Here is a 114,670-nt window from a genome sequence, read left to right as displayed (position 1 = left end):
TATTTCGCGCTGGTGCGCATGGAGCATCACCTGACGACATCGCGTTTCCTTGTGGGAGATCGCGTCTCGCTGGCCGACGCCTCGTTGCTGGCCTATACGCGCGTGGCCCATGAGGGCGGCTTTCATCTCGACGGTTACGCATCGATCAGGCGCTGGATCGCCGACAGCGAGAAGGCATTGGGCCTCGTATGAGCACGAAGGTCGTATTGCGGCCGGCGCAGCGCGAGGACGTCGCTGCAATTGTGGCGATGCTGGCCGATGATGCGCTGGGCCGCGGCCGTGAGTGCATCGAGGATCCGCTGCCGAAATCTTATTACGATGCCTTCGATAAACTCGCGCATGATCCAAATATCCGGTTGATGGTTGCAGAAGGCGACGACGGCAGCGTCGTCGGATGCCTGCAGCTCTGCATCCTGCCGGGCCTGAGCTCGCAGGGCGCCTCGCGTGCCCTCATCGAGGACGTGCGTGTGTCGACGACGCTGCGCAGCCAGGGCATCGGCGAGCAGCTCGTGCAATGGGCGATCGATGAAGCGCGGGCGAGGGGATGCAAACTCGTCGAGCTGCTGACGCATCAGACCCGGCTCGATGCCCAGCGATTCTACAAACGGCTCGGTTTCGCTGACAGTCATGTGGGCATGACGTTCCGCTTCTAGGCCACGCGCGATCACCATGCCGTGCGGTCGGGAACGTCGAACAGGACCGGTGGTTGCCCATCGTCATCAACGATGGAGCTGCCCATGCAATCCCGATTTGGTCTTTCCGCTATCGTCGTCGCCTCGCTGCTGGCCTCGACCGCATTCGCCTCGGCCCAAGGCGCCGGCACGGACGGTGTCACGGGCGCTCCGGTGACACAGATGCCGAGCCCCAGCGCTTCGTCGCCTCCCTCAACGCATTCGACGACAGGCATGGGCGGCGGCACGAGTCAGCCGGGCGCGCCGAACACAACGACGCCGGGACGGATCGGCACCGGCGCGTCGCCGAGCGGTTTGCCTGGGGATAATCCGAATGCGCCGGGCTTTCCCGGAAAGGTCGGACGATAGGCGTCACTCGTGAGAGCGAGTAAGCCGCAACCTCAAACGCAAGGGCAGCGATGGTCATCGCTGCCCTACCGCGCATGTTCGTTCCGTCAGCGGGAAATGACGAAGAGGGCCGGTATCATGCGGCTGTGGGCGCCGGTGTTCCGGTTAATGACCCGTAAACCAGCGAAGCGCTGATGGGATTTGTTTCGGAACGTGCGGGGACGAGCGACGTATCCATATATGCGGGGACGTTGGAAGGACTCATGAGCAATTATTCGATTGAGAAGGTCGGCAGCGACTATGTCGTGAAAGTCGACGATCAAAGCGTCATGAAAGTCGGCAGCCGCCGCCGTGCCGCGCAGCTCGTGGTCTATGCGTCGGAATTGCTGAACGACGTGCCCCTGGTACCCGATGACGCTGCATCGTCCGGTGACCTCGCGATGCCTGCGGGTGCATCGTCTGTGAAGGATCTCGACCCGGCGGGCGATGTCACCCAAGATCAATGACGCGTGATAGCCCGGAAGTCGCTTGACGCTCCGGGTCGGTTCCCATATCCACGCCAGCGGGACACCTCCCCCCAACGGGAGGCTAGCTATCTGGAAGGATAGAATATGACTGCAGCGAAGCCCGCTTCGCGGCCTAACGTGCCGCATTTCTCCTCCGGCCCCTGCGCCAAGCGCCCCGGCTGGACCCCCGAAAAACTCACCGACGCAGCCCTTGGCCGTTCGCACCGTGCGAAGATCGGCAAGAACAAGCTCAAACTCGCGATCGATCTGACGCGTGAAGTGCTTGAAGTGCCCGCCGATTACCGCATCGGTATCGTGCCGGCATCGGATACGGGCGCCGTCGAGATGGCGCTGTGGTCGCTGCTTGGGCCGCGTCCCGTCACCACCATCGCCTGGGAATCCTTCGGTGAGGGCTGGGTCTCCGACATCGTCAAGGAGCTGAAGCTCAAGGACGTCACCAAGCTGCATGCCGGCTATGGCGAACTTCCCGACCTGTCGAAGGCCGATCCGAACTCGGACATCGTCTTCACCTGGAACGGTACCACTTCCGGCGTGCGCGTACCGAATGCCGACTGGATCAAGGCTGACCGCGAAGGCCTGACCATTTGCGACGCGACCTCGGCCGCTTTCGCGCAGCCGCTCGACTGGGCGAAGCTCGATGTCGTCACCTTCTCCTGGCAGAAGGCGCTCGGCGGCGAAGCCGCACATGGCATGCTCGTGCTGTCGCCGCGCGCCGTCGCGCGTCTGGAGAGCTACACGCCGCCATGGCCGCTGCCGAAGATCTTCCGCATGACCAAGGGCGGCAAGCTCAACGAAGGCATCTTCGTCGGTGAGACCATCAACACGCCGTCGATGCTGTGCGTCGAGGACTATCTCGATGCGCTCGGCTGGGCCAAGTCGGTCGGAGGTCTCAAGGCGCTGATCGCGCGTGCGGACGCCAACACCAAGGCGCTCGCCGACTGGAAAGCGAAGACGCCGTGGATCGACTTCCTCGCGGCCGATCCGGCGATCCGCTCCAACACGTCGGTGTGCATGAAGGTGATCGATCCCGCGATCACCGCGCTCTCGCCGGACGCGCAGGCTGACTTCGCCAAGAAGCTGGTCGCAGCCGTCGAGAAGGAAAATGCCGGTTTCGATTTCGCGCATTATCGCGATGCGCCGGCTGGTCTGCGCATCTGGTGCGGTGCCACAGTTGAAGCCAAGGACGTCGAAATCCTCACGCAGTGGATCGACTGGGCCTTTGCCGAGACCAAGGCTTCGCTCGCTAAAGCGGCGTAAGGCGGCTTCTTACCCTCCCCTGGAGGGGGAGGGTCGACGAGGACTGGCGACGCGCAGCGTCGTCAGGATTCGGCGGGGTGGGGTGACATCCTCTCCCCGTCCTCTCATTCAATGATCAGCCCGTTGCTTCACCCCACCCCGGCGCTTCGCGCCGACCCTCCCCCTCAAGGGGAGGGTGAAGGAGCCTCATCATGACCGCCCCCAAAGTTCTCATTTCCGACGCTCTCTCTCCCGCCGCCGTGCAGATCTTTCGGGATCGCGGCATCGACGTCGACTTCCAGCCGAACCTTGGCAAGGACAAGGACAAGCTCGCCGAGATCATCGGCAACTATGACGGCCTCGCCATCCGCTCGGCCACCAAGGCGACCGCGAAGATCCTCGAAAAGGCGACGCGCCTGAAGGTGATCGGCCGCGCCGGCATCGGCGTCGACAATGTCGAAATTCCCGCGGCGACCGCCAAGGGCATCATCGTGATGAACACGCCGTTCGGCAATTCGATCACGACAGCCGAACATGCGATCACACTGATGCTCTCGCTCGCCCGCGAGATCCCGCAGGCCGATGCGTCGACGCAGGCCGGCAAGTGGGAGAAGAACCGCTTCATGGGCGTCGAGATCACCGGCAAGACGCTGGGCGTGATCGGTTGCGGCAATATCGGCGCCATCGCGGCCGACCGCGCGCTCGGTCTGCGCATGAAGGTCATTGCCTTCGATCCGTTCCTGTCGCCGGAGCGCGCCAAGGATATCGGCGTCGAGAAGGTCGAACTCGACGACCTCCTCAAGCGTGCCGACTTCATCACGCTGCATACGCCGCTTACCGAGAAGACGAAGAACATCATCGATGCCGCTGCCATCGCCAAGATGAAGCCCGGCGTGCGCATCATCAACTGCGCCCGCGGCGGTCTGGTCGATGAGCAGGCGCTGGTCGATGCGCTGAATAGCAAGCATGTCGCCGGCGCTGCCTTCGACGTGTTCGTCGAGGAGCCGGCCACCAAGAACGTGCTGTTCGGCCATCCCAATGTGATCTGCACGCCGCATTTGGGCGCATCGACAACCGAAGCGCAGGAGAATGTCGCGCTGCAGGTCGCCGAGCAGATGTCGGATTATCTGCTGTCAGGCGCGATCTCCAACGCGGTCAACTTCCCGTCGATCACCGCGGAAGAAGCACCGAAGCTGAAGCCGTTCATCGAACTCGCCGAGAAGCTTGGCTCGTTCGCGGGCCAGCTCACCGAGACCGGCATTGCCAAGGTGCAGATCACCTATGAAGGCGCGGTGGCCGAAATGAAGATCAAGGCCCTGACGTCTGCTGCATTGAGCGGGTTGCTGCGGCCGATGCTCGGCGACGTCAACGTCGTCTCCGCGCCGGCCGTTGCCAAGGAGCGCGGCATGGTGGTCGATGAAGTGGTACGCGCGGCGCAGAGCGATTACGAAAGCCTGATCACCGTCACTGTTATCACCGAACGGCAGGAACGCTCGGTGTCCGGCACCGTCTATCATGACGGCAAGCCGCGGCTGGTTGATATCAAGGGTATCCGCGTCGATGCCGAATTCGGGAAGTCGATGATCTATGTCACCAACGAGGACAAGCCGGGCTTCATCGGAAAGTTCGCCTCGCTGCTCGGCGACGCCAAGGTCAACATCGCAACCTTCCATCTCGGCCGCAACGAACAGGGCGGTGACGCCATCGCGCTGGTGGAGATCGACGGCGTTGTGCCGGCCGATGTGCTGAGCAAGGTGCAGGCGCTGCCGCAGGTGAAACAGGCCAAGGCGCTGACATTCTGAGTGTCTCTTACCCGAACTGACATTGCCGAAATCCCCGTCCGAAAGGCGGGGATTTCTTCGTTTTGCGGAAAATGTTCACATTCAGGTCGGCGCGGCAGGTTTGCCCCGCCCCGCACGTGTAAGGATTTGGGAACACTACCCCGATACATTTTACTCCGAGGAATCAGCGATCGAAAATCGCACGCCCGGGGGAATACAGCCGTGAAGCTCGCCAATATCCGTATTACGTACAAGCTCGTCGTTCTGGTGGCCGTCACCATGATCGGCCTCTGCGCCGCGGGCATTCTGGCCGCCTATATGGTCAAGAGCGAGATGCTCTCCGCGCGAACCGAGCAGCTGAAGTCGATCGTCGAAATCGGGACCAACGTAGCGGCCAGCATCCAGAAGGATGTCGCAGCAGGCAAGCTCACCAAGGAAGCCGCGACCGCCGAGCTGGTACGCCGCATCGAGCCGATGACCTATGACAACGGCAACTATCTGTTCATCTACACGATGGACGGCGAAGTGGTTCATCTGCCGGGCTTCAAGGCGGGATCCAACCGGCTCGACGTCAAGGTTAGCGGCGTAGCCATTACGCGTGAATTCCGCGACGGCGTCGCAGCCAACGGCACGAAGATTCTGACTTACGAATTCCAGAAGCCCAATGAGCAGGTCCCGTCGCGCAAGATGGGTTATGCCGCGGCGCTTCCCGGCTGGAACATGTTCATTGCCACCGGCGCCTATCTCGATGACCTCGACGCTCATCTGAAACCGATCATCTGGGCGCTCGGCCTGGCCATGCTGGCCATTGCCGCAGTGGCGGGTGCGATTGCGTGGCTGATCGGCCGTAGCATCACCAAGCCGCTCGGCATGCTGGGATCGCGCATGGAGTCGCTCGCCAATGGTGCGCTGGATGAAGAAATTCCCGGCGTTGGCCGTAGCGATGAAGTCGGTGCGATGGCCAAGACGGTTCAGGTGTTCAAGGACAACGCGCTGCGTATCCGCTCGCTGGAACAGGTCGAGGCGGATGCGCAGGGCCGTATCGCCGCGGAGCGCCGAGCCGCCATGGAGGCGATGGCCACGGATTTCGAGCGCAGCGTGACGGGTATCGTCCGCTCGGTCTCCACCGCCGCAGTCGGCATGCAGAGCACCGCGCAGTCGATGACGGCGACGGCAAGCGATGCAAGCTCGCGCGCCGCGACGGTCAGTGCAGCTTCGACGCGCTCGTCCGACAATGTCAGCACGGTTGCGGCGGCTGCGGAGGAATTGTCGGCGTCAGTCAGTGAAGTGCTGCGTCAGGTATCGGCTTCCAGCGAGATCGCCAGCAAGGCGGTAGGCGATGCCGAGCGCACCAATGCGACTGTTCAGATCCTGTCGAGCGGCGCTGAGAAAATCGGCGAAGTGGTACAGCTGATCCACAGCATTGCCTCCCAGACCAATCTGCTGGCGCTGAACGCGACCATCGAAGCCGCACGTGCCGGCGAGTCCGGTCGCGGCTTTGCCGTGGTTGCGTCGGAGGTGAAGGCGCTGGCCAGCCAGACCGCCAAGGCCACCGAGGAAATTTCGGCGCAGGTCGCCGCCATGCAGGCATCGACCAGCGAGGCCGTTGCATCGATCGGCGCCATCACCGGCACCATCGCCCAGATGAGCCAGATTACCAACACGATCTCTGTGGCGGTGGAGCAGCAGGGCACGGCGACGCAGGAAATCGCGTGCAACATTCAGTCGGTGTCGGCCGGCGCGAATGAGATCAGCAATCATATCGGCGGCGTCAGCAGCGCAGCCGAGGCCACCGGCTCCGCGGCGTCACAGGTGCTGTCGAATGCAAAGGAGCTGGAGAGCCAGTCCGGCATGCTGCGCACCGCCGTGGATGAATTCCTCGCCAAGGTGAGAGCAGCCTGAGTCAAATCCTTCCCCGAGCGCGGCTTAGCTGCGCTCGGGGAGCTACCAGGCTGGACTTGCCTGAACTATTGAGCTTCGGCCGCTGCGTCGTATCGCTGCACCACCAAATTAAAATCGGCACAACGATAGTTCATAGTGGTGCGCAGCTACCTGTCGCGCGACTTTTGGTGCATTCGAGGTAACCTATAACCGCGGTTGCAAAAACGGAACTACACACCACTTCACGAACTCGAAACTACACCCTGCGATGGTGACTCGCTTATTTCAGCGCGCCTTACAGGGATACTTCCCATGAATCGTTTGAAAATTTCGATCGGCCTTCGCCTCTACAGCATCATTGGCTTGAGCTTTCTTGGCCTCGCCGGGCTGGCCTGGATGCAGCTGAACACCCTCGGCGACTCCCTCAAGCAGCAGCGTCAGAGCGAATTGACCCATCTTACGGAGCTGGCGCTCGGCATTGCGCAGGAAGAATACGCGACGATTCAGCGTAGCGGCGTGTCGGACGAGGCCGCGCGCAAGACCGCAGCGGCGCGTATCGGCAAACTGCGCTACGGCAATGGCGATTACTTCTGGATCAACGACCTGCAGCCGCGCATGGTAATGCATCCGATCAAGCCCGAGATGAACGGCAGCGATCTCTCCGGCAACAAGGACCCGAACGGCAAGCGGCTGTTTGTCGAGTTCGCCGATGTCGTGAAGAAGCAGAAGGCCGGCTTCGTCGATTATCTTTGGCCGAAACCCGGCAAGGACGCACCGCAGCCGAAGCTCTCTTATGTCGTCGGCTTCGAGCCGTGGGGTTGGGTGATCGGCACCGGCGTCTATATCGACGACCTACAGGTACAGCTCTGGGAGAGTGCGCGCACCGTGATGATCGCGGCACTCGCGGTCATTGTCATTCTCGGCGCGCTTGCCTGGATGATTGGCCGCAGCATCACCATCCCGCTTCGCCGGCTCGGCGCGCGCATGCGCGGTCTCGCCGATGGCGCGCTGGATGAAGCGATCCCCGACGTCGATCGGGGCGACGAGATCGGCGCCATGGCCGCAACGGTTCAGGTGTTCAAGGACAACGCGGTGCGTATCCGCGGGCTCGACAAGATCGAGGTGGAATCGCAGGCCCGTGTTGCTGCCGAACGCCGTGCGGCTATGGAAAGCCTCGCAGATGATTTCGAGCGCAGTGTCAACGGCATCGTCCGTTCCGTCTCCACCGCCGCGGCCGGTATGCAGAGTACCGCGCAGTCGATGACGGCGACAGCAAGCGACGCGAGCTCGCGCGCATCGACGGTCGGTGCGGCATCGGCGCGCTCATCTGACAATGTCAGCACGGTTGCCGCCGCGGCTGAAGAACTATCGGCATCGGTCAGCGAAGTGCTGCGTCAGGTCGCAGCCTCGAGCGATATCGCCAGCAAGGCCGTGGGCGATGCGGAGCGCACCAATGCGACGGTGCAGCAGCTCTCCAGCGGCGCCGAGAAGATTGGCGAGGTCGTGCAGCTGATCCACAACATCGCATCGCAGACCAATCTGCTTGCGCTGAACGCAACCATCGAAGCGGCACGCGCCGGTGAATCCGGCCGTGGCTTCGCGGTCGTCGCGTCGGAGGTGAAGGCGCTGGCGAGCCAGACAGCGAAGGCGACCGAGGAAATCTCCGCGCAGGTTGCGGCGATGCAGGCGTCGACGCAGGAGGCTGTCAACTCGATCAACGCCATCACCGGCACGATCGCGCAGATGAGCCAGATCACCACGACGATCTCGGCGGCAGTGGAAGAGCAGGGTTCGGCCACGCAGGAGATCGCGCGCAACATCCAGTCGGTTGCCGCTGGCTCGAGCGAGGTCAGCGCTCATATCGGCGGCGTCAGCGCAGCGGCGGAAGCAACGGGGCAGGCGGCAGGCATGGTGCTGTCGAATGCAAAGGAGCTGGACGGCCAGTCGAGCATCTTGCGCAAGGCGGTGGATGAATTCCTCGCGAAGGTTCGCGCAGCGTAGAGCCTTTCCTCTTCTCTCGCGGAGAGCGAGCTCTTGTAGCGCTGCAATCGTTGCTCATCATCAAGTATCACAGGCTCGATGATTTGCGGGTTTGGTTTGTAAAGAACAAAAAAAGGTCTGTTCGGTATTCTTCTCCTCAATTGGTATTTGCACCCGCGACCTTTTTTGGAGAACTCATTGTGAAGATAAGTAATCTGACGATCACGCCCAAGCTAGGTATTCTGGTGGGTGTCATGTTGCTTGGTCTGTGCGCGTCTGGCGTTCTCGCGGGATATTTCGTTCAGCGCGAGATGATGACCTCAAGGATCGAGGAGCTGCGCCACTTCGTCGATGCCGCGCGCAGCGTGGCAATCGGATTGCAAAAACAAGTCGACGCCGGCCAGCTCACCAAGGAAGCCGCGATGGCTGAATTCGGTCGTCGTGCAAATACGATGACCTACGACAACGGCTCGGGCTACCTGTTTGGCTCCATGATGGACGGCGTGACGGTGTTGTCGCCGGACGCAAAGCAGATCGGTCAGAACCGCCTCGATGTGGTGACCAATGGCAAGGCGATCGGTCGCGAGTGGCGCGACAGTGTTGCTGCCAAGGGCGAGCACACGATGTTCTATGACTACGTCAAACCCGGCCAGACGGCGCCGCTGCGCAAGGTTGCTTATGCCGCCGCGATCCCCGGATGGAACATGTATGTGGGCGCCGGAGCCTATCTGGAAGACCTCGACGCCAGGTTGAAGCCGATCGTCTGGGCGCTCGGTTTGGCGATCCTTGCTATTGGTACGGTCGCGGGCGGCATCGCCTGGATGATCGGCCGCAGCATCAGCCGCCCGCTCGGTCAGCTCGGTGCGCGGATGCGCACGCTGGCCGATGGCGCGCTTGAGGACGACATTCCCGGGACCGGGCGCGGCGATGAGATCGGTGCGATGGCATCGACCGTTCAGGTCTTCAAGGACAATGCGGTCCGGATTCGCGGGCTCGACAAGATCGAAGCTGAGACGCAGGCGCGCGCGTCGGCCGAGCGTCGTTCGGCCATGGAGAGCATCGCCGATGATTTCGAACGCAGCGTCAACGGTATTGTCCGCTCGGTATCGACGGCAGCAGCAGGGATGCAGACTACCGCGCAATCCATGACGGCGACCGCCAGCGATGCCAGTTCGCGTGCATCGACGGTCGGCGCCGCGTCGGAGCGGTCGTCGGACAATGTCAGCACGGTTGCAGCCGCCGCCGAGGAATTGTCGGCTTCGGTCAGCGAAGTCTTGCGGCAGGTCTCGCAGTCGAGCCAAATTGCCAGCAAGGCAGTCGGCGATGCGGAACGCACCAATGCGACCGTTCAGCTGCTGTCCAGCGGCGCGGAGAAGATCGGCGAAGTGGTTCAGTTGATCCACAGCATCGCCTCCCAGACCAATCTGCTCGCGCTGAATGCGACCATCGAAGCGGCGCGCGCCGGCGAGTCCGGCCGCGGCTTTGCGGTCGTCGCCTCGGAAGTGAAGGCGCTGGCAAGCCAGACCGCCAAGGCCACCGAAGAGATCTCCGCCCAGGTCGCAGCTATGCAGGCATCGACCAGCGAAGCCGTACTCTCGATCAGCGCCATTACGGGGACCATCGCGCAGATGAGCGAGATCACCACTAGCATCTCCACGGCCGTCCAGGAGCAGGGCGAGGCCACGCGGGAAATCGCGCGCAACATTCAGTCGGTCGCGGCAGGCTCCAGTGAGATCAGCGAACATATCGGGGGCGTCAGCAGCGCAGCGGAAGCGACCGGGACGGCGGCCTCGCAGGTGTTGTCGAATGCCAGGGAGCTCGACACCCAGTCCGGCATGTTGCGAACGGCTGTGGACGAGTTCCTGACCAAGGTGCGTGCTGCGTAGAGGCTCTTCTTCCCCTCTCCCTTGTGGGAGAGGAAAGTAGATCACGCTCTAACGCAAAAAGCCCTCCCTTGCGGGAGGGCTTTCGTCGTTCAGGCTGATGCCTGCTCGCGTTGATTACTTCGCCTTCAGGAAGTCGGCGACTTCGAGCAGCACGAACTCGTTGTCGTCGGCCTTGTTCGGCTCGCGGCTCGACGAGAACGGCAGGTTGTTGTCGTTGCCGACGATGATGTGGGTGGCATCAACCTGGTCGACGTTCTCGATGGTGAAGAACGGGAAGGTCAGCACGCCGTCATTCAGCGGCTTGCGGGCCAGCTTGTTCGGGTCCTGGATCTTCATCAGGTCGATGAAACCAATCTTGCGAACGGGCTTGCCGACGTTGGCGTCGTTCAGTTCGATCTTGTAGACCTTCTTGAACTTGGCGAGATCCGGGAAGCAGTCTTCACCGCGCTTGCCGTCGGCGCAGGCCTTGTCCTTGGTGCCTTCGCCATTGTCACGCTCGATGATCAGGCCGTTGTCGGCGGTGATCATGTTGAAGTCGCCGATGGCATTGCCGTTCTGTTCGAACACGTACTGCCAGTAGCGACCGGTGAACTTCTCGTTGGCGACGTCGAATTCCAGGATGCGCGAAGCTTCCTTGCCGTCGACCTTTTCCCAGTCCTTCTTCTCGGCATCCCAGATCGGGCCTTCGAGCAGGCCGTATAGGAACTTGCCATCCTTGGAGGAGGCGAAGCCTTCATAGCCCTTGGAGCGGCGCAGGTTGACGGTGGTGTAGGTGGCGCCCGGTGCGCCCGGCGACTGCACCGACCAATGGTCGGGCGAACGCACCGGCTTGCCGTCGGCGACGGTGTCGAACACAGCCAGAACCTTGCCGGTCTTGTCGGCCTTGATGATGTAGGGGCCGAATTCTTCGCCGATCCAGAAATTGTCGCCGACGATCTGGAAGCCTTCGGTGTCGACATCGGCGCCGGTCAGGTAGCGCTTGGCGGTGTCTTCGTGAACGATGCGGAACGGCACCTTCTTGTCGGGATCGTGCAGGAACACGGTGGCCTGACGCTCGACCTTGCCGTTCTTCCAGTCGATCTTGTGATGATTGAGATAGATCATGTAGTCGGCCGAATTGTAGCGCGAGCCGGCGCCATTGTCGGTCAGCACCCAGAACGAACCGTCTGGCATCACCTTGATGCCGGAATGGCCCTGCAGCGGCTGCCCCTTCATCGGCAGCGAGATGCCGGTGGCGCGCTCATAGGACTTGCCCATCACGGTGCCGAGCGCGTCGACGCGCTTGCCGGTTGTGTATTTGCCCGAGGTCTTCAGGTCGTTCGGCGCATCCGCTGGCGCATCGATGGTCGACGTCGCCGGCAGCACGGCATGGCCGGCGAGCTTGGCTGGAAATTCGCCTTCCGACTGCGCAAAGGCTGCGGAAGAAAGCATGACGAGGGAAGCGACGGAGCAGAGGAATGTGCTGCGCATGGTTGTCTCCTTTGTGGTGACCATGCGCGGTGTTCTGGGGGGCGGGCGTTACGCTGCGCTGACAGTTCCGTGACGAATGGGTGACAGCGGGGGAAAGAGCTGCGGCATGGGGTCGCCGCGGCTGCGGGTTAGGCGCGGTTCCTCTTCGTTCAACCCACGCAAAACCATCGTCATGGCCGGGCAAAGCGCGAAGCGCGGCTTCGCTGGATGTCCCGGCCATCCACGTCTTCTTTGTGGCCGAGACGTAGATACCCGGCATTCGCCGGGCATGACGAACATACCTGCCGTGCGGTTCTATCTGAAATGCGCCTACTGCTTCTCGATCCCCGCATCCGTGATCAGCTTCTCCCACACCTTGAGCTGATTCTTCAGGAAGGCGTCGAACTCTTCCGGCGTACCGGAGAAGGCTTCCATGCCGCGGTTGGCGAGGTCTTTCTGGATCTCGGGGCGTTCGACGATCTTGCGGATTTCGGCGTTGAGCTTGACGACGATGTCCTTCGGCATGTTGGCCGGGCCGAGATAGCCCTGCCACGAGGTGATGTCGAAGCCCTTCACGCCGGCCTCGTCCATGGTCGGAAGGTCGGGCAGAAGCTTGGAGCGATACTTGGTGGTCACCGCAAGCGACTTCAACGCCTTGGCGTTGACATGCGGCAGGCCGGTCGGAACGTCGACGAACATCATGCTGACACGGCCGGCGATGACATCGGTGAGCGCCGGTGGTGAGCTCTTGTAAGGCACGTGCAGGAGATCGAGCTTGGCGAGGCGGGCAAAGGTCGCGCCCGAGACGATCGCCGACGAACTGCCCGATGCGTAGGAGTACTTGCCCGGCTCTTTCTTGGCGAGCGCGATCAGCTCTTCCACGGAGTTGGCGGGAATCTCGGGATTGATCACCAGCATGAAGGGCAGGTCGCCGGTGCGCGCGATCGGCGTGAAATCCTTGATCGGATCATAGCTCATGGTCTTGAGCAGAAAAGGATTGGCCGAATGCGTCGTGTTGGTCGTGACGAACAGCGTGTAACCGTCGGCGGGGGCGCGAGCGACGAAACTGGCGGCGATCGAGCCATTGGCGCCGGCCTTGTTGTCGATCACGGTGTTGGCGTTCAGTGCGGTGCCGAGTTCCTTGGCGATCAGGCGCGTCGTGGTGTCGGTGCCGCTGCCTGCGGCGAAAGGGAGCACCAGCGTGATCGCCCGGTTTGGATAATTCGCGGTTTGTGCGATGGCATCCGGGGTCGCCAACAGTAGCGCTCCGATAAACCATGCGCTCGCCACACCGCGAAGAACTGAAAGTCCGTGCATTCCGCTTTTCTCCCTGAATCGGCTTTGGTAGCCCACATTTGTTGCGGGCAAACTAGCGGAGGTCGGTGACGCACGGAAGCGGAAAGGTATGCAGTTCAGGTGAGCGCGCTGTCGATGGTGTAGGCCATGCAGCGACTTCTGCTGCACCGGGTCGACCTTATCGCGTTCGTGAGCGACGGCACCTGCAGACGGCCGCTGATCCGCAGCATCTCCGCGTCGAGGTCGGTGCGAATGCCGGTGCAAGCTCCGGAGCAAGCACGATCGTTTCGCCGCGGTCCTTCTCGTCCCCGCTATTGCTTCCCGACCAGCGGACAGGTTCAGCGCCGCGCAGGCGCGAAGCTCTTTGACAAATGCAAAGCAGCTCCTATATAAATTAGAATAATTCTAAATTAAGTAAGGCTCTGATATGAAGGCGTTTTCGGAGCTCACCGAACGCGAGGTGCTGGCGGTTGCGATCTCCAGCGAGGAAGAGGACAGCCGGATCTATCTCAGCTTCGCCGAGGATCTGGCAGAGCGCTATCCCGATTCCGCGAAAGTCTTCAGCGAGATGGCCGAAGAGGAAAAGGGCCATCGACATCTGCTGTTGCAGATGTATGAGAAGCGCTTCGGACCGAACCTTCCGCCGATCCGGCGCGAAGACGTCAAGGGCTTCATCCGCCGCCGACCAATCTGGCTCACGCGTAACCTGTCGCTCGACACTATCCGCAAGGAAGCCGAGAGGATGGAGTTTGAGGCCGAGCGTTTTTACGCCAGGGCTGCCGAGCAGGCGACGGATGTCGGCGTTCGCAAGTTGCTGGGCGATCTGGCCGAGCTGGAAAAAGGACACGAGCATCTCGCGGCCAAATTATCGGATGCCATCCTGACGTCCGACGTTCGTACGATGGAGGACAACACCCGCCACCGGATGTTCGTCCTGCAGTATGTTCAGCCTGGTCTTGCGGGCTTGATGGACGGCTCCGTATCCACGCTGGCGCCGCTGTTTGCGGCCGCGTTTGCAACACATCACAACTGGCAGACATTCCTTGTTGGCCTCGCCGCGTCGATCGGCGCCGGCATCAGCATGGGTTTCGCCGAAGCGCTGTCGGACGATGGCTCTATGACCGGACGCGGCTCGCCGTGGTTGCGTGGCGGCATCTGCGGGCTGATGACGACGCTGGGCGGTCTCGGCCATACTCTGCCTTATCTCGTGCCGGACAGCTGGCCGAATGCATTCTGGATCGCGACGGCCATCGCGGGTGTCGTCGTTTTTTTCGAACTCTGGGCCATCGCCTATATCAGGGCGCGCTATATGGATACGCCGTTCCTGCAGGCCGTCTTTCAGGTGGTGCTTGGCGGCGTCATCGTTCTGGCGGTGGGAATATTGATCGGAGGCGCGTAGTGGGTGGGGAGGCGTCAGATGGCGTCGTTGCGCGGGATGGCGTAGGTTCTACGCGCGGGAAACCCTGCTGCTCGTCCCGCCGATGATGAGTGTGTGCGATGCATGATCGCGGCAGGTGCGATCGCGGGCAGCTTACGGGTGAAGGAGCGTCCCATGTATGCTGCCATTCGTCAGAGCAAGGCAAAGACCGGCATGGCTGAGGAACTGACGCGCAGGATCAAGGAAGGTGCCATTCCGATCATCAGTGATGTCGAAGGTTTCATGGCCTATTATGTGGTCTATGCGTCCGACGATACGGTGACGGCGATCAGCATCTTCAACAATTTCGCGGGCGCCGAGGAGTCGAACCGACGCGGGCTCGCGTGGAGCGAACAGAATCTGGCGCCCTTGCTGATTGGACCAGCCACAGCGATAGCCGGGCCGGTTATCGTTCATACGTTGGCATAACGCGCGCGGGACAGGCGCTATGCCGGGCGGTGGCATGTGCGCGTAGATTACTCGCTAGATTCTCAATCTCCCAGCAGGCGCTTCGCGCCGGCGATTGCGCGGCGCGCGACTTCTTCGGGGCCGCGCTCCCGGGTCAGCGCATCCATCGGCACTTCGAGCGCGACCGGAATATGCTTCGGCAGGTGCGCGGCGATGGCGCAGAGATCGATGCCGCCGTCGCCGGGTGGCAGCCGTTCAGAGCGCGCGGTGTGCAGCAGTCCTTCCACCGTGCCAGGCTTCTCCGCCGGAGCATCGCAAAAATGGAAAAACGGCAGCAAGCGCGATGGCATGTCGTCGAGTTCGGCGAGGCTGCTGTCGGAGCGGTCGAAATGCAGCGTATCGACAAGGATACCCGCATTGGCGCGGCCTGCGGTCTCGACGATGGCGCGCGCCTTGCGCAGGTTCGACACATTGGTCCAGGGAAAGAACTCCATCACCGGCATGATGCCATATCGCGCCGTAAGATCGGCGATGGCCGCCAGTCGGTCGGCGAGGCGGGACAAGTCGGGATCATAGGGCGCGACGATGACATGGCGGGCTCCGAGCTCCGCGCCGGCGGTGAGTATCGGCTCAAGCGCTGCGACGTCGATCCCGGGCGTGATCTTGACGAGTTCAATATCGAGCACGTGCAGTCCGGTATCGGCGAGACGCGCCTTGGTTTGCCGCATCATCGCCTTGTCGTTCATCAGCGGATAGCCAGGGCTTTCCGCGGTCACGGCGATCAGTCTCAGTCCGACACTCCGGTAGCCGCAGCGCGCGGCAACGTCCATCATCTCTGGCGGCGCCAGCGATAGCACGGTGAGGTGGGCGAGCGAGAAAACGGTCATGAGATGTTTCTACTCCCGATGTCTGGCTGGCCGGGCCGGATGTTCGGTCTATCGCCGTGATGCGATGAATACGCCCGACAGTACCAGCACGTAGCCGATGAGGTGAAACAGTTGCGGCTGTTCGCCGAGAAACGCGATGGCCAATACCGAGCCGAACACCGGCATCAGATGCAGAAATGGTGCAGCCCGATTCGGGCCGATCAGCGCGATGCCGCGATTGAAGAACAGATAGGCCAGCGCCGACGGAAAGATCATGGCATAGGCGAGCGTCAGCAGCGTCACGGTGTCGAAGATCAGCGGCGATCCCGAGTTGAGTTCCCAGATGCTGACCGGCAGGGTCAGGATCGCGCCGCCGGCGGTGGTGAAAGCAATCAGCGACATCGGATGCGTCACCGGTCGCCGCAGCATGAGCGCCGAATAGACGCCGAACACCAGCAGCGCTGCGAACAGCATCGCATCGCCCTTGTTGATCTGGATACTGGCCAGTGCGGTGAGATCGCCGCGCAGGATGATGATCAGCACACCGGCCATGGAGACCACAATGCCGAGCAGTTGCGCCAGCGTCAGCCTCACGCCGAACAGGATCAGCGTCCACAGCGCGACGCAGAGCGGGCCCGACGACTGGATCAGCAGCGCATTCAGGGCCTGCGTGTATTTCAGGCCCCAATAGGCCAGCACCGTATTGGCGGCGAAGCCGGTCAGCGCCAGCATCGTCATGAGAGAAAGCTGCGCGCGGAGAACCGGCCAGTCCGTGCGCAGATGCGTCCAGGCGAAGGGCAGCAACAGGAAAAAGGCTCCGATCCAGCGCACGCAGGCCAGTGTCACCGGCGGGACGTGGCCGGCGACATAGCGGCCGAGCACGATGTTCCCGGCCCAGAACAGCGAGGTGAGGCTGAGCAGGAGATAAGGCTGGTTGGCGAACCAGCCGACGATCGTTTGTCGCGGCGGAGCGGAAGGGGTCATCGGCTCGATGGTCAATGCAGCTTTCCATAGGCGGCAGTTCGCCGGGTGGCACAAGTCACGCCGGCGCGCGGGCACCATGCGCGGCAGCGGAGCGCGCATCGGTAGATGCGTCGAATGGACGTCGAGAATGAGCTTCGATTCAGGTATTCAGATGCCGAAAATCATGCAAAATCAGACGATTATACCTTTTCCGCTAGGCGAACATTAACCGCTTTCGAACGGCTAGCCGATAGAACTGAATCATAATGATGGAACTTGTTTCTTGAATTGCGGGTCCGGATACCTCGTCGACGTTGTGCAGTGAGTGTGTCTGGAGCCGTTCGGCTTTGAGCGCACGACCGAGGGGTCGGCGCGACAGGAGATCGCAATGCCGTTGTCCGCCTCCCAACCCAAACCCGGCCGTCGCCGGGGTCTCGGTCTTGGCCCGCGCATCATGTTGATGACGGTCTCCGGCATTCTCATCCTCGGCATCTGCATCACGCTGGTCGCCAAATATGTGCTCGAACAGGGCGCCGCCAAATCCGCGACGGAGCGGGTCGAGACCAACATGCGCGTCGCCTGGAACGTGCTGCGCGAGAGCGGCGACAAATACAGCATCGCGGATGGCAAGCTGCTTGCCGATGGCAAGCCGCTGAACGGCAATTTTGCAGCGGTCGACAAGATCAAGACGCTGGTCGGCGGCACCGCGACGATCTTCATGAATGACACCCGCATCTCGACCAATGTGATGAAGCCGGATGGCACCCGCGCTATCGGCACGCAGCTGGCGAAAGGACCGGCCTACGAGGCGGTCTTCACCGGCAAGACCGCATTCCGTGGTGAAGTGGCCATCCTCGGCGAGCCGTATATGACCGTCTATGATCCGATCTTCGACGCCAGCCGCAACGTGATCGGCATTCTCTATGTGGGCATCAAGAAGGTCGAGTTTCTCGAAACCGCCAACGACACGCTCTGGACCATTATCTATGCGACGCTCGGCGTGATGCTGCTCGCCATCATTGTCAGCTATGTTGTGGCGCGCAGCAGCGTGGTGCGTCCGTTGAAGGCAAGCATCGCCACGATGAACAAGCTCGCCAAAGGAGACCTCACCGTCGACGTTCCGGCAAGCAAGCGCGCCGACGAGATCGGGGAGATCATGACGGCGCTGAGTGTATTCAAGGAGAACGGCCTCGAAGTCGAGCGCATGAAGGTCGCGCAGATCGCTACGGAAAGCCGCACGGCCGAACAGCGCAAGGCGGATATGATGAAGCTCGCCGCCGATTTCGAAGGCGCCGTCGGGCAGATCGTCGAGACCGTGTCATCCGCCTCGAAGGAACTGGAAGGTTCGGCCACCACATTGACGGCAACATCGGATCGCTCGCAGGCTTTGGCGATCGCTGTGTCGGCGGCATCGGAAGAAGCCGCGACAAACGTGCAGTCGGTCGCATCCGCCACAGAGGAAATGTCGTCGTCCGTGCACGAGATCAGCCGCCAGGTGCAGGGCGCCGCGCGCATCGCCAGCGAGGCTGTTGCGCAGGCCGACAATACCAACAACCGCGTCAGCGAACTGGCGACGGCCGCGGCACGCATCGGCGATGTGGTCGAGCTGATCAACAATATCGCGGGCCAGACCAATCTGCTGGCGCTCAACGCCACCATCGAAGCGGCGCGTGCCGGCGAAGCCGGTCGCGGCTTTGCGGTGGTTGCCGCCGAAGTGAAAGCGCTGGCCGAGCAGACCGCGAAGGCGACTGGCGAGATCAGCCAGCAGGTCAGCGGCATCCAGAAGGCGACCGAGGATTCGGTCTCGGCCATCAAGGAGATCTCCATGACTATCGGTCAGATGTCGGAGATCGCGTCCGCCATCGCATCGGCCGTTGAAGAGCAGGGCGCCACCACACAGGAGATTTCGCGCAACGTGCAGCAGGCCGCAGCAGGCACGATGCAGGTGAGCGCGAACATCACCGACGTGCAGCGCGGCGTCGAAGAAGCAGGCTCGGCGTCATCGCAGGTTCTGTCCGCGGCACAGTCGCTGTCCAGCGAAAGCACGCGACTGAAGCAGGAGGTCGGCAACTTCCTGCGCTCGGTGCGCGCCGCGTAACTATCCACCGGGAAAGACAAGAATCGCGCGCGACGGCGCTACAACTATTTGCGGGCAGACATAACCGTCGCGCCTGGACCGCATCTTGCTGAGAAAAATACCCGCTGAATTTAGAACCATTAAAATCTGCGGCAGTGATGTCACACTGCCGCAGAATGCTTGTTGTTTGGAACGCTTCTATTGGCGATGACGCGGCGGTCCCTCTAACCCCGATCCATCACATGAGGGCATCCATCATCGAATATGTCGATGCGGATGAGATTTGGGGATCGCCTTGAACAACACCATTCGTCTGTCGCGTCTCGCGCTTCTGTCGTCGGTCTGCGCGCTCAGCGTCGTCACGCTCGACACGTCGCTGGCGCAGTCCAGTTCCACGCAGACCCGGGCGCAGCCGCTGCCACCCGTGGTCGTTAATCAACCGCAGCAGCGTCGCCGTGCGACGGCGGCTCCAAGCCGCACGCCCCGCGCCCGCACCGCCGTCGCGCCGCGCCCGGTGGCGCAGCCCCCGCGCAGCAACGTGTTCGTGGAAAGCCCGCGCGGTCCGATCCAGGGCTATGTCGCCAATCGCAGCTCGACCGGCACGAAGACCAACACCCCGATCAACGAGACGCCGCAGGCGATCTCGGTGGTTGGCGCGGAGCAGATCCGCGATCAGAGGCCTCGCAGCTTCGACGACGTCCTGCGCTATGTGCCGGGTGTTGCAGCCGGCACCTTCGGCTCCGACTTCCGCAACGACTGGTTCCTCATCCGCGGCTTCAAGTCCGACGACAACAGCGTGTTCCTCGACGGTCTCCAGCTGTTCTACACCTCCTATGCAAGCTGGAAGCTGCAGCCGTTCAACATGGAGCGCGTCGAAATCCTGCGCGGTCCGTCGGCGATCCTCTATGGCGGCTCGAGCCCCAGCGGTCTCGTCAACGTCGTCAGTAAGATGCCGCAGGCTGAGCCGATCCGTTATATCGAAACCGGCGTCGATAACTTCGGCAATGCCTATTTCGGCTTCGACATCAATACGCCGATCAAGCTGGCTCCAGGCAATGGCGAGCTCTACACCCGCATCGTTGGCCAGGTGCAGAACGGCGGCACGCAGACAGACTTTACGCCGAACAACAACTACTTCATCGCGCCGTCGGTGACATGGAAGCCGGACGTCGACACCACCCTGACGATCCTCGCATCGGCATCGTATAACGAGACCCGTGCCGCGCAGTTCCTGCCTTACGTCGGAACCGTCACCAATGCTCCGTTCGGCCGTATCCCCACCAGTTTCTTCGGCGGCGAACCGAACTTCGACAAGTTCAAGCGCGAGCAGGAAATGCTCGGCTACCAGTTCGAGCGCAAGCTGTCCGACAGTGTCACATTCCGCCAGAATGCGCGCTTCTCGCATGTCGACGTGAACTACACTGGCGTTACCGGCAACGGCTACGCCAATCAGACCACGGGTGACTTCGCGCGCTATTCGTTTGGTACCCGTGGCATCGCGGATCAGGCACAGATGGACAGCCAGGTCGAGTACCGCTTCAACACCGGCATTCTCAGCCACACGACGCTGTTTGGCCTCGACTTGAAGTATTACTCCATCAGCGACACCCAGGCCTTTGCATTCGGAAATCCGTCGATCAACGTGCTGAACCCGGTCTATACTGGTGCCCCGCCGCTGACCGCCGCTCCTTATCGCGATACGCAGCTGACGCAGCAGCAGCTCGGCGTCTACGTCCAGGACCAGATCAAGCTCGATCGCTTCACGCTGGTGTTGTCGGGCCGTAACGACTGGGTCGATGTGAACGACGTCAGCCGCATCACCGGCACCGCACCACTCGGCCGCAGCGACAGCAAGTTCAGCGGTCGCGCCGGCCTGATTTACAACTTCGACAGTGGCGTCGCGCCTTACGTGTCATATGCCACCAGCTACAATCCGATCATCGGCACCAACTCGTCCGGTCAGTTGCTGCTGCCCGAAACCGGTGAACAGGCCGAGGTCGGCGTCAAGTATCAGCCCGCAGGCTTCGACGGTCACTTCGGCTTCGCCTATTTCGACCTGAAGCGGAAGAACGTGCTGACCACCGATCCGAACAGCATTCCGCCAAACCTGCAGATGCAGAACGCCGAGGTGACGTCGCGCGGCCTCGAACTCGAAGCCGTCGCTAATCTGGCTCCGGGCCTCAAGGTCGTTGGCTCGTTCACCACCTACAACCTGTTCAACAGTTCGAACGCCGATCCGACTTTGATCGGCAAGGTTCCGACGAATACGCCGCGTCAGCTGGCGTCAGCCTGGGCGGACTACACCTTCCAGGACGGCATCCTGCGTGGCTTCGGTTTCGGCGGTGGTGTGCGTTATGTCGGCGGCTCCTTCGCCGATACCGCAAATACGCTCGCCGTTCCCTCGCGGACCCTCGGCGATCTCGCTGTGCACTACGATTGGCAGAACTGGCGATTTGCTGTGAATGCCAACAACGTCACCGACGAGATCTATGTCGCCAACTGCTCGACCGCGAATGCCTGTTTCTACGGCGATCGCCGCCGCGTGACCGGCAGCATCGGCTACAAGTGGTAACGGTACGGGCGAGCGAAACGGCACGGCAATAGGTCGCCGTACGTCCCGCTCGCCGCACGGTCGCCACGTCAAAATGATCTGCCCATGTCGTCTCCGGCTTGCCGGGGACGACATTTTCAGTAGCTGAAGAAGGATCGATCCCCTGAAAGCGCGTACGGCCCGCATCTGGTCACTGATCCACAAATGGACCAGCCTTGTCTCGACCGTCTTTCTGCTGCTGCTGTGCCTCACGGGCCTGCCGTTGATCTTTCATCATGAGATCGACGAGGCGCTCGGCTATGCGCCGAAGATGGATGTGCATGTGCCCGGCGCGCCGAAGCTCAGCCTGGATGCCATCGGCCGCGCCGCGATCGCGGACCATCGCGGCAGTGTGTTGCTCTATATGGCCTGGGACAAGGACGAGCCCGGCATGGTCTCGACCTTCACCAACACGTCGGTGACCTCCGATCCGCAGACCACGGTGGTGAAGGCATTCGATGCCTATACGGCGAAGCCGGTGGGTCTCCTCGGCACCGGCCCGATGCTGGTGATGCTGCGGCTGCATACCGACATGTATCTCGGTCTCCCCGGCAAGTGGTTCATGGGCGTCATGGGCTTCCTCTTCATGATCGCCATCATCTCCGGCGTGGTGCTGTACTGGCCGTTCACGCGCCGGCTGAATTTCGCGGTGATCCGCAAACAGAAATCGCACCGGGTCTTGTGGCTCGACTGGCACAATCTACTTGGCGTGGTCACCATCGTGTGGGCGCTGGTGGTCGGCGGCACCGGTGTCATCAACGCCTATGCCGAAGTCATGCTCGGCATCTGGCAGCGTAATGAACTGGCTGCCATGGCCGCGCCCTATGCCGGCAAGCCGACACCGGCACAGCTCGCCTCGCTGGACAAGGTCGTCGGCAATGCCATGAAGACGACGCCCGGCATGGATCCGGCCTTCATCGCATTCCCCGGCACGCCGTTCACATCGACGCATCACTTCGCCGTTTTTCTGCGCGGCGACACGCCTTTGACATCACGGCTGGTGAAACCCGTGCTGCTCGATGGCGAGACCGGCGAGGTGTCCGACACCAGCGAGCTGCCGACCTACCTGAAAGCCGTGCTGGTCTCGCAGCCGCTGCATTTCGGCGACTATGGTGGCATGCCGCTGAAGATCATCTGGGCGCTGCTCACAGTCTTCACCATCATCGTGCTCGGCAGCGGGCTGTATCTGTGGGCGGTGAAGCGCAGCAAGGTCAGGCGCGGGGCGCGGCTGTCTGCCGGCGCGACGGCAGCATTCGGACGATCGTCATGAGCGAGGTGCAGGAGCGCAGGGCGAGCTGGTGGCGCGTGTTCGGCGCGCCGATCGTCATTGGCGTTTTATCGCTGGCAGGCTTGCTGTCGGCGCTGCTCGCCGGCGATCCCGGCCGCTATTTTGCGTGGTTCGGCGTCGGGCTGCCGATCGCGATCGTGATGTGGGCGTATTGCCGAAAGTGACAAGGGAGAGTGGCGGATCAGCGAAGCGCAATCCGCCACGTCTCCGACATCGTAACGCCTGCGACGAATTACGCCTTCGGCTAATCCGTTGTTGGCCTATGAGGCTACCAGCGGCGATCCCAGTTATTGTTCCAGCCGTTATTCCATCCATTGTCCCAACCGTCCTGCTGACCGCGCATGGCGCGGCTCTGGCCGCGGCGCTGGTCGCCATAGGCCAGCATCGGGTTCTGCATGCAGTCGCCGCGCTGGCCGCTCACAGTGGCCATGCACTGGTTATAGGAGGTGAACGTACAGCTCGGATTGAAGCCGGTGGCCGAGGTGCGTGAGCACCATGGATATTCGCGGGCCATGGAGGGCGTGGCGCCCATCACGACCAGAAATGCGGTTGCTGCCAGGATTGAGCGCATGTCGATTCTCCCTTGAGGTCCGAAATCGATAATGCGCAGCTTACATGGCCGTTCCCGCCAGCGACAGCGCATCATGATCACAGCACCCTGCCGGGGCTTCAAACCGCGGTGATGCGCATCAGTCCGTCAGTGTGGCCGCTATCGCATCCAGCGCTGCCCGTGCGGCCTCCGGCGCGATCTCGATCTGCAGCCCGCGCTGGCCGCCATTGAGATAGACCGTATTTTCCGACAATGCCGCCTGCTCCATGGCGACCGGCACGCGCTTCTTCTGTCCGAACGGGCTGATGCCACCGACGTGATAGCCGGTCATGCGTTCGGCGTCGGCCGGGCGCATCATCTTCGCGCTCTTGCCGCGAAAGGCCGCGGCCAGCTTCTTCATGCTGACCTCCTTGTCGGAGGGCACGACGACGCAAACCGGCTTGCCATCCACCTCGGCCATCAGCGTCTTCAGCATGCGTTGCGGCGCAATGCCGAGTGCCTCCGCTGCCTGCAGGCCGATGCTCTCCGCATTCGGATCATACTCGTAGGTGTGCAGGGTGAACGCGGCGCCGAGCTTGCTCAGCATCTGCGTGGCACGGGTGGTTTTCGACATGGAGTGCTCAAGCAGTGGTGACTCAGACGACCTCGGACACGGGCTGCATGTCGATAGCAAAACTTTCGAGGAATTTCGAGGTCATGATGTAGAAGCCGACCGAGAGCTGCAATTCCACCAGCGCGCCCGGCGTCAGCTTGGCTGCGATCGCCTTGAAGGTCGCGTCGGTTGGGCGATGCAGCCCGACGATCTCATCGGTGAAGGCCAGCGCTGCGCGTTGCGTGTCATCGAAACATGTCGCCGACTGCCAGTTCTCCAGCGCGGCGTTCTGCTCCTCGGTGACGCCCACATAGCCACCGATGCGCTTGTGCGCGGCGATTTCATAAGGCGCCTCGCAAAGAATGCCGGTGCGGGTGATCGCCAGTTCGCGGATGACGGGATCGAGCTCGCCCTTGTTGCGGATGGCACCGCCGAGCCGGCAATATTGTTCGAGATAGCTCGGCGAATGCGCCATCATGCGGAAGATGTTGGCATTGCGGTTCTTGCCGAGGATCTCGCGGGTGCGTTCGCTGGCTGCGGCGGGATCGCTGTAGTCGATGCGGGCCATGGATCCTCCCTTGAGATCGCCGTCGCGCCCTCCTGATGGGGCGCGTTCGGGCGAATGGCCGTGCCGTTGTAGCCGAGCAGGGATAGCTCTGCCAGATCGCGATCGTCAGGCCCGCGTGTCGTATTCAACATTGCAGGCGCTTGTGCATAGTGGTCAAAGGGGGGCCCGTCATTCTGGCGGGGCCATGCGCCGGTCTCGATTCAATGACAAAAAGAGAAGACCCAAGGAACGTTTCGAGCGACGTTGCACCTCGCAAGACAGGTATTCGACTGTTCGTCCCCATCCTGGCGGGGGCACGGCTTGGCGAGCGCATGATTGCTTGCCTGGGCGCACTGCTGGGCATCGTGCTCACGGGATTGATCTGCCGATCTGTGCTGGGTGACAGCTCCAGCCTGCCGCTGATCGTGGCGCCGCTGGGCGCATCTGCTGTGCTCTTGTTTGCGGTTCCCACGAGTCCGCTGGCCCAGCCATGGGCGATCATCGGCGGTAACACCATCTCGGCTCTGATCGGTGTCGCTGTCGCGCATCTCATTCCCGATCAGATCCTGGCGATCGGCTTCGGCGTATCGCTCGCCATCGCCGCGATGTCCTTTGCGCGCTGCCTGCATCCGCCCGGCGGCGCCACGGCGCTGACGGCGATCATCGGCGGGCCAATCGTTACGTCATCTGGTTATCTGTTTCCATTCGTGCCTGTCGGCCTGAACTCGGTGCTTCTGGTCGGGCTGGGCTATCTGTTCCACAAGATCTCGCGGCGGACCTATCCGCACAGGGCGCCGGTGCCATCAGCAAATCCGCATCAGACATCGGACATCAGCCCGGAGCTGCGGGTCGGCTTTCGCGCCGAGGATATCGACAAGGCGCTGGAAGCGCTCAGCGAGACTTTCGATATCAGCCCCGACGATCTCGAAACGCTGCTGCGGCAGGTCGAACTGCAAGCCATGTTGCGCTCGCACGGCACGATCCTGTGCGGAGACATCATGTCGCGCGATGTCGTCACGGTCGGATTGCGGGATAGTGCCGAACTGGCCCGCTCGCGGCTGCTCCTGCACAATGTCCGCACGCTTCCCGTCCTGGGCAAGCAGGGACAGCTCGTCGGAACGGTCGGTCTCCGCGAGCTGATGAAAGAATCGGGCGATGTCGGAAAATCCATGTCGCCCGCAGCGACGGCGACGATGCAGACGCCCGCGGTGACCTTGCTGCCGACGCTGACCGATGGACGAACGCACGCCGTCATCATCGTCGATCAGGACCGCATGATTCAGGGGCTGATCACCCAGACCGATTTGCTTAGCGCCGTCGCGAAGCTTGTTCCTGTTGCCGTGTAGGCGATCGCGCACCTCCAAGTCCGCGGACGGAATGAGGCTGCAATTCGGTTGAACAATCTGTAGCTGGAGATATGGTTCTCGCGCAGCGTTAAAACTCACAGCGAGGCTGTCATGCGATCTTCACGAATTCCCGTTCTGAAGCTTGTGCTCGGCCTGGGCATGTTCGCCGCTGCGTTTTGTAGTGAGGGCGTCATCGCAGAGGAGGGACGGGCCGTAGTGTGGCCGACCCAGGGCTGGCAGACATCGACGCCGGAAGAGCAGGGCGTCGATTCGGCAGCGCTCGCCGCGCTGCTGGAGCTCGGAAGCCGCAACGACTTCGACAGCCTGCTGATCGTGCGTCATGGCAAGATCGTTCTGGATGCCTATTACGCGCCTTACACTGCCGATCTGCCGCACGTGGTCAATTCCGTCACCAAGGCCGTCATCGGCACGCTGACATCGATGGCGTTGCAGGATGGTCTCCTGAAGGGCACGGACCAGCGGATGCTGGCATTCTTCGGCGAGCGCAGTGCTGCTAACCTTGATGACAACAAGAAGGCGATCACGCTTCAAAGTCTGTTGGACATGACGTCCGGACTGGCGCGGGACGTCCGGGCCGGTGTCAACCGTTCATTGGAGTCGACGGCCGGCATGGAGCGGAGCCGGGACTGGATCCAGTACATTCTCGATCGTCCGATGGCTGCTTCGCCGGGAGACGGCTTCAATTACGATAGTGGAAATGCACGTCTACTATCGGCCGTCCTTGCCAAAGTGACCGGCATGAGTGCGGAGGATTACGCGAAAGCGAAGCTGTTCGGTCCGTTGGGCATCACGGCGTGGAAATGGCGGCGCGATCCGCAGGGCATCTCGACCGGCGGATACGGCCTGGCGCTGCATCCGCGCGACATGGCGAAATTCGGCTATCTGTATCTGCACAACGGGACGTGGGAGGGCAAACCGCTGGTGTCGCCGGCCTGGATCGACAGAGTGAGCCACGCCACGGTGGACATGAAGCTCTCCTTTGCGCCGGAGTTTCGCTATTCGAACTTCTTCTGGGCGCGACCTGACCGCAATGTCTATTGGGCGAGCGGGCTGCACTGTCAGCTTGTGATGGTCTATCCAGCACTGGACCTCGTTGCCGTGACGACCGGCCGAGACAATTGCCCGGTGACCGACATCGTGGACGCCATCCCAAAGGCTGTCAGGTCCGAGACGGCAATACAGCCGGACCCTGCCGGCACTGCGCGACTCGCAAGCGTTGTTCGCGCCATTTCAACCGAGGCACAGGTGGAAGTTAAGGAAGCACCTCCGATTGCCTCCGCGGTATCAGGCAAGACCTACACCTTTTCGCCTAATCCTCTCGGTGTGAAGTCGCTGTCGCTGACATTCGTGGACTCCCATCCGCACTATGATTTCGAAATCTATAGTCGCGATCCCACGAGAGGGGCTGAGAAGATCAGTGGCCCTCTCGGGCTCGACGGACGGTATCGCAGAGGGACGCCAACGGCATTTGGGGTTATTACCGTAAAGGGGAGGTGGCTCGACGAACATGCGTTCGAAATCGAGCGCAGGACCCTCGGCGAGGACGGCCGCATACGGACATGGACGCTGTCATTCGATGGCGACAAGGTCAGTCTTCGCGGCAAGAACTATGAAGGTGTCGATGTCGCAATCGACGGACAGTCGGGCGGGTGATCGCCGAAAGGCGGGAAGTCCCGAGACCTCCCATGCGGTCTTGCAGCGTCAGGCTGGCATGATGCTTGGCGCCCGGCGTGGCCATTTGGCGATAACTTCGGGTGCCACGTTGAGGTGTTGCGCGACGAGAGCCGGTGGCGTGTGCGTTAGCCAGTCGGACAGCGACACTTCCTCGTAATGCGCCGTGCGGAACACCTCGATGAATTGCAGATCGGTGTCGCCGGTGTTCTCGATATAGTGGCCGAAGTTGCGTTTGACGTAGCCGACATCGCCCGCTGTGAAGTCGATGGTGGTGGCGTTCGGGCCGGAATTGAACAGGGTCATCCGCGCGCGGCCCGCGAGATAATACTGCCATTCGTCGGCATTCGGATGCCAGTGCATCTCCCGCATGCCGCCGGGCTTCACCGTGACCAACGCTACTGCAATCGTCGCCGAAGCGGTGAAGTTGCTGGTGTCGGCAATCCGGATCTCGCCGTTGCGTGTCGATTTGACCGGCTTGGACGATCCCAGCGAATAGGTGAACGGATAGGGCGCGACATCCGCATCGCGATAGGATGAGGCCTGATCGGCAGCGAGAGCGCCGGGCACCGTGCCCTGGAATATCCAGAGATTTTGCAGCGGGATTTTCGCGAAGCTTTCGACTGGCACACCGAAATTCTTGGCGAGGATTTCCGGCGGCGTATGCGCGATCCAGTCCGACAGCAGCAGCGTATTGAACTCGTTGGCCTGACCGTCATCGAAGCAGATCACGAATTCGCAGCCATCGGGGCCCAGGCCCTGCAGCGAATGCGGTGCGCCGGAGGGGAAGTACCAGAGATCGCCTGCGCTGACGTCGGCGACATAAGGCCGGCCCTGATTGTCGAGCACGGTCACCCGGCACGAGCCGTAAGTCATGATCGCCCATTCGCCGGCCTGGTGCCAATGCATCTCGCGGATGCCACCGGCGGTGAGCCGCATATTGACGCCGGAGATCGTGGTCGAGATCGCAAAGTCTGCTTGCGTCACCTGCCGTGCCCAGCCGCCGTTCTGGATGCGCCGCGGTGCATTGTTGAACGTGGCCCAGGGCAGCGCCATGCCGCCGATATCGGTCGCCGGCGGCAATTGCGAGGATGGAAACTGGCCGGCGATGACGGGATTCTGCGGGCCGGGATCGCTCAGATTGTTCGGCCCCTTGGCGTTGATCGCGCCCTGCGGCGGCAGATCCGGATTGCCGAATGTCGCGGCCTGTGCCGATGCTGCGGCGCTCATCACGATGCCCGATGCTGTTGCGGCCATGAGATCTCTCCGTGAGAACATGGGACGTCCTCCTGTTGCGACGCAGATCTGCGTCATGATTGTCGGATCGATGAAAGCGTTGCGCGCCGGGTACCCCCGACGCGCGCTGTTAAGGGGTAAGAGACAGCTCTACTTCTTGATGCCTGCGGCTGCGAGGATCAGGTCGGCGACTTCCTTCGGGTGCGACACCAGCGAGAGATGGCCGGCATTGAGTTCGATCGTCGTCGCATTCATGCGCTTGGCGAGGAAACGCTCGAGATCTGGATTGATCGTCTTGTCCTCTTTCGACACCGCATAGAATGATGGCTTGTCATGCCACGCGGCTGCGGTGGTGCGTCCTGCGAAGATCGATGCGGCGGTCGAGCCCTGCACTGCATAGAGCACTTCGGCCTGCTTGCGCGGAACGCCATTGGCGAAATATTTCAGGAACGAGTCTTCGGAGAGCTGGGTGTAGCCATCATGGGTCTGGATTCCGGCGCGCACCTCGCCCGTCGGAAATTTGCCGGACAGCGCCACGAAATCCTCATTGGCGTCCGGCGCACGGGCCGCGACATAGACCAGCGCCGAGACCTTCGGATCGGTGCCGACGTCGCTGATCACGGTGCCGGCCCAGGAATGGGCGACCAGCACGGTCGGGCCATCCTGCAAGGCGAGCGCGCGGCGGGTCGCGGCATTGGAGTCGTCCAGCGAGCTCAGCGGATTTTGCACGGCCGTTACATGGAGGCCTGCCTTCTGCAGCAGCGGAATGACCCCGGCCCAGCTCGATCCGTCGGCCCAGGCGCCGTGCACCAGAACCACATTCTTCGCCCTTACGGGCGCTGCCGTTGCGGCCTGCGCCATCGGCGCCGTCAGCACACACATGGCCGCTGTCAGCATCGCACGCAGAGTCGTCTTGGAAAGGGAGTTCATCAACATGGTATCACCATTCGGTTGCCGGCGATTGTCCTCGCCGGAGGGATGAAGGAAGCATGGATGTTGCACTTGACGAGTTCGCGCCGGTCAGCTCGAACGGGAGCGGATCGGCATGACATTATCTGGTCTATGGGATGGCGAGGCCGCGGTGAATCGGACGGTGGTGTGCAGCCGGCATACCTAGGTTTATGGCTACGAATACGCAGGGCCGGCGCCGACTGTTACGTCGGCGAACCCAGCGGTAACGGAATGGTGAGGGCTGCAGGATGATCGACTACGTCACCGTGGATGTGTTCACGGATACCCGCTTCGGCGGCAATCCGCTGGCGGTTGTTCCCGATGCGCGCGGCATCGACGATGCGCTGCTGCAGAAGATCGCCACCGAGTTCAACTATTCGGAAACGACCTTCGTGTTTCCCCCGGATGATCCCGCACATACCGCACGCGTTCGCATCTTCACGCCGACCACTGAAATCCCTTTCGCCGGTCATCCCAATGTCGGCACCGCCTTCGTGCTTGGCCGCCAGGGCACGTCCTTCGGCAGGCCTGTCGGCGATCGCATGGTGTTCGAAGAGAAGGCAGGCCTCGTCCATCTCGATCTGCTGCGCGATGGTGGCGCGATTGTTGGCACCGGCTTCGTCGCGCCGCAGCCACTCACGATGCATGGTGAGATTGACCGTGACATGATGGCCGCCTGCGTATCACTCGCACCCGATGCCATCGTCACGTCAACGCACGGGCCGCGCATGGTGTCCGTCGGTCTGCCTTTCGCGGTGGCCGAACTGAGCAGTCTCGATGCGCTGGCGTCCGCGCGGCCAAACACAACGGCCTTCGAGCAGGCCGAACAGAAACACCGGCATCACGACGATCGTTTCTCGGCCTTCATCTATGTCCGTACCGGCGATGGTATCGATCACCTGCGCGCGCGGATGTTCGCGCCGCTCGACAATGTCCCCGAAGATCCTGCCACCGGGAGCGCCTCTGCGGCGCTCGCGGCCTATCTCGTCACGCTCGACCCGCGCCGCGATGCGGTCTGTAGCATCACCATCGAGCAGGGCGTTGAGATGGGGCGCCGCAGCCTCATTGAGGTTGGAGTGCACAAAGCCGAGGGGCAGGTGCAGAGCGTTCGCATTTCCGGCCGTTGCGTGCCGGTGATGCAGGGCCGTATCGACGTGTAAGCTGAATCACGCATCGCCCGGCAGATCTTCCACGCGCCACAGGGCCAGCGACTTGTCGGCATAGTCGCCGCCGGCTTCCGTACAGCCTTCGTTGATCACGGCTAAGGGAGCAGGAAACAGGAACGGCGCGTACTGCAGATTGAGCACGCGCCAGTCACCGTCCTCGATATCGCGATTGGCTGATGCGTCGGGAAATGTCGTGGTCAGCAGCCAGTGGGTGCCGGAGCGTTTCAGATTGGCGATGGCGCGGTGGATGTTGGCGAATGACAGATGCACAAGGCAGTCGCGGCACAACACCAGATCGGCAGCGGGCAGGGTATCGCTGACGAGATCGAGACGGGCAAAATCGATATGGCCTGCATGGCCATAATGCGCGGCATTGGCTGCCACGATATCCGGAACGATATCGGCGCCGAGATAGCGGATACCACCGAGGTCCATCTGCGCCATCCAGGTGAAATCGCCGCAGGGCAGATCGAGGATGGATTGCACCCGCAATCGCCGCAGCAATTGCGTGAGGTCGCGGCGGAGTGACGTTGTTGCGTCGAGTTCGGAGCCGAGGCCGGATTGCGATTTTTTAGCGCCACAGATTGGTGCGATAGATCAGTTCGAAACGCGTAGTGAGATCGAGCCCGTCGAATTCGCAGCGCCGCTCGGCGAAGCGAAGTTCGGCCAGAACCGGTGTGCGTCGCCTCGATCTGTCCATTCGTGTGCCCGCTGCAGCAACGGTAAATCAGAGTTCCACAGCCAGCTTCGATCTGAAGTTCACCGTTGTAAATGCTCGTTAAACACGCTCTGGAATCATTGTTCTTGTAATTCGGCTGAAATCATCTATATTGCAGTTATTCGAATATATGCTCTGGCTTGTTGACCGCGCCGTAATCGGCTCCATTCCCCAAGACATCGTTGAAATCGGATCGGGCTCACGCGATGTCGCGTAGGGCTCGCGCATTCGCACATCTTGGAGAATAGTTATGGCAGTCGGTACAGTTAAGTGGTTCAACGCGACCAAGGGTTTCGGTTTCATTCAGCCTGATGACGGCGGCCAGGATGTGTTCGTCCACATCAGTGCAGTCGAGCGCGCTGGATTGGGTTCGCTCAATGAAGGCCAGAAGGTTTCTTTCGAAGCCAAGGCTGACAAGATGCGCGGCAAGACCAGCGCGGAAGATCTCCGCGCGATCTGAGCTTGAAGGTCCTGAAATTTCCACGGATGTACTGGGATTTCTCGACCGACAAGTTTTGCGTCGCCTCATAGATTTTGAATGACTGAAGCCCGTCGGTGATCATCACCGGCGGGCTTCATGCTATACGCATGATCATACGCCCGATTTCAGCGTCCCATATGAGGATCGATCAAGATGATTGAACGTCTGGATACGCTCAAGGCGGCGCGTATGCGCATGATCGAGGAACGTGATGCGCACGCAAAAGTGCTGGCGGCGCCCTTCAACCGCGATAATGCGGAACGGGCTCGCATGAAGTTTGTCGAGATTCAGAACGTGATCGACGCGATCGATCGTGCCATCGCCGGCGAGCAATCCGTCCAGTAGCGCCGGCGCTAGCCGATCAGCGCGCGCAGTTCCGCGATCATCTTCGTCGTCTCGAACGGCTTGCCGAAGAAGCGGCTGTCGTCGGGCAGATCGTTCTTGGCGACCTGCAAATGGCCGGAAACGATCACGATCTTGATCGGTGGCCAGCGGTTGCGTACCGCGTGGGCCAGTTTCAACCCGTCCATGCTTCCAGGCATCTGTACGTCGGTGAACAGCAGAACGATGTCGTCGCGCGTTTCCAGAATTCGCACGGCCTCGTCGGCATTGTTGGCCTCGATGGCGAAGAACCCGGCTTCCTCGACGATGTCGGCGGCGTGAATACGGAGCAGAGGCTCGTCCTCGACGATGAGGACGGCGGGCCGCTGCATGTCACGTGCATTGAGTTCTTGGAGTGATGCCATAAAAATTGGTGTCACCTTTCGTCGGGCACCGAAGCCAGATCGCTCAATCTGGTTTCGAACCGACATGTGAGCCCTTCGGGCAAAAATTCGATTTTGACGGAACTGCCGAAGTCGGCAGACAGCGTACCTTCGATCAGTCGTGAGCCAAATCCACGTCGCGTCGGCGGCGCCACGACGGGGCCACCGGATTCGCGCCACGCGAAACCTAACGCCGGCCCGTCGCTGCCGGTGTGACAAGCCCAGTCGATAGTGATCGTTCCGTCCGGGACGGACAATGCACCATACTTTGTGGCATTGGTTGCGAGTTCATGCAGCGCGAGCGCCAGCGACAGTGCCTGCTTCGCCGTCAGTTCCACCTCGGGGCCCGAGACGCGAATGCGCTTTTCGCCCGTTCGATGCGGCGCGAGCGCGCCAGCGATCACCGTGGGCATCGACGCGCTGGTCCAGCTCGATTGCGTGAGGATGTCATGCGCCTGGTTGAGCGCGGCCAGACGCGCATCGAAGATCGTGCGCGCATCTTCCTTGGTCGCGGCAGTCCGGAACGTCTGACTGGCGATGGCGCCGACCATCGCCATGGTGTTCTTCATGCGGTGCTCGAGTTCGCGCGTCAACATTTGCTGTTGCGCTTCGGCGCGCTTCAGCTTGCCGATATCGCGAATGGTTCCAATGAAGCGACTGACTTCGCCGTTTTCGAATTCCGCACGGCCCTTGGCCGAGCACCAGCGCTCGATGCCGTCATCGAGGCCGATGGTGCGGTATTCGATGTCATAGGCCTGCGGTCCGTCCAGCTTCATGGCGTTCAGGCAGGCCTTCTCAGTGACGTCGCGATCGTCGGGATGAAGCCCTTGCAGGAAGACGTCGAACGAGATCGGCTTGCCGAAGGTGAGGCCGAACAATTCGTAGCAGCGCCGGTCCCATTGTAGCACGCCGGTACGCGGGTCGAGATCCCAGGTTCCAGTGTCGGCGGCGTCGAGTGCAAGTCGTAGCTGGCTTTCGCTTGCCTGCAGCGCCACATCCACGGCACGCGATGCAGTGATATCGCGCGACACCGAAAGCAGCTGATGCGGTTTCCCATCGGGGCCGGGAATGGCAGTGACGGTGACATCCCACCATTTCGGCGTGCCGGCCATCGTGGTGGCGAAACCCTGGAAGTGTCCGGTACGCCCAAGCTGAGCGGCTCTAACAGCCGCCTTCGCGTCGATATTGCCCTGATCCTGCCAGAAGTCAGGCCATGGGCAGCCCTTGATCGCGCCGAAGTCCGTGACCTCCATGATGCGCTGGCCGCCGTCGGTCATAAAGATGAGGTTGCCGTCGAAATCGAGAACCTTGATGCAGTCGCCCGATGCTTCGAGCAAACTTCGCAAGAATGAATTGGCGTCCTGAATAGGTCCTAACGATTGATCCACGAATACCCCGGGAGCTGCGGCTCCGATCGCAAAAATACGCTGCAACGAAATACGACCGCAAACAGATACGGTTGCGGATGTACGCTAACAGGTCTTCGAGCAAACGTGCCAGACCAGACCGGGTTCCGGCTCAATCGCGGCGATGCCGCGTGCGTCGATTTACGCTGAGGTCGATATAGCCTCCGCCGCGCTGCCGTCGTGCCAGAGCCACGCGCTGACCGCGCCACTGCGGCCGCGGATCTGGACTTCGGTCGGGCCGCTCAGCGCCCCCGTCGCGCGCACCGCACAGTCCGCTCCCGCGGCGCGCAGCAGGTCGTCGCTCAGGGCCACCTTGGCGCCGTGGCTCGCGGCGACCTCCATGAGCCGGCTGGCGACATTGACGGTATCGCCGGTCGCGGTGATGTGCTGGTAGCTGGCGCCGCCGAGACGCGATGCGACGATATCGCCGAAATGTGCGCCGATCTTGAATCCGATCTGGCTGGCGATCTCAGGCGGAAGACCGGCGATCCATGTGCCGGTGCGCGTCGTCAGTTCGATACAGCAGCGCACGGCACGGGCGGCATCGTCATCGGCGACCACAGGCAATCCGAACAGGATCATCGCGCCGTCGCCCATGAAGGTTGTCACCACACCTCCATGGGCGAGGGTCACCTGATCGATCATGGCGTGGAAGGACTTCAGCAATTCGCGCACCGCATCTGCGTCGAGTGTCTCACTGAGTGCGGTGAAGCGCGAGATATCGATGAAGATGACGGCGGCATGCTGATGCACCGGCTGCAACAGATAGTCCGGATCCTTGATCAGCCAGTCGCGCAGGCCCGGCGCCTGGAACTGGCGCAGCAGATCGCTGCGGGCGGCGAAATGCTGCACGCTGCGCCGGCTGCTCCAGATCTGCAGCGCGCCGAACGTCATGGCCGGCGGCACAGCCGCGGCCAGCGGCAATGCAGCGCTCATCCAGATGCCATGGGCATAGGCGACGGTGTTGATCACGGCCCACAATGCGACGACGGCGACGATCGCAATGAGGCCGACGGCATTGCGCCGCCAGGCGAGCAGGGCGATGCACAGCATCGCCAGGATGATCGCAAAGCCGGCATCGAACAGCCGGATGGATGTATTGCGCAGCAAGGTGTCCTTGGCGAGCAGATGCGTGATTGCGGTGGACACGACCTCGACGCCGGGCATCACCGGATCGAACGGCGTCGAGAAGAAATCGCCGCCGCCGCTGACGGTGACGCCGATGGCGACGACGCGATCCTCGACATCGGCGCGGCGGAGTTTGCCCGCCAGAACCTCCGATGCGCTGATCGTCCTGATCGTGCCGTGCGGCCCATAGAAAGACATCGGCAGCAAATGGCCGACATCGGTCGGGACATGGGTGCCGGCGAGGGAGAAATTATACTCGCCGATTTGGGCATCGTCGCGCGAGGCGGCGGATGCGACGCGCAGCGGCATCGACACCATCACGCGGTCGGCCGAGCGCATCAGCATCGGCATCGAGCGCGGTACGCCGCTGCTGTCGGTGTTGAGATTGACCACGCCGACCGTGGCCTGATCGGCGAAGACTTTCAGCGGCAGGAGAAATCCCGATGCCACCGGCAGGTCCGCGAGCGGACCGGCCTCCTTGGTGGCCACGGTCTGTTTGGACTCGCTGAACAGCGCCGCCGCGGCGACGACGGTGTTGGTCTTGCCGAGCGCCAGCGCCAGTGCGGCATCGCTTTCCGCTGCGCCGGCATCGACCAGCAGCAGATCGAGTGCGAGCACTTTCGGTTTGTAGCGTGCGATCTCCTCGATGATCGTCGTCAGCGTGGCGCGGGGCAGCGGATAGCTGCCTTGTTCGCGGGCGATCCGATCGTCGATCGCGACGATGGTGACGAGATCGGGCGGTTTCTTCACGCCGCGGATCTGGATGCGCAGGTCGGTCAGCGTCGCCTCTAACCGGTCGAGAAAGCCGACATCGCCGCGGTTGTGACCAAAGGCCAGCGCTGCCGCCCACATGCCCGCCAGGATCATGGCGAGCGGTGTCTGCAAGCTGCTGGCCTTCATCATCGTTTGTATCCGGGCCGCCTAACGCCCAAGCCTTGCCATCAATGCGGCGACGCGCGGCGCGGGCCAACGCTTGATGTCGAGTGGCGTCGCCGAGGTATCGACATCGACGCCTTCACCGGGGCCGAGGGTTACACTGCCGGGGCCGGTCACGCGCCTGACGCCGACACGACCGGTCTCGACGAAGACGGAGGTCTTGCTGCCCTCGGCGTCCACCGCCCACCTGGTGCCACGCACGGCGGCGATTGCTTGCGGTGTCATCACCTCGAAGGTTTTGCCGGCCTTCTGTTTGGGGGCCTCGATGAAAATGGCCTTGCTTTGCAGGTCGACGCCGTCGACACGGCCGTTGCGGTCGCGGTCGAGCAGCGTGAAACGCGCTCCGTTTTCAGCAATGATCGTCACGCCGCCGCAGTGCAGGGTTTGCGGACCGCTGACCGGTTGGCTCGATGTGCAGCCGGGGCCGGCCTGCTGCGCCGATGCAGCGCTGCCATACAGGCACGCCGCAGCGACGATGGCCGCCGCCAGCCTGATTGAATGGGTCATGTTGGTTACTCCTGAACGCCACATCGGTAAGGCGGGCGGCGGGCGATTCCGTTCAACGTCAGCGGGCGAGCGGCGTGATTAACGCTCGGAGGTACCCATATAGGGCGACGCCGCGGCACAACGAGGGCAGATCCAACCGGGATGGCCGAACTCACGACCATGTGAGATTGAGAGGCATTCTCAGTAATCGGGCCGCGAGCGCTGCCGCAATCTCGCCACATCGCCCCGGATTTTCAGGGGATATCAAAGGTTTGCATGAGGCTAACGAGGCCATTTTCGGGGCGTTCATGCTTGTTTTCCCCCCGCGCTTCCTTTATTCCCGTTTTGCATCGCAGACAGCGTCCTGGAAGACTTGGGTAACCAAGATCATTGGCCGCGTTTAGGCGGATGCCTGGGCGTGATCCGGCAAACGGCAGACCGTTTTCCGCGCTGATCACGCTTCGACGCGTGTATTTTCAGAGGACTAGCGCCAAATGGCCAATGTTGTCGTCGTCGGCGCCCAGTGGGGCGACGAGGGTAAGGGCAAGATCGTTGACTGGTTGTCGGATCAGGCGGATGTCGTCGCCCGCTATCAGGGCGGCCACAATGCCGGTCATACGCTGGTCATCAATGGCCAGACCTACAAGCTGGCGCTGCTGCCGTCCGGCGTCGTGCGCCAGTCCAAGCTCTCGGTGATCGGCAATGGCGTGGTGTTCGACCCGCAGGCCTTCGTCGACGAAGTTGCCAAGCTCCGCGGCCAGGGCGTCGATGTCGGCCCGCACAATCTGCGCGTTGCCGAAAACGTCACGCTGATCCTGCCGCTGCACCGCGAACTCGATGCACTGCGCGAGAATGCCAACAAGGCCACCGCCATTGGCACCACCCAGCGTGGTATCGGCCCGGCCTATGAAGACAAGGTCGGCCGCCGTGCGATCCGTCTGATGGATCTCGCCGATCTCGCCACGCTGCCGCACAAGGTCGATCGCCTGCTGACGCATCACAATGCGCTGCGCCGCGGCCTCGGCCTCGCAGAATTCAACACGGCTGACATCGTGAAGGAGCTCTCCGCATTCGCGCCGGTGCTGCTGCCCTACGCTGAGGCCGTCTGGCGGCTGCTGGACAGCAAGCGCCGCGAAGGCAAGCGCATCCTGTTCGAGGGCGCGCAGGGCGCGCTGCTCGATGTCGATCACGGCACCTATCCCTATGTCACCTCGTCCAACACGGTTGCTGCGCAGGCGGCGACGGGCACCGGCATGGGCCCGGGCGCCGTCGGCTATGTGCTCGGCATCTGCAAGGCCTACACCACGCGCGTGGGCCAGGGTCCATTCCCGACCGAACTGCTCAACGAGATCGGCGAAGAGATCGGCCGTCGCGGCAAGGAATTCGGCGTCAATACCGGGCGCAAGCGTCGCTGCGGCTGGTTCGATGCGGTGCTGGTGCGACAGACTGTCCGCACCTGCGGCATCAACGGCCTGGCGCTGACCAAGCTCGACATCCTCGACGGCTTCGACACCATTGAGGTCTGCGTCGGCTACAAGCTCGACGGCAAGGAAATCGACTATCTGCCGGCCGGTGAAGGCGCCCAGGCCCGGATCGAGCCGATCTACGAGACCATCGAAGGCTGGAAAGAGCCGACCGCGAACGCCCGCTCCTGGGCCGATCTGCCGGCGCAGGCGATTAAATACGTGCGCCGGATCGAGGAACTGGTGGGCTGTCCGATTGCTTTGCTTTCCACGAGCCCGGAACGCGAAGATACTATTCTGGTGCAAAACCCGTTCGAGGCTTAACGGACTGTTACCGGATAGCCTCCAAATTGATGCACCCGCAACATTGAGTCGAGATGGCTGATTACTACCCGTTGATCGCCCGTGCCATCGCCGGACTGGACCCCAGTGCTCCCGGTGAGCAGCGGCGCGCGCTCTATGAGCGCGCCCGCACGGCTCTGATTGCCCAGTTGCGCAGTGTCGAGCCGCCCCTCAGCGAGTCAGAGATCACTAGGGAGCGGCTGTCGCTCGAAGAGGCCGTCCGCAAGGTCGAATCTGAAGCGGCCCAGCGCGCTCGCGATGCGTCGCGGCCTGCGGGGGCTGGAACGACGGGCGACGGCAAGCCGCGCGCCGGCGATGCTTTCCGCAATGCCGGGCCGCGTGCCGGTGCCACGCCGGCCGAGCCGTCGCCGCGCGGCCGCCAGCCGATTACGCCGACGCCGGCGTCTCCCCGCGGGCCGGAAGAGCCGCGCCCGCCGCGCACCTTGCGCGTCGATCCGCCACCGATTCCGAAGCAGCAGTCGCCCAATGCCGGCCCGCAGGATCCGAACGGTCCGCCAACCCGCGAACGATCAGGCACGCCGCGCCGCTTCGAAAACAATCCGGCGGCCCCCCCGCCGGCCCGCAACGACCGCGGCGATCAGGGCGATGCCGCCATGCGCGGCTTCCGTGACGTCACCGCCGATGTCGACGATCTCGGCCGCGCCGCCGCGCAGGCCAACCGCGCGGCGCGGAAAACTTACGCCAACGTGCCGTCGCCGACGCCGGAATTCGATCGTCTCGAACCCAGCATGGAAGCGCGGAGCGAAGCTTTCGGCTACGACGAAACGGCTTACGACGACCAGGACGGCGACGAGTCGCAGGTGCCGCCGTCGCGCATCAAGGATTCCAAGGGCAAGAAGGCGAAGCCGCCCAAGCCTCCGAAGCCGAAGCGCGTCAGCGGCGGTTTCCCGTTCAAGACCGCGCTTCTCATCGGCATCGTGATGATCCTGATCGGCGCCGTGATTCTGGGATGGCCGACGATCAACAAGATGGTGCGCGGTTTCGCTGGCGGTTCGGCGCCCGTCGTCACCGACAACAAGGATGCGCCGCTGGCGCCGCGGCCGAAAATCGCTGATCGCGTCGGTCAGCCGTCGTCGTCGGATCAGATCGCGCCGGTCGCGCAGCGCGTCGTTCTGTATGACGAGGATCCGGCTGAGCCGAAGGGCCGGCAATATGTCGGCACGGTGGTCTGGCGCACCGAGCAGATCAAGGGCACCAGCGGCAAGCCTGGTGACATCGCCGTGCGCGCGGACATCGAGATTCCGGAACGCAAGTTCAAGATGACCATGTCGTTCCGCCGCAACACCGACACGTCGCTGCCTGCCAGCCACACGGCCGAACTCACTTTCGTGCTGCCGCCCGATTTCGCCGGTGGCGGTATCGCGAACGTTCCGGGCGTGCTGATGAAGTCGAACGAGCAGGCAAGGGGCACGCCACTGGCGGGCCTCGCAGTCAAGGTCACCGACGGCTTCTTCCTGGTCGGTCTCAGCAATGTCGAAAGCGATCGCGCGCGCAACCTGCAGCTCCTGAAGGAGCGGTCATGGTTCGATATTCCGCTGGTTTATGCCAACCAGCGCCGCGCCATCATCGCTATCGAGAAGGGCTCGCCCGGCGAGCGTGCCTTCAACGACGCCTTCGCGGCCTGGGGCGAGTAGCAGATCAAGCGCGCTGGTCAGCCGCTCGTGATCTGCACCGATCTCTCCACGTCATGCCCGGCCTTGAGCCGGGCATCCACGTCTTGAGCCGTGCCAAAGGAAGGCGTGGATGGCCGGGACAAGCCCGGCCATGACGAATGAGAGTGCATTGCCTGGACCAACAAATCGATGTTGAGGCTACGGTTACTTGCCCTCAAAGCTACCCGCCTGCGTCACCGCTCCGTCGTTTCACGTCATTCCTGCAGCCAGAACTGCTTCAGCAGAGGTTTGCAGGCCCGCTCTCACCATCGCGCTGTCACGCTGCCGAGAACGGTGCGCCCCTGCGTGAAGGTGCAGGTCCCACCGTTGCAGATCGGAACACGCTCGTCCGACAGATTGCGCGCATTCACGGCCAGGCGCATGCCGCGATAATCGTAATGCGCACCCGCATCGAACGCCGTGATCGCAGGATTTCTGAGCGTATTAATGTCGTCAGCCCAGGTCTGTCCGATCCAGCGTGCGCCGGCGCCGACACCGAAGCCCGCGAGCGGGCCGGATTGCCAGGTGTAGTCGAGGAAGATCGCCGCCTGCTGAGTGGGCACGCCGATCGGCACCTTGCCGAGATCGAAGCCATTGCTGCGGGTCACGGTCGCGTCGGTGTAGCTGTAGGAGGCGATGCCCTTCAGCCCCGGCATCAGCGCCATCACCGCCTCCAGTTCGGTTCCGCGTGAGCGGATCTGGCCGGTCTGCACCGAGTACAGCGAACCGAAGACCGGATCGGTGGTCAGCACGTTGTCCTTGGTCAGGTTGAACCAGGTTGCCGTGAAGTAGCTGTTCCAGCCGAGCGGCTGATACTTGATACCGGCTTCGAACGATTCACCGGTCGTCGGCGCGAAGGGTGTAGCGCCGCGCCCGGGTGCCGTCGTGCCACTCTGCGGCAGGAATGACGTCGCGTAGTTGACGTAAGGCGCGAGCCCGTTGTCGAACAGATAGAGCAATCCCGCGCGGCCCGTGAACTTGCTTGGGTCGCTCGTGGTGGTCACGCCTGACAGGTCGTCGTGGTTCGAGAGTTCGGCAAAGTCCTGCCGGCCGCCGATGGTCAGCCGCCAGCCGCCCAGTGCCATCTGGTCCTGTGCGTAAAGTCCGAGCTGGCCGAGCGTCTGGCTGTTGGCGCTCATAATCGACAAAGGCAATGTCGGCACCGAAGTGCTATAAACAGGATTTGTCAGGTCGAGCGACGGACCGGCGCCCGCATAGTAGCCAAAAGTCGTTCCCTGCCGGAAGTAATCGACACCGGCCAGGACCGTATGCTTGATCGGGCCAGTTGCCAATCTGGCTTGGACCTGATTGTCGATATTGAAGGTGTTCAGGCTTTCCTTATAGGTCGACGCGTAACGGTTCAGCGTGCGGCCGTCGGGAGAGAGACTGAGTGCATCGATCATGTTGCCTTCGAACGACAGGTGCCCGAGCCGGACGTTCTGCCGGAACGTCACAGCCTCATTGAAGCGATGTTCGAGCCTGTAGCCGATCGAGGCCTGCGACTGCGTGAGCGCATCGAATGACGGATCGCCGAGACGAATATTGGTCACCACGCCCGTCGCCGGGTTGCGCAGATAATAGGGCCACATCGACGTCTTGCTGCGCTCGTATTCGGCCAGCACCGTGAGCGTCGTGTCTTCGCCCAGCTTCGCGGTGAAGCTCGGCGCCAGGAAGACGCGATCGTCCCAGGTGCCGGGAATCTGCGTACCACTGTCACGCACGAGGCCGGTGAAGCGATAGAGCAGCTTGTCGTTGTCGAGCGTCGGCCCGCTGAAATCGAAACGGCCCTGATAGCGATTGAAATTGCCGATATCGAGCCCGGCTTCGTTGAGCCGCGTCTCCAGCGGCATCTTGCTGACGAAGTTCACCATGCCGCCGGCTTCGTTGGCGCCATAGAGCACGGAGGACGGGCCGCGCATGACCTCGATGCGTTCGGCGCCATAGGGTTCGTTGCGGAAATGGGCGAAGGAACCGTTGCCCTGCCGCAGACCGTCGCGGTATTCGCCGAATTGGTTGGCCGCAAATCCGCGGATCAGGAACTGATCGTAGCGGGGATCGAAGCCATAGGGTTGGGTTTGCACGCCCGCCGTATAGGCCAGCGCCTCACCGACGGTTCGCGCGCCTTGGTCGCGCATCTGCTCCGGCGTCACCACCGAAATCGACTGCGGCGTCTCGATCAGAGGCGTATCTGTTTTGGTGCCCGTGGCACTTCGCGTGGCCACATAGCCTTGAACGGGGCCCCATGCGGATTCCGTTGCGCGGGCGCCCGGCACATTGCTCGGCGTGACTGTTCCCTGACGCGTGGCTGTGCGCGCCGTCCGCGCGGCGGTGCGCGACGCGCTGCTGCGCGCAGTGTTCTTGGGTTTGGCGCGCCGGTCTGCGCTGCCTTGAACGATGACGGGATCCAGCTGCGTGGCGCGCGCTGAAGGCGTCTCCGTGCCGGTGGCTTGCGCCAGCATTTGTGCGCTTGCCTGCGCTGACAGGCCCATCAACAAGACAATAGAACTCGCTGCACCAAGACACATTGCCTTGGTGACTTTTCTTTCGACGATCCCCACCGATAACGCCCCGCATGTCGTTCGGACTGACCGAGCCCGATTCCTGCGTGGTCTCTAGGACATCAAATCGCGCATGGCATTACCTGCCAAGTTAGAACCTCTACACACTAGAACCGTTAAAATCGCAGGAGTGTGCCGAGCGGCAATTTGTTGATAGCCGGATCAAGTCCGGCCATAACGAACGAGAGGCGAGAGCTTTCGCTCTCGCGCCGCCGGAATGACAGCTACTTGCAGCCGAAACTCCCCGCCTGCGTCACTGCTCCACCATTCCACACTGTCCGCAACGGATAGACGCAAGCCGGATAGCTCAGCCTGCTGTCGCGCGACGTCAGTGCGATCTCGCCGGGAGCCACACCTTTCTCGACCCAGTCCGTCAGCGCGGTGAAGAACTGATCCTGCTCGCGCGTCGGCGTCTGGTTGGCATTCCCCGGCAGTTTCGGTAGCGGCACGGAATCGTTCTGTCCGCTGACCGTATAGGCGCGGCCCTGCGAGCTGTGGGCCGAGCCGGGCAGCAGATACATCCGCATGAACTTCTGCACCTCCGCGTGGCCGCCCATCTGCGCCGCGACGCGCTCGTGATAGTTGACATTGCCGGCGGGCGGGATCGCGTCATCGACGAGGCCGCTATAGACGATGATCTTGCGGCCGAGATCGCGCAACTTGCCGAGATCCGCTTTGTCTGTGCCGAGATTGCTGAACAGGGTGGGCTGCAAGGCAAGGTTCTTGTTCACCGTATCGGCCAGATCGGCATAGCTGAGCTCCTGCCACTTGTTGCGTTCGGTGGTCGAGCCGTTGTTGAACGGAATGTCCGACGGGTTGGTGGCGCTGGCATCGGCGGCGTAGCGGACGTCCTGCAGGGCCAGGGCCACGCTGCCGGCGGCTGTACCGGTGATCTGGCTGCCGATCGCCGTGGTCCTGGTGAAGGCCCACCACACCTGTTTCGTGCCGAGCACCTTGCCACTGCGGCTGTCGGAGCTTTGCGCGGCGTCATAGCTGCCATCGGGCGTTGCGCCGAACCAGATCCTGTCGAGCGCCATCGCTTCCTTCAGGCTCATACAGGTTGCCGCATCGGCATTGCTGCCGGTGACGCCCTGGCCAGCCTCGCCGCTGCAGAGAGCTGCGGCATCGCGCGCGGGATCGTAATCGCAGGCGAACGGATCGAGCAGGAAGCCGATCCCGGCCTTGTCGCAGGCGGCGAGGGCACGTTTGTTGGCGGCGTCGATCTTGGCGGCGAAGGCGGTGGCTTTCGGCTTGTCGAGCGCTGTGAAGCCGAGTTCGGTCTTCATCACGATCTGCGGATACAGCGCGGCCGTGCCGAATTGCGGGATGTTGAGCGCCGGCTGCGCGATCATGTAGCCGTCATAGAGTTCGGGATAGTCCTGGGCGATCTTCATGCCCTGCCGGCCGCCCTGCGAATGGCCATCGTAATAAGCGTAAGCCGGCGCCTTGCCGTAATACAGCGTGACGAGCGCTCTGGTCTTGACGGCCTGCTCCACCATGGCGCGGACCGAGAAGTCGCGGAACGCCTCGGCATTGACCTTGCCGTCGGAGAGGAATGTGAAGGAGCCGTCCTGATACCAGGGTTGTCCTGCATCGGTGGTGCCCGAGGCATAACCCATATTGGCGTTGACGAGGGCGGGCACTTTGCTGCCGATCTTGTCGACAGTGCGATGGCCACCGCCGACCCAGCCGCCGCCGCCGTAATTGCGGATGCGCGTATTCCAGTTCGCCGGTGTCGGCAGCCAGACCTCGATGCCGATGCCCTCGGACCAGGAGCGCGCAGCCTTGTCCTTTTCCGCCGTGAAGCCTGGCCCCACCAGAAGCTTCACAAGGCACATGTCCGCCGCCATGGTGATCGGGCGGGGCGAATCCTGTGCGACCAGTTCCTCGCCCTTCTTGATCGCCCGCACGGCCACCACGGTGGTGGCCTCATCGGGATGAAATGCGGCCTTGATACCGTCGTCGCAGGCGAGCTGCTGTGCGGAAGCGGGGGCGGTGGTGCTGCATAGCGCGGCAAACAAGGCTATCGCCGTCACGATGGCACGCGCGCGGTTGTCATCACGGATGATGTGGGGGGCTGTCGACATGGCGTTTCCCGTCTGTTTTATTTTTGAGTTGGGGTGAGTTCTCCTCACTTCGCCTCTGCGATCAACTACCAAAACGATGTCGGAACGTAACATTATGTTAAAAAGGCCCCGTGGATTGGGCCTACAGCGATGTGATTTGACCCCGTATGGTCGCCTGCTATCCACAATGATCCGCTCTTGAACCCCTTCTGCCGCCATGGACCCCCGCATGACCACGCGCCGACAAGTCATGAAATTGGCCGCCTTCGCCGCCAGCCAGACCGCGCTGATGGGCGCGGTGCGTGCCGAGGGCGGTGTCGATCTCGGCGCGGCCGCGTCGGCTGCGCTCCCCTTCGCGCAACAGACGCCGATGCGGATCGGCGCCGCCGCGCTTCGTGTCCGCGACCTCGGCAAGATGCGGACCTATTACACAGACCTGCTGAAGCTCGACACCATCAGCGCGGACAAGACCGAGGTCGTGCTTGGCGTTGATGGCGTGGCGCTGTTGCATCTGATCCATCGGCCCGATGCGCCGCTGGAAGCGCAGACCACCGCCGGGCTGTTTCACACCGCGTTCCTGATGCCGAGTCGTGCCGACTTCGCGCGGTGGCTGGTCCATGCCGCGCTGGCGCGCACGCCGTTCGATGGCTTTGCCGATCATCACGTCAGCGAAGCCTCCTATCTCACCGATCCCGAGGGCAACGGCATCGAGGTCTATTCGGACCGGCCGCCGTCGGCGTGGAAATGGACCGGCGACATGGTCACCATGGGGACCGACCAGCTCGACATCGACAACATCGTGGCGCAGACGGACACGACCCGCGATCAGTATCACACCGCGCCGAAGGCGCTGCGCATCGGTCACATGCATCTGCGCGTCGGCGATGTCGCGCGCGGCCGCAATTTTTATGAGGGGCTGATTGGGATGGAGCCGACGCGGCTTGGCCGGCCGGGTGTCGCATTCCTGTCGTCAGGCCGCTATCACCATCACATCGGCATCAACACCTGGCAGAGCACCGGCAGCGGTCCGCGCAATGCGCAGGAGACCGGGCTGGCCTGGTTTTCGCTCCGTATTGCCGATGATGCTGTCATAACTGACCGCAAGCGCCGTCTTGCGGCGGCGGGCCTGTCAGGCGAGTCGATCGCAGATGGCATTGCGATCGCCGATCCCTGGGGCACCCAGGTGCGGCTCGTGAAAGCGTAAGGTCGAGAAAGATTTCGGCCGGTCTGCTGTCGCGCGCGACAGGGCTACGCCTCAGCCAATTCGAAATACCGCGGGGCGTCGCGCCAGCCGTGGGCTGCGGCATGGAGCGCCTTGGCGCGATAATCCAGTTCGAGATCGCAGAGCATGCCGCGCATTTCCAGATCGCTCTCCTCGCGAGCGAGGCGGTTGCAATCGTCCGCGCGGTCTCTGAAATAATTTTCTGACATAATCATCGGTATCGTTTTCCATCGGCTTCGATGGAACTTCGCTGTCCGGTTTGGCGAAGACGTGGCGGCATGCCATCAAATACGTGGCAGTTCCCGCTTTTCGCGTTGCGAAAGATTGCGCAGCGATGTTACGGCGCGCCGTTGGCGCCTGCGGTCACGGCATGCGACACGAGCGCATGGGCGTCAGTGATGCCGCCGGCCGCATGGCGCACGATGGTCTCCGCCATCATCGCCTTCGTCGCCGGGGTGCGATGCTGCACGGCGATCTGCTGCACAGCGATATCCAGCACTTGGCGCAGCGTGGCCACATAGTTTGCGTCGAACTTCGGTGTCGGGTCGGTTGTCATGCTACACTCCGTCGTCTCGAGCTGCGCGGACCATGCTGGCGCATTGGGGCGTATCTTGGCCCGTGCGATGAAACGTGGATGACGGCTGGTGACATTGTTTTGAAGTGCGGGCGTGAACCTTCACGCGGTGTTGCGCGACATCGCGTCGCGCGCATTGCGCTGCACACCAGAGCGCAAAAAAAGATCGATAAAATCTTTAACAAGTGTGAAGCCACGATGACGTCGCGTGCACATTCGCGCGATCGATGACACCTGCCATTTTGTTGAATGGAGCTCGCGTCGAGGCGTCGGTTCGCGGATATGTGTTTGCACGGGCGCCTTGCAGCAAGGCGTCCGTGCTCTGCTTATGGGCTCGCCGCTTACCTCAGCGAGATGGCGAGGCCCGAGAGATCGGCATTGACCATCAATCCGGTCTGGCGGCCGCTCAATTCCAGCAGCGCGCCCTTTTCGTTGGTGAGCACGATGGCGCTGACGCCGCGGCCGACGGCAGCACCCGCGCCGCCTGCGCCATAAACGCCGGCCACATCGCCCGGGCTGTTGATGCGGCTGACGCGGCCGGACAGATAGGTCTGCGACGCGCCGAACACCAGGCCCGCGCTCAAGCCGCCGATCGACAGCGGATAGGTCCGCCCGCGAAAGGTCAGTGTGCCCGAACCGCCCGACGCGCCGATGAACCAGCCGCCCTTCAGCACATTGATGCGGATCGTGCCGCTATCGGCAAAAGCCGCAGAGGAGAGACTGGCGCCGATCAGCGCGAGGGCGGCGACGAGGGTGGTGCGGAAAGGCGAGCGCGACATTGGGGGTGTCCTCCGAGGGATGATTCGTTGGCGCAAGGCGAGGCCGGCACAATCCAGCAAAATGGTTGCGGGGTCCATGGGCTCGCGAGCGGCGAGGGCGGTGCAATTGACAAATGCGGGCCCGACCAAACACACTCGGCCATGGCCAGGACCGTCCTCTTCCTCTGCACCGGCAACTACTATCGCAGCCGCTATGCGGAAGAACTCTTCAATCACCTGGCGCGTCGCGCCGGTCTGGACTGGGAGGCGACGTCGCACGCCCTGGCTATCGAGCGGGGCAAGGACAATGTCGGCCCGATGGCGCGGCAGACCATCGACGCACTGACTGTCGATGGCATCTCGCCCCTCGGCGTATCGCGAATGCCGGAGGTCTGTACGCATGATGCGCTTGCAGCGTCCGATATGGTTGTGGCCGTGAAGGAAGCCGAGCACCGCACCTTGCTGGCGGAGCGCTTTCCGGGCTGGGAAGATCGCGTGACCTATTGGCACGTCCATGACATCGACGTGGCGCCTCCCGACGTCGCGCTGGGCGAGCTGAAAGCGCATGTCGCGCGTCTGGTGCGTGAGCTGGCTGAACCTCACCATACGAGCCTGATCGCTCCCGCCATGTGGCAACTCGTCGAGCGCCATGTGGGGCACGTCGGCTATAAAGGCGGCGTCAAGTCCGAAGGACTTGCGTGGGATCCGCCGGTCATCGATTGCTCCGGCTGGGCTGCGCTGCTGCTGTCCAGCGCGATGCAGGCGATGAATGATGCATCCAGAAGCGGCGTCTTCAGCGCCGGTGAGATTGCCGGGATTTCGACCTGGTCCGATCGCATGATCGAGGTCATCGAGGCCCGCACCGGGTTTATTCTCGAAGGCGATCGGATCGATCTCGAAAGCCTGCCGCGCTTTGCAACGATCGGCTTGCGACAGGGTGGCGGAGCATGGGCCGCGAACCATCCGCGGCCACGCGGGATTACCCATGTGGTCCAGATCGTGCGCCGCCCCGATGACGATGCGCCGTTCGTGACGGAGTCGCAGGGGTGGGCAACGCCCTCTGGTCTCCGGTTGCTGCCGCTGGCGGATTGGCTTGAGATCAGCCGAGCGTGGCTCAAATCCGGCGAGGCGTGGGCGGTCGATCCGTTTGCGCCGTGCGTGCATCGCGCGGGCGTGGCGTAAGGCCAACGCCGCGAACCGCGAAGACCGCATCAATTGATGCTGTGAAAGAACCACTTCACCAGCAACACGCCGCTGCCGACCGCCACCACCACGATCCCGTAGCCGGTCAGGACGTCCGCCGGGGTGCCGCCAAACGGCCATATCGCGGCAATGGCGATGCCGACGGTGAATGTCAGTATGACGTAAAACAGAATGCCGCGCTCCTCCGGCTTTGATGCCAGCGCCTGCATGATGAATTCCAGAAGGGGACTTGGCTCGGACATCGACTACGGCACCTCGTCCCATATGTCGGCGCGCGCGAAGATCGGGTTCAGGCGTGCTGCTGCCGTCTGGTGCCCTCTGTCTGAGTGAACCTGGTGCGCAGTTATCCCGACTTATCGCCACTGTCCCACGGCCGCATTGGCCAATCACGAGGCCGCTGCCTTGACACCCCTTGAACAAGTCGATCACCGCATGCGCGTGCTTGCCGCCCGCATCCATGCGCCCGAGGAGCTGCTGCCGGGGTATCGGCATGTCGATTCCGGCCGTGCGCTGATCGAGCATGACGGGCACTTCCACTACATGTTCGTCGAACGCGGCGAGCGATACGACATGCGGACCACCGACGATCTAGATGAGCTGATGTACTGGACTTTCGAGACCATCACCTCGGCGATGGCCGGAACCTATGAACTCATGCACCGCAATTCCAACGCCGGCGATATCAGGCGCCTGCGTTTTGCGCATCAGCTCGCATTGCTGGGCCGGCTTGATCCTGCATGGGCGGATCGCTGTCGCGCCAGACTCGATGATATCCTCTCGCGTCATCCTTATGTCGACGGGCGTTGATCGGCATGCATCGCTGCGAAAGCAGATGTGATGTGAGCAATGGGCGGCACGACAGGCTTCGCTATGTCGGTCGATTCCAAAACAGGCCAATTGTTCTCATTGGCGGTGTCGCGACGGTCACCGGATGTGACGCTCTACCAGCCACCAGTAAGCGAGCGCGGCAACGCTTCCGCCGCACGCCGCTGCGCCGATCAGCCCCCATTCGGTCGGCAGTGAGGAGCCAACGGAGGCGCTGATGCCGAAGAAGCCGCCACCGGTGATGGCGCCGCCGATCATGCACATCGCGGGCGACATGATCCCGACCCATCGCGCCAGGAGGATTCCGGGCAGGGCGATGAAAACGGTGGCCTTGAATGAACCCGCCACGCCGAAAACGAGAGTCAGCAGAGCCGTCGTGACGACCGCGCCGAGATGCGCGGCGAGTCCGCCGGTGGGCCGAAGGCTGAGCTGCAGCAGAATTCCCATGGCCAAAGGCGCGATGATAATCGCCGCGATCAGGCCGACGATCATGCGCCCGATGTCGATCAGGCATCGCGAGACGCGGGACATCGGTGGTGCGGGAATGGGAGACGTCGGAGGCATGACGCTTGGAATGTGCCGCTTTCAGACATCAAGCCATGTCAGCGCCGGCCCGTCATATTGCTCTCAATTCTTTCGATACGCGCTTCAACGCCTTCAGGCCTTCTGGATCGGACGGAGCCAGTCGCGCGTGCATCCTGAAGTCAGCCAATGCCTCTTTCAGACTGCGTTTCTTCTCCCACGCCATGCCGCGGTTGTAATAGGCTTTGGTATCTTTCGGATCGAGCCGGATCGCCTGGTTGAAGTCCGCGATGGCCCGGTCGAAATTGCCTTTGGTGCCCCAGGCGTTGCCGCGGTTGACGTAGGCAGCCCCATGTTTCGGATCGAGCTGGATCGCCTGATCGTAGTCCGCGATGGCCCGATCGAGGTCACCCCTGCCGCTCCAGGCGCTGCCGCGGTTGTAGTAGGCGTCAGCATCTTTCGGATCGAGCTGGATCGCCCGGTCGAAGTCCTCGATGGCCCGGTTGAAGTCGCCCTTGGCGCCCCAGGCGCTGCCACGGTTGGCGTAGGCGAGCCCTGATTTCGGATCGAGCTGGATCGCCTGGTTATAGTCCGCGATGGCCCGATCGAATTTTCCGCTGTGGTACCAAGCGTTGCCGCGATTGTTGTAGGCAGACGGATAGGTCGGATCGATCCGCATCGACTCGTTGTAATCCGCCATGGCGTGGGTGAGGTCGCCCTGTGCTCGGTACGCCCCGCCGCGACGCGCATAGACCCGCGCGAGGCTTCGACCCGTGTATTGGTGCGAGTCGATGGTGCGCGTGCACCCCGCGACCGCGAGGTCATCCGACAGCTTTATGCAGGAATCCGACTCGTCTGCGGCGGCCACTCCCGGCAACCCGGCGAGAAGCACCACGCCCATGCATGCGAACAACCGGTATGTTGAGAAGCGCATCTGCATCGCATGTGGTCTCCGCACCTTGTCCGGAGCAGCCGGGATACCCGACCGCCATTCCCCGGACGCTCATTTGTCCCTTGGTCGGGGTCGCAGATCAAATAGTTCATCAGCGATGATTGGATCCTCGGTTTCCGCTTCGGGTCATTGTTCGGGACCGGAAAGAGCAGCAGATCGAACGGCTTCGGTCCAGCAGCGACGAGTTCGGGCGCCTCGCTTGAGCTCGCGCTGATCGGCGTCCAGGCAATCATTTTTGAATGAAAACTGCACGTCCGCGCGTCGATTGCACAAGAAGCCAAGGAAAACTCAACGGCAATTCAAGGTGCCTACAAGGCTTTCCGGCCCGTCCGCGCGCATTCTGGCAGTGCTTTCAGGAGCAAGGCCACGGATGGCCCGAACAATCGGAGGAAAGTCATGAGGATTATCGTCATGGGCGGTACGGGTCTCATCGGACACACACGAACCCTTGCTGCGGGTGCACGTCCATGACCAAGCCTCACGATCGTTCGAATGGCCCGGCAGCCGCATCTGAGGCGCCCCAGGAAACTCCGTCCCATGCCGAGCGGCCTTCTGCCGGTGCGGAGATGTCCCGCGTGCTCGGGACCACACCATTTCATATGGCTTTGGATTCCTCCGGTGCCGGAATCACCCACTGGAAACATGAGCCATTGCACGACGTCGTCGAGCCGATGACCCATCACGTCATCATGGCTTACAACGGTTCGATGCAGCGCATGGAGCGGCGGTCAGGAAGATCGGTTGCGATTGGAACGTTTCGTCCCGGGGTTGTGATCATCATTCCAGAAGGATCAAGTTCCCGATGGGATATTCCGAAACCTGTCGATGTCGTTCAGCTCTATCTTCCGCACAGAATACTCGAGCGCGTTGCCCACGAAGCCGACATCGCCGCTCCTGGCGACCTTTTGGAGCGAACGGCGCATCCCGATCCCATCACATCGCGGTTGCTCATAAGTGCGGCGGACGTCCTGGAGGGCAATGCGGCCCTGGATGCCCTGTTCAGGCAGCAAGTGACGGATCTACTGGCCACGCGCCTGCTGGCTGCGCACACCGGCGCGCCAACCACGTTCCAGCAGACCATGGGCGGGCTGGCGCCGAAGACGCTGCTACGTGCCATCGAACGTTTGCGCTCGGACAGCGATACGGACGTCTCTCTTTCCGCCCTGGCCTCGGATGCCGGCCTGTCGCGCTTTCACTTCTGCCGCGCTTTCAAGGAAAGCACCGGGCTTTCGCCACACGCCTGGTTGCGCCAACACCGGCTCGAGCAGGCCATGAACATGCTGCGCGACACCGACGCATCGGTCGTGTCGGTGGCAGCGGCGCTTGGCTATGCCTCGCAGACAGCCTTCGCAGCGGCGTTCAGGAAGCTGACCGGCGAAAGTCCAAGCGATTGGCGCCGACGGACGCGTTAGCCGCAATCTCTCGACAGGTACGTCAATCGCTCTGGGGCAGTTGCAGATCCGATCAGCTAGATCATCACCGTGCCCACGCCAATAACGGACGGAGACAGACAATGGCCTGGAAGACCTTCGTCGACCCACTTGCAATGATACCGCGACGGAGAGTCGTCACGAGCTCTCTGATATATGGACTTTCATTGACCATTCGACTGACGACATCGACGGGCGAAGAAGCCGAGAAACCAGCGCAGACCGCGCAAGACAGCACCCCTTCGTTGTCCATTATCGTGAGCGACGACATCCAGGCTTTGAACGACCGGCCGCTGACGTTCGCACAGCCGATCATCTTTCATCGTGACCGGCCGCCGGTTCCGCGAATCTGCCGCGCCGAATGTGAACGTCCCATGCAACTGGCGTCGATGCTGGACTGTACCCCTCCATAGGGGCCCACCTCGTCGTTTCCCGTCTTCGCGTCATCGTTGATCGCAACAAATTTGCCGCAGGTGAGAAGCGGCGGCGGTGACGCGCGTACTGCCGAGCAACTTAAACCCAAGGAGAACATCACATGCGAATAGTCATTATAGGCGCCGGCTTCGCCGGCATGTACGCCGCATTGTCCGCAGCCCGCCTGCGCGACATCAAGGGTGTTTCGCCCGAAGAGCTCGAGATCGCGCTGGTCGCACCCGAGCCGACACTGGTCATTCGCCCGCGGCTCTATGAGCCGAAGCCCGAAACCTTGACGGCGCCTTTGCTGGATGTCCTCAAGGCCGTCGACGTCGTCTATATCAAAGGCAGCGCCGAGACGATCGACACCGCATCCCGCATCGTGCAGGTCGCGACCGCCAACAATAAGCGACAGTCGCTGTCCTACGATCGGCTGGTCGTGGCGACCGGAAGCCGGTTGTTCCGTCCGAATATTCCCGGCCTCGCGGAGCATGGTTTCAGCGTCGACAATCTCGACGATGCGATCGCGCTCGACAAGCATCTGCATGGCCTGGCCGATCGGCCGGCATCGAACGGACGCGACACCATCGTCGTAGCCGGCGGCGGCTTCACAGGAATTGAAGCAGCGACCGAAATCCCGGCGCGGCTTCGCACGATCCTCGGCAAGGATGCCAAGCCGCGCGTCATCATTGTCGAACGAAACAGTGCGATCGCTCCCGACATGGGCGAGGGTCCACGTCCCATCATCGAGGAGGCGCTGCGCAAACTCGGTGTGGAGACGAGGCTCGGTGCCGGCGTTGCCTCGCTGGATGCATCCGGGATCACACTGTCCGACGGCGAACGTATCGAAACCGAGACCGTGATCTGGGCGGCAGGCATTCGCGCCGCGCCGCTGACCACGCAGATCCCAGCCGAGCGCGACAATTTCGGCCGGCTGCTGGTCGACCGCGATTTGCGCGTACCCTCGGTACCTGGCGTCTTTGCCACGGGCGATGCCGCCAGAGCGGCCAGCGACGATGTCGGCAATTACGCGCTGATGTCGTGCCAGCATGCGACGCGGATGGGCGCCTTTGCCGGCAACAATGCCGCCGCCGAATTATTGCGCATGGCGACCAGGCCATATCACCAGAAGGCCTACGTCACCTGTCTCGACCTCGGCGAAGCCGGCGCACTGTTCACGCGCGGCTGGGACCGCAAGGTCGAGATGGTTGGCGACGTCGCCAAGAAGACCAAGCAGGAAATCAACACCATCTGGATTTACCCGCCGAAGCCCGAGCGTGCCGCCGCTCTCGCCTCGGCCGATCCGGAGCATGTGACCGAAGTCTAGCCACCCCACACAAGAAAGAACCGCGCTCCATGGAGCGCGGCCAGCTCTCACGATCAACCAGGAGGACCCACAGATGACACAGACGATTCAAGCCACTCGGAAAAGCACTCAGCAAAATACCCAGAAGGAGAAACACATGAACCTTGATACGACATCGGCCCCCGCCAAGTCGGGACGCAACGAACTGGTTCCGTCGCGCTATGCAGTGAAGATCGGCGACATCGACGTGCTGGTGGTCAGCGATGGCGTGCTGCCACTCCCAACCTCCATGTTGGGACATAACGCAGACCCCGCCGTCCGGGCCGCCTGGATGCGCGATATGTTCCTGCCGCCGGACGCTTTCGACTGGCCGCTGAACGTGGTCGTCGTGCAGAGTGGCGAGCAGACCATTCTTGTCGACGCCGGGCTGGGATTGGACCCGGACCTGCATTTGCCGCGGGCCGGACAACTGATCCAGCGATTGGCCGCTGCCGAGATCGATCTTGCATGCGTCACCGATATCGTGCTGACGCACTTGCATATGGACCATATCGGCGGACTGCTCGTCGAAGGGGTGAAGGATCAACTACGTTCGGATCTGCGAATCCACGTCGCTGCCGCCGAGGTCGAATTCTGGAAAGCGCCCGATTTCTCTCACACCCAAATGCCGCCCGGATTCCCGGACGCGCTGCGGGCGACCGCCAAGCGGTTCATGGCCGAATATGGAAAGCATTTTCGGACATTCACGGACGAGCACGAACTGGCGCCGGGAGTCGTCGTGCGTCGGACCGGCGGCCACACGCCCGGACACAGTGTCGTCCGCCTGGCATCCGGCGGTGACGCGCTGACCTTCGCCGGCGACGCCGTGTTCACGGTCGGGTTTGACCAACCCGATTGGCACAACGGTTTCGAGCACGACCCCGAAGAAGCGGCGCGCGTGCGGACTCGTCTGTTGCGGGAGCTGGCGGCAACAGGCGAATTGTTGGTCGCGACCCATCTGCCATTCCCGTCCGCCGGCCACGTGGCGATCGATGGCGACGCGTTTCGCTGGGTTCCGATCTCCTGGGACTACTGATCGTTTGCCGGGTTAGGACCGGGGCGCGCCCTCTTCGCTAATGAGAGCGCGCCCTGGTTTTAGCAGCGCCGATTCAGATGGACTGCAGAGTCGTGGGGCCAAGCCGTGTCATCTTGGCAAGAAGGAGATTGAAAATGCAGAGTGAAAAGGTCGTGATCGTGACGGGCGGCAGCTCCGGCATAGGGAAGGCGGCGGCGCTGCGCTTCGCAAGGGAAGGCAACAAGGTATTCGTGACCGGCCGCCGTCCCGGCCCTATCGAAGAAACGATTGCCGAGCATGCGAACATAGCCGGCATGGTGGCGGATGCAGCCTCCGCCGAAGATGCCAAGCGCACAATTGCCAAGACGGTCGATCTTTGGGGCAGGGTTGATGCCTTGGTCAACAACGCGGGTGCAGGCGCCATCCTTCCGCTGGCAGACGCGACAGCCGATCGGATCAGGGACATTTTCTCCGTCAATGTGCTCGGCCCAAGTCTCCTTGCCGCTGCTGCTCTTCCTCACCTGAGGGCAACACGGGGCACGATCGTTAATGTCTCGAGCACATTCGGTCACAAGCCGGTGGCTGGACTGTCTCATTACGCCGCCAGCAAGGCGGCTTTGGAGCATTTGACCCGCTGCTGGGCGCTGGAGCTTGCACCGCTCGGCATACGCGTGAACGCCGTGGCGGCAGGGCCTACGGAATCAGGCGCGCTGACGGGCATGATGGGGCTCTCCCTGGAACAGGCTGCGGCAATCAAGGAACAGGAGCGTGCGCGCATACCGCTCGGGCGGCGCGGGGTTCCTGACGACCTGGCAGAATGGATCGTGAGGCTTTCGAGTCCCGCTTCGGAATGGATGACAGGCCAGGTTGTTGCTATTGATGGCGGCCTGGGACTGGCTTAGTTGCAGTTGACGTTGCGGGTAACCGTGAGCTGGTCGCAAAAGCACGAAGCTGCTGGCTATTTGCTGGCGTGTAGGGCGGATCAGCGCAGCGTAATCCGCCGAAGGCAAGATCGCTGTAAGGCGGGCGCAATACGCTTCGCTATTGCGCCCTACGCTTGCTGTCCAGCGGAACTCAACCTATCGCAGACACGCGCCAGAGCGGCCTCCAGATTGGCTCGCGTCTGTTCATCAGACTTCTCGATGATCATCATGTCCCTTTGTCGCTTGGCCGGTCGATTTTTCCGGGAACGAGATTGGCTGTTCCACCGTTTTTAAAAGATACTGGCCGGTTCGGTTCCAGCAGGACCGTTTTTCCTTGGCTGGGAAAAATCAGGAGAAAGCAAATGATGTCCGAGACTCAAGTTCACACCATTGCCCGGCAGATGCTTGATCGGCACGGCGCCGTGGCCATCGCTCATGCCGCCCAGAATGCACTAACATGCGAGCAAAAAGGTCAGGTGGAAGAAGCCAACGAGTGGCGCCACGTGAAGGACGCCATGAAGATCATGCAAGGCCCGCATCAGAGCTGAGGTTGCGACGCCGCTTTGAAATGGCCAGACGCTCACGGGATCGGTCAAGACAATCGTAATGGATGCGTCTGCGACCAAATGGACCGTTCGGCTCATCGCAGCGCGAGCGATCGTCTATAAGAAGTATAGCTGTCAATCGGCGACTTCTGCTTCCAGGACGTCCTCTTGCCTTCGGTCGCCGTCAGAGCGCCGCGCTGCTCGGTACCGGCCAGGCGATAGGCCGTGATGTCGATGGAAGAGCTTCGAAAACGCGGCAGTGGTCTCATAGCCGACAGAGGTCGCGATCCGTGCGATCGCCTCGTCGCTTGTTTCAAGCAAGAATGCGGCCTCCGACATCCGGCGCGCGATCAGATAACTGTACATGGACTGACCGACGAGTTTGGTGAAGCGCGCCGAAAACGCCGAGCGACCTAGCCCCACGCGTTGCCCGAGGTCATCGAGGGTCCAGGGCCGATCCAGTCGCTCGTGGATCAACCGAAGTGCCGGTCCGATGTGCGGGTCCGCCATCGCGCCCAGCCACCCGCCTTCTCCGGGACCAAGCGACTTGATCCAGTTTCGCAGAACCTCGACGAAGAGCACCTCTGTTAGTCGTGACAGCGCGACGCCCTGGCCGGGACGCTCACACGCCGACTCGCTCACCATGCGTCGCAGAATCGCCTCGAGCCACGCGCCGTCCTCCGTGGGCTTCAGGAGAAGCACCGGCGGAAGCAAGTCCAGCACGCTGCCGCGTGAGGGCCGCGCCACGGTGAACTTGCCGCAGATCATCGTCGCATGCGGCTGCGCGTTGCCGCCGTGACGAACGACGCCACGATCCGCGGCCGATCGATCGAAGTCGAGAACCGAAAACGGCGTCGTCCGGCGATCCGAATAAATCACATGGGGCTCGCCCCGCGAGATGACAACACAGTCGCCCGCGTTCATGCGGAGTTCTGATCCCTGTTGGAGCGCGAGGGTCGCTGAGCCACGACTGATATAATGAAACATGGCGTACGGGCGTTGTGGCAACGCCAGATTCCAGGGATGGCCGAGCTCGAAGTGGAACAGCAAAGTCCCCCCGAGGCGCACGCGGTCGAGTACTTCGGCGAGGATGTCCATGGCGGCGATGCTAATCTCGCGGACGATCCGACGCAATACTTGGACGATTGGGCTCTACCGTCCGAAACATCTTCATATTAGGTCCTGCCGAAGCGCGCGGACGCATCGTGCAGTCATCCATCTCCCGAAGGGCAGATGGATGATCCGCGACTTTGCTGAACGCCTGCCATCCCCGACCTCGCGTCGTTCGTCGTCCAACAGGAGCCATTCATGCGAAATCTTCTGCTTTCAACCGCCGCCGTCCTCTTGGCCGGAGCGGCATTTGCCGCCTCCGCCCAGTCGGCCGAACTGCCCAAGGGGGCCGCTCACAACATCGTGCTCGTCCATGGCGCTTTCGTCGACCAGACGAGTTGGCAGCCCGTTGCCGACATCCTCACCAAGAAGGGCTACAACGTCACGCTCGTCGAAAATCCGCTCACCTCCCTTGCCGCTGACGTTGATGCCACCAAACAAGCCCTGGCGAAGCAGAACGGCAAGACCGTTCTCGTCGGCCATTCCTGGGGCGGCGTGGTCATCACCGAAGCCGGCAACGACCCCAAGATCTCGGCGCTCGTCTACGTCTCCGCTTTCGCGCCCGACGTGGGACAATCTCTGGCAGAGCTCGCCAAGAGCGGTCCCGCGACCGAAGGTGGTGCGGCGATTCATCCGGACGACAAGGGCAACCTCTACATCGATCCCAAGGTATTTCCGTCGGCCGTTGCGGCCGACCTTCCTCCGGAGATCGCCGCGCACCTGGCTAACTCGCAGCTTCCGTTGAATCACGTTGCATTCGAGGCGCCCGTCGACATTGCAGCCTGGCGCGACAAGCCGACATTCTATGTCATCAGCACGAAGGACAAGGTGATCGCACCCGAGGCCCAGAAGTTTTTCGCCGGCAGGATGAAGGCTCAGACGACGGAGGTCGCCGGCAGCCATGCTTCGCTCGTTGTTCATGCGAAGGAAGTCGCGGCGGTGATTGAAAAGGCCGCGCTGGTGAAGTGACAAGACCGCTCCCGGCACAAGCGTGCCGGGAGCGCTGCACTGGTCCCACTTGATTACTTCATGCCGAGCATCCGGAGGATGACATGACTGCACTCGACATCACGAGCGAGGACGCCACGCTTGAAACGGCACCCACCCGCTACATCGAAGGGCGCGGAATCCGCTTCGCCTATCGCCGCCTCGGCCCATCGACCGGCACGCCGCTGGTGCTTCTGCAGCATTTCTCGGGCAACATCGATGCGTGGGATCCCGCCGTCGTCAACGTCCTCGCCGCCGATCGCCCTGTGATCGCCTTCGACAACGCCGGAGTCGGTCGCTCGACCGGTCAGACGCCCGACAATGTCGCGGCGATGGCAGGCGACGCGGTCGCCTTCATCAACGCGCTTGGCATCTCCGAAGTCGACCTGCTGGGCTTTTCTCTCGGCGGATGCGTCGCCCAGCAGATCGCTGCCGAGCACGGACGTCTGGTCCGCAAGCTCATCCTCGTCGGTACCGCGCCCAAAGGCGGAGAGCAACACCTGCTAGCGGTTCTCCAGGAGGCGTTTTCCCAAACCGATGCGCCGGACCCCCGCCTGCCGCTGTTCTTCACGACGTCGTCCGCCAGCCGCTCGTCCGGCCTGGCGTTCCTGAAGCGGACGCAGGTGCGCAAGGACGATAGGGACACCGCCAACGGCAGCGCGGTCACCGATCCGCAGGCCAAGGCGCTGATCACTTGGTGCGCCACACCTGATCCCGAGCACGCCATGCTGCGCGCCATCCGCCAGCCCACTCTTGTGGTCAGCGGTAGCCACGACACCATGCTTCCAGCAAACAATGCCTACGCAATGTTCAAAGAATTCAGCAACGCGCAGCTGGTCCTCTATCCCGATTCAGGCCACGGCGCGCTGTTTCAGCACCACGAGATCTTCGTCAGTCACGTCCGGACTTTCCTGAACGCGTAACCGGCGGCCGCATGATCCCCGGCGAGAGGTCGACGCGATCATACGCACTTTATCCATGAGAGTTATTTCGGAGGATAAAATGAAAATAGAGAAAGTCGAAGTCGAACGTTTCAGCCTTACGAGCGCAAAACCGTTCGACGCTGTTGTGGCCGCATTCAAGTCGGCGATCGGGCAGCCTGATATAGTCGAATTCTTCAAGGCGTCGAGGGCGGCAAATTCCTTCCCGGAATTGGATCGGGTTGTGCAGGGCGCGCTCGGCCGCACGGGTTTGATGCTCTTTGCGGAATTCGACTTGGGCGCCGTTCTCCGTCTCGAATCTGGTGCAGATACGCCCAACAGTATGCGTTTTGTGGTGGGCAATCCGCTCATCATGAAAGAAATGGTCAAGCACGTACCTGATGCGGGATCTTACGCGCCAGTCACAATCCTTGTTGATGAACGTCCCGATGGTGTGCATGTCTCCTACAACAGAATGGAGAGCTATCTGCTGCCGTATGGCAGCACGGAAGCACTTGTCATCGCCCGCAACCTCGATGCAAAAATCACGACCTTGCTACACGAATGCACAAGCTAAAAATTCCCGACGACGTTTCGGTCGGTGGAAGTGAGCGTCTCAAAGCGGCAATCGCGCAACGCGAGAACGCAACTTCGTGACGCGAGCGAGACGAATGGCCATTAAACCTGAAAGAGAATTCCGACATGTACAAGAAACGTCTTTCCCTCCTCATCGCGATGGCTCTTTCGACAATGGCGGTCACGGCTGCTCCCGCCGCCAGTGCTGAGCCGCTGGATGCCGCGACCCTTAACGCTATCAAATCGCAGTTTGGCAGGCTCATGGAATTGGCCAACAACCACGATTTCAAGGCTCTGCACGAGATGTTCTGGCAATCGCCGTCAACCCTGTTGGTGGCGAAGAGCGCGATCCCGTCCGAGGGGAACTGGGCCGGCTTTTGGGGCAACGAAGCTATTGATCAAAAGCTGCATGACATCGGTAGCTCCGGTCCGGTCGTGCTCGAGCCGGATTATTCGAAGCTCAAGATTGTCAGCCTAACGCGCGACGTAGCAGAGTCCTATGTGCCGATGAACATCACGGTCTCATATGCGGGACAGGATGGGACAGCAAGGCCGTTTCTGATGATCATCAATTGGCTTCGCGTCGGGAAGGACTGGAAGGTCGCTTCCGAAATCATTCTGCCGGTGCCGCCGACGCCCGCTGCGAAGGGCTAGGGCCCTAGGCACCTGTTAAGCGACACCTCGCCGAGGAGTTCAGGTCGGGAGCCAGCCTTCGGATATTTGCGGCAAATATCCTAGAGCTTGAGCGTCTGCTTTGCGCCATAAGCGGCCATCGACTATTCACCACCGCGATACCGGGCTTAATGTCCTCAATCTTTTAACCAGGAGGCAATCGTCTGATTAAGGTAGTCCGGCACTTCATGCTGAATGAAGTGGCCAACTTCAGGCACGATTTTGACCGTGAGATTGTCGGGATTTTCAATCCATGACTTTCCCGAATCAATAGTGCTTAGCAAAGCGTAGCTCTCCTCGATTCCGTGCATATGCAAGACCGGGCATTTGATCACAGCACCTTAGAGTTTCTTCATGGTTGGATCGAAAAGATTGAGCGCAAGCTGAGAAAACGCGTAGTTGGCTTTGTAATAACTCATCATGGCCAAGATGGAAGATTTCTCGAAAGCCTGGATGTATCGGCTCTTAACCTCTGGATTTACAACCCAGTATGCCAAATCTTCCGCAGTCAGATTGTCGCCTTTGCCTCGAGCGAAGAACCGTGTGGCGTAGGCGCTGGCCCTAGCCTGCGCAACAGGATGATTCCAGGGGAGCCATTCCCTCGTGGCGCCAGGATGAGGAACGCTGAGGATCTACTTCTTCCCTGCGGTCTTAGCGAGCTCCGCCCGCAGCGGCGCGCGGCTCAATTCGTTGCCTGCAGCGATTGTCTTTTGCAGCAACCGCACCAGTTCGTTCGCCTCGTTCGAGTTCAGACCACGCAACATGATCTTCTGGGCCGACCGGACAGCCGGCTCGATCCTTTGGAGTATACTGCGTCCCTCGTCCGTGATGACCAGTTCGCGAACACGCCTATCTCTCTCAGTGGTGCGGCGAAGTACAAGCCCCTTTTGCGCCAGCCGATCGATAACACCCATGATAGTGGTGCGGTCATAGGCGATCAATGCAGCGAGCGTCACCTGATCTATCCCAGGTGATTTTTTGATCGCCGTCAGGGCCGCATATTGAACGGGCGTAAGATCAAAGCCGGCTTTCTCAACCTCGGCATGAAATACCGCGACCGCGACTTGCTGGAACCGGCGGGCAAGGTGTCCTGGTTTGTCAAGGTTATCGCTCATCTGTATACCAAAGCTCCCACTTGACACGTATACTGATCATCAGCATGCTGATCAAGTGCGACGTGACGATCGTGCCAGCATAGTGCTCCGGCGCAACGCCACAACAGTGCACTTATCGTACTGTCGACGAAGACGACGAACGGCTACCTGATCCTGGGAGGATCCATGCAGTTTCATCTCAACGGCTTTGAGCCCGGTGATCCGCATATCTCTGACCGGGCGCAGCGTCATGACGCTGCAGGAAGCTCTGGCACTGTTCCTGCCGAGGTCGACGTTTTGATCATCGGATGCGGTCCGGCCGGATTGACGCTGGCAGCCCAACTATCCAAATTCGCGGACATCAAGACCTGCATCGTCGAACAAAAGCCTGGACCCCTGCTGCGAGGCCAGGCGGATGGAATCGCTTGCCGCACGATGGAAATGTTCGAGGCATTTGAATTCAGCGAGCGCGTGTTGAAGGAAGCCTGCTGGATCAACGAGACGGTGTTCTGGAAGCCCGATGAGGCGCAGCCGGAGAACATTGTCCGCAGCGGACGCGTGCAAGATACCGAGGACGGTTTGTCGGAATTTCCGCATGTGGTGCTGAACCAGGCGCGCGTTCATGATTTCTACCTGGAAATTATGCGCAATTCCCCAACGGGATTGAGACCGTTCTACAGCCGGCGCCTGATCGATCTTGCGGTCGACGGTACGGCCTCCAAAGACACGACACCGCAGTATCCGGTGACAGCCAGCCTCGAGTGGCTAATGCCCAACCAGGAACGTAAGACCGAGACGATCAAGGCGCGTTATCTGGTCGGCTGCGACGGGGCGCGCAGCACCGTGCGTAGATCTATCGGACGCACTCTGCACGGCGACTCGGCAAATCACGCCTGGGGCGTCATGGATCTTCTGGCCGTCACCGACTTTCCGGACGTCCGCTTCAAATCGCTGATCCAGTCCGACCAACACGGCAGCATGCTGATCATCCCGAGAGAAGGCGGCTATCTGTTTCGCTTGTATATCGAGATGGACAAACTTCACCACGGCGAACGCGTGTCGGACCGCAAAATCACATCCGACGACCTCATCGCGGCGGCGCAGCGGATATTCAAGCCGTACACGTTGGACGTGAAGGAAGTCCCCTGGTGGTCGGTCTACGAAATCGGCCAACGCCTGTGCGACAAGTTCGACGATGTGCCTGATGGAGACAGCACGCGCCTGCCCCGGGTGTTCATCGCCGGCGACGCCTGTCACACCCACAGCCCAAAAGCGGGTCAAGGCATGAACGTCTCCATGCAGGATGGCTTCAATCTCGGCTGGAAGCTGGCTTCGGTGTTGCGCAAGCGATCCGCGCCCGCACTTCTGCATTCCTACTCCGCAGAGCGCCATGAAATTGCGAAGGAATTGATCGACTTCGATCGTGAATGGGCGCAGGTCATCAGTTCGGCTTCAAGAGCAGATGCGAAACCAGACGACGCATCCAAGCAATTCGATCCCGCCGAGACGCAAAGATATTTCGTGCGGCACGGGCGTTACACCGCGGGAACCGCCGCACATTACCGCCCCTCGCTTCTCACCGCCGAACCCACTTATCAACACCTGGCCTCGGGACTGACGATCGGCATGCGCTTTCATTCCGCGCCGGTGATCCGTGTCGCGGACGCGAAACCGATTCATCTTGGGCACACCATCAAAGCGGACGGGCGCTGGCGCATCTTTGCATTCGCCGGATTTGAGGATTCGGCGATGCCGGGCTCCGCCATTTGCGCTCTTTGCGAGTTCCTCGCCAGTGCCGAGACGTCTCCTCTGAGACGATACACGCCGACAGATGACGACATCGATTCCGTCATCGATGTGCGGGCCGTCTTCCAGCAACGCCACGGCAACCTCGCCATCGAAGCCATGCCGCACCTTCTGCTGCCAGGCAAAGGACGCTATCGATTGCGGGATTACGAGAAGATCTTCTGTGCAGACAGCAGCGATGATCGCGATATCTTCACCATGCGAGGCATTGACCGCGACCAGGGCTGCATGGTCGTTGTTCGCCCCGATCAATATATCGGCAACGTTCTTCCGTTGAAGGGCCACGCTCAGCTCGCTGCATACTTCGAGCGAATTCTCGTATGACCGTGTTGAACAACAGGGCTTGAGACCCTACGGACTAGAAATTGCGGTCCCTGCCTGATCGAACGCCGTGCCGGCATCGCCGATGATAAACGACATCAGATCGCGTCCAACCAGAAGCGGCCCGGCATAAAGGTATGGCGCCTCATCACGCGTGAAGGCACAACAATTTCGATCGGTCAGCTCCATCAGGAGAAAATTTGGATCAACTCCAGCCAGTGGAGCTAACTGGATCTAAACGCGCCTCAACGCCCGCTTCGCGCCAGCAGTGGACAATTCCGCATCATTCTGAATCTGACATCGAGTGGCTCGGCGCCCACTTGTAATTCGCCAGTCGTGCTTAACTAGAACGAGGGCTGTTCTTCACAAAGTGGAGGATGCTGCAATGCGTGAACCAAATTCTGAAAAGCTGAACGCACTCGTAGGAAAGCTGGTCAACGACCTCGGCATTTCACTTGGCGGTGCCAGTATACTGCTCGGCGATCGTCTCGGCCTCTACAAGGCAATGGCGGATGGAGATATCTTCACGCCGTCGGAGCTTGCCAAGAAGACCGGCCTGCATGAGCGTTATGTCCGCGAGTGGCTCTCCGGCCAAGCCGCCTCTGGTTACATCGATTATCACCCTGAGAAAAACGCGTTCTCGCTCTCGGCCGAACAAGCGATGGCGTTCGCCGAGGAGGGGTCGCCAGCTTTCTTCGCCGGTGCATTCGATGTCGTACAGTCCACCTATCTCGACGAACCCAAGGTCGCCGAAGCATTTCGAACAGGGAAGGGCGTTGGTTGGCATGAGCATTCGAAGTGCCTTTTCTCGGGCACCGAACGCTTCTTCAGGCCGGGCTATAACGCCAATCTGGTTTCGAACTGGATTCCGACGCTCGAAGGCGTCGAAGCCAAACTGAAAGCTGGCGCCAAGGTAGCCGATGTCGGATGCGGCCACGGCGCCTCTACCATCGTGATGGCGCAGGCGTATCCCAAATCCAAGTTCTTCGGGTTTGATTACCACAAACCTTCGATCGATCGCGCGAAGGTCCTGGCCCAGGAAGCGGGGGTCGGAGACCGAATTGAATTCGCGCAGGCCAGTGCCAAGGATTTTCCGGCAAAAGACTACGATCTCGTCGCTTTCTTCGATTGCCTGCATGACATGGGCGACCCCGTTGGTGCGGGCAAGCATGTCAAGGAAACACTGGCCAAAGACGGGTCGTGGATGATCGTCGAGCCATTTGCTCATGACAATCTCAAGGATAATCTCAACCCGATCGGGTCCATTTTCTATCACGCCTCGACATTCATTTGTACGCCTGCGTCGCTCTCTCAGGAGGTGGGCCTGGGGCTCGGTGCCCAGGCAGGTGAAAGCAAATTGCGTCAGGTCGCGACTGAGGCAGGATTCAAGCGCTTCCGCCGTGCGACTGAGACGCCTTTCAATATGATCTTCGAAGTGCGTTCTTGATCTCTCAGACCAACGGTGCGGAGCGACCCGGATGCCGCGCCGGCTGCCATATTGAATATGTCGCTGAAGTCTGGCGGGTGCCTCCGAAGATTTCTGAAAATAATCCTTGACGTTGTTTTCTGGGAGATTATATTCCACTGCATCCCGTCCCACTTTGAGGGGCGTTGCCAGGGACGCTTGTTAGCGCGGGGCGGGATGTGGCGCCTGCGGGCGGGAGGAAGACGTTTCCTCACGCACTCGGGAGGCCTTGGGTCACCGTCCGGCCCCACTACGGGGGTCTGCCACTCATGCTGGCTGGACGTGGCATTGGTGAACGGCGGGAAACCGTCGGGATAAGCGGACTGCGGAAGTCTGCGCCTTTGCCCGGAAGAACGGTCCCGGGGACAGAAATCGCCACGATGGAGCGTCGAAAGGCGTTTCCGCGGCCTCTGCTGTCCGGCGATCCGGACACTACGCTGCGGCACTGTACCCAAGTCGCGCCTTTCGGCGCTTCATCTCCCTCATTCTTGAGGGAGGCCACCGGGACTGCCACTCACGCGCACAGGCGCGGGCAAGGACGGCGCGTGACCGTCACCCAAGTCACTCATATCCGGTCATCATCGTCACAACGGGAGTTCACATGATCATCTCGCAACACGACGTCTGGCATCTCGCGCAGCGCGCCAGGGCCAAGAGCGACCTGGCGGCCAAGCGGCTGTCGGATATGATCGTCGCCGCCTGCATCGAGGAGATCGAGCGCGGCAATGCGAACATCCTGCGCACCCATCGCACTTGCGTCATCAAGGCCTGTCGTCGTGCACACCATTGCACAGGCAGCCGGCCGATCTGTCTTCTGTTTCAACGACGACGTGTTCTGAATGCAGAGCAGCAGCAAGCGATGCTGGACGAAATGTATTGGCGCGTCCTGGAGGCGCTCGTCGCCAGCGAGGCGGCGTGATGGATTTGTTAACCGGCATCGCGCGCTGCGGCAGCGCTACCGTGACACCGCCTGCGGGGTCCGTTAGTGTCGCCCGCAATAGAGCGCGGCGATGCGCGCTCATAGCCGGGGTTTCGCGACATGCGCGCAGTAACGATGACGACGCTTTCTCCTTTGCGCCCGCGCAGCACGGCGCTCGCTGTCATCGCGGTGCTGGCGCTGCTCGATGTGACGCTGCTGGTGGCGCGCGAATTGCCGAGCGTGCCAGTGCTGCAGAAGGTCGGATTCGACATGGAGTCCGCCGGCTTCAAGGCGCGCTTCGCCAACGATGCGGCAGGGAAGGCGGCCTTAAGCAAATTGCCGGCCTATCGCTTCGTCGTGCACAATACGCCGAAGGGTCCACGCTATCTCTATGCCGATCCCGCCAAATGCATGTGCACCTTCGTGGGCAATCGCGACAATTATCTGAACTATCAGGATATCGTGCGCCGTGGCCTGCCGCAGGCGGATTACGTGGCGCCGGACTACAAGACGCAGGCGAGTGCGCTGCTCTCGGACGATCCGATCGCGTCGGACCAGATCGACTGGCAGCCCGACAGTCTCGCGGATGCGTTCCGGGATTATTACTGATCTCGATCTCTCCCCGCGCGGCGAAGCCTGGTTTCGACCGGCGGGGAGAGATCAGAACATCAACCGTCGATCTTGCCCGCGATGATCGGGCCGAACAGCTCCCACTTCTCGCCCTTGAAGCGCTGCATCTGCAGCTGCTCGATCGGGTAGAAGTCGATCGCCGAGGTCGAGATGGTCACGCCGGGCAGCAATGTGTCGGGCGCGAATTCCTTGAGGTTGGCTGCTTCCTTCATGATGTTCGCGCGGGTCAGGTTGTCACCGGCCTGCTTGAGCACCTGAACGATGGTCTGCGCCTGGCCATAGCCATAGACGACCGAGCCGTCGCTCCTGTCCATGGTGGGCGCATATTTGGCGAGGAAAGCGTAGAATTTCTTCATGCCCTCGTCATTGTCCCAGCTGGAATCGGCGCCGTCCTTGGCGTAGTTCGCCGACAGGATGCCCTGGGCGATCTCGTAACCCGCCGGCTTCATCACGCCGCCGACCGAAGAGCCGACATTGCTCTGGATGAAGGTTGGTTTCCAGCTGAGCTCCGCCACTTTCTTGATCGCCTGCGCAGCGAATTTCGGCGTGGTGAAGCTGACAAAGGTGTCGGCATTGGTCGACTTCAGCTTGACGATGTGGGACTCGATGGTCGGCTCCGACACTTCATAGCTTTCCTCGGCGACAATCATCGATGCCGCCTTGGCGCCGAGACCATCCTTCAGACCCTTCAGCATGTCTTTGCCGAAGTCGTCGTTCTGATACATGACCGCGATCTTGGCGTCGGGCTTTTCCCTCAGCAGATAGGCTGCATAGATCCTGGACTCGCTCTGATAGGCCGGCTGCCAGCCCATGGTCCAGGGGAAGTCCTTGTAGTCGCCGAACTTGGTCGCGCCGGTGGCCACGAACAGCTGCGGGACTTTCTTGGCATTCAGGTATTTCTGAATCGCGGAATTCGACGGGGTGCCGAGCGAGCTGGCGATGAACAGAACTTCGTCGGATTCGACGAGCTTGCGGGCCTGCTCAACGGCCTTCGGCGGCGAGTAGCCGTCGTCATAGGTGATGTAATTGATCTTGCGGCCGTTGATGCCACCCTGATCGTTGATCATCTTGAAATAGGCTTCTTCCATCTTGCCGATCACGCCATAGGCGGATGCGGGCCCGCTATAGGGCATGATGTTGCCGATCTTGATCTCGGTATCGCTGGCGCCGGTGTCGTATTTTTTCTGGGCGAAGGCAGTACCGCCAAGGGCCGCACTGAGGGCTGCGGCAACCGTGAACGTCATTGCACGCGAGCTGAACGAAGGCATTTCTGATCTCCCTGATCTCTTCATAAAACCGCGCGTATTCTTGTTTTTATTGAATGCTGCGGCGCGTCGGATTGAATACTTTTCCGCTGCAACTAGCAAGAAAAAGCCCCTCACGACTTTCGTCGTAAGGGGCTGTTTTATTGGGCATTATCGCTGTCGTTCCGGGGCGCACGCGCACCTTCGCGCGTGCGAAACCGGAACCTCGTATTGTTCATCACCCATGTCGAGATTCCGGGTCTGCCCTTCAGTCGACTTCGTCGCCTTTCGGGCATCCCGGAATGACGGTGATGATGTCAGCCGCCGAGCTTGCTGTCGATCGGCGGGCCGAACACGTCCCACTTCTCGCCGGTGAAGCGCATCATGCGCAGTTGCTCGATCGGGTAGAAGTCGGTCGCCGAGGTGTTGATCTTGACGCCCGGCAGCAGCGTGTCGGGTGCGAAGTCCTTCAGGCTGGCGGCCTGCTTCATGATGTTGGCGCGGGTCAGATCGTCGCCGGCCTGCTTGAGGACCTGAACCACGGTCTGTGCCTGGCCGTAACCATAGGCAGCCGAGCTTTCGGCCGGATTGGCGAAGGGGGCGTATTTGGCGAGGAAGTCGAGATACTTCTTCATGCCCTCATCGTCCTTCCACTGCGGATCGATGGCATCCTTGGCATAGGCCAGCGACAGCACGCCCTGCGCGTTGTCGATACCCGCCGGACGCATCACTGCGCCGACCGAGGAGCCGACATTGCTCTGGAAGAACATCGGCTTCCAGCCGATCTCGGCCACCTTCTTGATCGCCTGCGCCGCGAATTTCGGCGTCGAGATCGAGACGAAGATGTCGGCGCCCGATGCCTTCATCTTGACGATGTGCGAGTCGATGGTCGGCTCGGACACTTCATAGCTGTCTTCAGCCACGATCATCGAAGCCTTCTCGCCGAGACCGTCCTTGAGGCCCTTCAGCATGTCCTTGCCGAGGTCGTCGTTCTGGTAGAACACGGCGATCTTGCCGTTCGGCTTCTCGGTGATCGCGTATTGCGCGAAGATGCGGCCTTCGCTCTGATAGGCCGGCTGCCAGCCCATCGTCCATGGCGCGGTCTTGTATTCGCCGAACTTGGTCGCGCCGGTGGCGACGAACAGCTGCGGGATCTTCTTGGCGTTCAGATATTTCAGGATCGCCGTGTTCGACGGTGTGCCGAGCGGGCCGAACACGAACAGAACTTCGTCGGATTCGACCAGCTTGCGGGTCTGTTCGACGGCCTTGGCCGGGCTATAGGCGTCGTCATAGCTGACGAAGTTGATCTTGCGGCCGTTGATGCCGCCCTGATCGTTGATCATCTTGAAGTAGGCTTCTTCCATCTTCCCGATGATGCCGTAGGCCGAAGCCGGGCCGCTATAGGGAATGATGTTGCCGATCTTGATCTCGGTATCGCTCGCCCCGGTGTCGTATTTCTTCTGGGCATTCGCGGAAGTTGAGAAGGCGAGAAACGCAAACGCCGCGCTCGAGAGCGCGGCGGTGCGCAGAAAGTTTCTGCAGTTCATAGGTCCTCAGTGTTTACGTAGTTTGCCTATCAAGCCCTGTGCCAAATAGGCGAGTTGCCTGGCCCCGTTCGGGAGCAGGAAGATGATGATGATCAGGATGACGCCGAACACGGCGCCAGACAGACCCTTCGAGACGTGTTCCGCAATATTCGGAACGAAGACGATGAAGGCCGCACCGGCGAGCGAACCGGGAAGCCAGCCGACGCCGCCGACCACCATGCCGAGGAACAGCGCGATGGCGAGCTGGATGGTGTAGCCATCCGGCGCGACGAACTGCACGGCGATGGCACCGAGACCGCCAGCAACGCCGGTGATGCCGGCGCTGACGCCGAAGGCCAGCGTCTTGTAGAGCGAGACGTCCACACCCATCGCCGAGGCGGCGATTTCGTTGTCACGGATCGCCATCATGGCCCGGCCCGACCGCGACTTCAGCAGGTTGACCGAGAGGATGTAGATCAGGATCGTGACCGCGAGGGTGAAGAAGTACAGCCACATGTCCTGCGACACTTTCAGACCCAGCGAGGCCAGGATTTCCGGTGCATCAGGCTTGGTGACGACAAGGCCCTGCACGCCGCCGGTCCAGTGTTCGAACACGCCGAGCTTCAGGAGCTGCGGCATCGCCACCGCGAGGGCGAAGGTCGCCAGCGCGAGGTAGATGCCGGAGAGCCGAAGCGCCGGCAGGCCGAACAGGAAGCCGGCGATGAAGCAGACCAGGCCGGCCACAGGGAGCGTCAGTGCGTAGTTGACGCCGGCATGTTCCATGAGGATTGCCGACGTATAGGCGCCGAGGGCGTAGAACGCGCTCTGGCCGAGCGAGAACTGGCCGCTGGCGCCGGTCAGGATGTTCAGTGCGAGAACCGCGATGGCGTAGATCAGCCACATCGTCATCTGGAAGATGATGAAGTTCTTCACGAACAGTGGTGTGACGATGAGCAGCGCCAGGATGATCAGCGATGCCAGCGGGCCGAGCGCCATTGCCTTTTTGGGAACGGCAGCGACCGCGGGAGCGGCGGAGACGTCTTGAACGGTGCTCATGATCAAACTCGCTTCACGATGGCACGGCCGAACAGGCCATTGGGTTTGACGACCAGCACGGTGATGATCAGCGCCAGGGCGATGGGCAGTTTCAGCTCATTGCCGACACCCGGGATATAGGTGCCGACGAGGTTCTCGAAGACGCCGACAAGGAACCCGCCAATGACAGCACCCAGTGGGCTCGTGAGGCCGCCGACGACGGCCGCGGCAAATCCGTAGATCAGCACGCCGCCCATCATGTTGGGCTCGAGGAACACGACGGGGGCGATCAGCATACCGGCGATCGAACCGATCGCAGCTGCCATGCCCCAGCCGAGTGCAATCATCCATGACGTGTTGATGCCGACCAGCCGCGCCGATTCAGGCATCGACGCCGCTGCCCGCATCGCAAGGCCCACGCGGGTGTAGCGGAAGAAGATGAACAGCAGGACGAGCAGGATGATCGTCACGCCGATCATGCCGGCCTGATGCGTCGAGATCAGCTGGCTGCCCAGGAAGGGCGACGAGCCGAACGGCGAGGGAAACTGCTTGATGGTGAAGTCCCAGGTCAGGCCCGCGACGCTGTTGATGATGGCGAACAGCGCGATGAAACCGGCGACGTGGGTCAGCACCGGCGCCTTGGCGAGCGGCTTGAACAAAGCCCGCTCGATGACGATGCCGCCGACAAAGGAGAAAATCAGCGTGAGCGCGAATGCGCCCCAATAGGGTATGCCCCACTGCATCATCTGCCAGGCGACGAAGGTCGAGAACATCGCCATTTCGCCCTGGGCGAAGTTCAGGTGGTCGATCGCCTGGTAGATCATGACCACGGCGAGCGCCATACAGGCGTAGATCGCGCCGGTGGCGATGCCAGCCAGGACTTGATTGGTAAAGAGCTCCATGGCTGTTTCCTCAATATCCCAGATACGATTTACGGACGTCTTCATTATTCGCGATCTCGTCGGCGGTGCCGGACATCACGATGCGTCCTGTTTCGATGACATAGGCCTTGTCGGCGAGTTCGAGCGCGAGCTGCGCGTTCTGTTCGACCACAAGAATGCTGACCTTGTCCTCGCGGTTGATCTTGCCGAGGATCTTGAACAGATCCCGCACGATCAGGGGCGCAAGGCCGAAGGACGGCTCGTCCAGCAGCATCAGGCGGGGACGCAGCATCAGCGCGCGGGCGACCGCGAGCATCTGCTGTTCACCGCCGGACAGCGTGCCGGCCTGCTGGGTATGGCGCTGCTTGAGCACCGGGAAGTGGGCATACATGCGCTCGATGTCGTCACTGATCGCCTTGGTATCCTTGCGACTGATCGCGCCGAGCTGCAGGTTCTCTTCCACCGTCATGGTGGTGAAGGTGCCGCGGCCCTGCGGCACATGGGCGATGCCCAGCCGCACGATGCTTTCGGTCGACTTGTTGTCGAGCTTCTTGCCCTCGAACTCGATCGAGCCCGTGGAGCGGATCATGTTGCAGATCGAGCGCAGCGTCGTGGTCTTGCCGGCACCATTGGCGCCAAGCAGGGTGGTGAGGCTGCCTTCCTGCAGTTCGAATTCGAGGCCGTGCAGTGCCTGGACCTGGCCGTAATACGCACGCAGGTCTTTTACGTGAAGCATCGCGGTCATGAGTCTTTGTCTCCCAGATAGGCCTTGATCACAGCAGGGTCTTTCTGGACGGCAGCAGGTGTGCCTTCAGCGAGCTTCTTGCCGAAATTCAATGCGACGACATGGTCGGCGATCGACATCACGAGACCCATGTGATGCTCGACCAGGAGCACCGTCACGCCGCGATCGTCGCGGATGCGGCGGATCAGGTCGCCGAGGATGTAGACTTCCTCATGGTTGAGGCCGCCTGCGGGCTCGTCGAGCAGCAGGATCTTCGGTTCGGCGGCGAGCGCACGCGCGAGCTCGACGCGCTTCTGCGTGCCGAAGGGAAGACCGCTGACGATCGTATCGGCAACGCTGTGCAGATCGAGATAATCAAGGATGTCGTTGACGTCCTTGTTGATCGCAGCTTCTCCTGATCGAACCCATGGCAGCTTCAGCGAGTCGCTGATGATGTCGCTGTTGGTGCGCGCATGTTTGCCGACGCGGACATTGTCACGCACGGTCAGGTTCGGAAACAGCGCAACGTTCTGGAAGGTGCGGCCGATGCCGATCTCGGAAATCTTGTGCGCCGGACGATTCAGGATCGTCTGGCCGTCCATCAGGATATCGCCCTTGCTCGGCTGGTAGAGCCGGCTGAGGCAATTGAACAGCGTGGTCTTGCCGGCGCCGTTCGGTCCGATGAGGCCAAGGATGTGGCCCTGTTGCATGTCGAACGAGACGCCGTTCAACGCGATGATGCCACCGAACACAACGCTGACGTCGCGAACCGAAAGCAGCGGCGCCGTCGATGCGACGGGCGCGCGCTCTGCGAGTTGTGCCTGTGTCATGTGCGGCGTCCCTCGATCGTCGGTTGCGGCGAAGTCTTGCGCAGGTCACGACGATGAAGGCTGTCAGAGCCCTTCAACAATGCGTGCAACTTTCCCTCCTGATTTGATTTTTTTGCTGTCGAGTTTTTTGGATTGTGGTGCAGCTGTTCCCCCGAGCGCCGCTTCGATGTTTCTTACCATCGCCAATAGCCGAGGTCCAATATCGTTGAGCAAACGCTCTTCCGTGAAACGGAACGCGGGCGCGCCGCAATTAAAGGCATATGGACCGGTGCCGTCATTCAATGTCATCGCGACACCGGCAGCGTGCACATCGTCCTGCCACTCGCCAGCCGAGATGACGAAGCCGTGGCGTGCGACCATTTCGCCCGCACGTTCGAGTCCATCGCGCATCTTCGACCAGCGATGTCCGTAATGTTCGCGAAATTCGCGCAATAATTGGGCACGATCTTCCGGTGGCAGCGCCCAGAAATAGGCGCGGCCCATCGCCGTGGTTGCAATGGGGATGCGCGAGCCGACGTCGAGTTGAACGCCGACAGTGAGACTCGATCTGCTCTGTCCGAAATAGATCATGCTCAGCCGATCGCGCGCGCCGACTGCGCAGGCACCGCCGGTCTGCCGCATCAATTCGTCGCGAAATGATTCCGAGAGATGCTTAACGCCTAAGTTCGCAAGTGCAGCATACCCCAGGGCCATGGCTGCTGGCGCGAGTTGATACTTCTCGAAGCGTGGCACAGGTGTAAGGTAGCCCAACTTCGTGAGTGTGTAAGTCAATCGCGAGATGGTTGGCTTCGGCAATTTGGTGCGGGCGGCAATCTCCTGATTGCCGAGAAGCCCGTCATTGGGGCGAAATGCACGCAAGACATCCAGGCCGCGAGCCAATGCGACGACGAAATTGCGATCTGTCGCCACATTCTTCGCTGGACGTTTCATGCTTCCCAAAATTTGGTTTTGTCAGTTTCATACGATTGCACCACGGCCCTCGTTGACAAGGGACGCTCTTCAAAATAACCCTCCGTGTCAAGATGTGGAATTAAATTTCGCAGTGCGAAACTAAGAAAATCAGACCGGTAAACGTAGCCAAGGAGAATGCCGTGAGCGATGTCGTAAAGCTTGAACGTCATGATGAAGTCGCCATCGTCACGATCAACTCTCCCCCTGTAAATGCGCTGAGTGCGGCGGTTCGCCGCGGCATTTTTGAGAACGTCAAAACGGCCGCTGCCGATCCTGCCGTGAAGGCGATCGTCATCGCATGCGCAGGCCGTACCTTCGTTGCCGGCGCCGACATCACCGAATTCGGCAAGCCGCCGCAGTCGCCCGGATTGAGCGAAGTCATTGCGGAAATCGAGAATTGTTCCAAGCCGGTGATCGCCGCGATCCATGGCACCGCGCTCGGCGGCGGCCTCGAGCTCACGCTCGGCTGTCATTTCCGCGTGGCGACAAAAGAAGCCAAGCTCGGCCTGCCTGAGGTGAAGCTCGGCCTGCTGCCGGGTGCCGGCGGCACACAGCGCCTGCCGCGCGCAGTCGGCCCGGAACTCGGCGTCAAGATGGTCGTCACCGGTGATCCGATCAGCGCATCTGAAGCCTTGAAGAACGGTCTGATCGAAGAGATCGTTGAAGGTCCGGCCTCGGGCGCGGAAGCTTTTGCGCGCAAGGTGATCGCCGAGAAGCGTCCGCTGCGCCTGCTGCGCAACGACGATTCCAAGCTTGCCGCCGCTCGCGCCGATCGCACCATCTTCACCAACGCCGCCGCAGCCGCCAACAAGAAGAACCGCGGCATGAATGCGCCGCTGGCCTGCGCCGAAGCCGTGAGCTGGACGCTCGACGTGCCGTTCGACGAGGCGCTCAAGAAGGAGCGCGAGATGTTCCTCAAGCTGGTCGCCGACGACCAGTCGAAGGCGCAGCGTTACGCGTTCTTCTCAGAACGAGAAGCTGCCAAGGTCCAGAACGTGCCGGAAGGCGTCAAGCCGCGTCCGGTCGAGCGCGTCGCCATCATCGGCGCCGGCACCATGGGCGGCGGTATTGCGATGTCCTTCGCCAATGCCGGTATTCCCGTCACGCTGATCGAGACCGGCGAGGAGCAGCTCAAGCGCGGCCTCGGCATCATGCAGAAGAACTATGAAGCCACTGCAGCACGCGGCGGCATTCCTGCCGATGCGCCGGCCAAGCGTATGGCGTTGATCAACGGCGTCGTTGGCCTCGAAAACGTCAAGGATGTCGATCTGGTGATCGAAGCCGTGTTCGAGACCATGGCGATCAAGAAGGAAGTGTTCACCGCGCTGGATGCCTATGCCAAGCCGGGCGCCATCCTCGCCAGCAACACGTCGTACCTCAACATCGACGAGATCGCGGCCGTCACCAAGCGTCCGCAGGATGTGCTCGGCATGCACTTCTTCTCGCCGGCCAACGTCATGAAGCTGTGCGAAATCGTTCGCGCCGATAAGACCGCGCCGGATGCGCTCGTCACCGCCGTCGCTGTCGCCCGCAAGATCGCCAAGGTGCCGGCCGTGGTCGGCGTCTCCGACGGCTTCGTCGGCAACCGCATGCTCGCGGCCCGCTCCAAGCAGTCCGAGAAGTTGCTGTTCGAAGGCGCGCTGCCACAGCAGGTCGATGCCGTCGTCACCAAGTTCGGCATGCCGATGGGTCCGTTCGCCATGGGCGATCTCGCCGGCCTCGATATCGGCTGGCGCTCGCGCAAGGATCGCGGCATCACCTCGCCGATCGCCGATGCGCTCTGCGAAGCCGGCCGCTTCGGTCAGAAGACCGGCAAGGGCTATTACAAGTATGAAGCCGGCTCCCGCGCGCCGGTGCCGGATCCGGACGTCGAGAAGCTCATCGACGATACCTGCCGGAGCCTGGGCCTGACGCGCCGCGCCGTCAGCGATCAGGAGATCCTGGAACGCATGATGTATCCGATGATCAACGAGGGTGCCCGCATCCTCGAGGAGAAGGTCGCCTCGCGTCCGAGCGATATCGATGTGATCTGGCTCTATGGCTATGGCTGGCCGATCTATCGCGGCGGCCCGATGTTCTATGCCGATCAGGTCGGCCTCAAGCAGATCGTCGAGCGCCTGCAGTTCTACGCCAAGCAGACCAACGATCCGTCGCTGGAGCCGGCCGCGCTGCTGAAGAAGCTGGCGGATGAAGGCAAGACGTTTGCGTCACTGGCGAAGGGCTAGTTGTGGTGACGCGAGCACGATGTGCTCCCCTCCCCCTTGCGGGGAGGGGCCGGGGGCGCGGGTCCCCGGGCGACGTCACTTGTGGCTTACCCCCCTCCCTGACCCTCCCCCGCAAGGGTGGAGGGAACATTGGCGCCGTGCGCTCCTTATGTAAGCAGGCCACGCCATGACCCATCCCGGCGAACAGCACTACCCACCGGGCGTCACCTGGGACGCGCCGATTGCGCGTGGGTCGCTGCCGGGTCTGCTTGCCGACTCCATTGCAAAACATGGTGACCGCACCGCCATCGAATTTCGGGATCAGCCGATCTCGTTCAATGATCTGCAGGCGCGCGTCGATGTCGTCGCCGCCGCGCTGATGCGCGCCGGCTATGGCAAAGGCTCCTCCATCGGCATCTTCCTCGGCAATACGCCGGATCATCCGGTGCATTTCTTCGGTGGTCTCAAGGCAGGCGCGCGGCTCGTGCATCTGTCGCCGCTCGATGGCGAGATCGCGCTGTCGCACAAGCTCAAGGATTCCGGCGCGCGCGTGCTGGTGACGAGCAACCTTGCGGCGTTGCTGCCGATGGCGCTGAAGTTTCTCGACAAGGGGCTGCTCGACAGGCTGATCGTCTGTGAAGACAATGACTGGGGCGCTGTGAACAATCCGCAGCTGCCGCTGCCGGAAAATCCCGCGATTGTCACTTTCCGCAATTTCACCGCGGGCGCCACGCCGCCGGCGCAGTGGCCGGAGATTTCGGCCGATGACGTCGCGCTGCTGCAATATACCGGCGGCACCACCGGCCTGCCCAAGGGCGCGATGCTGAGCCACGGCAATCTCACCTCGGCGGTCTCGATCTACAATCTATGGGGCGCGCCGGCACGCGCCGGGCGCAATAGGATCGAGCGCGTCATCTGTGTGCTGCCGCTGTTTCATATCTATGCACTGACCGTGATCCTGCTGAGCCGCATCAGCCTCGGAGACACCATCTCGCTGCACCAGCGCTTCGATGTCAGCCGCGTGCTCGACGATATCGAGAAAAAGAAAGCCACCGTCTTTCCCGGCGTGCCCACCATGTGGATCGCCATCGCGGCCGATCCGTCGCTGGAGACCCGCGATCTGTCGTCGCTGGTGTCGGCGGCCTCTGGCGGCGCGCCGTTGCCCGATGAAGTGGCGCGTCTGTTCGAGCGCAAGACTGGCCTGTCGCTGAAGAGCGGCTGGGGCATGACCGAAACCTGCTCGCCCGGCACCAGCCATCCGCCCGGCGGTCTCGACAAGCCGGGCTCGATCGGCCTGATGCTGCCAGGGATCGAGATTGACGTGGTGTCACTCGATGACCCGACCAGGGTGCTCGGCGTCAACGAAACCGGCGAAATCCGCATCAAGGGGCCGAACGTCACCAAAGGCTACTGGAACCGCGCGCAGGAGAGTGCCGAGTCATTCGTCGGCGATCGCTTCCTGACCGGCGATATTGGCTACATGGATGAAGACGGATTCTTCTATCTGGTCGATCGCAAGAAGGACATGATCATCTCCGGCGGTTTCAACGTCTATCCGCAGATGATCGAGCAGGCGATTTACGAACATCCCTCCGTACAGGAAGTGATCGTGATCGGCGTCGTCGATCAATATCGCGGTGAAGCGGCTAAGGCCTTTATCAGGCTGCGCAATGGCGCGGCGCCGTTCACCATCGACGAGCTGCGCGCGTTTCTCACCGGCAAGCTCGGCAAGCATGAACTACCGGCCGCCCTGGATTTCGTCGACGATTTGCCGCGCACTGCGGTCGGAAAACTCTCGCGTCACGCCTTGCGTGGCCTGCAACCCACGCCCATCATGAACCAAGAAACGACCTCGCAACAACAAACCGCCTCTGGAGGACCCCGCCCATGACCGAAGCCGTTATCGTTTCCACCGCCCGTACGCCGATCGGCAAGGCCTTTCGCGGCGCATTGAACGCCACCGAAGGCGCGACGCTGCTCGGCCATGCGATCGAGCATGCCGTCAAGCGCGCCGGCATCGATCCCAAGGAAGTTGAGGACGTCGTGATGGGCGCAGCCCTGCAGCAGGGCGCGACCGGCGGCAATATCGCCCGCAAGGCGCTGCTCCGCGCCGGTCTGCCGGTCACGGTTGGCGGCACCACCATCGATCGTCAGTGCGCTTCGGGCCTGCAGGCGATTGCACTGGCTGCGCGTTCGGTGATCTTCGACGGCGTCGAGATCGCGGTCGGTGGCGGCGGCGAGTCGATCTCGCTGGTGCAGAACGAGCATGCCAACAAGTTCCACACCGTCGATCCCGAACTGATGAAGATCAAGGGCGACGTCTATATGCCGATGCTCGACACTGCCGAGACGGTGGCCAAGCGCTACAACATCTCGCGCGAGCGCCAGGACGAGTATTCGCTGGAGAGCCAGCGCCGCACCGCGGCTGCGCAGCAGGGCGGCAAGTTCAACGACGAACTGGCGCCAATCGCGACCAGGATGGGCGTCGTCGACAAGGCGACCGGCGAAGTCTCGTTCAAGGATATCACGCTGTCCAAGGATGAAGGTCCGCGTCCGGAAACCACCGCGGAAGGTCTCGCCGGCCTGAAGGCTGTGCGCGGCGACGGTTTCACCATCACTGCCGGCAATGCCTCGCAGCTCTCGGACGGCGCCAGCGCCACCGTGATCATGAGCGACAAGCTCGCCGCACAGAAGGGCCTCAAGCCGCTCGGCATCTTCCGCGGCTTCGTTTCGGCCGGCTGCGAGCCGGATGAAATGGGCATCGGTCCGGTGTTCGCCGTGCCGCGCCTCTTGAAGCGTCATGGCCTCAAGATCGAGGACATCGATCTCTGGGAACTCAATGAAGCCTTCGCCGTGCAGGTTCTGTACTGCCGCGACAAGCTCGGCATCGATCCGGAGAAGCTCAACGTTAATGGCGGCGCGATCTCGGTCGGCCATCCCTATGGCATGTCGGGCGCACGTCTCGCTGGTCACGCACTGATCGAAGGCCGCCGCCGCAAGGCGAAATATGCCGTCGTCACCATGTGCGTCGGCGGCGGCATGGGCTCCGCCGGCCTGCTCGAAATCGTTCAGTAATTACACATCTGCTCACAAGGAGGATCCGATGGATCTGAGCTTCAGCAAAGAAGAAACAGCATTCCGCGACGAGGTGCGCACCTTTTTCCGCGAAAGCCTCGACCCGGCGGTGCGCAAGAAACTGCAGGAAGGTCACCACACCAGCAAGGACGACCTGGTGAACTGGCAGCGCACGCTCAACAAGAAGGGCTGGGCCGTCCCGCATTGGCCGCAGGAATATGGCGGCACCGGCTGGAGCGCGGCGAAGCAGTACATCTTCCTCGAAGAGCTACAGAAGACCCCGGCGCCGCCGCCGCTACCGTTCGGCGTCAACATGGTCGGCCCAGTCATCTACACTTTTGGCAATGAGCAGCAGAAGAAGCACTTCCTGCCGCGCATTGCGAATATGGACGACTGGTGGTGCCAGGGCTTCTCGGAGCCGGGCTCGGGTTCGGACCTCGCCTCGCTGAAGACCACGGCGAAGAAGAAGGGCGATACCTATATCGTCAACGGCCAGAAGACCTGGACCACGCTCGCGCAACATGCCGACTGGATCTTCTGCCTTTGTCGTACCGACCCCGATGCGAAGAAGCAGTCGGGCATCTCCTTCATCCTCATCGACATGAAGTCGAAGGGCATCACCGTCCGCCCGATCCAGACCATCGATGGCGGCGTCGAAGTCAACGAAGTGTTCTTCGATGAGGTCGTGGTGCCGGCCGAGAATTTGGTTGGTGAAGAGAACAAGGGCTGGGACTACGCGAAATTCCTGCTCGGTAACGAGCGCGTCAACATCGCGCGCGTCGGCATGTCGAAGGAGCGCATCCGCCGCATCAAGGAGCTGGCGTCCAGCGTGATGTCCGGTGACAAGCCGCTGATCGAGGATCCGCAGTTCCGCCAGAAGCTGGCTGCGACCGAGATCGAGCTCAAGGCGCTCGAACTGACGCAGATGCGCGTCGTCGCGGCCGAAGGCAAGCACGGCAAGGGCAAGCCGGATCCGGCCTCGTCGATCCTCAAGATCAAGGGTTCGGAAATCCAGCAGACGCTCACCGAGCTGCTGCTCGAAGTCACCGGGCCGTTCGCACTGCCGTTCATGCCGGAAGGCGAGGGGCAGAACGAAGAGGGTGACTGGGCCTCGCCGATCGCGCCGACCTATTTCAACTACCGCAAGGTGTCGATCTATGGCGGCTCCAACGAGATTCAGCGCAACATCATCGCGAAAGCGGTGCTGGGGCTGTGATGTCTTCCTTCTCCCCGCTTGCGGGGAGAAGGTGGTCCGATTGCGCGTAGCGCATTCGGACCGGATGAGGGGGAGCCTCCGCCGGCTCGGTGCCCGCGGTTAGTCCCCCTCATCCGAAGGCTCCGCTTCGCTCGCCCTCGACCTCTCCCCGCAAGCGGCGAGAGGTTAGGGAGCTTAAACACATTCACACGCGCGTTACGCGCGATCCGAGAGAGAAAGACCATGGATTTTGATTTGTCGGAGGAGCAACGCCTCCTCAAGGACAGCGTCGACGGCCTGCTGAAATCGTCCTACGAATTCGAGGCCCGCAAGAAGTATCGCGCCGAGAAGGGCGGCTGGAGCCGCGATGTCTGGGGCAAGTTCGCCGAACAGGGCTTGCTCGGTCTGCCGTTCTCGGAAGACGACGGCGGCTTCGGTGCCGGTCCGATCGAGACCATGATCGTGATGGAAGCGCTGGGCCGCAATCTCGTGGTCGAGCCCTATCTCGACACGGTGGTGCTCGGCGGCGGCTTCCTGCGCCGCGCCTCGGCGGAGCAGCGTGCTGCGCATCTGCCCGGGATCATCGACGGCTCCAAGACCATGGCTTTCGCACAGGTCGAGCGTGATTCACGCTATGACCTCGGGGACATCAAGACGTCGGCCAAGAAGAGCGGTTCGGGCTACACGTTGTCCGGCGAGAAGTTCGTCGTCGGTCATGGCGACACCGCCGATACGCTGATCGTCACCGCGCGCACCGCCGGTGGCCAGCGCGATGCCAAGGGCGTTGGCGTGTTCCTGGTGCCCGCCAATGCCAAGGGCGTCGACATCAAGGGCTATGAGACGCAGGACGGCAGCCGCGCCGCCGATATCAAGCTGAACAATGTCGAGGTCGGCGCAGATGCTGCGATTGGCAATGCCGAGGATGGCTTGTCGATCGTCAATCAGGTCGTCGATGACGCGCGCATCGCACTGTGCGCCGAAGCGGTCGGCGCGATGGAAGAAGCGCTGAAGATCTCCGTCGAATACATCAAGGAGCGCAAGCAGTTCGGCGTCGCCATCGGCTCGTTCCAGGCGCTGCAGCACCGTGCGGCCGACATGTTCACCGCGCTGGAGACCGCGCGCAGCATGTCGTTCCTGGCCTCGATGGCGTCGAGCTTCACCGATCTCGACGAACGCACCAAGACGGTCGCCGCTGCCAAGGTGCAGATCGGCCGCTCCGCGCGCTTCGTCGGCCAGGGCGGCGTGCAGCTGCATGGCGGCGTCGGCGTGACCATGGAGTACAAGATCGGCCACTACTTCAAGCGGCTGACCATGATCGAGCAGCAGTTCGGCGATGCCGATTATCACCTGCGCCGCGTCGCGCAGGCGGGCGGGATCACGGAGTAACTCTGCTCTTAACCTCTCCCCGCTTGCGGGGAGAGGTCGGATTGCGAAGCAATCCGGGTGAGGGGGACTCTCCACGCGCTCATGAAGTCGTGGAGAGTCCCCCTCATCCGACGCGCTACGCGCATTCGAGCCACCTTCTCCCCGCATGCGGGGAGAAGGAATGCGCCATCGCTAAAATCAATCAACATCAAGGAGACCGCCCGTGAAAAACCCCTTCGATCTCACCGGCAAGGTCGCCGTCATCACCGGGTCCAGCCGCGGCATCGGCAAGGCCTCCGCGGAATTGCTCGCCAGCCTCGGTGCCAAGGTTGTCGTCTCCAGCCGCAAGGCCGATGCCTGTCAGGCCGTGGTCGATGGCATCAAGGCCAATGGCGGCGATGCCCATGTCATTCCCTGCAACATCTCGCGCCGCGATGAAGTCGAAGCTTTAATCGACGGCACGGTGAAGCATTACGGCCCGATCGATATTCTGGTCTGCAACGCCGCGGTGAATCCCTATTACGGGCCGCTGCTCGATATTGCGGACGAAGCCTTCGACAAGATCATGGGCTCCAACGTCAAGAGCAACATCTGGCTCTGCGCCAAGGCGATCCCGGCAATGGCCGAGCGCGGCAAGGGCTCTGTCGTCATCATCTCATCCATCGGCGGTCTGCGCGGGTCCACGGTGATTGGCGCCTACGGCATCTCCAAAGCTGCCGACTTCTCCCTGTGTCGCAGCCTCGCCGGCGAATGGGGACCGAAGGGCGTGCGCGTCAATTGCATCGCGCCTGGACTGGTGAAGACCGACTTCGCGAAAGCGCTGTGGGAAGACGAGGCCAATCTCAAGCGCCGCACCGCGACCACGCCGCTGCGCCGGATCGGCGAGCCCCACGAGATCGCCGGTGCCGTCGCCTATCTCGGCTCGGATTCCTCCACCTTCATGACCGGCCAGACCATCGTCATCGACGGCGGCGTGACGACCGCATCGGTGTGACGTCCTTACCCTCCCCTGAAGGGGAGGGTCGATGAACGCGTAGCGTTCGTCGGGGTGGGGTGAAGCCACAGACGCTGTCGCCCGCAGCTTCACCCCACCCCGCCTCTCACCGCGCTGGCGCGATGATCGTCGACCCTCCCCCTGCAGGGGAGGGTAAGAAATCCCGCGAAATAAACCTCCGGCGGTAGCCACTTGCCGCCTGCCTCAATCCTTTCCCGTTTTTTAACACTTCGGGCGCACGGATAGCCGCAGCTGGAGAGTTCCCGTGCGGCAGACGGATATCGCGATCATTGGTGGGGGCCTCGCCGGGTCGACGGCTGCGGCGATGCTCGGTCGCGCCGGTGTGTCTGCGATCCTGATCGAACCGCATCAGGTCCATCCCCCCGAACTCCGCTGCGAGAAGATCAGCGGCGGCGTCCAGCTCGAGCGGCTCCGCAAGACAGGCCTCGTCGATGCGGTGCTCGGCGCCGCCACCCATGACGACGAGATCTGGATCGCGCGTTTCGGCCGCGCGATCGACAAGCGCCCCAGCCAGCAGCACGGCTTTCTCTACGACACGCTGGTCAATACCGTGCGTGGCCAGATCCCGTCATCTGTCGAGACCATTCACGCCAAGGCGACGTCGATCGCCACATCGGATGACCGTCAGACCATCGGCCTGTCCAATGGCGAGGAGATTTCCGCGCGTCTCGTTGTGCTCGCCAACGGCGCCAGCGTCAGCCTGCGCAATCAGCTCAATATCGGCCGCCCGGTCATCTCGGCCAATCATTCGATCTCGGTGGGTTTCGATATCGCGCCCGTCGGCCGTGAACGTTTTGCCTTTCCGGCGCTGACCTACTTTGCCGAAACGACGGTTCATCGCACCGCCTATGTCACGCTGTTTCCCATTGGCAAGACCATGCGCGGCAACCTGTTCGTCTATCGCGAGACCGACGATCCCTGGATTCGCCAGATGCGCCGGACGCCCGAGGCGGCGCTTGACGCCTGCCTGCCGAAACTGCGTGCGCTGATCGGCGACTACAAGATATCCGGCGATATCAGGATCCGCCCGATTGATCTCTATGAGAGCGACAATGTGGTCCAGCCCGGTGTCGTGCTGGTTGGCGATGCCTTTGCCTCGCCGTGCCCGGGCAGCGGCACCGGCACCGACAAGGTGTTCACCGATGTCGCGCAGCTTTGCAGCGTACACATCCCGAACTGGCTCGCGACCGATGGCATGGGCGCCGACAAGATCGCGCAATATTACGCCGATCCTCTGAAACTGGAATGCGACGCCTGGGCCACCGGCAAGGCGTTCAAGCTGCGCTCAGTCACTGTCGAGAATTCGCTGTATTGGCGCGCGCAGCGCTGGGCGCGTTTCTTCGGCCGGCTCGGCGAGGGCATGGTGCGCCGGGCCCGCGAGACGCTGCCGCGCGAACTGGCGATGGTCGCGTCTGCTCTGGTCATGATGATCGACTCGGCGACCTGACCGCCGGCGCTGCCGCTTGACGCGCCCGCGCTAATCCGGTTGCCTGCGCCTCCCAACACAACGCGACCACAATCTTTCGGGAAGAAACGTCATGTCTTTCGTGATGGCCATCGATCAGGGCACCACATCCTCGCGCGCGATGATCTTTCGCGCCGACATCTCGATCGCGGCCTCCGCGCAGCAGGAATTCCCGCAGCATTTCCCGGCCTCCGGCTGGGTCGAGCATGAGCCGGAGGATATCTGGACCTCGACGCTGGCCGTTTGCCGCGAGGCGATGAAGAAGGCCGACGTTACCGCGAAGGATATTGCCGCGATCGGCATCACCAATCAGCGCGAGACCGTGGTGGTGTGGGATCGCGTCACCGGGCAGGCCGTGCACCGCGCCATCGTCTGGCAGGACCGCCGCACCGCGGAGATCTGCGCCCAGATGAAGGCCGACGGCCATGAGCCGTTGATCACGCAAAAGACAGGTCTGATCATCGACCCGTATTTCTCCGGCACCAAAGTGGCGTGGATTCTCGATCATGTCCCCGGCGCGCGCGACCGCGCCGAGCGCGGCGAATTGCTGTTCGGCACCGTCGATTGCTATCTGCTGTGGCGGCTCACGGCGGGCAGGGTGCACGCCACCGACGCCACCAATGCCTCGCGCACGCAGTTGTTCAACATCCACACCGGTGAATGGGACGATGAGCTGCTGAAGCTGCTGCGCGTGCCCAAGGCGATGCTGCCCAGGGTGCAGGACTCTTCGTCGGATTTCGGCAGCACCGATCTGTTCGGTGGCACGATCATCATCGGCGGCATTGCCGGGGATCAGCAGGCTGCAACCATCGGGCAGGCCTGTTTCGCGCCGGGCATGATCAAGTCGACTTATGGCACCGGCTGTTTTGCGCTGCTCAACACCGGCACGACGCCGGTGCAATCGAAGAACAAGCTGCTCACAACCGTGGCGTATCAACTCAACGGCGTGCGCACCTATGCGCTGGAAGGTTCGATCTTCGTTGCCGGCTCCGCCGTGCAGTGGCTGCGTGACGGGCTCGGCATCATCAAGAGCGCGGCCGAAAGCGGGCCGCTCGCTGATCAGAACGATTCTTCGCAATCGGTCTATCTGGTCCCGGCCTTTGTCGGCCTCGGCGCGCCTTACTGGAATCCCGATGTGCGCGGAGCGCTGTTCGGACTGACGCGCAACACCGGCCCGGCCGAACTCGCCCATGCCGCGCTGGAAAGCGTCTGCTATCAGACGAGGGATCTCTATGCGGCGATGCGTGCTGACTGGCCCGATGTCTCCGCTGCGACTGTCGTGCTGCGCGTCGATGGCGGCATGACCGCATCGGACTGGACCATGCAGCGTCTCGCCGATCTCCTGAATGCACCAGTCGATCGCCCGATGATCCAGGAAACCACCGCGCTGGGTGCTGCCTATCTCGCCGGTCTCACGGCCGGCGTATTTCCGGAGCCTGCCAAATTCGCCGACAACTGGCGGCTCGAACACCGCTTCAAGCCGGCCATGAGCGAAGCCACACGGACACGAAAACTGAAGGGCTGGGCGCAGGCAGTGAAGGGGGTATTGGCGAGCGATCCGGGGAAAGATTGAAAGCTTGCTCACCAAACAGAAAGAGCCGCCTGTGCGGCGGCTCCTATGATGGTCATGTCAGATTCTAGCGCCAGCCGCGATGCCGTCCGCGCGACCAGCCATAATGATGGCCGCGCCCGCGGCCCCAGCCGTAATGATGTCCACGCCCGCCGCGGTGCATGCCATGATGTCCGCCGCCATGGCCACGAATCTGGATGATGTCGCTGGCGGTGCTCGCAGGTGCAAGCCCACCGACCGGCATGGCGTTCGCTGGAAGCATCAGGCCCAGACCCAGGAGTGCCGCGGCTGCCGTCGCGATCATGGTACGTTTCATTTCAACCCTCCAAACGCAAATATTGCGCATACGACAAGCTGCGGCCTTCCTGATCGTTCCGTCGCCACGGGATTGAAACGATAACTTTGCCGGGACCGGAATTCGTCGCGGCGGTGGTAGAGAGAAAATAATCCCTCGCGCCATATTGACGAAAATCCTATATGGGCCTATATGCCTTTTATTCCGTTCGCGAGGGGCGCTTCTAGAGGCGTCTTGAGGTGGAACAGGGATGCGGCGCCTGCGGGTGTGGGGTGACGTACCCTGCGCACTTGGGAGGCCCTGGGTCACCGTCCGACCCCACTACGGGGGTCTGCCACTCATGCTGGCTGGACGTGGCATTGGTGAACGGCGGGAAACCGTCGGGATCAGCGGAGTGCGGAGCTCTGCGCCTTTGCCCGGAAGAACGGTCCCGGGGACAGAAATCGCCGCGGTGGCGCGCCGTGAGGCGTTGCGCGGTTGCAGCTTGCCGGCGTTCCGGTGGAGCGGATCGCGATAAAACCACCCTTTGCGCCTCACGGCGCGCCGCCACCCCTCATGTTTCGAGGGGCACTGCTCATACCTCGGACGCGCAAGCGCCGCGAGAATGCGAGAGCTTGGCTGTTTGACAAGCGCATCCTGCGACTTGCAAAGCGCTACTTCGCTCCGACCTTCTTGCCGCGATACATCAGATGCACCGCGCAGTTACATCCCGGCGGATGGGTCGCGAGTTCGTCATTGGCAGGCGCGGGTACGGCGACCGGCGCAGGCTCGGCACCCGGAATGTAGTTCAGCACCGGCGCCAGCCAACGTTCCACCTCGGCCACGCTCATGTTCTTGCGCGCGGCATATTCCTCGACCTGATCGCGCTCGATCTTGCCGACGCCGAAATAATAGCTCTCGGGATGGCTGAAATAGAGCCCGGACACCGACGAGCCCGGCCACATGGCGTAGCTTTCGGTGAGTGTTACGCCCGCAGTGTTCTCCGCATCGAGCAATTTGAAGATCGTCGCCTTCTCGGTGTGATCGGGCTGTGCGGGATAGCCGGGAGCAGGGCGGATGCCCTGATACTTCTCCAGGATCAGGTCGTCGGTCGAGATGTTCTCGTCCGGCGTATAGGCCCAGAACTCCTTGCGCACGCGCTCATGCATGCGTTCTGCAAAGGCTTCGGCGAGACGGTCGGCCAGTGCCTTGCACAGGATCGACGAGTAGTCGTCATTGGCGTTCTTGAAGCGATCGGCGATAATATCCTCGCCGATGCCCGCGGTGACGACGAAGCCGCCGATATAATCCGGCACATTCGAGGTCTTCGGCGCGATGAAGTCGGAGAGCGCTGCGTTGAAGCGGCCCTCGCGCTTCTCGAGCTGCTGGCGCAACGTGTAGAGCGTAGCAATCTCGGTTGAGCGGGTGTCATCCGCATAGAGGCGGATGTCGTCGCCCACGGCGTTGGCGGGCCAGAAGCCGATGGTTGCCCTCGCCGTGAACCACTTCTCCTCGACGATCTGCTTGAGCATCTTCTGCGCATCGGCATAGAGCGACGTCGCGACTTCGCCGACCACGCTATCGGTGAGGATGCCGGGGAAACGGCCGGACAGTTCCCAGGTCTGGAAGAACGGCGTCCAGTCGATATAGGCAGCAAGCTCTTCGAGCGAATAATCGCTGAAAGTCCGGATGCCCAGGAAGGTCGGCTTGCGCACCGTCTTGCTGAAGTCCGCGACATGCGCGTTGGCGCGCGCTGCGATGAGCGAGAGGCGCTTCTTGTCCTGCTGCGCACGGAAATGCGCGGCAGAAATCTTCGCATAATCGGCGCGCACCTCGGCCGCATAGGCGACGCTCTTCTCAGGCGACAGCAGCGACGAGGCAACGCCCACGGCGCGGCTGGCATCGTTGACATGCACCACGGCGCCGGCGCGGTAGTTCGGATCGATCTTCACCGCGGTATGCACACGGCTGGTCGTCGCGCCGCCGATCAGCAGCGGCATCTTCAGACCCTGCCGTTCCATCTCGCCGGCCAGGAACGTCATCTCATCGAGCGACGGCGTGATCAGGCCGGACAGGCCGATAATGTCGGCGCCTTCGGCCTTGGCGGTGTCGATGATCTTCGATGCCGGCACCATGACGCCGAGATCGATGACCTCGAAATTGTTGCACTGGAGCACGATGCCGACAATGTTCTTGCCGATGTCGTGGACATCGCCCTTCACCGTGGCGAGCACGATCTTGCCGGCATTCTTGCGGCCATCGCCGGTGATCCCTGCGGCGAGATTGTCGGCCTTCTCCTGCTCCATGAACGGCATCAGGTAGGCCACCGCCTGCTTCATCACGCGGGCCGACTTCACCACCTGCGGCAGGAACATCTTTCCGTCGCCGAACAGGTCGCCGACGATATTCATGCCGGCCATCAGCGGGCCCTCGATGACGTGCAGCGGACGCGCCACGGTCAGGCGTGCAGCTTCGGTGTCCTCGTCGATATATTGGGTGATGCCGTGCACCAGCGCGTGGCTCAGCCGCTTCTCCACCGGCCATTCGCGCCAGGTGAGATCCTGTTCCTTGGCCTGCTTGGTCTGGCCGCGGAATTTCTCGGCGAGTTCGAGCAGCCGTTCGGAGGCGCCGGGATCGCGGTTGAGAATGACGTCCTCGCAGACCTGGCGCAGTTCGGGATCGATGTCGTCATAGACGATCATCTGGCCGGCATTGACGATGCCCATATCCATGCCCGCCTTGATGGCGTGATACAGGAACACCGAATGCATCGCTTCGCGAACCGGCTCGTTGCCGCGGAACGAGAAGGAGAGGTTGGAGACGCCGCCGGAGATATGCGCATGCGGCAGGTTCTGCCGGATCCAGCGCGTCGCCTCGATGAAGTCGACGCCGTAATTGTTGTGCTCTTCGAGGCCGGTCGCGATGGCGAAGATGTTCGGATCGAAGATGATGTCTTCCGGCGGGAAGTTCAGCTCACCTACCAGAATGTCGTAAGCGCGTTTGCAGATCTCGGTCTTGCGCGCGAATGTGTCGGCCTGGCCGACCTCGTCGAAGGCCATGACGACCACGGCGGCGCCATGGCGCTGCGCGATCTTGGCCTCATGGATGAACTTCTCCACGCCTTCCTTCATCGAGATCGAATTGACGATCGGCTTGCCCTGAACGCATTTCAGGCCGGCTTCGATGACATTGAATTTCGACGAGTCGACCATCACCGGCACGCGGGCGATGTCCGGCTCGGAGGCGACCAGATGGAGGAACTCGACCATCGCGGCTTCGGAATCCAGCAGGCCTTCGTCCATATTGACGTCGATGACCTGCGCGCCGTTCTCGACCTGGTCGCGCGCCACCTGCAGCGCGGCGGTGTAGTCGCCGGCGGTGATCAGCTTGCGGAATTTAGCCGAGCCAGTGACGTTGGTGCGCTCGCCGACATTGACGAAGGGAATCGCCGAGGTCAGTTCGAACGGCTCCAGACCTGACAGGCGCAGGAGCGGTGCGATCTCCGGCACGACGCGCGGCTTGTGCGGCGCGACGGCCTTGGCGATGGCCGCGATATGATCCGGCGTGGTGCCGCAGCAGCCGCCGACCACATTGACGAGGCCGCTGGCAGCGAACTCGCCGATCAGCCCCGCCATGAATTCCGGGCTCTCGTCATACTGGCCGAATTCGTTGGGCAGGCCGGCATTCGGATAGGCGCATACGAGGGTATCGGCGACGCGGCCGATATCGGCGATATGCGCGCGCAGGTCTTCGGCGCCGAGGGCGCAATTGAAGCCAATGGTGGCTGGCCTCGCGTGCTTCACCGAATTCCAGAACGCTTCCGGCATCTGGCCTGACAACAGGCGACCTGACTTGTCGGTGATGGTTCCGGAGATCATCACGGGCACGTCGATGCCGCGCGCCTCGCAGATTTCGGCAATGGCATAGAGCGCCGCCTTGGCGTTCAGCGTGTCGAAGATGGTTTCGACCAGCAGGAGGTCGGCGCCGCCGTCAAGCAAACCGTTGATCTGCTCGCTATAGGCGATGCGCAGATCGTCGAAGGTCACCGCACGATAGCCGGGATTGGCGACATCCGGTGAGATCGAGGCGGTGCGGTTGGTCGGGCCGATGGCGCCGGCGACGAAGCGTGGCTTGCCGTCCTCGGCAGCGACGGTAATGGCAGCGTTCTTGGCGAGCCGCGCGCCTTCGCGGCTCATCTCATAGGCGATGTCCTGCAGGTCGTAATCGGCCTGCGCGATCGAGGTCGAGGAGAAGGTGTTGGTGGCGACGATGTCGGCACCGGCGCGCAGATATTGCGCGTGGATGTCCTCGATGGCGTCGGCCTGGGTCAGGATCAACAGGTCGTTATTGCCGCGGAGGTCGCGGTGGAAATTCTTGTAGCGCTCACCGCGGAATGCGGCCTCGTCGAATTGCAGACCCTGGATCATAGTGCCCATGGCACCGTCGAGCACGAGAATGCGCTCGGCAGCGGCGGCAAGCAGTTCGGTACGCTTCGGCGAAACGGGTACGGACATGAGATCAGGCAGCTTTCTGCGCGCCGTTCGGCCGGAAGCCCAACAGGTGACTAATGGCGAAAACGAGATCGGCGCGGTTCATCGTGTAGAAATGGAAATCGGAGACGCCCTGCTTGGCGAGCTTCTGCACCTGGCCAGCGGCCACGGTGGTGGCTACCAGTTTGCGTGTCTCGGCATCGTTATCGAGGCCGTCGAACTTGGCGGTGAGCCAGTCGGGCACTGTGGTGCCAGCACGGGTGACGAAGGCTCTCGCCTGCTTGAAATTATGCATCGGCATGATGCCGGGCAGCACCGGGATATCGATGCCGCGGGCGCGGACCTTGTCGAGGTAGCGGAAATACAGGTCGTTATCGAAGAACACCTGGGTGATGGCGCGAGTCGCGCCGGCATCGACTTTCGCCTTTAGTGTATCGATGTCAGCATCGAAGTCGGCGCTCTCGGGATGCTTCTCCGGATAGGCGGAGACGGTGACGTCGATATCGGGATAGCGGTTGCGGATGCTGGCGACCAGATCGGCGGAGGTCTTGTAACCGTCGGGGTGCGGTATATATTCCGTACCGATGCCCGTGGTCGGATCGCCGCGCAGGGCCACGATGTGGCGAACGCCGGCCTCATGATAGCGGGTTACGACATCGTCGATTTCGCTTTTCGGCGCGCCGACGCAGGTCAGATGCGCCGCCGGGGTGAGGGCGGTCTCCTTGAGCAGACGGACGATGGTGGCGTGGGTGCGCTCGCGCGTCGACCCACCGGCGCCATAGGTCACCGACACGAAGGACGGGTTCAGCGGCGCCAGGCGCTCAATGGTGTCCCACAGGGTGCGGTCCATCTCCTCGGTCTTCGGCGGGAAGAACTCGAAGGAGATATTGGGAAGCTTGGTGGGGGTGGCCGGGTTGATCTCGGTCATCGCGTCGAACTCCACCGCATGAAGCGGTACCGGTTGTCTCTGGCGCCAAGCCCTGGGGACTTTGGCTGCACTGCACAAAGATAGGCTATGGTCGGTGACTGAAATAGCCCATCTGGAGCGGTTTTAGGGTGGGAATTGGCCCAACTAAGGGCAGATATCTCGCGTAATTTTCCTCGTTAGAATACAAGTGGGCAGCGCCAGTTTCTCGCAAAACTACCAGAATATGGCTGTAAATAGCCAATGTAGCCACTTCGATCTATAGACGATGTATGTGGGCAAATGTCGTGTAATTATTCTTATATCAGAATTCATCCCACGAGAGGCGGCCCTTGCTGCGGTCGGCGTTTGGGGGAGGCGTCGGTGGCCCAAAACGCTCTTTGCCCTCTCCGGCGCAGGCACTAGCTTGGCGCCATGATCCCATTGTCCATTCTCGACCTCTCGGTCGTCACGTCAGGCACGCCGCCCGCGGGCGCGCTCCGCAACAGCATCGATCTGGCCAAACATGCCGATCGCCTCGGCTATGTCCGCTACTGGCTGGCCGAGCACCACAACCTCGCTTCGGTGGCGAGCCCCGCACCGGAGATCATGATCGGGCAGATCGCCGCGGTAACGCAGCATATCCGCGTCGGGTCTGGCGGCGTGATGCTGCCGAACCATGCGCCGCTGATGGTGGCCGAGCGCTTCAAGATGCTGGAGGCGCTGTTTCCCGGCCGGATCGATCTCGGTCTCGGCCGTGCGCCGGGCACCGATGGTGCGACGGCCTACGCGCTGCGCAACCGTCTTGCCGGCCGCGAAGGCGATGATTTCCTCGAGCGACTGAGCGAGCTTGTACTGTGGGAGACGCGGCAATTCCCGGAAGGTCATCCCTATAACAACGTCGTGGCGATGCCGAATGACGTGCCGCTGCCGCCGCTCTGGCTGCTCGGCTCCAGCGACTACAGTTCGGATCTCGCTGCGCAGGTCGGCATGGGTTTCGCTTTCGCCCACCATTTTGCATCCCACGACGCCGCCGACGCGATGGTGCACTACCGCGCGCGCTTCAAGTCCTCCAGCTGGCGGCAAGCACCGCATGCGATTCTCGCGGTCGCAGTGATTTGTGCGGAGACGGATACCGAGGCCGAGCGGCTGGCGTCGTCAGCCGATCTCAATCGCCTGCGCCGCGACCGCGGCGAATATGCGCCGCTGCCAAGCGTAGAGGAGGCGCTGGCCTATCCCTATAGCGACAGCGAGAAGATGAAGGTCGCACGCAACCGTTCGCGACTGTTCGTCGGCAGCCCGTCGACAGTCATGGAAAAGCTGCAGCCGCTCGTCAGCGAATGCCAGGCCGATGAGTTGATGGTCATTACCGCGATGTATGATCATGAGGCGCGGAAGCGGTCCTATGATCTGTTGGCGGATGTATTTCAATTGCAGAGAGCAGCAGCCTAGGCGCAGCGAGCTTAGCGAGCGCCGCGACAATGGGAGGGGATGATGGCGCCTCTGGTAACACCGCGTGGCCTTGGCGAAGTTGTTCTGCGTGTCAGCGATATGCCGCGCGCGGTCAGTTTCTATCGAGATGTCCTTGGCCTCACTCCGCTGCGCGCCTTCGACGATCGGATCGTGTTTCTCAAGGTGGAGGATGGCTTTGAAGGCCATCACCGTATTATCGGCCTTTTCAGGGCCGATCAGCCGTCCAATCGTGACGACACGAAATGGTCCGCTCCCGATTTGCGGGCACCCACTCTGCATCACCTTGCGCTAGAGATTGCGTTATCGGACTATCAGCCTGCTCTCGATGCCCTGACGAAGGCGGGTTTCAAGCCGAACACCTACGAACACCGATGGATCGGCTGGCGCTCCATTTACGTCACCGATCCGGACGGCAATATCGTCGAGTTGGTTGCGGTGGATGCGTCAATTTGCGAGGCATCGTAAAGTTTCGAGAGGAATGTCGGGGTCGGGACTGCCGAAACGTCCTTGGGGCGGCGCCATCATTACACCGAGGTAAACCTATGCTCTATGCAATTCTGGCCTATCACGTCGAAGACGTCGTCGTGTCCTGGACCGCCGACGAAGACACTGCAGTGATGGCCAATCTTCATGAGCTTCACGAGAAGCTGACGGCCGACGGCCGGATGGGGCCGGCTGCGCGTCTCGGAGGTACCAAGGGTGCATTCACCTTGCGCGGACCCGGCGCTGGCGTGATCATCGACGGTCCTTTTGCCGAGACCAAGGAGCAGTTGCTCGGCTTCTATGTCGTCGATTGTGCGACCCGTGAGGACGCCGTCGCAACCGCGCGCGATCTGCGCCGCGTCAATCCGACTGCGGTCTATGAAATCCGTCCGGTTCAGCTATTTCTGCCCGGATCGCCCATGGCGGCGACGCATGCGCTGACCGATCACGTCCGGCCGGCGTCGTCCTGAACTTGCCGGTTACGAGGTCGGTTCGCCGAAGGTCGCGCGGAAAGGATGCGCCGGATAGACGCCGACGATCCTGAATTCGCGTGAGAAGAACTTCAGCTCTTCGAGCGCGAAAGCGAGGTTGCGGTCATCCGGATGACCGTCGACATCGGCGTAGAACTGCGTGGCGAAGAACTCGCCGTCGACCATGTAGCTTTCCAGCTTGGTCATGTTGACGCCGTTGGTGGCGAAGCCGCCGAGTGCCTTGTAGAGCGCCGCAGGAAGGTTGCGGACGCGGAAAACAAAACTGGTGACCAGCGGTTCGGAGCCCTGCGGCGCCCATTTGGCGTCTTTGGAAAGGATGACGAAACGCGTGGTGTTGTGATCCTCGTCCTCGACGTCCTCGGCGAGAATTTCGAGCCCGTAGATATCTGCCGCGAGCCGTGAGGCCAGCGAGGCGCAGCTCTTGTCGCCGCGTTCGGCAATCGCGCGGGCCGAGCCGGCGGTGTCGGCGGCGACGATGGCCTTGATGCCGAGCTTGCGAATGATGCGGCGGCACTGGCCGAGCGCGTGGACGTGGCTTTCCACCGTCTTGATGTCGGTGAGCTTCGCGCCGGGCAGCGCCATCATCTGGTGGTGAATGGGCAGAAACCACTCACCGACGATATGCAGGCCCGACTGCGGCAGCAGATGGTGGATGTCGGCGACGCGGCCGGCGATCGAGTTCTCGATCGGAATCATGCCTAGATCGGCCTCGCCCGAGGTGATCGCGGCCAGCGCATCCTCGAAGGTGGCGCAGGGCAGCGGCTCGGCATTCGGAAACGCCTCGACGATGGCGATATGGGAATTGGCGCCGGGCTCGCCCTGGAATGCGATCTTCATGATCTGATTTTGGGGAATGGTCATGGCGGGCCTTGTATCAGTCACTCAGGTTTTTGCCAGTAGCCGGCGGGCGGTTTCGAGATCCGCGGGCGTATCGACGCCGAGCGGGACGCTATCGACGATGGCGGCGTCGATCCGCATGCCGGCTTCCAGTGCGCGGAGCTGTTCGAGCTTTTCGCGTAGCTCCAGCGTCGACGGCGCGAGTTTGACGAAGCCTTCGAGCGCGGCGCGCCGATAGGCATAAAGCCCGATGTGATGGTAGCGGGGCCCGTCGCCATAGGGCGCCGTGGCTCGGGTGAAATACAGCGCACGCAGCCTGTCGGGCCCGGCTGGCGAGCCGATCAGCTTCACCACGCTCGGATTGGTATGTTCGTCATCCTTGTGGATCTCGGTCGCCAGGGTCGCGATGTCGACCGCGGGGTCGTCGAGCAGGCGGACCGCGGCGCTAATGTCGCCCGGCGGAATAGTGGGCAGGTCGCCCTGGACATTGACAATGGTCTGGACGTGCCCGGCCGGGTCCAGTTTGCACAGGGCCTCAAATATCCGGTCGGACCCTGACGGGTGGTCCGGGGAGGTCATGACCGCCTCGAAACCGTGGGCTTTAACGGCGTCCGCGATGTCGGCCGTATCGGTGGCGATGGCGACACGGCCCAGACCGGCCTCTTTGGCGCGTCGCGCCACATGCACGATCATCGGCAGCCCGCCAATATCGAGCAGCGGCTTGCCGGGCAGGCGGGTGGCCGCCATCCGGGCGGGAATGAGCACAAGGGTGCGTGTGTCTGTCATGTCAAAATCGGCTTGGATTCCAGTGATCTTCCCCCCGAAAAGTATGATGCACATCAAAGGGCGCGGCGTTTATACGGGTTGCCAGAGGATGGGCAAACCGTTATCTCAAAACGGCAGGCCCAAGGGCCGCAGGAACGTGATTCCTGAGTGTGTCGAGGCCGTTGGAGCGGCCTTCCAATGACCTAAAACGGCGTGGGGCTTTTCGACTATGGACTCCTTTGAACTCAACAAGATTATGGGCGCCATTCTCGGCACCTGCCTGGTTCTGATGGTGACGAATTTCACCGCCCAGGCCGTGTTTTCACCGAAGCATATGGAAAAGCCTGGCTTTGATATCGCCGTGAAGGAAGAGGCTGCCGGTGGTGCCAAGGCCGCTGCCGCGCCGTCCGAACCGATCGAGAAGCTGCTGCAGACGGCTTCGGTCGAGAAGGGCTCAACCGCAGCCAAGAAGTGCGCTGCCTGCCATACGTTCGAAAAGGGCGGTCCGAACCGCGTTGGCCCGAACCTGTTCGGCGTCGTCAATGAGAAGGTGGGCGAAGGCAAGGCCGGGTTCAACTTCTCGGCGGGCATGAAGGCCAAGGGCGGCACCTGGACCTTCGAGGAGTTGAACAAGTTCATCGCCAATCCGAAGGGCACCGTACCGGGCACGGCCATGGGCTTCGCCGGCATTCAAAAGGATAGCGAGCGCGCCGACGTGATCGCCTATCTGGCAACTCTCGCCGATAAGCCGGTGCCGCTGCCCACTGCAGCGAAATGAGGACGGTGTCGTAACGCTGTTCCTTGGTAATTTATCATCGATTAAACGGCCAGGCTCAGCCTGGCCGTTTTCGTATCTGCATTACCAAAGCTTAAGCGGGACGTTTGGCCGCAACGCGTTAGGATGCAACCAGCGTGACGGGTGGTATCCTGCGGAAAAGCCGGCATAATCGGTCGAACCCTCGCCTTATATGACCGTTCTAATAGACTGCTTCGGTTCACAGGATTCAGCACATTGACGATTTCCCGACGCCGCCTTCTCCAGACCAGCGCCTTCGCCGCACTTGCCCCTGTCATCGGTGGTGCCGGCAGCCTCTCCGTGATCGATGCAGCAAGTGCCCAGTCTACGGCTAAAGGTGCAGAGTGGCGCCACGCGCTGTCCCTGTTCGGGGAGATCAAGTATCCGGCGGAGTTCAAGCGCTTCGACTACGTCAATCCGGAAGCTCCCAAGGGCGGCACCGTCCGCCAGATCGCCATCGGCACCTTCGACAATTTCAACATCGCGGTGGCCGGCGTGAAGGGCAACATCGCCGGCGCCGTCGGGCTGATCTACGAGTCCCTTACGACAGGATCGCTGGACGAGGTCTCGACCGAATATGGCCTGCTCGCGGAAGCCGTCAGCCATCCCGAGGATTACTCCTGGGTGTCCTATCGGTTGCGGGCGAATGCCAAGTGGCATGATGGCAAGCCGGTGACCCCGGAGGATGTGATCTTCTCGCTGGAGTCCTTCAAGAAATATCACCCGCAATATTCTGCCTATTACCGCCATGTGGTGAAGGCCGAGAAGGTCGGCGAGCGTGAGATCAAGTTCACCTTCGATGCGCCCGGCAATCGCGAATTGCCGCAGATCGTCGGCCAGCTCACCGTGCTGCCCAAGCACTGGTGGGAGGGCACGAACGCTTCCGGCGCGAAGCGCGACATCGGCAGCACCACGCTGGAGGTGCCGCTCGGCAGCGCCGCCTACCGCATCAAGGATTTCGTGCCGGGCCGTTCGGTGTCGGTGGAGCGCGTGAAAGACTATTGGGGCCGCGACCTCAACGTGAATGTCGGTCGCAATAATTTCGATGAGCTGCGCTACGAGTATTTCCGTGACGGCACCGTCGCGCTCGAAGCCTTCAAGGGCGATCAGGTCGATTGGCGCACCGAGAACAGCGCCAAGAACTGGGCGACGGCCTATGACTTTCCTGCAGTTGCCGAGAAGCGCGTTATCCTCGAAGAATTCCTCAACCGCTCGTCGGGCATCATGCAGGGCTTCGCGCTCAACATCCGCCGCGACAAGTTCAAGGATCCGCGCGTTCGCCGCGCGCTGAATTATGCGTTCGACTTCGAGGAGATGAACAAGCAGATCTTCTTCGGCCAGTACAAGCGCATCTCCAGCTATTTCGACGGCACCGAACTGGCATCGTCGGGTCTGCCGGAAGGCAAGGAGCTGGAGATTCTGGAGACGGTGCGCGCCGAAGTGCCGCCGGAGGTTTTCACCAAGCCCTATACGAATCCGGTCGGTGGCAGTGCTGAAAATGTGCGCGGCAATCTTCGCGAAGCGCTACAACTGTTCAAGGAAGCGGGCTACGAAGTCCGTGATCGCAAACTGGTCAATGCCAAGACCGGTGCGCCGTTTGAGCTGGAATTGCTCGGCGAAGATCCCTCCTTCGAGCGCGTGATGCTGTTCTTCAAGCCATCGCTCGAACGTCTCGGCATCGGCGTGTCGGTCCGCACCATCGATGCCACGCAATATGAGAACCGGCTGCGGACCTGGGATTTTGACATCGTCGTGTCGTCCTGGCCGGAGTCGCTGTCGCCCGGTAACGAGCAGCGTGAATTCTGGGGCTCGCAGGCTGCCGATATGGCCGGCTCACGCAACATCGTCGGCATCAAGAATCCTGCGATCGACAAGCTGATCGATCGCGTGATCTTCACCAAGGACCGCAACGATCTCGTCGCTGCGACCAAGGCGCTGGATCGCGTGCTGCTGTGGAACAACTTCGTGGTGCCGCAATGGACCTACAACAAGGTCCGCACCGCGCGCTGGGATCGCTTCGGTCGTCCGCCCGAGCCGCCGAAATACGGGCAGTCGGGTTTCCCCGCCATCTGGTGGTACGACGCCGACAAGGCCGCCAAGATCGGCAAGCGCTCTTGAGGAGCACATCGCGCATGGCGCAGCTCAATCGTCGGCACGTGCTGGGTCTCGGGATCGGCGCTATCGCGGTCGCGCGCTTCAGCCCCGCTTTGGCGCAGGCGCCGAGCGAAGCCCACGGTATCTCCGCCTTTGGCGATCTGAAATATCCGGCCGATTTTCCGAATTTCGACTACGTCAACGTCAAGGCGCCGAAGGGCGGCGCCTTCTCGACGGTGCCGTCGAGCCGTGCATTCAACCAGTCGTTCCAGACCTTCAATTCGCTGAACGCCTATGTTCTGAAGGGCGACGGCGCGCAGGGCATGGGCATGACCTTCGCCCCGCTGATGGTGCGCGCGGGCGACGAGCCAGACGCGATGTACGGGCTGGTCGCGAAGTCCGTGCAGATCTCCGCCGATGGTCTGACCTATCGTTTTACGCTGAGGCCGGAGGCGCGATTCCATGACGGCAGCAAGCTCACTGCGCGCGATGCGGCGTTTTCGCTGACGGCGCTCAAGACCAAGGGCCATCCCATCATCACGCAGCAGATGCGTGATATGGTGAAGGCCGAGGCTGTCGATGACGTGACGCTGGTGGTGACCTTCGCCGAGAAACGCGGCCGCGACGTGCCGTTGTTCGTTGCAGGCATGCCGATTTTCTCGCAGGCCTATTACGATAAGCGCGCATTCGATGAGACGTCGCTGGAGACGCCGCTCGGTAGCGGGCCTTACAAGGTCGGGCGCTTCGAGGTCGGGCGTTACATCGAATTCGACCGCGTGAAGGACTGGTGGGCCGCAGACCTTCCGGTCAACCGGGGCAGCTACAATTTCGATACGGTGCGGTTCGATTTCTATCGCGACCGCGACGTGGCCTTCGAGGGCTTCACCGGTCGCAATTATCTGTATCGCGAGGAGTTCACCTCGCGCATCTGGAATACACGCTACGATTTTCCGGCCGTGAAGGATGGCCGGGTCAAGCAGGAGATGCTGCCCGACGATACGCCGTCCGGCGCGCAGGGCTGGTTCCTCAACACACGCCGCGCCAAGTTCAAGGATCCGCGCGTGCGTGAGGCGCTCGGCAATGCATTCGATTTCGAATGGACCAACAAGACCATCATGTATGGCGCCTATGTGCGCACGGTGTCGCCGTTCCAGAACTCTGACCTGATGGCGACTGGTGCGCCGTCGCCGGAAGAGCTCGCATTGCTGGAGCCGTTCCGGGACAAGGTGTCGAGCGAAGTGTTCGGTGATCCCTATGTGCCGCCAACTTCCGATGGTTCGGGCCAGGATCGTGCGCTGCTGCGCAAGGCCATCCAGCTCCTGAACGACGCAGGTTGCGCAATGAAGGACGGCAAGCGCATGACGGCGCAGGGTGAGCCGTTCAAGATCGAGTTTCTGCTTGATGAGCCTGCTTTCCAGGCGCATCACATGCCCTATATCAAAAATCTCGGCACGCTGGGCATCGAGGCCAGTGTGCGTCTTGTCGATCCCGTGCAATTCCGTGCACGCCGCGACGATTTCGACTTCGATGCTGCCATTGAGCGTTTCAGCTTTTCCACCATTCCCGGTGATTCCCTGCGTTCATTCTTCTCGATGCAATCGGCAGCGACCAAGGGCTCGAACAATCTCGCCGGCATTTCCGATCCTGTGGTCGATGCCCTGATGAACGAAGTCATCGCCGCCGATACGCGCCCCAAGCTGGTTTTCGCGGCGCGGGCGCTGGATCGTGTCATCCGCGCCGGCCGCTACTGGGTGCCGCAATGGTATGCGGCCTCGCATCGCGTGGCCTATTGGGATGTGTTCGGCCATCCCGCCAATCTGCCGAAATATATCGGCGTCGGTGCGCCCGATCTGTGGTGGGCGTCCGCAAAACCTTCAAGCGAGCAGGCCAAATAGCATGGGCGCATATATCGCACGGCGCGTGCTGCTGATGTTTCCCACGCTGCTGGGAATCCTGTTCGTCTCCTTCGTCGTGGTGCAATTCGCGCCCGGTGGTCCGGTCGAGCGCGTGATCGCGCAGCTCAGCGGCGCCGATACCGGTGCCTCACGCGTCTCCGGCTCGTCCGGCGGTGACTTCGGTAACCGTGCGCAGCCGGGCGCCGCAGGCGATGCGGTGAACTCGAAATATCGCGGCGCGCAGGGGCTTGATCCGGATTTCGTCAAGAGCCTGGAAAAGCAGTTCGGCTTCGACAAGCCGGCGCCGGAACGTTTCGCGCTGATGCTGTGGAACTTCGCCCGCTTCGATTTCGGCAAGAGCTATTTCCGCGACACGACGGTGCTGCAGCTGATCAAGGAGAAGCTGCCGGTCTCGATGTCGCTCGGCATCTGGATGATGCTGATCACCTACCTGATCTCGATCCCGCTCGGCATCCGCAAGGCGGTGCAGGACGGCTCGCGCTTCGACACCTGGACCTCGGCCGTCATCATTGTCGGTTTCGCCATTCCCGGCTTCCTGTTCGCGATCCTGCTGATCATCCTGTTCTCGGGCGGATCCTTTTGGAGCATCTTCCCGTTGCGTGGACTGACCTCGGACGGCTGGAGCCAGTTCCCGTGGTACTGGAAGATCATCGATTATTTCTGGCACATGACGCTGCCGCTGATCTCGATGGTGCTCGGTGCCTTCGCCACCATGACGCTACTGACCAAGAACTCGTTCCTCGACGAGATCCGCAAGCAATATGTGATGACGGCGCGCGCCAAAGGCTGCAACGAGCGGCAGGTGCTCTACAATCACATCTTCCGTAACGCGATGCTGATCGTCATCGCAGGATTCCCGGGTGCGTTCATTCACGCTTTCTTCTCGGGTTCGCTGCTGATCGAGACGATCTTCTCGCTTGATGGCCTCGGCCTGCTCGGCTTCGAGAGCGTGCTCAACCGCGATTATCCCGTGGTATTCGGCACGCTGTTCATCTTCTCGCTGGTTGGTCTCGTCGTGAATCTCTTGTCCGATCTGGCCTATATGTGGATCGATCCGCGGATCGACTTTGAGGCGCGAGAAGTCTGATGACGATCACAGCGCCCGTGCCCGTCGAAACCACCACGCTGTCGCCGCTTGGCGAAGCAGTGCCGCCGTCGCGTCACCCGCTCGGCATTTCGCCGCTCAACCAGCGTCGCTGGCAGAACTTCAAGTCCAATCGCCGTGGCTACTGGTCGTTCTGGATCTTCTTGTTCCTGTTCTTCATCTCGCTGTTTGCCGAGGTGATCGCCAATGACCGGCCGTTCTTCATCAAGTTCGACGGCAAGATGTATTTCCCAGCTTTCGTCACCTATTCGGAGACGACTTTTGGCGGTGATTTCGAGACGGCCGCCGATTATCGCGATCCGTTCCTGCAGAAGCTGATCGCCGAGAAGAACGGCACCATTCTCTGGCCGCTGATCCGCTATTCCTACGACACGCACAATCTCGATCTGCCGACGCCGGCACCGTCGAAACCGACATGGATGCTCACCGAGGAGCAGTGCAAGCCGGTGGTCGAAAAGAAGGGCCTCAAGAGCTGCCGCGATCTCGAATATAACTGGCTCGGCACCGACGATCAGGGCCGCGATGTCGTGGCGCGGCTGATCTACGGCTTCCGCATCTCGGTGCTATTCGGCCTCGCGCTCACCATCGTTTCGTCAATCATCGGCATTGCCGCAGGCGGTGTGCAGGGTTATTTCGGCGGCTGGGTCGATTTGGCGTTCCAGCGCTTCATCGAAATCTGGAGTGCGATCCCGTCACTCTATCTGCTGCTGATCCTGTCGTCCGTGCTGGTGCCTGGCTTCTTCGTGCTGCTTGGGATCCTGCTACTGTTCTCATGGGTATCGCTCGTCGGTCTCGTGCGCGCCGAATTCCTCCGCGGCCGCAATTTCGAATATATCATGGCGGCGCGGGCGCTGGGCGTATCCAACGCCAAGATCATGATTCGGCATCTGCTGCCGAACGCGATGGTCGCGACCATGACGTTCCTGCCGTTCATCGTCTCGTCCTCGGTGATGACACTGACCGCGCTGGATTTCCTGGGCTTCGGCCTGCCGCCAGGCTCGCCGTCGCTTGGCGAGCTGCTGTCGCAGGGCAAGGCCAATGTGCAGGCGCCCTGGCTCGGTTTCACCGGTTTCTTTGCGGTGGCGATCATGCTGTCGCTGTTGATCTTCATCGGCGAGGGCGTGCGCGATGCCTTCGATCCGCGCAAGACGTTCAGGTAGGGCCGCAGCATGGATGCCATCAACCAGCCGCTGCTCGATGTGCGCGATCTTTCGGTCGCGTTCCACCATGGCGGCAATACGTCGGTCGCTGTCGACAGTGTATCGTTCGAGATAAAACGGGGCGAGTGCGTTGCGCTTGTGGGCGAGTCCGGCTCGGGCAAATCCGTCAGCGCCATGTCGATCCTGCGGCTGCTGCCCTATCCGACGGCGTCACATCCGTCCGGCCATATCCGCTTCAAGGGCCACGAGCTTTTGAGCATGTCGGAGCGCGAGATCCGCGGCATCCGCGGCAACGATATCTCGATCATCTTCCAGGAGCCCATGACCTCGCTGAACCCGCTGCACACCATCGGTGCGCAGATCGGCGAGATACTGCAACTCCATAACGGCATTCGCGGCAGCAAGGCGCGAGAACGAACGCTGGAATTGCTGACGCAAGTCGGCATTCCCGATCCGGAAACGCGTCTCGCCAGCTATCCGCATCAGCTGTCTGGCGGTCAGCGCCAGCGCGTGATGATCGCGATGGCGCTCGCCAATGAACCGGATCTGCTGATTGCCGACGAGCCGACCACCGCGCTTGACGTCACGGTGCAGGCGCAGATCCTCGCTCTGCTGGCCGATATTCGTCAGCGGCTCGGCATGAGCCTCCTCTTCATCACCCACGATCTCGGCATTGTCCGCCGTATCGCCGACACCGTCTGCGTGATGAATAACGGCAAGATCGTTGAGCAGGGGCCGGTGGAGCAGGTGTTTACCTCGCCACAGCACGCCTATACGCGGGCATTGCTTGCCGCCGAGCCGAAGCCCGATCCGGCGCCGCCACGGCCCGACGCGCCGGTGGTGATGTCGGCGGACGATCTCAAGGTCTGGTTTCCGATCAAGCGCGGATTGCTGCGCAAGACGGTGGGTCACGTGAAGGCCGTGGACGGCGTCAGTCTGAAGGTGCGTCAGGGCGAAACGCTGGGGGTGGTCGGCGAGTCCGGCTCGGGCAAGACGACGCTCGGCCTTGCGCTGCTGCGGCTGATCTCCTCGCAGGGGCCGATCGTGTTCCTGAGCAAGGATATCCAGGGTTTGCAATTCAAGGACATGCGGCCGATCCGGCGTGACATGCAGATCGTGTTTCAGGATCCGTTCGGGGCGCTGTCGCCGCGTATGTCAGTCGGCGATATCGTCGCCGAGGGGCTCAGCGTGCATCAGCCTTCTCTTTCGCCGGAGGATCGTGAGACGCGCGTCGTCAAGGCGCTGCAGGATGTCGGTCTCGATCCCAAGACCCGGTTCCGCTATCCGCATGAGTTCTCCGGCGGCCAGCGCCAGCGCATCAGCATCGCGCGCGCAGCCGTGCTGGAGCCGAGTTTCGTCGTGCTGGACGAGCCGACCAGTGCGCTCGACATGCTGTTCCAGGCGCAGATGGTGGACCTCCTGCGCGAGCTGCAGCGCAAGCGCGATCTCACTTATCTGTTCATCTCGCATGACCTGCGCGTGGTCGCGTCACTAGCGAGCCACCTCATCGTGATGCGGCACGGCAAGGTGGTCGAAGAGGGCCCGGCTGCAGATCTGTTCAAGAATCCGAAGAGCGATTACACCCGCGCGCTGTTTGCCGCAGCGTTCAGGATCGAAACGGCGCCAGGCGGGGATGCTGCGCAGTAGGACACGATGACGAAAGACAACGATCACCGTCCCACCATTACAGACCGTGCTGCCGATGTCGCTGTCTCGGCCCCGACGGTGGTCGGACGCGGCTTCATGACCTACGAACGGTACGATATCGCGATCATTCGCGCGGACGATGAGACGTTGCGGCAGCAGCGCGACGTGCTGCGTGCGAGCAAGGTGGCAGCAGTAATTCCCATCGATCTGGAGCGCGGCAAGATCGTACTGATCCATCAGTTCCGTTTGCCGGCGCATCTGGCCACGGGGCGTGGTGAGATGGTCGAGATCGTCGCCGGGCGGATCGATGGCGATGAAACGCCGCTCGCTGCCGCTGCGCGAGAATGCGCGGAAGAGATCGGCGTAACGCCGCAGCGTTTGTTTGAACTCTATAGCGTGCTGCCGACGCCTGGCTGCACCGACGAATATATCACGTTCTTTCTCGGCTTCGTCGACAGCAGCAAGGTGCCTGTTCGGGGCGGCCTCGTCGGAGAGACCGAGGATACCCGGCCTTTCGTGGTCTCCATAGACGAGGCGATCGCGGCGCTGGATAGCGGTGTAATTCACAATGGCCTAATGGTGAGTGCCCTACAGTGGTTGGCGCTACATCGTGACCGACTGCAGGACTACTACGAGCGCGCGGTGCCTAGTCCAGCCGTTTGATGCTCGTGACATTGCTGCCGGCCGCCCTGATCCGCGCAATGGCGCCTTTCGTGTCCTCGATGGCCGTTGCCATGTGATGCGCATTGGCATGCACGATGGTGTCGGCATCGCGGGCAATGGCGACGTGGCCCTTCCAGAAAATCAGATCGCCGCGCTTCAGATGCTGCATCTCGGCGTCTGACAAGGCGCGGCCGAGGCCGCTCTCCTGCATGTCGCTGTCGCGGGGGCATCCGGTTCCCGCGGCGGTCAGTGCGATTTGCACCAGCCCGGAGCAATCGATACCGAGGCTGCTCTTGCCGCCCCAGAGATAGGGCGTGCCGACGAAGCGCTCGGCGACCGCAACGAAATCGGTCTCGAACGCACCGATATCCGCGACATGCCGCCTCGGTACGCAATGTCCGGCATTCGTCATCGCAAACGCATCTGTCATCTTGACGATGGCCAGGCGCGCGCCTAGCGGCAGCGTATCTGTCGGCGGCAGCTTGATGGAGGGCCCAGGGAAAAGGAACGTCCGGAGCGCGGTCACTTTGTGTGTTGGCGTCGGCCCGGGTGGATAGAGTGCGAGATCCGAAAGCCAGCCGACATAGCCGTCGCCATTGAGTTGGCCCCAGGCCCAGCCTTCGTCGTTGCGATCGTAGATGGTGAAGCGCTCGCCCTTCAAGGCCTGCGTATTCATTTCTGCGCCGGAGAATGGTTGGAGCCGCATGGAGGCGACGCCATCGGCAACCTCGAATTCTTCACCGTCGACGAAACGTGCGGCCTCGACCTGACCTTCAAGATATCGCGCGGCCACGTCAGGTCGCGCAGGCGTGAGCCGGGGATCTCGTTTATCCATAGCGCTGGCTCAATAGCTGATAGATTGCACGTGCAGCCTGGCATTCGCCACCTTCGGGGCGCGCTGGCTTCGCCGATGGCGTCCAGCCATAGATATCAACATGCAGCCAGCTCTTCGCAGCTTCGACGAAACGCTGCAGGAATAGCGCGCATGTGATTGAGCCGGCAAAGCCGCCGGAGGGCGCGTTGTTGATGTTGGCGACCTTGGAGTCGAGCCAGGCATCGTAGGGAGCCCAAAGCGGCAGTCGCCAGAGCGGATCGTTCTGCTCCTTCGCACAGCGCGCGACGTCGAGTGCCAGCGTCTCGTCGTTGGTGTAGTAGGGCGGCAGATCGGGCCCGAGCGCCACGCGCGCAGCGCCGGTCAGCGTGCCCAGATCGACCAGCAGGTCCGGTTTCTCCTCATCAGCATAGGCCAGCGCATCGGCCAGCACCAGGCGGCCTTCGGCGTCGGTATTGCCGATTTCGACCGTCGGCCCCTTGCGCGATTTGAAAATATCGAGTGGGCGGAAGGCATTGCCGGCGACGGCGTTCTCGACAGCAGGGATCAGCACGCGCAGCCGCACTTTCAGCTTCGCGTCCATCACCATCAGCGCTAGCGCGAGAACATTGGCGGCGCCGCCCATATCCTTCTTCATGATCAGCATGCCGCTCGATGGCTTGAGGTCGAGGCCGCCCGTGTCGAAGCAGACGCCTTTGCCGACCAGCGTCACCTTTGGATGCGATGGGTCACCCCAGGAGAAATCGATCAATCGTGGCGCGCGCGTCGAGGCCATGCCCACGGCGTGGATCAGTGGGAAATTCTGTTGCACGAGGTCGTCGCCCACGATGCAGTTGAACTCTGCGCCAAAACGCGCGGCCAGATCCCTGGCGGCCGCGGCGAGCGCTTCCGGCCCCATATCGTTCGACGGCGTATTGATGAGATCGCGCGCCAGTGCTGTGGCCTCGGCGATACGGCTGATCTCGGCGACATCGACGCCCTCAGGCGGCACCAGCTTCACCTTGGGCTCATCATTCTTGCGATAACGGCCGAAACGATAGCTGCCGAGGGCGAAAGCGAGCACGGCGAGGCGGGTGTCGTGGGGTGCGTTGGCGAAACGGTAGGTGCCCGGTGGCAGCAGGCCGGGCAATTGCCCCGGGCGGAACAGGTCGCGGAAGGTCGCGCCGTCGTCTTCCAGCCCGAAGATGACCTGGGCGATTGCGCCATCTTCCGTCGGCAACGCCAGCCAGGCGCCGGGTTTCGCCGCAAAACCGTTGGCCGCGGCGAAAGCTTTCGCGGGTGCGGGGAGTGCTGCGCTGATTTCGGGCCAGGTTGTCTTGGTCGCGAAGGTGATCGGAATGGTGGATGCGGCGGCAGCGGTCTCGAAGGCGGAATGCATATGCAGAATCTCGCGAAAGGGAGCGGCAATGACACCTGAAGCGCAAAGGGCGTCAAGCGACGGTATTGGAGGATATGGCGTGGCCCGCGCCGATTAACCAGCCATTAGGGTTAACACTCTATTGCTGAAGGCATCCGGCTCGTCCGTCCGCTCCATTGTTGAGTCAAAGTGCCATGCGTCAGCCCCCTTGTCTTGCCCGGCTTTTGACGACCGCGGCAATGACGGCAATCCTGGCCAGCGGCCTTGCCGGCTGCAAGACGGCGGGCATGTCCGATATCACCGGTTCCCTTGGCGCTCGGGCGGAAGCACCAGCCGATGCCGATCCCGCCCGTGCGGCCGAAGTCTATGGCGAACGCTATCGCGCCAATCCCAAGGATGCTGACGCTGCCCTGCGTTACGGCCAGGCCCTCCGGGCCAACGGCCAGCGGGCCCAGGCCGTTTCGGTGTTCGAACAGGCGACGCTGACGAATCCCGGCAACAGGCCGCTGCTGGCAGGCTACGGCCGCGCGCTGGCCGACGCCGGCAGCTTCCAGCGCGCCTTCGATGTGCTGACCACCGCACATAGCCCAGCCAATCCGGACTGGCGTATCCTGTCGGCACAAGGCGCCGTCCTTGACCAGATGGGGAGGCATGACGAAGCCCGCCGTTACTACGACAGCGCGCTGAAGATCAGGCCGGAGGAGCCGTCCGTGCTCTCCAATCTCGGTCTGTCCTACATGCTTTCGAAGGATCTGCCGCAGGCCGAGGCGACGCTGCGCCGCGCGCAGGGCCGCGGCAATGTCGATCCGCGCGTTCGCCAGAATCTCGGTCTCGTGGTTGGCCTGCAAGGCCGGTTCGGTGAAGCGGAATCCATCGTGAGGGCTGACCTGCCGCCAGACGAAGCAGCGGCGAATGTCGCCTATCTCAAGCAGATGCTGAGCAGTAAAGGTCAGCCCCGCCTGGGCGCCCGGGACGACGACGCACCGCGTCGGTCGTAATTTCTCGCAGGTCAAATTTCGCAATGACGTTGAGCAAGGCCAAGCTCACCGGCGTCACTGCATCGCTGCGACCTTGATGCCCGTTGGGCCGAGAATGACGACGAACAGAACCGGCAGGAAGAACAGGATCATCGGCACCGTCAGCTTCGGCGGCAGCGCGGCGGCCTTCTTCTCGGCTTCGTTCATGCGCATGTCGCGGTTTTCCTGCGCCATCACGCGAAGGCTCTGACCGAGCGGAGTGCCGTAGCGTTCCGACTGCATTAGCGCCAGACAGACTGATTTGACGCCCTCCAATCCGGTACGCTTTGCGAGGTTCTCATATGCAACCTTGCGATCCTGCAGATAGGACAGTTCGGCCGTGGTCAGTGTGAATTCCTCGGCCAGCGCCACCGACTGCGTTCCGATCTCGATGGACACGCGGCGAAACGCGACTTCGATGGACATGCCGGATTCGATACAGATCAGCAGCAGATCGAGAGCGTCCGGAAACGCGCGGCGGATCGAAAGCTGGCGTTTGGTGATTGCATTCTTGAGAAAGATCATCGGCGCCTGCAGGCCAAGATAGGCGGCACCGAGGCACATGCCGATCTTGATGGGCATCGACTGTTCCATGCGCGAGATGACGAACACATAGAGGATCGCGAAGACGAGGAACACGATCGGCGTGACGGCGCGGAAGAACAGGAAGGTGATATAGGGCGCTTGGCCGCGATAGCCGGCCATGACCAGCTTGTCGAGCGCGGCTTCCTGCGCCAGCCATTTGCTGAGGTTGAAGTCGGTCACAACCTTGGAGACGAGTTGCTTCGGCGTCTGGCGCAGCGACACTCTCTCGCCTTTGGCCATGCGGTCCCGCTCGCGCTGCCGCAGCCGCTCCCGCTCGCTGGCGACCGCTTTCATCCGCTTGGCGAGACCGTCGCCGGCGAACAACGGCGTAAGCAGGCTGTAGGCTGTTGCTGCAACCGCGATCGCGGCAAGCAGCATCGTCATGAAACGGATGTCGTGAAGCTTTGCTATCAGGAGATCGAGCATGCCAGCACCATCAGAAGTCGAAGTTGATCATGCGCTTCATGACGTAGATGCCGCAGGACATCCAGACCACGCAGGCCGCCAGCATCAGGCGGCCTGTCGGATGGGTCCACAGCAGCGAAATATATTCAGGCGTGCTGAGATAGACGAGCAACATCACGATCGGCGGTAGCGAGCCGATGATGCCGGCGGACGCCTTGGCTTCCATCGACATGGCCTGGATTTTCTCGGCCATCTTCTTGCGGTCGCGCAGCACCTTGGAGAGATTGCCGAGAGCTTCCGAGAGGTTGCCGCCCGACTTCTGCTGAATCGCGATGACGATGCCGAAGAAGTTGGCCTCCGGAAGCGGCATGCGCTCATAGAGCCGCGCACAAGCCTCGCCGAGCGGCATACCGATCGTCTGAGTTTCGATGATGGCAAGAAATTCGCTGCGTAGGGGTTCCGACGCGTCGGCGGCGACAACCTTGATCGAGTCGAATAGCGGCAGACCGGCCTTGATACCGCGAACGATGACGTCGACGGCATCCGGCAGCGCCTTGAGGAATGCGGCTTCGCGCCGCTTCTTGAGAAAGCTGAGAATCCAGCGCGGCAGGCCGAAGCCGGCGGCGAATCCGAGACCGGCGGCCGCGAGCAGACCGCCGCCAAACATCATGGTCACCAGGAAGCTTCCGCCTCCCAGAATGCCGGAGATCACCATGAATTTCTGGTCGCTCCAGTCGAGGCCGGCCTGCGCGATCCGGATTCCGAGCGGGATCTTCTTTTCCTTCTGAAGGCGTGCTTCGACTTCCTTGAGCGATCCTTCGACCTGCTCGCGCCGGGAGCGCTGGTTTTTGTCGACCTGGCGCGCCACGGGCTCCGTCCGCGCGACCGATGCACGGCGGGCTTCGGCCTTCTTCTCGCCGGACAACAGCGGATAGAGAAAAACCCAGGCCACACCGCCGACAGCGATGCTGGCCATGAATGCCAATGCGAGCGCCTGCATGTTCATCATTCGCTCCTCAGTTCGGCGCTATGACTTCGGCAGCATCGAGCGCCGCCGCGAGCCGCTTCTCCTCGCCGTAATAGCGGGCACGATCCCAGAACCGCGGGCGGCCAATGCCGGTCGAGCGGTGCCGTCCGATGATGTTGCCGTTGGCGTCTTCGCCGACCATGTCGTAGACGAACAGGTCCTGCGTAATGATGGTGTCGCCTTCCATGCCCATCACCTCGGTGATGTGCGTGATGCGGCGCGAGCCGTCGCGCAGACGGGCGGCCTGTACGATGACGTCGATCGACGCGCAGATCATTTCGCGAATGGTGCGCGAGGGCAGCGAGAAACCACCCATGGTGATCATGGATTCGCAGCGTGACAGCGCTTCACGCGGATTGTTGGCGTGGAGGGTGCCCATCGAGCCGTCATGGCCGGTATTCATCGCTTGTAACAGGTCGAATGCCTCGGGTCCGCGGACTTCGCCGACGATGATCCGCTCCGGGCGCATGCGCAGACAGTTGCGCACCAGTTCGCGCATCGTGACCTGGCCTTCGCCCTCGATGTTCGGCGGCCGGGTTTCGAGCCGCACCACGTGGGGCTGCTGCAGCTGAAGTTCAGCGGCGTCCTCGCAGGTGATGATGCGCTCGTCGTCGTCGATATAGTTGGTGAGGCAGTTCAGCAGCGTGGTCTTGCCCGAACCGGTACCGCCGGAGATCAGCACGTTGGCGCGGCAGCGGCCGATGATCTGAAGGATCTGGGCGCCGTCCGGCGAGATCGCGCCGAATTTGACCAGCTGCTCGAGCGTCAGCTTGTCCTTCTTGAATTTACGAATCGTCAGCGCAGGACCATCGATGGCCAGCGGCGGCACGATGGCGTTGACGCGCGAACCGTCGGCAAGACGAGCGTCGCAGATCGGTGAGGATTCATCGACGCGGCGGCCGACCTGGCTGACGATGCGCTGGCAGATATTCAACAGCTGCTGATTGTCGCGGAAACGGATGCCGGTCTTCTGGATCTTGCCGGCAACTTCGATGAACACCGTGCCGGCGCCATTGACCATGATGTCGGCGATGTCGTCGCGCGCCAGAAGCGGCTCGAGCGGCCCGTAACCGAGCACGTCGTTGCAGATGTCGTCGAGCAGTTCTTCCTGCTCGGCAATGGACATCACGATGTTCTTGATCGCGATGATCTCGTTGACGATGTCGCGGATTTCCTCGCGCGCGGATTCGCCGTCGAGCTTGGCGAGCTGCGCGAGGTCGATCGCCTCGATCAGGGCGCCGAAAATCGTCGCTTTGACCTGATAGTAATTTTCGGAGCGGCGCTCTGCGATGACGGGGGCAGATGCGGCGCGTGCGGGTGACAGCGGCGGCGATGACACAGCCGGTGGCGCAGACGCAGCCATCGCGCCGGGAGAGGGCTCCGGCGCGATGGCGGGCTTGACGGCCCGGACATCGGTATCTGTTCCGCTACGCTTACCAAACACGACAACACTCCATGCGGCGGATTATTTCGACCGCAACTTCTCCAGGAACGGACCCAGGAAGGATCCTCGTGGCTTCTTGGCCTCGCCGCGGCCCGTCAGCCGCTGCGCAATTTGCAGAAAGAGTTCGGTGGTGCGATGGCCGGCCGCAATCTCGGCAATCATCTGACCATTGTTGGCGGCCGAGCCGAACATCTGTGGATCGAACGGGATCGTGACGATCGGCGGTGTCTCGATGGCCTTGGCGAATTCGCTGGCGCTGATTTCGGGCCGCTTTGGAACGCCGACCTGATTAAGGCAGTACAGAGGTGCGCGATCATTGGGGCGCGAGGCCTTGATCAGATCGTACATGTTCTTGGTATTGCGCAGGTTGGCGAGATCTGGCGCTGCGACGATCAGGATGTCATCCGCGCCGATCAGGGCCCGCTTGGTCCATCCCGACCATTGATGCGGCACGTCGAGCACGATGCAGGGCATCGTCGACCGCAGCGTGTCAAAGATCGAGTCGAAGGCCTCGGCGCCAAAGTCGTAGACGCGGTCCAGTGTGGCAGGGGCAGCCAGCAGGCTGAGATGGTCGGTGCACTTCGACAGCAGTCGGTCGATGAAGGCGGTGTCGACACGATCCGGCGAGAACACCGCGTCGGCGATGCCTTGCGGCGGGTCCTGGTTGTAGTCCAGCCCGGCAGTTCCAAATGCGAGATCGAGATCAGCCACAACGGAGTCCAGTGCCAGATCGCGCGCGATCGCCCAGGCGACGTTGTGAGCGATGGTGGACGCGCCGACGCCGCCCTTGGCGCCGACCACGGCAATGATGCGGCCGACCGCCTTGGCTTCCGGCGCCGAGAACAGTCCGCAGATCGAACGAACGACATCGATCGTCGCAACAGGCGCGATCACGTAGTCGCTGACGCCGCGACGAACCAGCTCGCGGTACAACGTAACATCATTGACCTTGCCGATCACCACCACGCGGGTGCCGGAATCGCAAACCGTCGCCAGTTGATCAAGGCCAGCGAGAATGTCGCCGCGCGGTTCGGTCTCGAGAACAATGACGTTCGGCGTCGGTGCCGACCGATAGGCCTCGATGGCCGCAGGCATGCCGCCCATCTGGATCTTGATGTGAGCCTTGCCCAGGCGCCTGTCCTCGGCGGCGGCCTGCACAGCGGCAGCGGTTTCCACTGTCTCGCAGAACGCCTGCACCGACACCCGCGGTGCCGGCGCAATATGCTCCTCTGCCGCGGGTGTTGCGGCGGAGGGCTGCTCGTCTGCGGTTTTCTGCGCGTAGCTAATCATTGGCCCACATTGCTGATTCTGGTCTTGTCTTCGGGATAGGTCGTCGCGGTGCTCTCACCCTTGCGATACTTGTCCAGCACGACGGTACGTCGGCCGGCATAGACAGGGGTTTCGGCGCGCGGCTGAACCAGGTCCGAAGGATTGGCAACCATGGCGGCGAGATTGCGTTGCTGGGCGCAGCCGAGATTGTAGTATGGCTTGTTCGCGAGATAGCCCTTGTTCTTGATCGACGACGCAAGGTCGTCGGGCCAGGTGCCGCACGGACCAGCCGAAGCCGCGATCAGCGGGTAGCTGACGCGGATGGTCGGCAACATACGCGGATCGCTCGGCTGATAGCTGCGCATCAGGACGCCGTTCTGGGGCACACCGATCGCCATCAGGAGCGAATGAACTTCACGATAAGACTCTCTGGCGGCGCGTGCGTTCGGTGTATTGACCGGCACCTCCGCAGTGATGACGCCGGTGCCTTCGCGCAACCAGTCCTGACCGAGCGATACGACATCCGCGCGCTGTGTGGCCGACAGGCCGCCGCGCTGGCTGCCGACGAAGACCTCGGTGGTCTTGGCCCGTTCTTCGACAACGATGGGATGCCGCAGCCGGTAATCGTCCGGTATGCTTGACGTGGTGTCCTGCGCAACGGTCTTGCAGCCGCCGAGCGCAAGCGCCAGGAACAGCAGCGCGCCGGTGGCGGTCCGTGTGCGCGAAGAGTGTATCGCTGTGTGATTGATCATGGTCATCGGATACTTGCCCCGTCTCAATCCGTGATGAAGCCGAAAACGCCGCGATAGCTGCGCGTCGGTTGGGTCGGCTCGGTGCGGTGCGGTGCGCCATAGATGCGGTTGACGTTGCCGAGCAGATCGGCCTGCGGATCGGATGCATCCACGAAGCCGTCATCCGGACGCGAGAGATCCTTCTGCGCGACGGCGCGGACCACATAGGGCGTGACCAGGACCATCAGCTCGGTGTTGTTGTTGACGTAATCCCGGCTGCGGAACAGCGTGCCCAACACAGGCAATTGCGACATGCCCGGCAGGCCGCTAATGGCCGCTTTGGTTTGTTGCTTGATAAGGCCGGCCATCACCATCGAACCGCCGGACGGAATCTCGAGCGTGGTATCCGCACGGTTGACCTTGATCGCCGGGATCGACGTTCCGCTGATCGTGACGGAATTTTCCTGCGATAGCTCGGAGACTTCGGTGCCGACACGCAGGCTGATACGACCTTCGCTCAGAACCACCGGCGTGAAGCCCAGCGAAATACCGAATTTCTTGAAGGTGATCTGCGTCGTACAGATTCGCGTCGTGGGATCGCAGGTATTGCCGCCGGGGACCGGGAATTCACCACCCGCAAGGAAATTGGCGGTCTCGCCGGAGATCGCGGTCAGCGTGGGCTCGGCAAGCGTCCGGATGACGCCGGCGTTTTCCATCGCTTTCAGCGTCGCCGTGACGGATGGCGTCGATCCGAAGGATGCCTTGAGGGCATTATCGGAGACCAGGCTGCCGCCGCGCGCCGTGAACGGGTTGCTATTGTTGAAGTTGACGAC

The 114,670-nt window shown here is 61.9% G+C and carries 103 protein-coding genes (2 of these 103 cut by a window edge); 58 read left to right on the top strand and 45 right to left on the bottom strand.

The annotated features are described in order from the left end of the window. The 9 genes from CHC01_RS01080 to CHC01_RS01040 form a co-directional block, all read left to right on the top strand. Positions 1-192, top strand: partial view of a glutathione S-transferase family protein gene (locus CHC01_RS01080; protein WP_089263584.1) — the final stretch only. 390 nt of this gene lie to the left of the window's left edge; 192 of the gene's 582 nt are visible here — the last part of the coding sequence; its start codon lies beyond the left edge, outside the window; its stop codon occupies positions 190-192. Then, a complete protein-coding gene (locus CHC01_RS01075) occupies positions 189-653 on the top strand; it encodes a GNAT family N-acetyltransferase (RefSeq protein ID WP_089261700.1) in 465 nt (154 codons plus the stop codon). Before CHC01_RS01080 ends, CHC01_RS01075 begins: the two co-directional genes overlap by 4 nt. Positions 654-737: 84 nt before the next feature. Next, entirely contained in the window at positions 738-1,040 is a 303-nt protein-coding gene (locus CHC01_RS01070; protein WP_089263583.1) for a hypothetical protein, read from the top strand. A gap of 242 nt (positions 1,041-1,282) precedes the next feature. Continuing rightward, positions 1,283-1,525 (top strand): hypothetical protein, encoded by a 243-nt coding sequence (locus tag CHC01_RS01065; RefSeq protein ID WP_089261698.1) that lies wholly within the window; start codon positions 1,283-1,285, stop codon positions 1,523-1,525. Between the two features lie 105 nt (positions 1,526-1,630). Then, entirely contained in the window at positions 1,631-2,803 is a 1,173-nt protein-coding gene (locus CHC01_RS01060; RefSeq protein ID WP_089261696.1) for a phosphoserine transaminase, read from the top strand. Between the two features lie 191 nt (positions 2,804-2,994). After that, entirely contained in the window at positions 2,995-4,584 is a 1,590-nt protein-coding gene (gene serA / locus CHC01_RS01055; protein WP_089261694.1) for a phosphoglycerate dehydrogenase, read from the top strand. 201 nt (positions 4,585-4,785) lie between these two features. Beyond that, positions 4,786-6,465 (top strand): methyl-accepting chemotaxis protein, encoded by a 1,680-nt coding sequence (locus tag CHC01_RS01050; protein ID WP_089261692.1) that lies wholly within the window; start codon positions 4,786-4,788, stop codon positions 6,463-6,465. 291 nt (positions 6,466-6,756) lie between these two features. Further along, entirely contained in the window at positions 6,757-8,445 is a 1,689-nt protein-coding gene (locus tag CHC01_RS01045) for a cache domain-containing protein (RefSeq protein ID WP_089261690.1), read from the top strand. 179 nt (positions 8,446-8,624) lie between these two features. Further along, entirely contained in the window at positions 8,625-10,310 is a 1,686-nt protein-coding gene (locus CHC01_RS01040) for a methyl-accepting chemotaxis protein (RefSeq protein ID WP_089261688.1), read from the top strand. A 114-nt stretch (positions 10,311-10,424) separates the two neighbouring features. On the opposite strand, the gene CHC01_RS01035 is transcribed toward CHC01_RS01040, so the two are convergent. Together CHC01_RS01035 and CHC01_RS01030 are read right to left on the bottom strand one after the other, a co-directional pair. Next, on the bottom strand, positions 10,425-11,780 hold the full coding sequence (locus CHC01_RS01035; RefSeq protein ID WP_089261686.1) for an esterase-like activity of phytase family protein: 1,356 nt from the start codon (positions 11,778-11,780) through the stop codon (positions 10,425-10,427). 309 nt (positions 11,781-12,089) lie between these two features. Next, the gene (locus CHC01_RS01030; RefSeq protein ID WP_089261684.1) at positions 12,090-13,076 is read right to left on the bottom strand and encodes a Bug family tripartite tricarboxylate transporter substrate binding protein; all 987 of its coding nucleotides are present in this window, start codon (positions 13,074-13,076) and stop codon (positions 12,090-12,092) included. Between the two features lie 406 nt (positions 13,077-13,482). Between CHC01_RS01030 and mbfA the strand changes: the two genes are divergently transcribed. Both mbfA and CHC01_RS01020 read left to right on the top strand, forming a co-directional pair. Next, positions 13,483-14,454, top strand: a complete 972-nt coding sequence (gene mbfA / locus CHC01_RS01025) for an iron exporter MbfA (RefSeq protein WP_089261682.1) — start codon at positions 13,483-13,485, stop codon at positions 14,452-14,454. 153 nt (positions 14,455-14,607) lie between these two features. After that, positions 14,608-14,901, top strand: a complete 294-nt coding sequence (locus CHC01_RS01020) for an antibiotic biosynthesis monooxygenase (protein WP_089263582.1) — start codon at positions 14,608-14,610, stop codon at positions 14,899-14,901. Between the two features lie 62 nt (positions 14,902-14,963). Here CHC01_RS01020 and CHC01_RS01015 read toward each other — a convergent pair whose 3' ends face one another. Both CHC01_RS01015 and CHC01_RS01010 read right to left on the bottom strand, forming a co-directional pair. Further along, entirely contained in the window at positions 14,964-15,767 is an 804-nt protein-coding gene (locus CHC01_RS01015) for a sugar phosphate isomerase/epimerase family protein (protein WP_089261680.1), read from the bottom strand. Between the two features lie 48 nt (positions 15,768-15,815). Then, positions 15,816-16,730, bottom strand: a complete 915-nt coding sequence (locus CHC01_RS01010; RefSeq protein ID WP_089263581.1) for a DMT family transporter — start codon at positions 16,728-16,730, stop codon at positions 15,816-15,818. Positions 16,731-17,097: 367 nt separating this feature from the next. Between CHC01_RS01010 and CHC01_RS01005 the strand changes: the two genes are divergently transcribed. The 4 genes from CHC01_RS01005 (at position 17,098) to CHC01_RS00990 (ending at position 22,828) form a co-directional block, all read left to right on the top strand. Beyond that, complete coding sequence (locus tag CHC01_RS01005; protein WP_244558179.1) at positions 17,098-18,807, top strand: methyl-accepting chemotaxis protein; 1,710 nt, start codon at positions 17,098-17,100, stop codon at positions 18,805-18,807. A 274-nt stretch (positions 18,808-19,081) separates the two neighbouring features. Then, the gene (locus CHC01_RS01000) at positions 19,082-21,358 is read left to right on the top strand and encodes a TonB-dependent siderophore receptor (RefSeq protein ID WP_244558178.1); all 2,277 of its coding nucleotides are present in this window, start codon (positions 19,082-19,084) and stop codon (positions 21,356-21,358) included. 133 nt (positions 21,359-21,491) lie between these two features. Then, positions 21,492-22,646 (top strand): PepSY-associated TM helix domain-containing protein, encoded by a 1,155-nt coding sequence (locus CHC01_RS00995; RefSeq protein WP_349636610.1) that lies wholly within the window; start codon positions 21,492-21,494, stop codon positions 22,644-22,646. Beyond that, complete coding sequence (locus CHC01_RS00990; RefSeq protein WP_089261676.1) at positions 22,643-22,828, top strand: hypothetical protein; 186 nt, start codon at positions 22,643-22,645, stop codon at positions 22,826-22,828. Before CHC01_RS00995 ends, CHC01_RS00990 begins: the two co-directional genes overlap by 4 nt. A 104-nt stretch (positions 22,829-22,932) precedes the next feature. Here CHC01_RS00990 and CHC01_RS00985 read toward each other — a convergent pair whose 3' ends face one another. The 3 genes from CHC01_RS00985 to CHC01_RS00975 form a co-directional block, all read right to left on the bottom strand. Continuing rightward, positions 22,933-23,235, bottom strand: coding sequence for a DUF3551 domain-containing protein (locus CHC01_RS00985; protein WP_176454464.1), 303 nt, complete (start codon positions 23,233-23,235; stop codon positions 22,933-22,935). Between the two features lie 118 nt (positions 23,236-23,353). After that, positions 23,354-23,827, bottom strand: coding sequence for a Cys-tRNA(Pro) deacylase (gene ybaK / locus CHC01_RS00980; protein WP_089261672.1), 474 nt, complete (start codon positions 23,825-23,827; stop codon positions 23,354-23,356). 22 nt (positions 23,828-23,849) lie between these two features. Beyond that, the gene (locus CHC01_RS00975) at positions 23,850-24,374 is read right to left on the bottom strand and encodes a carboxymuconolactone decarboxylase family protein (protein WP_089261670.1); all 525 of its coding nucleotides are present in this window, start codon (positions 24,372-24,374) and stop codon (positions 23,850-23,852) included. A gap of 203 nt (positions 24,375-24,577) precedes the next feature. Between CHC01_RS00975 and CHC01_RS00970 the strand changes: the two genes are divergently transcribed. Together CHC01_RS00970 and CHC01_RS00965 are read left to right on the top strand one after the other, a co-directional pair. Further along, positions 24,578-25,699, top strand: coding sequence for an HPP family protein (locus tag CHC01_RS00970; RefSeq protein WP_089261668.1), 1,122 nt, complete (start codon positions 24,578-24,580; stop codon positions 25,697-25,699). A 111-nt stretch (positions 25,700-25,810) separates the two neighbouring features. Beyond that, positions 25,811-27,373: a serine hydrolase domain-containing protein gene (locus tag CHC01_RS00965; protein WP_089261666.1), complete on the top strand. Its 1,563-nt coding sequence runs from the start codon at positions 25,811-25,813 to the stop codon at positions 27,371-27,373. Positions 27,374-27,421: 48 nt separating this feature from the next. Here the strand turns inward: CHC01_RS00965 and CHC01_RS00960 are convergent, their stop codons facing one another. Beyond that, the gene (locus CHC01_RS00960; protein ID WP_089261664.1) at positions 27,422-28,669 is read right to left on the bottom strand and encodes a cupin domain-containing protein; all 1,248 of its coding nucleotides are present in this window, start codon (positions 28,667-28,669) and stop codon (positions 27,422-27,424) included. Between the two features lie 108 nt (positions 28,670-28,777). Further along, a complete protein-coding gene (locus CHC01_RS00955) occupies positions 28,778-29,557 on the bottom strand; it encodes an alpha/beta fold hydrolase (protein ID WP_244558177.1) in 780 nt (259 codons plus the stop codon). Between the two features lie 269 nt (positions 29,558-29,826). Between CHC01_RS00955 and CHC01_RS00950 the strand changes: the two genes are divergently transcribed. After that, complete coding sequence (locus CHC01_RS00950) at positions 29,827-30,738, top strand: PhzF family phenazine biosynthesis protein (RefSeq protein ID WP_089261662.1); 912 nt, start codon at positions 29,827-29,829, stop codon at positions 30,736-30,738. A gap of 6 nt (positions 30,739-30,744) precedes the next feature. Here the strand turns inward: CHC01_RS00950 and CHC01_RS00945 are convergent, their stop codons facing one another. Both CHC01_RS00945 and CHC01_RS33380 read right to left on the bottom strand, forming a co-directional pair. Continuing rightward, complete coding sequence (locus CHC01_RS00945) at positions 30,745-31,230, bottom strand: class I SAM-dependent methyltransferase (protein ID WP_349636607.1); 486 nt, start codon at positions 31,228-31,230, stop codon at positions 30,745-30,747. Positions 31,231-31,315: 85 nt separating this feature from the next. Next, complete coding sequence (locus CHC01_RS33380; protein ID WP_349636606.1) at positions 31,316-31,444, bottom strand: hypothetical protein; 129 nt, start codon at positions 31,442-31,444, stop codon at positions 31,316-31,318. Between the two features lie 268 nt (positions 31,445-31,712). On the opposite strand from CHC01_RS33380, the gene CHC01_RS00940 reads away from it, so the two are divergent. Both CHC01_RS00940 and CHC01_RS00935 read left to right on the top strand, forming a co-directional pair. Further along, positions 31,713-31,922 carry a cold-shock protein gene (locus CHC01_RS00940; protein ID WP_068731259.1) on the top strand — a complete coding sequence of 70 codons (210 nt, stop codon included), beginning with the start codon at positions 31,713-31,715 and terminating at the stop codon, positions 31,920-31,922. 174 nt (positions 31,923-32,096) lie between these two features. Beyond that, positions 32,097-32,288, top strand: coding sequence for a hypothetical protein (locus tag CHC01_RS00935; RefSeq protein WP_089261660.1), 192 nt, complete (start codon positions 32,097-32,099; stop codon positions 32,286-32,288). An 8-nt stretch (positions 32,289-32,296) separates the two neighbouring features. Here the strand turns inward: CHC01_RS00935 and CHC01_RS00930 are convergent, their stop codons facing one another. From CHC01_RS00930 to CHC01_RS00915, 4 genes are all read right to left on the bottom strand, one after another. Beyond that, positions 32,297-32,689, bottom strand: a complete 393-nt coding sequence (locus tag CHC01_RS00930) for a response regulator (RefSeq protein WP_231077883.1) — start codon at positions 32,687-32,689, stop codon at positions 32,297-32,299. A gap of 11 nt (positions 32,690-32,700) precedes the next feature. After that, positions 32,701-34,053 carry an HWE histidine kinase domain-containing protein gene (locus CHC01_RS00925; protein ID WP_141137015.1) on the bottom strand — a complete coding sequence of 451 codons (1,353 nt, stop codon included), beginning with the start codon at positions 34,051-34,053 and terminating at the stop codon, positions 32,701-32,703. A 201-nt stretch (positions 34,054-34,254) separates the two neighbouring features. Further along, entirely contained in the window at positions 34,255-36,144 is a 1,890-nt protein-coding gene (locus CHC01_RS00920) for a CHASE2 domain-containing protein (RefSeq protein ID WP_349636605.1), read from the bottom strand. Positions 36,145-36,162: 18 nt separating this feature from the next. Further along, entirely contained in the window at positions 36,163-36,684 is a 522-nt protein-coding gene (locus tag CHC01_RS00915; RefSeq protein ID WP_089261654.1) for a FecR domain-containing protein, read from the bottom strand. Between the two features lie 473 nt (positions 36,685-37,157). Between CHC01_RS00915 and CHC01_RS00910 the strand changes: the two genes are divergently transcribed. Together CHC01_RS00910 and CHC01_RS00905 are read left to right on the top strand one after the other, a co-directional pair. Continuing rightward, positions 37,158-38,450 (top strand): adenylosuccinate synthase, encoded by a 1,293-nt coding sequence (locus CHC01_RS00910; RefSeq protein ID WP_089261652.1) that lies wholly within the window; start codon positions 37,158-37,160, stop codon positions 38,448-38,450. A 53-nt stretch (positions 38,451-38,503) separates the two neighbouring features. Next, positions 38,504-40,123, top strand: a complete 1,620-nt coding sequence (locus CHC01_RS00905) for a hypothetical protein (RefSeq protein WP_089261650.1) — start codon at positions 38,504-38,506, stop codon at positions 40,121-40,123. Positions 40,124-40,404: 281 nt separating this feature from the next. Here the strand turns inward: CHC01_RS00905 and CHC01_RS00900 are convergent, their stop codons facing one another. Both CHC01_RS00900 and CHC01_RS00895 read right to left on the bottom strand, forming a co-directional pair. Beyond that, a complete protein-coding gene (locus CHC01_RS00900) occupies positions 40,405-42,600 on the bottom strand; it encodes a TonB-dependent siderophore receptor (protein ID WP_176454463.1) in 2,196 nt (731 codons plus the stop codon). Positions 42,601-42,923: 323 nt separating this feature from the next. Next, positions 42,924-44,786, bottom strand: a complete 1,863-nt coding sequence (locus CHC01_RS00895) for a tannase/feruloyl esterase family alpha/beta hydrolase (RefSeq protein WP_176454462.1) — start codon at positions 44,784-44,786, stop codon at positions 42,924-42,926. A gap of 208 nt (positions 44,787-44,994) precedes the next feature. Here CHC01_RS00895 and CHC01_RS00890 point away from each other — a divergent pair, with 208 nt between their 5' ends. After that, positions 44,995-45,969 carry a VOC family protein gene (locus CHC01_RS00890; protein WP_089261644.1) on the top strand — a complete coding sequence of 325 codons (975 nt, stop codon included), beginning with the start codon at positions 44,995-44,997 and terminating at the stop codon, positions 45,967-45,969. A 44-nt stretch (positions 45,970-46,013) separates the two neighbouring features. Here CHC01_RS00890 and CHC01_RS00885 read toward each other — a convergent pair whose 3' ends face one another. From CHC01_RS00885 to CHC01_RS00875, 3 genes are all read right to left on the bottom strand, one after another. Beyond that, the gene (locus CHC01_RS00885; protein ID WP_068731284.1) at positions 46,014-46,202 is read right to left on the bottom strand and encodes a hypothetical protein; all 189 of its coding nucleotides are present in this window, start codon (positions 46,200-46,202) and stop codon (positions 46,014-46,016) included. Between the two features lie 122 nt (positions 46,203-46,324). Beyond that, on the bottom strand, positions 46,325-46,543 hold the full coding sequence (locus CHC01_RS00880; RefSeq protein WP_068731389.1) for a hypothetical protein: 219 nt from the start codon (positions 46,541-46,543) through the stop codon (positions 46,325-46,327). Positions 46,544-46,902: 359 nt separating this feature from the next. Continuing rightward, positions 46,903-47,340, bottom strand: coding sequence for a lipid-binding SYLF domain-containing protein (locus CHC01_RS00875; protein WP_089261642.1), 438 nt, complete (start codon positions 47,338-47,340; stop codon positions 46,903-46,905). A gap of 27 nt (positions 47,341-47,367) precedes the next feature. Between CHC01_RS00875 and CHC01_RS00870 the strand changes: the two genes are divergently transcribed. Further along, positions 47,368-48,501 carry an arsenate reductase/protein-tyrosine-phosphatase family protein gene (locus CHC01_RS00870; RefSeq protein WP_244558176.1) on the top strand — a complete coding sequence of 378 codons (1,134 nt, stop codon included), beginning with the start codon at positions 47,368-47,370 and terminating at the stop codon, positions 48,499-48,501. Between the two features lie 29 nt (positions 48,502-48,530). On the opposite strand, the gene CHC01_RS00865 is transcribed toward CHC01_RS00870, so the two are convergent. Then, positions 48,531-48,764 (bottom strand): hypothetical protein, encoded by a 234-nt coding sequence (locus CHC01_RS00865; RefSeq protein WP_141137013.1) that lies wholly within the window; start codon positions 48,762-48,764, stop codon positions 48,531-48,533. Between the two features lie 190 nt (positions 48,765-48,954). Between CHC01_RS00865 and CHC01_RS00860 the strand changes: the two genes are divergently transcribed. Then, entirely contained in the window at positions 48,955-49,329 is a 375-nt protein-coding gene (locus tag CHC01_RS00860) for an Imm63 family immunity protein (RefSeq protein WP_089261637.1), read from the top strand. 117 nt (positions 49,330-49,446) lie between these two features. On the opposite strand, the gene CHC01_RS00855 is transcribed toward CHC01_RS00860, so the two are convergent. Further along, positions 49,447-49,878, bottom strand: a complete 432-nt coding sequence (locus tag CHC01_RS00855; protein ID WP_089261636.1) for a hypothetical protein — start codon at positions 49,876-49,878, stop codon at positions 49,447-49,449. A gap of 85 nt (positions 49,879-49,963) precedes the next feature. Next, entirely contained in the window at positions 49,964-50,809 is an 846-nt protein-coding gene (locus tag CHC01_RS00850; RefSeq protein WP_089261634.1) for a tetratricopeptide repeat protein, read from the bottom strand. 479 nt (positions 50,810-51,288) lie between these two features. Here CHC01_RS00850 and CHC01_RS00845 point away from each other — a divergent pair, with 479 nt between their 5' ends. The 6 genes from CHC01_RS00845 to CHC01_RS00820 all read left to right on the top strand — a co-directional run bounded on the left by CHC01_RS00845 (position 51,289) and on the right by CHC01_RS00820 (position 56,496). After that, entirely contained in the window at positions 51,289-52,233 is a 945-nt protein-coding gene (locus CHC01_RS00845) for a helix-turn-helix domain-containing protein (RefSeq protein WP_089261632.1), read from the top strand. Positions 52,234-52,418: 185 nt separating this feature from the next. Next, positions 52,419-52,664 carry a hypothetical protein gene (locus tag CHC01_RS00840; RefSeq protein ID WP_089261630.1) on the top strand — a complete coding sequence of 82 codons (246 nt, stop codon included), beginning with the start codon at positions 52,419-52,421 and terminating at the stop codon, positions 52,662-52,664. Positions 52,665-52,786: 122 nt separating this feature from the next. Next, positions 52,787-53,992, top strand: a complete 1,206-nt coding sequence (locus CHC01_RS00835) for an NAD(P)/FAD-dependent oxidoreductase (RefSeq protein ID WP_089261628.1) — start codon at positions 52,787-52,789, stop codon at positions 53,990-53,992. A gap of 136 nt (positions 53,993-54,128) precedes the next feature. Beyond that, a complete protein-coding gene (locus CHC01_RS00830; RefSeq protein WP_089261626.1) occupies positions 54,129-55,046 on the top strand; it encodes an MBL fold metallo-hydrolase in 918 nt (305 codons plus the stop codon). A 134-nt stretch (positions 55,047-55,180) separates the two neighbouring features. Continuing rightward, positions 55,181-55,927: an SDR family NAD(P)-dependent oxidoreductase gene (locus CHC01_RS00825; protein ID WP_089261624.1), complete on the top strand. Its 747-nt coding sequence runs from the start codon at positions 55,181-55,183 to the stop codon at positions 55,925-55,927. Positions 55,928-56,310: 383 nt separating this feature from the next. Beyond that, entirely contained in the window at positions 56,311-56,496 is a 186-nt protein-coding gene (locus CHC01_RS00820; protein WP_170849737.1) for a hypothetical protein, read from the top strand. 132 nt (positions 56,497-56,628) lie between these two features. On the opposite strand, the gene CHC01_RS00815 is transcribed toward CHC01_RS00820, so the two are convergent. Further along, entirely contained in the window at positions 56,629-57,591 is a 963-nt protein-coding gene (locus CHC01_RS00815; protein WP_089263575.1) for an AraC family transcriptional regulator, read from the bottom strand. Positions 57,592-57,801: 210 nt separating this feature from the next. On the opposite strand from CHC01_RS00815, the gene CHC01_RS00810 reads away from it, so the two are divergent. From CHC01_RS00810 to CHC01_RS00795, 4 genes are all read left to right on the top strand, one after another. Further along, complete coding sequence (locus CHC01_RS00810; RefSeq protein ID WP_089261622.1) at positions 57,802-58,572, top strand: alpha/beta hydrolase; 771 nt, start codon at positions 57,802-57,804, stop codon at positions 58,570-58,572. Between the two features lie 83 nt (positions 58,573-58,655). Further along, positions 58,656-59,513, top strand: a complete 858-nt coding sequence (locus tag CHC01_RS00805; RefSeq protein ID WP_089261620.1) for an alpha/beta fold hydrolase — start codon at positions 58,656-58,658, stop codon at positions 59,511-59,513. Between the two features lie 79 nt (positions 59,514-59,592). Continuing rightward, complete coding sequence (locus tag CHC01_RS00800; RefSeq protein ID WP_089261618.1) at positions 59,593-60,087, top strand: DUF302 domain-containing protein; 495 nt, start codon at positions 59,593-59,595, stop codon at positions 60,085-60,087. A gap of 125 nt (positions 60,088-60,212) precedes the next feature. After that, on the top strand, positions 60,213-60,740 hold the full coding sequence (locus tag CHC01_RS00795) for a hypothetical protein (protein WP_089261616.1): 528 nt from the start codon (positions 60,213-60,215) through the stop codon (positions 60,738-60,740). A 650-nt stretch (positions 60,741-61,390) separates the two neighbouring features. On the opposite strand, the gene CHC01_RS00785 is transcribed toward CHC01_RS00795, so the two are convergent. After that, entirely contained in the window at positions 61,391-61,873 is a 483-nt protein-coding gene (locus CHC01_RS00785; RefSeq protein WP_089261614.1) for a MarR family winged helix-turn-helix transcriptional regulator, read from the bottom strand. A 165-nt stretch (positions 61,874-62,038) separates the two neighbouring features. On the opposite strand from CHC01_RS00785, the gene CHC01_RS00780 reads away from it, so the two are divergent. The 4 genes from CHC01_RS00780 to CHC01_RS00765 all read left to right on the top strand — a co-directional run bounded on the left by CHC01_RS00780 (position 62,039) and on the right by CHC01_RS00765 (position 66,972). Further along, positions 62,039-63,982, top strand: a complete 1,944-nt coding sequence (locus CHC01_RS00780; RefSeq protein WP_089261612.1) for an FAD-binding monooxygenase — start codon at positions 62,039-62,041, stop codon at positions 63,980-63,982. Positions 63,983-64,364: 382 nt separating this feature from the next. Beyond that, a complete protein-coding gene (locus tag CHC01_RS00775) occupies positions 64,365-65,426 on the top strand; it encodes a class I SAM-dependent methyltransferase (protein WP_089261610.1) in 1,062 nt (353 codons plus the stop codon). Between the two features lie 619 nt (positions 65,427-66,045). Beyond that, positions 66,046-66,363 carry a hypothetical protein gene (locus CHC01_RS00770; protein ID WP_089261608.1) on the top strand — a complete coding sequence of 106 codons (318 nt, stop codon included), beginning with the start codon at positions 66,046-66,048 and terminating at the stop codon, positions 66,361-66,363. Positions 66,364-66,498: 135 nt separating this feature from the next. Beyond that, positions 66,499-66,972 carry a hypothetical protein gene (locus CHC01_RS00765; RefSeq protein WP_176454461.1) on the top strand — a complete coding sequence of 158 codons (474 nt, stop codon included), beginning with the start codon at positions 66,499-66,501 and terminating at the stop codon, positions 66,970-66,972. Between the two features lie 59 nt (positions 66,973-67,031). On the opposite strand, the gene CHC01_RS00760 is transcribed toward CHC01_RS00765, so the two are convergent. The 7 genes from CHC01_RS00760 to CHC01_RS00730 all read right to left on the bottom strand — a co-directional run bounded on the left by CHC01_RS00760 (position 67,032) and on the right by CHC01_RS00730 (position 74,163). Continuing rightward, the gene (locus tag CHC01_RS00760) at positions 67,032-68,237 is read right to left on the bottom strand and encodes an ABC transporter substrate-binding protein (RefSeq protein WP_244558239.1); all 1,206 of its coding nucleotides are present in this window, start codon (positions 68,235-68,237) and stop codon (positions 67,032-67,034) included. A gap of 317 nt (positions 68,238-68,554) precedes the next feature. Beyond that, positions 68,555-69,784: an ABC transporter substrate-binding protein gene (locus CHC01_RS00755; RefSeq protein WP_089261604.1), complete on the bottom strand. Its 1,230-nt coding sequence runs from the start codon at positions 69,782-69,784 to the stop codon at positions 68,555-68,557. Positions 69,785-69,790: 6 nt separating this feature from the next. Further along, positions 69,791-70,819 (bottom strand): branched-chain amino acid ABC transporter permease, encoded by a 1,029-nt coding sequence (locus tag CHC01_RS00750; RefSeq protein ID WP_089261602.1) that lies wholly within the window; start codon positions 70,817-70,819, stop codon positions 69,791-69,793. A 2-nt stretch (positions 70,820-70,821) separates the two neighbouring features. Further along, the gene (locus CHC01_RS00745; protein ID WP_089261600.1) at positions 70,822-71,700 is read right to left on the bottom strand and encodes a branched-chain amino acid ABC transporter permease; all 879 of its coding nucleotides are present in this window, start codon (positions 71,698-71,700) and stop codon (positions 70,822-70,824) included. Between the two features lie 10 nt (positions 71,701-71,710). Beyond that, positions 71,711-72,424, bottom strand: a complete 714-nt coding sequence (locus CHC01_RS00740) for an ABC transporter ATP-binding protein (protein ID WP_089261598.1) — start codon at positions 72,422-72,424, stop codon at positions 71,711-71,713. Further along, positions 72,421-73,233 (bottom strand): ABC transporter ATP-binding protein, encoded by an 813-nt coding sequence (locus CHC01_RS00735; protein ID WP_089261596.1) that lies wholly within the window; start codon positions 73,231-73,233, stop codon positions 72,421-72,423. Before CHC01_RS00735 ends, CHC01_RS00740 begins: the two co-directional genes overlap by 4 nt. Positions 73,234-73,296: 63 nt before the next feature. Continuing rightward, positions 73,297-74,163 (bottom strand): IclR family transcriptional regulator, encoded by an 867-nt coding sequence (locus tag CHC01_RS00730; RefSeq protein ID WP_089261594.1) that lies wholly within the window; start codon positions 74,161-74,163, stop codon positions 73,297-73,299. Positions 74,164-74,324: 161 nt separating this feature from the next. On the opposite strand from CHC01_RS00730, the gene CHC01_RS00725 reads away from it, so the two are divergent. The 8 genes from CHC01_RS00725 (at position 74,325) to glpK (ending at position 86,076) form a co-directional block, all read left to right on the top strand. Further along, on the top strand, positions 74,325-76,409 hold the full coding sequence (locus tag CHC01_RS00725; RefSeq protein WP_089261592.1) for a 3-hydroxyacyl-CoA dehydrogenase NAD-binding domain-containing protein: 2,085 nt from the start codon (positions 74,325-74,327) through the stop codon (positions 76,407-76,409). Between the two features lie 166 nt (positions 76,410-76,575). Then, positions 76,576-78,279, top strand: a complete 1,704-nt coding sequence (gene pimA / locus CHC01_RS00720; protein WP_089261590.1) for a dicarboxylate--CoA ligase PimA — start codon at positions 76,576-76,578, stop codon at positions 78,277-78,279. Further along, the gene (locus tag CHC01_RS00715) at positions 78,276-79,463 is read left to right on the top strand and encodes an acetyl-CoA C-acyltransferase (RefSeq protein WP_089261588.1); all 1,188 of its coding nucleotides are present in this window, start codon (positions 78,276-78,278) and stop codon (positions 79,461-79,463) included. The genes pimA and CHC01_RS00715 overlap by 4 nt, the downstream gene beginning before the upstream one ends. Before the next feature lie 28 nt (positions 79,464-79,491). Next, a complete protein-coding gene (gene pimC, locus CHC01_RS00710; protein ID WP_089261586.1) occupies positions 79,492-80,679 on the top strand; it encodes a pimeloyl-CoA dehydrogenase large subunit in 1,188 nt (395 codons plus the stop codon). A 222-nt stretch (positions 80,680-80,901) separates the two neighbouring features. Continuing rightward, complete coding sequence (pimD, locus tag CHC01_RS00705) at positions 80,902-82,044, top strand: pimeloyl-CoA dehydrogenase small subunit (RefSeq protein WP_089261584.1); 1,143 nt, start codon at positions 80,902-80,904, stop codon at positions 82,042-82,044. A gap of 202 nt (positions 82,045-82,246) precedes the next feature. Next, positions 82,247-83,017 carry an SDR family NAD(P)-dependent oxidoreductase gene (locus CHC01_RS00695; RefSeq protein WP_089261580.1) on the top strand — a complete coding sequence of 257 codons (771 nt, stop codon included), beginning with the start codon at positions 82,247-82,249 and terminating at the stop codon, positions 83,015-83,017. Between the two features lie 265 nt (positions 83,018-83,282). Next, positions 83,283-84,485, top strand: a complete 1,203-nt coding sequence (locus CHC01_RS00690) for an FAD-dependent oxidoreductase (protein WP_089261578.1) — start codon at positions 83,283-83,285, stop codon at positions 84,483-84,485. A 91-nt stretch (positions 84,486-84,576) separates the two neighbouring features. Further along, a complete protein-coding gene (gene glpK, locus CHC01_RS00685) occupies positions 84,577-86,076 on the top strand; it encodes a glycerol kinase GlpK (RefSeq protein ID WP_089261576.1) in 1,500 nt (499 codons plus the stop codon). 64 nt (positions 86,077-86,140) lie between these two features. Here the strand turns inward: glpK and CHC01_RS00680 are convergent, their stop codons facing one another. The 3 genes from CHC01_RS00680 to metF all read right to left on the bottom strand — a co-directional run bounded on the left by CHC01_RS00680 (position 86,141) and on the right by metF (position 91,765). Further along, entirely contained in the window at positions 86,141-86,389 is a 249-nt protein-coding gene (locus CHC01_RS00680; protein ID WP_089261574.1) for a hypothetical protein, read from the bottom strand. A 632-nt stretch (positions 86,390-87,021) separates the two neighbouring features. After that, a complete protein-coding gene (metH, locus tag CHC01_RS00675) occupies positions 87,022-90,861 on the bottom strand; it encodes a methionine synthase (protein ID WP_089261572.1) in 3,840 nt (1,279 codons plus the stop codon). A gap of 4 nt (positions 90,862-90,865) precedes the next feature. Further along, positions 90,866-91,765 carry a methylenetetrahydrofolate reductase [NAD(P)H] gene (gene metF / locus CHC01_RS00670; RefSeq protein WP_089261570.1) on the bottom strand — a complete coding sequence of 300 codons (900 nt, stop codon included), beginning with the start codon at positions 91,763-91,765 and terminating at the stop codon, positions 90,866-90,868. A 411-nt stretch (positions 91,766-92,176) separates the two neighbouring features. Here metF and CHC01_RS00665 point away from each other — a divergent pair, with 411 nt between their 5' ends. The 3 genes from CHC01_RS00665 to CHC01_RS00655 all read left to right on the top strand — a co-directional run bounded on the left by CHC01_RS00665 (position 92,177) and on the right by CHC01_RS00655 (position 94,167). Further along, positions 92,177-93,193: an LLM class flavin-dependent oxidoreductase gene (locus CHC01_RS00665; protein ID WP_089261568.1), complete on the top strand. Its 1,017-nt coding sequence runs from the start codon at positions 92,177-92,179 to the stop codon at positions 93,191-93,193. Between the two features lie 39 nt (positions 93,194-93,232). Continuing rightward, a complete protein-coding gene (locus CHC01_RS00660) occupies positions 93,233-93,679 on the top strand; it encodes a VOC family protein (RefSeq protein WP_089261566.1) in 447 nt (148 codons plus the stop codon). A 77-nt stretch (positions 93,680-93,756) separates the two neighbouring features. After that, positions 93,757-94,167, top strand: a complete 411-nt coding sequence (locus CHC01_RS00655; protein ID WP_089261564.1) for a YciI family protein — start codon at positions 93,757-93,759, stop codon at positions 94,165-94,167. A gap of 9 nt (positions 94,168-94,176) precedes the next feature. On the opposite strand, the gene CHC01_RS00650 is transcribed toward CHC01_RS00655, so the two are convergent. Continuing rightward, a complete protein-coding gene (locus CHC01_RS00650; protein WP_068736325.1) occupies positions 94,177-95,025 on the bottom strand; it encodes a prephenate dehydratase in 849 nt (282 codons plus the stop codon). A 45-nt stretch (positions 95,026-95,070) separates the two neighbouring features. Then, positions 95,071-95,811, bottom strand: coding sequence for a 3-deoxy-manno-octulosonate cytidylyltransferase (locus CHC01_RS00645; RefSeq protein WP_089261562.1), 741 nt, complete (start codon positions 95,809-95,811; stop codon positions 95,071-95,073). 208 nt (positions 95,812-96,019) lie between these two features. Here CHC01_RS00645 and CHC01_RS00640 point away from each other — a divergent pair, with 208 nt between their 5' ends. From CHC01_RS00640 to CHC01_RS00610, 7 genes are all read left to right on the top strand, one after another. After that, positions 96,020-96,568: a c-type cytochrome gene (locus CHC01_RS00640; protein ID WP_068736206.1), complete on the top strand. Its 549-nt coding sequence runs from the start codon at positions 96,020-96,022 to the stop codon at positions 96,566-96,568. Positions 96,569-96,802: 234 nt separating this feature from the next. Continuing rightward, complete coding sequence (locus CHC01_RS00635; RefSeq protein WP_089261560.1) at positions 96,803-98,704, top strand: extracellular solute-binding protein; 1,902 nt, start codon at positions 96,803-96,805, stop codon at positions 98,702-98,704. Between the two features lie 14 nt (positions 98,705-98,718). After that, positions 98,719-100,575 carry an extracellular solute-binding protein gene (locus CHC01_RS00630; RefSeq protein WP_089261558.1) on the top strand — a complete coding sequence of 619 codons (1,857 nt, stop codon included), beginning with the start codon at positions 98,719-98,721 and terminating at the stop codon, positions 100,573-100,575. Position 100,576: 1 nt separating this feature from the next. Beyond that, the gene (locus CHC01_RS00625; RefSeq protein WP_068736211.1) at positions 100,577-101,683 is read left to right on the top strand and encodes a microcin C ABC transporter permease YejB; all 1,107 of its coding nucleotides are present in this window, start codon (positions 100,577-100,579) and stop codon (positions 101,681-101,683) included. After that, positions 101,683-102,861 (top strand): ABC transporter permease, encoded by a 1,179-nt coding sequence (locus CHC01_RS00620; RefSeq protein ID WP_089261556.1) that lies wholly within the window; start codon positions 101,683-101,685, stop codon positions 102,859-102,861. The genes CHC01_RS00625 and CHC01_RS00620 overlap by 1 nt, the downstream gene beginning before the upstream one ends. A 9-nt stretch (positions 102,862-102,870) precedes the next feature. Then, positions 102,871-104,508, top strand: coding sequence for an ABC transporter ATP-binding protein (locus CHC01_RS00615; protein ID WP_089261554.1), 1,638 nt, complete (start codon positions 102,871-102,873; stop codon positions 104,506-104,508). A gap of 6 nt (positions 104,509-104,514) precedes the next feature. Then, positions 104,515-105,171, top strand: a complete 657-nt coding sequence (locus tag CHC01_RS00610; RefSeq protein ID WP_089261552.1) for an NUDIX domain-containing protein — start codon at positions 104,515-104,517, stop codon at positions 105,169-105,171. On the opposite strand, the gene CHC01_RS00605 is transcribed toward CHC01_RS00610, so the two are convergent. Together CHC01_RS00605 and CHC01_RS00600 are read right to left on the bottom strand one after the other, a co-directional pair. Then, positions 105,155-106,006, bottom strand: a complete 852-nt coding sequence (locus CHC01_RS00605; RefSeq protein ID WP_089261550.1) for a C40 family peptidase — start codon at positions 106,004-106,006, stop codon at positions 105,155-105,157. The genes CHC01_RS00610 and CHC01_RS00605 overlap by 17 nt on opposite strands. Then, a complete protein-coding gene (locus tag CHC01_RS00600; RefSeq protein ID WP_089261548.1) occupies positions 105,999-107,381 on the bottom strand; it encodes a leucyl aminopeptidase family protein in 1,383 nt (460 codons plus the stop codon). The genes CHC01_RS00605 and CHC01_RS00600 overlap by 8 nt, the downstream gene beginning before the upstream one ends. A gap of 173 nt (positions 107,382-107,554) precedes the next feature. Here CHC01_RS00600 and CHC01_RS00595 point away from each other — a divergent pair, with 173 nt between their 5' ends. Next, positions 107,555-108,358: a tetratricopeptide repeat protein gene (locus CHC01_RS00595; protein ID WP_089261546.1), complete on the top strand. Its 804-nt coding sequence runs from the start codon at positions 107,555-107,557 to the stop codon at positions 108,356-108,358. A gap of 54 nt (positions 108,359-108,412) precedes the next feature. Here CHC01_RS00595 and CHC01_RS00590 read toward each other — a convergent pair whose 3' ends face one another. The 6 genes in view from CHC01_RS00590 to CHC01_RS00565 are tightly spaced (at most 23 nt apart) and all read right to left on the bottom strand, a layout consistent with a single transcriptional unit that may run on beyond the window. Next, complete coding sequence (locus CHC01_RS00590; protein WP_089261544.1) at positions 108,413-109,387, bottom strand: type II secretion system F family protein; 975 nt, start codon at positions 109,385-109,387, stop codon at positions 108,413-108,415. A gap of 10 nt (positions 109,388-109,397) precedes the next feature. Continuing rightward, positions 109,398-110,372 (bottom strand): type II secretion system F family protein, encoded by a 975-nt coding sequence (locus tag CHC01_RS00585; RefSeq protein ID WP_089263574.1) that lies wholly within the window; start codon positions 110,370-110,372, stop codon positions 109,398-109,400. Between the two features lie 10 nt (positions 110,373-110,382). Further along, the gene (locus CHC01_RS00580; protein ID WP_089261542.1) at positions 110,383-111,837 is read right to left on the bottom strand and encodes a TadA family conjugal transfer-associated ATPase; all 1,455 of its coding nucleotides are present in this window, start codon (positions 111,835-111,837) and stop codon (positions 110,383-110,385) included. Positions 111,838-111,858: 21 nt separating this feature from the next. Further along, positions 111,859-113,127 (bottom strand): CpaE/TadZ family protein, encoded by a 1,269-nt coding sequence (locus CHC01_RS00575; protein WP_089261540.1) that lies wholly within the window; start codon positions 113,125-113,127, stop codon positions 111,859-111,861. Next, a complete protein-coding gene (locus CHC01_RS00570) occupies positions 113,124-113,858 on the bottom strand; it encodes a CpaD family pilus assembly protein (RefSeq protein ID WP_089263573.1) in 735 nt (244 codons plus the stop codon). Before CHC01_RS00570 ends, CHC01_RS00575 begins: the two co-directional genes overlap by 4 nt. Positions 113,859-113,881: 23 nt before the next feature. Next, positions 113,882-114,670: the 3' portion of a type II and III secretion system protein family protein gene (locus CHC01_RS00565; protein ID WP_176454460.1), read on the bottom strand. The gene runs 666 nt beyond the window's last position; only the last 789 of its 1,455 coding nucleotides appear in the window; the start codon falls outside the window, past its right edge — the gene reads right to left on this strand; it ends in the stop codon at positions 113,882-113,884.

Origin of the sequence: Tardiphaga sp. OK246 (assembly GCF_900188215.1) — a bacterium.
GTDB lineage: Bacteria > Pseudomonadota > Alphaproteobacteria > Rhizobiales > Xanthobacteraceae > Tardiphaga > Tardiphaga robiniae.
The sequence above is the reverse complement of the archived record's forward strand: the minus strand, read 5'-3'. Positions and strand labels throughout refer to the sequence as shown.

Excerpts from the sequence above, each read along its gene's own strand:
- CHC01_RS01075 (WP_089261700.1), top strand. The coding sequence starts at position 189 with ATGAGCACGAAGGTCGTATTGCGGCCGGCGCAGCGCGAGGACGTCGCT.
- CHC01_RS01035 (WP_089261686.1), bottom strand. The coding sequence starts at position 11,780 with ATGCGCAGCACATTCCTCTGCTCCGTCGCTTCCCTCGTCATGCTTTCT.
- CHC01_RS00850 (WP_089261634.1), bottom strand. The coding sequence starts at position 50,809 with ATGCAGATGCGCTTCTCAACATACCGGTTGTTCGCATGCATGGGCGTG.
- CHC01_RS00880 (WP_068731389.1), bottom strand. The coding sequence starts at position 46,543 with ATGACAACCGACCCGACACCGAAGTTCGACGCAAACTATGTGGCCACG.
- CHC01_RS00680 (WP_089261574.1), bottom strand. The coding sequence starts at position 86,389 with ATGAAACGTACCATGATCGCGACGGCAGCCGCGGCACTCCTGGGTCTG.
- CHC01_RS00575 (WP_089261540.1), bottom strand. The coding sequence starts at position 113,127 with ATGATTAGCTACGCGCAGAAAACCGCAGACGAGCAGCCCTCCGCCGCA.
- CHC01_RS00780 (WP_089261612.1), top strand. The coding sequence starts at position 62,039 with ATGCAGTTTCATCTCAACGGCTTTGAGCCCGGTGATCCGCATATCTCT.
- CHC01_RS00885 (WP_068731284.1), bottom strand. The coding sequence starts at position 46,202 with ATGATTATGTCAGAAAATTATTTCAGAGACCGCGCGGACGATTGCAAC.
- CHC01_RS01070 (WP_089263583.1), top strand. The coding sequence starts at position 738 with ATGCAATCCCGATTTGGTCTTTCCGCTATCGTCGTCGCCTCGCTGCTG.
- CHC01_RS00800 (WP_089261618.1), top strand. The coding sequence starts at position 59,593 with ATGAAAATAGAGAAAGTCGAAGTCGAACGTTTCAGCCTTACGAGCGCA.
- CHC01_RS00610 (WP_089261552.1), top strand. The coding sequence starts at position 104,515 with ATGACGAAAGACAACGATCACCGTCCCACCATTACAGACCGTGCTGCC.
- CHC01_RS00620 (WP_089261556.1), top strand. The coding sequence starts at position 101,683 with ATGACGATCACAGCGCCCGTGCCCGTCGAAACCACCACGCTGTCGCCG.
- CHC01_RS00990 (WP_089261676.1), top strand. The coding sequence starts at position 22,643 with ATGAGCGAGGTGCAGGAGCGCAGGGCGAGCTGGTGGCGCGTGTTCGGC.
- CHC01_RS01010 (WP_089263581.1), bottom strand. The coding sequence starts at position 16,730 with ATGACCCCTTCCGCTCCGCCGCGACAAACGATCGTCGGCTGGTTCGCC.
- pimC (WP_089261586.1), top strand. The coding sequence starts at position 79,492 with ATGGATCTGAGCTTCAGCAAAGAAGAAACAGCATTCCGCGACGAGGTG.
- CHC01_RS00845 (WP_089261632.1), top strand. The coding sequence starts at position 51,289 with ATGACCAAGCCTCACGATCGTTCGAATGGCCCGGCAGCCGCATCTGAG.
- CHC01_RS00730 (WP_089261594.1), bottom strand. The coding sequence starts at position 74,163 with ATGAAACGTCCAGCGAAGAATGTGGCGACAGATCGCAATTTCGTCGTC.
- CHC01_RS00915 (WP_089261654.1), bottom strand. The coding sequence starts at position 36,684 with ATGACCCATTCAATCAGGCTGGCGGCGGCCATCGTCGCTGCGGCGTGC.
- CHC01_RS00735 (WP_089261596.1), bottom strand. The coding sequence starts at position 73,233 with ATGACACAGGCACAACTCGCAGAGCGCGCGCCCGTCGCATCGACGGCG.
- CHC01_RS00805 (WP_089261620.1), top strand. The coding sequence starts at position 58,656 with ATGACTGCACTCGACATCACGAGCGAGGACGCCACGCTTGAAACGGCA.
- CHC01_RS01030 (WP_089261684.1), bottom strand. The coding sequence starts at position 13,076 with ATGCACGGACTTTCAGTTCTTCGCGGTGTGGCGAGCGCATGGTTTATC.
- CHC01_RS00645 (WP_089261562.1), bottom strand. The coding sequence starts at position 95,811 with ATGACAGACACACGCACCCTTGTGCTCATTCCCGCCCGGATGGCGGCC.
- CHC01_RS00835 (WP_089261628.1), top strand. The coding sequence starts at position 52,787 with ATGCGAATAGTCATTATAGGCGCCGGCTTCGCCGGCATGTACGCCGCA.
- CHC01_RS00585 (WP_089263574.1), bottom strand. The coding sequence starts at position 110,372 with ATGAACATGCAGGCGCTCGCATTGGCATTCATGGCCAGCATCGCTGTC.
- CHC01_RS00770 (WP_089261608.1), top strand. The coding sequence starts at position 66,046 with ATGATCATCTCGCAACACGACGTCTGGCATCTCGCGCAGCGCGCCAGG.
- pimD (WP_089261584.1), top strand. The coding sequence starts at position 80,902 with ATGGATTTTGATTTGTCGGAGGAGCAACGCCTCCTCAAGGACAGCGTC.
- CHC01_RS01020 (WP_089263582.1), top strand. The coding sequence starts at position 14,608 with ATGTATGCTGCCATTCGTCAGAGCAAGGCAAAGACCGGCATGGCTGAG.
- CHC01_RS00930 (WP_231077883.1), bottom strand. The coding sequence starts at position 32,689 with ATGGCATCACTCCAAGAACTCAATGCACGTGACATGCAGCGGCCCGCC.
- metH (WP_089261572.1), bottom strand. The coding sequence starts at position 90,861 with ATGTCCGTACCCGTTTCGCCGAAGCGTACCGAACTGCTTGCCGCCGCT.
- CHC01_RS00795 (WP_089261616.1), top strand. The coding sequence starts at position 60,213 with ATGTACAAGAAACGTCTTTCCCTCCTCATCGCGATGGCTCTTTCGACA.
- CHC01_RS00590 (WP_089261544.1), bottom strand. The coding sequence starts at position 109,387 with ATGCTCGATCTCCTGATAGCAAAGCTTCACGACATCCGTTTCATGACG.
- CHC01_RS00665 (WP_089261568.1), top strand. The coding sequence starts at position 92,177 with ATGATCCCATTGTCCATTCTCGACCTCTCGGTCGTCACGTCAGGCACG.
- CHC01_RS00775 (WP_089261610.1), top strand. The coding sequence starts at position 64,365 with ATGCGTGAACCAAATTCTGAAAAGCTGAACGCACTCGTAGGAAAGCTG.
- CHC01_RS00760 (WP_244558239.1), bottom strand. The coding sequence starts at position 68,237 with ATGACGTTCACGGTTGCCGCAGCCCTCAGTGCGGCCCTTGGCGGTACT.
- CHC01_RS01045 (WP_089261690.1), top strand. The coding sequence starts at position 6,757 with ATGAATCGTTTGAAAATTTCGATCGGCCTTCGCCTCTACAGCATCATT.
- CHC01_RS01015 (WP_089261680.1), bottom strand. The coding sequence starts at position 15,767 with ATGACCGTTTTCTCGCTCGCCCACCTCACCGTGCTATCGCTGGCGCCG.
- CHC01_RS00755 (WP_089261604.1), bottom strand. The coding sequence starts at position 69,784 with ATGAACTGCAGAAACTTTCTGCGCACCGCCGCGCTCTCGAGCGCGGCG.
- CHC01_RS00825 (WP_089261624.1), top strand. The coding sequence starts at position 55,181 with ATGCAGAGTGAAAAGGTCGTGATCGTGACGGGCGGCAGCTCCGGCATA.
- CHC01_RS00600 (WP_089261548.1), bottom strand. The coding sequence starts at position 107,381 with ATGCATTCCGCCTTCGAGACCGCTGCCGCCGCATCCACCATTCCGATC.
- CHC01_RS01065 (WP_089261698.1), top strand. The coding sequence starts at position 1,283 with ATGAGCAATTATTCGATTGAGAAGGTCGGCAGCGACTATGTCGTGAAA.
- CHC01_RS00785 (WP_089261614.1), bottom strand. The coding sequence starts at position 61,873 with ATGAGCGATAACCTTGACAAACCAGGACACCTTGCCCGCCGGTTCCAG.
- CHC01_RS00935 (WP_089261660.1), top strand. The coding sequence starts at position 32,097 with ATGATTGAACGTCTGGATACGCTCAAGGCGGCGCGTATGCGCATGATC.
- CHC01_RS00830 (WP_089261626.1), top strand. The coding sequence starts at position 54,129 with ATGAACCTTGATACGACATCGGCCCCCGCCAAGTCGGGACGCAACGAA.
- CHC01_RS00820 (WP_170849737.1), top strand. The coding sequence starts at position 56,311 with ATGATGTCCGAGACTCAAGTTCACACCATTGCCCGGCAGATGCTTGAT.
- CHC01_RS00900 (WP_176454463.1), bottom strand. The coding sequence starts at position 42,600 with ATGCTGGCGCAAGCCACCGGCACGGAGACGCCTTCAGCGCGCGCCACG.
- CHC01_RS00890 (WP_089261644.1), top strand. The coding sequence starts at position 44,995 with ATGACCACGCGCCGACAAGTCATGAAATTGGCCGCCTTCGCCGCCAGC.
- CHC01_RS00950 (WP_089261662.1), top strand. The coding sequence starts at position 29,827 with ATGATCGACTACGTCACCGTGGATGTGTTCACGGATACCCGCTTCGGC.
- CHC01_RS00615 (WP_089261554.1), top strand. The coding sequence starts at position 102,871 with ATGGATGCCATCAACCAGCCGCTGCTCGATGTGCGCGATCTTTCGGTC.
- CHC01_RS00650 (WP_068736325.1), bottom strand. The coding sequence starts at position 95,025 with ATGAAGATCGCATTCCAGGGCGAGCCCGGCGCCAATTCCCATATCGCC.
- CHC01_RS00940 (WP_068731259.1), top strand. The coding sequence starts at position 31,713 with ATGGCAGTCGGTACAGTTAAGTGGTTCAACGCGACCAAGGGTTTCGGT.
- CHC01_RS00570 (WP_089263573.1), bottom strand. The coding sequence starts at position 113,858 with ATGATCAATCACACAGCGATACACTCTTCGCGCACACGGACCGCCACC.
- CHC01_RS00745 (WP_089261600.1), bottom strand. The coding sequence starts at position 71,700 with ATGGAGCTCTTTACCAATCAAGTCCTGGCTGGCATCGCCACCGGCGCG.
- CHC01_RS00655 (WP_089261564.1), top strand. The coding sequence starts at position 93,757 with ATGCTCTATGCAATTCTGGCCTATCACGTCGAAGACGTCGTCGTGTCC.
- ybaK (WP_089261672.1), bottom strand. The coding sequence starts at position 23,827 with ATGTCGAAAACCACCCGTGCCACGCAGATGCTGAGCAAGCTCGGCGCC.
- CHC01_RS00750 (WP_089261602.1), bottom strand. The coding sequence starts at position 70,819 with ATGAGCACCGTTCAAGACGTCTCCGCCGCTCCCGCGGTCGCTGCCGTT.
- CHC01_RS00815 (WP_089263575.1), bottom strand. The coding sequence starts at position 57,591 with ATGGACATCCTCGCCGAAGTACTCGACCGCGTGCGCCTCGGGGGGACT.
- CHC01_RS00740 (WP_089261598.1), bottom strand. The coding sequence starts at position 72,424 with ATGACCGCGATGCTTCACGTAAAAGACCTGCGTGCGTATTACGGCCAG.
- CHC01_RS00605 (WP_089261550.1), bottom strand. The coding sequence starts at position 106,006 with ATGGATAAACGAGATCCCCGGCTCACGCCTGCGCGACCTGACGTGGCC.
- CHC01_RS00955 (WP_244558177.1), bottom strand. The coding sequence starts at position 29,557 with ATGAACTCCCTTTCCAAGACGACTCTGCGTGCGATGCTGACAGCGGCC.
- serA (WP_089261694.1), top strand. The coding sequence starts at position 2,995 with ATGACCGCCCCCAAAGTTCTCATTTCCGACGCTCTCTCTCCCGCCGCC.
- CHC01_RS00970 (WP_089261668.1), top strand. The coding sequence starts at position 24,578 with ATGACAAAAAGAGAAGACCCAAGGAACGTTTCGAGCGACGTTGCACCT.
- CHC01_RS00920 (WP_349636605.1), bottom strand. The coding sequence starts at position 36,144 with ATGATGAAGGCCAGCAGCTTGCAGACACCGCTCGCCATGATCCTGGCG.
- mbfA (WP_089261682.1), top strand. The coding sequence starts at position 13,483 with ATGAAGGCGTTTTCGGAGCTCACCGAACGCGAGGTGCTGGCGGTTGCG.
- CHC01_RS00865 (WP_141137013.1), bottom strand. The coding sequence starts at position 48,764 with ATGTCCGAGCCAAGTCCCCTTCTGGAATTCATCATGCAGGCGCTGGCA.
- CHC01_RS00625 (WP_068736211.1), top strand. The coding sequence starts at position 100,577 with ATGGGCGCATATATCGCACGGCGCGTGCTGCTGATGTTTCCCACGCTG.
- CHC01_RS00975 (WP_089261670.1), bottom strand. The coding sequence starts at position 24,374 with ATGGCCCGCATCGACTACAGCGATCCCGCCGCAGCCAGCGAACGCACC.
- CHC01_RS00640 (WP_068736206.1), top strand. The coding sequence starts at position 96,020 with ATGGACTCCTTTGAACTCAACAAGATTATGGGCGCCATTCTCGGCACC.
- metF (WP_089261570.1), bottom strand. The coding sequence starts at position 91,765 with ATGACCGAGATCAACCCGGCCACCCCCACCAAGCTTCCCAATATCTCC.
- CHC01_RS00630 (WP_089261558.1), top strand. The coding sequence starts at position 98,719 with ATGGCGCAGCTCAATCGTCGGCACGTGCTGGGTCTCGGGATCGGCGCT.
- CHC01_RS00965 (WP_089261666.1), top strand. The coding sequence starts at position 25,811 with ATGCGATCTTCACGAATTCCCGTTCTGAAGCTTGTGCTCGGCCTGGGC.
- CHC01_RS00895 (WP_176454462.1), bottom strand. The coding sequence starts at position 44,786 with ATGTCGACAGCCCCCCACATCATCCGTGATGACAACCGCGCGCGTGCC.
- CHC01_RS00715 (WP_089261588.1), top strand. The coding sequence starts at position 78,276 with ATGACCGAAGCCGTTATCGTTTCCACCGCCCGTACGCCGATCGGCAAG.
- CHC01_RS00860 (WP_089261637.1), top strand. The coding sequence starts at position 48,955 with ATGCGCGTGCTTGCCGCCCGCATCCATGCGCCCGAGGAGCTGCTGCCG.
- CHC01_RS00905 (WP_089261650.1), top strand. The coding sequence starts at position 38,504 with ATGGCTGATTACTACCCGTTGATCGCCCGTGCCATCGCCGGACTGGAC.
- CHC01_RS00875 (WP_089261642.1), bottom strand. The coding sequence starts at position 47,340 with ATGTCGCGCTCGCCTTTCCGCACCACCCTCGTCGCCGCCCTCGCGCTG.
- pimA (WP_089261590.1), top strand. The coding sequence starts at position 76,576 with ATGACCCATCCCGGCGAACAGCACTACCCACCGGGCGTCACCTGGGAC.
- CHC01_RS00810 (WP_089261622.1), top strand. The coding sequence starts at position 57,802 with ATGCGAAATCTTCTGCTTTCAACCGCCGCCGTCCTCTTGGCCGGAGCG.
- CHC01_RS01060 (WP_089261696.1), top strand. The coding sequence starts at position 1,631 with ATGACTGCAGCGAAGCCCGCTTCGCGGCCTAACGTGCCGCATTTCTCC.
- CHC01_RS00855 (WP_089261636.1), bottom strand. The coding sequence starts at position 49,878 with ATGTCCCGCGTCTCGCGATGCCTGATCGACATCGGGCGCATGATCGTC.
- CHC01_RS00960 (WP_089261664.1), bottom strand. The coding sequence starts at position 28,669 with ATGTTCTCACGGAGAGATCTCATGGCCGCAACAGCATCGGGCATCGTG.
- CHC01_RS33380 (WP_349636606.1), bottom strand. The coding sequence starts at position 31,444 with ATGGACAGATCGAGGCGACGCACACCGGTTCTGGCCGAACTTCGCTTC.
- CHC01_RS00985 (WP_176454464.1), bottom strand. The coding sequence starts at position 23,235 with ATGCGCTCAATCCTGGCAGCAACCGCATTTCTGGTCGTGATGGGCGCC.
- CHC01_RS00910 (WP_089261652.1), top strand. The coding sequence starts at position 37,158 with ATGGCCAATGTTGTCGTCGTCGGCGCCCAGTGGGGCGACGAGGGTAAG.
- glpK (WP_089261576.1), top strand. The coding sequence starts at position 84,577 with ATGTCTTTCGTGATGGCCATCGATCAGGGCACCACATCCTCGCGCGCG.
- CHC01_RS01005 (WP_244558179.1), top strand. The coding sequence starts at position 17,098 with ATGCCGTTGTCCGCCTCCCAACCCAAACCCGGCCGTCGCCGGGGTCTC.
- CHC01_RS00595 (WP_089261546.1), top strand. The coding sequence starts at position 107,555 with ATGCGTCAGCCCCCTTGTCTTGCCCGGCTTTTGACGACCGCGGCAATG.
- CHC01_RS00765 (WP_176454461.1), top strand. The coding sequence starts at position 66,499 with ATGACGACGCTTTCTCCTTTGCGCCCGCGCAGCACGGCGCTCGCTGTC.
- CHC01_RS00660 (WP_089261566.1), top strand. The coding sequence starts at position 93,233 with ATGATGGCGCCTCTGGTAACACCGCGTGGCCTTGGCGAAGTTGTTCTG.